Here is a 115,343-nt window from a genome sequence, read left to right on the forward strand (position 1 = left end):
TTTTGCCCAAAAATAGCTCAAAACCTCTGCCTAGCATTTATGAGTATTTGTACTCATCGCAAAAGTGACACGCTCCCAAGCAGCTTTGATGGGATAATTTTTCTATTTGTTTGAATAAAGAGCGATATTCTTCGGATTCTGGTTTATATTTTCCTGCCAATTCTCCCCTACAGAAAAGGTTGTGAACGTCATCTAAGACGATTAAACAGCGATGGTTTTGTAAATACTTAATCAGCGGTAAGCGTTTTTGGTTTGTTGGGGATGAATCTTCTTTTTCGGAATGGCAAAAAAGCTGTATTAGGTTAGATTTAAATTTTTCTAGGGTGGGGAATTCGTCTAGTGTGTACCAAACTGCGTACTCAAACTCGTCTTTAATTTGTTGTACGAGTTGTACTGCTAGGGATGTTTTGCCGATACCGCTGATGCCGGTGAGGGTGATGAGGCGACAGCGTTGTTGTAGAATCCAGGTGGTGAGGGTTTGGAGTTCGGGAGTGCGATCGAAGAGATCGCCTAATTCTGGCATCTCGCTTAAATCTTGATGCGATGTTTCTTGATTTGATGGGTGTGAGTTTGGTATGCTTGGTGGGTGTCTGGATTCTCCACAGGCGTTAAAGATACCAATCCCTACAACGTCTTTTGCAAAATTCGAGACATTTGAAACTTGCCACCTCTCCATTGCCGATCGAAAATTTGTTTTATTAACATCTTCTCCCAACTCTTCTGAAAGTATTTGCCATAATTCCGATCCGATTTCCCTGATGCGACTTTCAGAACAGTCAAAATCTTTCGCTATTTCTTTGTATTTCTCGCGTTGTATAGTTCCCCGCAGTACCGCTGCTTGTAAATCGTCAAGGTGCTGACCTGTTTTCTCGAAAACTATGCGATCGGCGACATTTAACATTTCTTTAAGATTCATCTGGCAGGGAGATGCGAGAGTTTTGTGTATTGTAGCTCACAACTGCCAACATTTTCGTACATTTTCGTACATTTTATTACCTTTTTGTACAAAATTAGATTAAACAGAGTGAAATTGGCGACAAAGTGGCGACAAAATAGAACATTTTTTTGGTAGACAAACGTTGAACATATAAAACAGAATAGAATAAGTATTTAAGAATAAATTCCTGCGTATTCTGTAAATAACGGATGGTTAGACATCAAAGTTTATAAGGTATCCAGGGTTGTCACAACAAGTATATGGAGGTAAGTGTCATGGAAATTGTGCAATTAGTATTCTACTTCGTTCTGGGTCTTCTCGCTCTCGCGGTTGGTATTTATTTCATTTTTTCTCCGTTTGCTTTGATTATTGGGTTATTTAACCCCCGTATAGTTCTTGACGATAAGAAACCGCAAACTCGAATGAGAGTTTTAAAACGTTATGGCGTTACCAGCGTTATTATTTTTGGGATTGGTTTGGGTACATTATCTTCTGCTGCCGCTGAAGATAGCGCCTATAGGACAGACTATTCCGTCTCTTCTACAACATCCAGCTATGCACCCAAAATTCAAGAAACTATCCTAGCTTCGACACCTGTTGAAACAGAAACTTGGATTAATGTGAGAGGTAATCGGGCGGTTCAAGTAGATAGTATTGAAACAATAGATCGCATTGCTCCTAATAATAGTTTTTTCAAGCCAGTAGAAGCACAAGGCGGTCAACTTGTTATGGTTGAGCTAAAAATTAAAAACACAGGACAAGAATCTGGTAGTATGGCATGGTCTAATTACCAGTTGATTGATAGCCTGGGGCGGAAATATGACGAGATTAAGGACTTCTCAGAAACCTTAACTATTAAGGAATGGCTTAAGGGAAATGGCAGAGAAGAGTCTAGTAATCAGTTATTTCCAGGACAAATTATCGAGGCTGTTAAAATATTTCGCGTCGCCAGTGATGCTGCGGATTTTAAATTAACAGTTAATGGTAAGCAGATCGCCATTAACTAGCTTGCTTTTTTCGTAGCCCAAATGCTAATTGGACTCAGCCAAAGTTCAGTATTAGGATCGGCGATCGCGGTTTGAAGTTGAAGCGATAGGCGTTGATCGCCGAGTAAATACCAAAGCCAAATGTGGGTATCGAGTAAAAGTTTCATTCCAAAACTTCGCACAGTTAGGCGACAGGAGCAATTAAATCTCCTAATATTTCACCGCTTCCTTTCATTGTGCCAAACACGGGGCGTGGGGTTTGGGTAGTGGCAGGATAGATAATCACTAATGGTTTCCCTTCATGGATGATGGTGAGGGGGGTTTTGGTACGTTCGACCTCTATAAATAGAGTCTGGAGGCTTTGGGGTAATTCAGTCGTGGTAATTTGTGCCATTTGTTCACCTTTCACAATCTTATTCTATTACTATGATAAGGCGAGGATTAGACGGAAAGCGATGCTTGAGTGAAAAAAGAGCGATCGCCCCTCACACCAAATACCAAACACTGCGATGATTGTACAGAGTGCGATCGCACATAATCATCATCCCTAATTTGCGATCGACCTCCGGCATCAATTCTCAACAAAGCATCCGGCTGAAATTCGTTATCTGCGTCCAAGCGCACAGTAGCATGGTCGCCCAATTCCACCCCAGCCAACGTAGAATTTGATTGTGTGGTTCGCCGTGACTTCTGAATCTTACCGATGATGCCACAGAAAATATTTTTTCACTCTATTGAGTTAGCGATAAAAATTCAAGCAAACATAGCATCGCGGGGGCGAGTTTGACCGCACTAAACTAGCTCCTTCAAATTCTAACAAATCCGCCCCTTAAACCTTCTGCTTCTTCCTTCGCGTCCTTCGCGTCTTCGCGGTTCATTTCTAACGCAAATACTCAATCCAAGCCGGCAAAACCTCCGGCGAACCGTACCACTTCCCCGGAGAACGAGGCGAATGCCAAACCCCCTCCAACACCAGATTTTCGGCCCCATCCAAAACAGCAGCTTCCACCGGCGTAATTCCATCTCCCCAAGTTTCGCCCTTCCCCACAGTCAATTCGTAACTTTTATAAGCCAGCCAAGTCCCAAAACCGCGCTTGCCAAAAACAGCCTTCCCAGCAGCGCACACGTAGCGCACCTGCGGGTGAAAAGCCCCCGGATAGTGAATTTTGACAAAATCTAGATTTTTGCGCGTCCAGCGCTCTTGAGAGACGTGCGGCGTGCCTAAAGTGATTAAAGTATTCACATAAGGGTGAGCTTCCCACAAACCCGCATCCTCAAGCACGTCGCCGTGAATCGTGTAAGGCTTTTCGCCCAAATAGATGCGAGAAATCCAGCCGCCGGCGGAATGACCGACGAGATTGATCTGGGGAACCCCGTATTGCTGTAACATTTGTTTGACCGTGCGATCGAGCTGTCGCAAAATTGGCACCATCGACCGCCCACCAAAAGTCGGCAACCAATCTCCCTTGCCCAGAGGCACTGTTACTGTTGGAAAACCTCGATCGACCAAAGACTTTTCTAATTCGCGATAGTCGGAAGCAGCAGCAAAATATCCTGGTAAAATCACGGTTGGTAATGGCATTGTCAATTTTAGATTTTAGATTGTAGATTTTAGATTTTGCGGCCGGAGTGCTACGATCTGTTTTTCAAGTTCAAAGACACTTGCCGAAGCATCCTTTGGATTGCTAACATCTGCCGCTCCTTTAACCTTTTGCTTAGGGAATATCTACTTCTATGGCTCGCGAGCCGATTCAAACATGGTATTTTACCCTAGTTGTCGTTCACTTAGAAGACCGTTTTCTACTGGTACAAGAGCGCAAGTACGAGCAGCAGTGGTATCTCCCAGCAGGGCGAGTGGAAAAAGGGGAGACTTTGCTCGAAGCTGCTATGCGTAATACCTTTGAGGAAGCGGGCATTTCCATCATCGTTGAGGGAATTCTCCGGGTAGAGCACACAGTGATGCCTAGGGGCAATGTGCGCCTCCGAGTCATTTTTGTGGCTCGTCCACAAGATAAGACGCCGCCCAAGAGTAAGCCGGATGAGCATACTTTGTGCGCGGGCTGGTATTCTCTCAAGGAATTAGACCAGTTGTCGTTGCGGGGAGAGGAAGTTCGAGAAATGTTTCAATATATGGCAAGCGGCGCTCCAATTTATCCCATCGACTTGCTCACCATCGAGGGAGCTCCTTTTAAAAATTACCGCTATCGCTGGTGAATCCATCGATTTTGGATTTTGGATTTTGGATTGAGTAATTACTTCCACGGATGAATCCGGTTGTGTAACCGAATTGGAAACAGGGGTCGATCCGTTCGCTCGATCGTGTTTAATGAATTAGTGGCGCTCCAGATCCCGAAAAAAGACGGTATAGCAGCGGCGCAGTCTGTTTTCTCCATCGCCCCAGTCCGGCCCGTCTGACGCCCCGCTCACCATTCTCAACAATATCTGAGAAACCGCGTATAGGATTCGGCCAAAGGCAGTAGGCAAGAAAAACAATGGTTTCAGCAATTAACAACGTCCTCACCCTATTGGCGGTTGCTATAACAGCGTTGAACCAGCCCAAAAACCCGGTTTCTCGGCTTGAGTGCTGGATGTGAGGGTCGCGAAATCTTAATAAAAGTCGATCGGGCAATTTCGATACCGACCGTGCTAAAATTATACCTTTGAATTCCCAACCTCTCCTCATTAAAACGAATTCACACTCAATCACAACCACAACAATATAAATTACCAATCCCCCAATCTAAAATCTAACCATCCCCCAATCCCCCAATCTAAAATCTAAAATCTAACCATCTCCTAATCCCCCAATCTAAAATCTAAAATCTAAAATCTAAAATTTAAATGACTGACTCTTCCTCCCTAGCCAACACCCTCTCCGAACCGCTGCGCCAGCCTTTTTGGTGGGCAGCCCTAGCTTCTGTCAGCCTGCACGGAGTCCTCGGAGTAAGCGCCCCGACGCTCTCAAACATATTTTATGGTGGAAATTCCTCAAAAAATATCCCCGGTTCTGTCGGCTTAGTAGAACTAACTCCTGCAGAAGCCGGCCGCCTGCCACAAACCATACCACCGAAACCGTCAAATACGCGATTTACGCCATTTTCGATCGCACCAGTTCCTCTTCGACCAGGGCCAAAGTTAGCTCCGCCCTTGCCCCCCCCACCTGATACCATCAACTTGCCCGCCATGCCGCCGGGAATGCCCCCTCCTGGATTCTTTTCCCCTCTGCCTCCTTCCCCTCTCCCGCCATTCACGGCCCCAATAGCCCCGCCACCTCCCAAGACTCAATCCCCAACAGTCAGAGCCCCCTCCCAGCCAATACCTACTTTCGTCCCACCCGTACCTCCCAGCGGTTTCCTTTTCCCACCCTTACCTGGTAATTTTGATCGCAATATCCCGCCACCACCATCGCTGCCAGAAGCGCCCCCGCTTCCAGGCGGCGGCTCGGAAGACGAAGCAGAGGCGCTCAAAAGGATTATAGCCAGTAGAGGCGGACTCCCACTATTTCCAGACGGAGCTCCAGTCTTTACCCCGGAATTCCCAATTGGCAGGAATGTCGGACCCGATGGAGTACCAAAATTGACTCAAAAAGATCCCAATAAAAGGAATCTCATCGCAGAAACTCCCGAAGAAAGAATCAGGAGGCAACAATTTGAAGAAGGACAGCGACAGCTAGGACAGCCCGGACAACCCGGTTCAAACTCATCCACCGACACAGCGGCACAGCAAACTGCGTTTGTAACTAACTATCGTGCTTTGTTTGACAGATTCCAAAAGGCTTATCCTGACTTGGAAATGACGGGATCGACTCCTGTGAATGTCCCTTATCCCGTAACAGCTTGCTCGCAAAAACTCCAAGGAACTGCTGTTTTTGGAGCAGTTGTCAGCCCTCAAGGCTTGCTCAAGGCCGAGCCACAGCCGATCGTCCCCACGGGTTACGGTATTCTCGATAATGCGGCTAAAATTGCGATTATTAGCCCTTCTCTAACATTTGAAGCAGCCACCACGCACAAGCTTTACCAACTGGCTGTCGAGTTTAAGTACGACGAAAAAGTTTGCAGTGGCATTCCTGTCACCCCAACCAGGCCCAACCCACCAGGTCAGCAGCAGCCAGCGCCCGCCCCCACAGCGCCCAGCAGACCAACAGGCCAGCCGCCCTCCCCAGCGCCTACAGAAGTGAAACCGCAGTTTGAGAAGCCGCCGGCCCCTTCAAACAAACCGCAGCCAGGGGATCAACCGTCGCCGCCCGCACCCAAGCCTGCGGCTCAACCTTCGCCCTCGCCTGAACCGAAGCCAGCCGCGGAACAGTCGCCTTCTCCTCAACCGCAGCCCGCCGAAGAGTCCCCGCAGCCGGAAGCAGCGCCATCTCCTGCCGCCGAAGAGTCTCCGCAGCCGGAAGCAGCGCCATCTCCTGCCGCCGAAGAGTCCCCGCAGCCCGAAGCTGCACCATCTCCGGCCCCGGAAGTGTCGCCATCTCCTGCAGCCGAAGTGTCGCCATCTCCTGCAGCCGAAGTGTCGCCGTCACCATCCCCGGAAGTGTCGCCGTCACCCTCGCCGGAAGCTGCGCCATCTCCTGCGGCTACCGAAAATTAATTGGGCGTCGGTAATTGGTAATCCGGTATGGGAATAGGTAATATCCAATCTGCTTGCTTCACTATTGTGAGTTAGTAGTTAGTAGGGTGCGTTAGCTTGAATATTTGTTGCTTTTCAAACTAATCTGTACTTGCTGACTTACCCTACTTTCTCCACTAAGAATGAAGTAGTTTTTTGTCCGGCAGAGCAAGCTTTGGATGATTGAATTTTTGAGTAAAAAGCTAATTACATATTCCCCTTAACCTCTCAATTGTATTGAACTTTATACATTTGAAATAAGTCGCCGCTTTGCTTTTTTACTACCTTAGCGCCCGCAGCTTTAATCATTTTTTCCCAATCTTCTATTGTCTCTAAAAATACTTCGCCGGCTCTATAAGTTTCCAAAATTGCCCAATCTTCTGCTAAAGGAGCATCAGGGCTGAGGACATCAAAAACAAAATGACCGCCCGGTTTGAGTACCCGCTTTACTTCTCCCATGACAATACTCCAATAGTCTATGGGATAGTAACAGCTAAAGCCTGTAGCGAGGCATAAATCGAACTGAGCCTCCTCGTAATTTAACTGGTGAGCGGGGGCCCATTCTACGCCTTTGAACAGCTTAGAATTGAGCTGAGGGCCGCGAGCGTTTAAGGCGTCTCGCGCTGCGCTGCTGATTTCTTGACCGTAAAAATAGGCTTCCCAATCCCGCCAAGGGTAGATCAGAAAGCTGACTCCGCAGCCTATGTCTAAACAGCGCTGATTTTTTTGAGGTTTGGCAATTTTCCAGAAGGGAGAAACTGTTTTTGCTTGGAGAGTTCCTGCAACTGATTCCAGGAAAATTGGCATTGCTTCGACTTCTTCGGGTAAGGCGAAAGCTTCTCCTCGGTATTCGCGATCGAACCGGGCAGCAACCTGCGATAGTAAAACTTGCCAGCTATCTGATTTGCCTTTGGCAAACCAAGTTTGCTCCTGGCCCGCGACTGGGCGTTCGGACTTTTTAGACATTCTTGAATTACCTTTTAGAAGCTTTGAGAGCTTTTGTAAAGTTTTGGCGGTAAGGCTTATTAAAAATTAACGCGGGCCAGAGCAGGGAGAGCTTCAGGCGATTTGCAAAACTTCGATCGAAGTTAGTGCGATCGAAACCATTCCAAAATTTCCAAATACCGCCACCGTAAGCGATCAGCAATGCCAAGCTAATTAACGTACTCATTTAAAAAACCCCTAAGCAATGGATAGGATTTTGGGTCAGCTAGTCAAAGCGCTACCCTTAATCTATCATTTATCAGACGCCAAGGCGCAGCGATAGCTGTAGTAATTCCACCTTCAGAAAGAGACTGCAAAATCCCCGCTGGCCACAAACTTAAAAATAACACCCCCGAAATAGCTTTCACCGAGCAAGCAAGAAGGGACTTCTGCCAAAAGTCGAGGATTCTGAGGACTTATACCATTTTAGATGGAAGAATTAAAGAATTGGTAATGACTGATGAGAGAAGGGTTCCGAGCACGGGCCTATAGTTGCATTCTGTTTTTTAACTGGTATTGTAAAACTTTATTGACTTTATGGCCATTAATAGCCATTTCTAGTATAGCATAGTCAAAATGACGGTACAACAATGCAGCTAGTTGAAAAGCACATTATCGATCGAACCCACTGGCTATACAAGCAGCTAGATAATTTGTGCTTTCTCTCGAAGAATCTTTTCAACTACGCTAACTACCTAATCAGACAAAAATTTATCATCTCAGGAGAATACCTCGACTATTACAAAATACAGAAACTATGTCAGGGAACGACTGACTATCTAGCATTACCAGCCAAAGTATCTCAGCAAGTATTATTGAGATTAAATGAAAGCTGGCAATCATTTTTTGAAGCTACCAAGGAATATGCCATCCATCCAGAGAAATTCAAAGCCCGACCAAAAATACCCAAGTACAAACACAAAACATTAGGCAGAAATGTCCTGACTTACACCGCTCAATCCATCAGTAAAGAATGGCTCAAGAAAGGAATCATCAATCTCTCGAAAACCCAGATATTTCTGACTACTAAAGTTAGGGTCGTAAATCAAGTCAGAATCGTCCCAAAAACTTACCATTACTCGATGGAGGTAGTTTATGAACCCAAGGATGTAAGTCAATCATCATCAGGTAGAGAAGGGATAGCAGGAATTGATATGGGGCTCAATAATTTAGCGACAATTACATCCAATCAAAAAGGGTGGGTTCCGCTGATAATAAATGGCAAACCCCTCAAATCAATCAATGCTTACTATCACAAAAATAAGACAGTGTTTCAGTCATACTTGAAGGGGGAAAGAAAGACATCAATCAAAATTGAACAATTAACTCACAAGCGGAATGTAAAAGTAGATAATTACCTGCATAATGCAAGTCGATTCATCATCAATCATCTGGTAGCTAACCGAATCGGGACACTGGTGATTGGTAAAAACGATAACTGGAAACAGGGAATAAATCTCGGCAAGCGGAATAATCAGAACTTCGTAGCCATACCTCATGCAAGGTTTATTGAAATGCTAACTTATAAAGCGCAGTTAACAGGAATCGTTGTGAAGGTTATTGAAGAAAGTTACACTTCAAAGTGTTCTTTTTTAGATAATGAACCTTGTGTCAAGCATTCGGAGTATAAAGGTAAACGCATTAAGCGAGGGTTGTTTCGTGCTGGTGACGGCAGACTGATTAATGCGGATGTCAATGGCAGCGCTAACATTGTCAAAAAAGCATTTCCCAACGCTTTTGCCGAGGGAATACAGGGCGTGGTAGTACGTCCGGTGAGGGTCACACCTTACAAAATGGTTGTCCGAGGCAAGTGTAATATTTGCCTATAAAACCTGTAACTATTACCCAACATCCCCTACAAATCCGAGCTCGACCGGGGGATTGGTGCGATGCCGCAAGTTCTAATTCGGTTGAAATCGGTTGCTGTTGGGGGACGGCCAAGCCCAACGGGATTTCACAGACGTGTCACTACTCGAAGATAATTAACTAAGAACTGATAGCTCGCGGCCGACGAATTACAGCAGGCAAACTTTTTCTAGCGGACAATAGCGGTAGAGAGCTTTTTAAGCAAGGAGGATTTTATGCGTGCAGTGCTGATGGCTGGGGGATCGGGAACTAGGCTCAGACCCCTGACGTGCGATTTGCCCAAACCGATGGTGCCGATTCTCAATCGCCCGATCGCAGAACACATTATTAATTTGCTAAAAAGGCATCAGATTACGGAAATTATTGCGACGCTGCACTACCTTCCCGATGTCATGCGTGAATATTTTACTGACGGGGCAGAGTTTGGCGTTCAAATGACTTACGCTGTGGAGGAAGACCAACCGCTGGGTACGGCTGGTTGCGTCAAAAATATTGCTGAACTGCTCGATCGCACTTTTCTGGTCATCAGCGGCGACAGCATCACAGACTTCGACTTAACCGCAGCGATCAAATTTCACCGTAGCCAGCAATCCAAAGCCACGTTAATTTTAACTCGCGTTCCCAACCCGATGGAATTCGGGGTCGTGATTACCGAGGAAAATTACCGCATCAGTCGCTTTCTGGAAAAGCCTTCTAGCAGCGAAATTTTCTCCGATACTATCAATACCGGCATTTATATTTTAGAACCCGAAGTCTTGGATTACTTGCCGGTAAATCAGGAGTGCGACTTCTCGAAAGACTTGTTTCCCCTGCTACTGGAAAAAAACGAGCCGATGTACGGCTACATCGCCGAGGGTTACTGGTGCGATGTCGGCCAGCTAGATGTTTACCGGGAATCTCAGTACGACGCGCTGCGGGGAAAGGTCAAACTGGATTTGAGCTACTACAACGAAGTTCGATCGGGAGTTTGGGTAGGTCAGAATACTTTTATTGACGATAGCGCGATCATCGAAGTACCGGCCATGATCGGCAACAATTGCCGAATTGGAGCCCGAGTTAAACTCGATGCCGGTACAGTGCTCGGAGATAACGTGACTGTCGGGGCGGACGCTAATCTCAAACGTCCCATCGTCTGGAACGGAGCAATTATCGGTGAAGACGCTCATCTTAGGGCCTGCGTGATTTGCCGGAGCACCCGCGTAGACAGGCGCGCTCACGTCCTCGAAGGTGCTGTCGTCGGTTCAATGTCCATCGTGGGAGAAGAAGCACAAGTGGGGCCAAGCGTGCGTGTCTGGCCGAGCAAAAATATTGAATCCGGCGCTCTGTTAAATCAAAATTTAATTTGGGGAGAACAAGCTAAGCGGAATTTGTTCGGTCAGCGTGGCGTTCAAGGACTGGCAAATGTGGATGTTACCCCGGAATTTGCAGTGAAATTGGGTGCGGCTTATGGCTCGACTTTGAAACCGGGGACTGCGGTATCGGTTTCTCGTGACCAGCGCAGCATTTCGCGGATGGTTTCGAGGTCTTTGATTGCGGGTTTGATGTCGGTGGGAATTAATGTGGTCAATTTGGAATCGACGGCAATTCCGATCGCGCGCACGGTTTCGTCTACGCTGTCGATTGCTGGCGGCATTCACGTTCGCATTTCGCCCGATCGCTCCGACCACATTTTAATTGAATTCTTCGATATCAAAGGCATCAATATTACTAAAGGAGCTGAGAAAAAAATCGAGGGGGCTTATTTTAAGGAAGATTTGCGGCGAGCTCTAATTCCCGAAATTGGAGAGATGACGTACTTTAACCAAGCTCTCGATGTTTACAACCGCATTTTTGAGCGGCAGATGAATGTTGAGGCGATACGCTACAGCAATTCTAAGGTGGTAATCGATTACGTTTACGCGGTTTCTGGAGCAATTTTGCCCCAAATGCTCGCCAAGTTCGGCTGCGATGCGGTTGTTCTCAATGCCAGTCTCAAGCAGACTTCTCTAAGCAACGGAGAACGGGAATATTTGCTCGACCAACTCGGCCGGGTGGTGAAAGCACTCAGCGCTAATTTTGGAGTGCAGGTATCGGCTAACGGCGAACAGCTCATTTTGGTAGATGAGTCTGGCATAGCAATTCGCGGGGAAATGCTGACGGCGTTGATGGTAAATTTAATGCTGACTTCTCATCCCAAAGGTACAGTAGTAGTGCCGGTTCATGCGTCGTCTGCGGTGGAGGCGATCGCCCGACGCTATCAAAGCAAGGTAATCCGCACGAAGGCGAACCCAACTGCTTTGATGGAAGCCGCTAACAGGAACCCGAATGTGGTTTTGGGCGGCAGCGGCCTTATGGGTTTTATTTTCCCGCAATTGCATCCCGGATTTGACGGGATGTTCTGCATTGCTAAAGTGATAGAAATGATGACGATTCAGGAGCGATCGCTCGGACAGATCAAGGCGGAACTTCCCCGCATCACCCACCGCAGTTACAGCGTCCGCTGTCCTTGGACTATCAAGGGTTCGCTGATGCGACATTTAGTAGAAACTCATTCGCCCGATCGTTTAGAATTATTAGATGGAGTGAAGATTTTTAACTACAGCGACGACAATTGGGTATTAGTTTTACCCGATGCAAGTGAACCGACGGTTCATATCTTCGCCAACAGTGAGGATCGAGATTGGGTATCTGAAACGTTGAAGGAGTACCGCGCCCTCGTTCACGATTTTGTCAGTCAAGCCGAGGCGGCAGTTCTCCAAGATAAATTTGGTAACGTGTAATCCGTAATCGGGCATTGGGCATTGGGCATTGGCAATGGGGAATTGGTAATGCGAAAGTAAAAAAATAAAATGCGTTATTTTAAGTTTTACCTTTTTACTTGAAAGTTCATGCCCAATTCCCAATCCCGAAGTCCCTGCGCGGGCCAATTCCCAATTCCCGATGCCCAATTCCCGATGCCCAATTCCCAATTCCCAATTCCCAATTCCCAATTACGCATAGATAACAGATGAATAGCTGCATTTTGATGGCGGAAATAATTCAACAACCGCAACTACGTTATACTCCTGACAATCAACTTCAAATCGCTGAGATGCTGGTGCAGTTTCCTGGCCCAAAACCTGAAGATCCGCCCGAACATTTGAAAGTGATAGGATGGGGAAATTTTGCTCAAGAAATTCACGAGAAATATCACGAGGGCGATCGCGTGATTATTGAGGGGCGGCTGAGCATGAATACGATCGAAAGAGATGGTATTAAAGAAAAGCGCGCTGAACTGACAGCTCAAAGGATTTACAGTGTCGGGGCTGATGCCATGAGTTCGGCTCCTGCTGCTAGAACCGCCCCGGAACCGGCTCAAATTCGCGACACCGCCCCGGCTAATGTGCCGAGCAATGTAGTACCTTTAGGCTCGCGGAACCGCAGTTCTAACAGCGCTCCAAGCGGCCCTAATCGCACGTCTAGTTCGGATTGGAACTCGCATCAGTCTTCAAATTCTGAGTCCGATCGCCAGTCGGGTTCGTCTAACGAACCGGAAAATCCCGATTACGATCCGATTCCATTTTAAAAATTAGGGTGCATCACTTTACAACTGGACTGTTCGATTGAAAGTGACGCACCTTAATTTAAGGGCGATTCCCTACGGGATAGCTTCGCACGCGCGTACTTCAGGAAAAAAAGGGCGATCCTCTTCGAGGGCTGCGCTAACGAATTTGGCCCAACTACGAGCTAAATTGCAAATTTTACAGCTCGATCGTCACAATTTTTTTCTTGCTTTTTTCGTCGCGCAGCACGACTGTATTGTAGGGTGATGTATCCGTTCCCAGTGGAATTGGCAGCTTAAAGCTGCTGCTATTATGCTTAAGTTCGCCTAAATCAATGCTTTTCGTTATATTGCCATCTGTTGCCAGATAAGCGGTAAGTTCGCCTTTATAATCTTCAATCAAAAAGTCTCTGAAGAAAACGACTTCCCCACCCTCGGTATCATCGATAGCAAGGATGACCGTACCGCTAAACGTTGCGCCTTTTTGTTCTTCATCAACCGTCGCCATTTTAATTTCCGAGGGGTCTTGACCGGACATATCTGGCATAAATTTTTTCTCCTGAGTAAAGCGCAATAATTAACAAGAAGCTTACCTGACGCTAGGGGCGATCGCAAAACTCTTAGGACGTATTTCTGCATCGGTCTTGCTTCTCTCTAAGGTTAGAGAAGCAGGCGATGCAGAATTATACCACCAATCCTGTCAATTCTTGAGTCAGTAAGTACAGACGGTTAAAATGCTCTCTATAATACCCAAGTCTCGCAAACACCGCCGCGTTAATTCGATTCGATATTTAGCATCCTTACTGTTGAGTTTTTAAGTGATTGGGTGGAGAATTAAGCCTGATGTTTTTGGTAATTTAAGAGCGATCGCACTGCGATTATTAGCAGTAAGGTTGACAGCGACGCACCCTACACCTTTGATCGCACAATTTCCACTGCAAAAACGCGAGCAAACTCAGCGACAAGGATCGATCGCACTTGATCGACCTCAATTCCGGGGATAAACTGCTCTAAACTTCCAACAGGTCGATCGGGAATCCCGCAAGGTACAATTTGCCCAAAACCGGCGAGATCCGGACAAACATTTAAAGCAAAACCGTGCATCGTAATCCAGCGGCTGACTTTAATGCCGATCGCACCTACCTTGCACCCATCCACCCAAACCCCAGTCATACCGGGAACCCGCAAACCCTTCAACCCCAAAACTTCCAGCACCCCCAGCAGCACTTCCTCCAACTGCCGCAAATACCAGTGCAAATCTTGTTGGTGACGGCGCAAGTTTAAAATCGGATAGCCCACCAATTGGCCCGGACAGTGGTAAGTCACCTCGCCGCCCCGCTCAACTCGGTGCAGTTCCGGGCCAGTTTGGCTTGGGTCAAATTTCAGAAATTCCAACTTTGCTCCCATTCCCAAAGTGTAAACCGGCGGATGTTCCAGCAAAATCAGGACATCTGGCAAATCTGGCTTGTCGCGGCGTTCTTGCACGAGTTTTTGCTGAATTTCCCAAGCTTGGGAGTAGGGCACAAGTCCCCAATCGAGGAGCAAGCAAGGTTGTGCATTTAGTGGTTGATGGATTATTAGAGGAGAAACCATGCAAAAAATCAATAGTATTTTTACGGAATATTGGCCCAGCTTAAATCAAGAATTGTCAACATATAATAAAAGATTTGGAAGATAAGTGTTTTCCAGAATACATAGTGCTACTGTATAAAATATACCCAAGTTACAGAAGGGAGGGAGCTCTATGAAGCTTGTTATCCAGGGTAAAAATATAGAAATCACCGATGCGATTCGCGAGTACGTCAATCAAAAGGTTGAAAAGGCAGTTAGCCATTTTCAAACTTTGACGACAGAAGTGGACATACATCTATCGGTGGCTCGTAACCCCAGGATCAATCCTAAGCAGACTGCTGAGGTGACAATTTATGCTAACGGCAGCGTGATTCGGGCTGAGGAAAGCACGGAAAGCCTGTATGCAAGCATAGATTTGGTTGCCGACAAGATAGCTCGTCAACTGCGGAAATTTAAGGAAAAACGTCACGACAACAAAATCCAGAGTAGTGCCAAAACGGTTACGGTAGTTGAGGAACATCCTGTAGTAGCGGATCTGATTGGCGATCGAACTCCCGAACTTCCTGCTGAGGTGGTACGGACTAAGTATTTTGCTATGCCTCCAATGACTGTGCAACAAGCTTTGGAACAATTGCAGATTATCGATCACGATTTCTATATGTTCCGTAATGCGGAAACAGACGAAATTAACGTACTCTACGAACGCAAGACTCACGGTGGCTATGGAGTTATCCAACCCCGCCACAGCAACGGTAACGGTAATAGCAAAAATGGCAAAACTGCCGAAAGCGCTACATCTGAAAAATCGAGCGTTGCGAAAAGCTAGATAATTGCTGAGTGCTAATTGTTAATGGCTGCAAGCCGTTAGCAAAAAAGGACTAAAGTCCTTACTACGAACCACGAGTTTTTAGTAAGGACTTTAGTCCTTTCTTGGTTTGGATTTTTAGGGAGCATCTCAGTTTGGCAAAAAGCATTTTTTTATTATAGTGCGAGCGTCCTCCCTCGCACTGTAAATGCAAAACTGAGATGCTCCCAACTAATTGAATGGAAACTGCACAACCATGAGCCATGCCCACTACCACCTGAGCTGCCTTGTCCCCACTCGCTGGGAAAACTAATTGAATGGAAACATCAACCATAAAACGAAGGAAACTATCATGCCTCTTAATACCTCTCGTTCCGCTTTTCCTCCTCGCAATCAAGCAGTGGCTCCTAAGAAGGCCACTTCTGGCTGTATTAAAGTCAAGCTACTTCAACGTGCCAAGATTGGTGAAAACGGAGAAGTGGACCCACGGCAACGTACACAAGGACGCAATGGCTATCCTGCTACACAACGCCAAGCAGTCTTAATGAACCTAGTAGGCGTTGAGGTCAATGGGGTAATGTATCCTGACCCCAATGGTAAAGCATCCTTGCCTCCACTGAACTCACAAGATTTCAAGGAACTGATGGCTACACCATGCGGTCTGTACGTTGAGTCGTTGTTCGGTGCTGATATCAAACGTCTGCGTGCAGATATGGTTGCAGGTCTACAGCTCCCTATTACAATAGCGGACTTCGACAAAGCTGTAGCTGCCAATCGCCTCAGCACTGCTCTAGCTACAGCTAAGCCCATACTGTCCCAACTGGGATATATCACTATCCAGCAATGGACTATCGGTGATATTCTGTGGGGCTCCAAGTCTATGAGCATCAGCTTCTTAAGCGAAGCTGAAGGCGATGCTTTCGTAGCCGGGTTCAGGGCTCTACGGGTAGCTGTCGGGTTTGAGAGTGTGGCACTAGAAGCACACATCTCTCCAAAGATGTCTGTCAACGACTTGACGGTAAACGGCATACTAACTCCCAGCTACCGACCTGAAGAAGTCTACTTCAACTGGGTAGCTGTAGAAGGAGCAATGGGCCGCCAGGTCTACACCCTAGACCCTGCCAAAGCTATCAGTGGTGCTAACTACGTCCTGAATACTACCTCTGCAGCCAATGCACAAGACCTAGCCCGTCGCTCGGCATCTGCCGTCCCCACTCGCAGGGGAAACTACTTGAATGGAAACGATGAATTGTAACGAGCTAAAAATAAACGGATTCGATCTCTCCCCACTCGCTGGGGAAACTAATTGAATGGAAACAAATCGCGAATTAACTTGCTGTAATGCGACAATTTTTCTCCCTACTCGCTGGGAAAACTAATTGAATGCAAACCTAAAAAAGCAGCCCAGGTTTACATCTTGACTGCTTTCACTTTTCCCATTCAGCAGAAAACTACACTCCTGGACGCATTCATATCAAAGAAACCGGGTTTTTTACCTAATATGTGGGTGACAACGAATGATTTTCGTAAAAAAACCCGGTTTCTGACTCAATACGGTTCAGTTAAGACCGTCCGGTCAATAAAACGATATGAAAAATAGACTCTGCGATTGCTTCGTTCCTCGCAATGACAATTACTAACTGAACCGTATTGGTTTCTGACTACCCCGCGTCAGTCTCAATAACAAGCAAAAAAAAGCGGGTTCAACCGCCGAATTCGATCGCCATAATTGCCAATCCACCTAACTTTTAATAGCTTCCAAAGTTTTGAGTGCTTCTGCAACGTGTGCTTTGAAGTCTAACATGGAGTCGAAAATATGCTTGACAACGCCTTCTTTGTCAATGACATAAGTTACTCTACCGGGCATAATCCACAGGGTAGCTGGAACTCCGTATAATTGCCGCACTTTATTCCCCGTATCACTCAGCAGTGTAAAAGGTAACTGATATTTGGTGGCGAATTTCTCGTGAGACTGCTGCGAATCATCGCTAATTCCTATGACTTCTGCACCTGCGTCTTTGAAGACTTCGTAGCTATCTCGAAAAGCGCAAGCTTGGGTGGTGCATCCGGGTGTGTCGTCTTTGGGATAAAAGTAGACTATGACATTTTTTTTACCTTTAAAATCTTTGAGGCTGACTGATGTGCCAGTTTGAGATGGTAAGGTAAAATCGGGTGCGGTGTCTCCTACTTTGACTGTCATGTTTTTTTAACTTAGTAGAGCTGTTTGCGTGAAAATTTAACTTTTGTTATTGTACTGTTTTTTGTGACCAATAGTTCGCAGTTGCGATCGCCCGCTTCGGTATCATCCCATTTTTGCTTTCTCGCAATCCTCAAAAAAACCTTTTTTACCAAATCTCGATGCAGCCGACGATTCGCAGTTACGCGGATTAATTGAAGAGGCTTTTTTGAAGCGCCCATCCACAGGGATTAACGAAGATTCTGATTAACAATGGGATGGGCGGCGCTGAAGCGTTACTACTGAGATGCTGCACCATTCTCAATAAGCTTTTTATGAACAGGCAAGATGCCTGTTCCACAAGAAAATTCACTCTTTGTGGAACAGGCATCTTGCCTGTTAAGGGCCTGTTCCACAAGAAAATTCACTCTTTGTGGAACAGGCATCTTGCCTGTTAAGGGCCTGTTCCACAAGAAAATTCACTCTTTGTGGAACAGGCATCTTGCCTGTTCTTGAGAATGGTGCAAAATGTGAGTTACTACAAAGTTAGTTGTTATCGGCCTTTAGTTAAATTTTTTAATTCCCGCCAGATTGGAGGAATTTGACCGGAGTGTGTGCGTGGCTGGGTGAGGATTCCTTGAGTGGGACTGAACAGCAATGATAGCACAAATAATCCCGATGCAACTAAAACTATTGCAGGGCCGGATGGCAAGTTATAGAAGTAGCTGAGATACATTCCGCTAATGCTGGAAATAACTCCGATTATTGCGCCTAAAATCATTACTTGGTGCAGACGAGTGACTAGGAGATAGGCGGTACTTGCGGGTGTAATTAATAGGGACAAGACTAGCACTACGCCAACGGCTTTGAGGCTGGCAACTATTGTCAGGGCGATGAGTACCATCAGTCCGAAGTTGAGCAGGTTTACTGGCAAACCTGTTGCTTGCGCTCCTAATGGATCGAATGTGTAAAATAGCAGTTCTTTGTAAAAGAATACTACAACTAATAAGACTACGGCGACTATGACGGCTGTGTCGATCGCATCTTGGACAGTAACGCCGAGGATGTTGCCGAAAAGAAAGTGGTTGAGGTCGATTTTGTTGTCTTTTTGGACGATCGTAATTAAGGTGATGCCGAGGGCGAAGAATGCGGAAAATACGATGCCCATTGCGGCGTCTTCTTTGATTGTCGATCGAGCTTTGATCCAAGCTATGATTACTGTACTCAAAACTCCGGCAATGAACGCGCCGATAAAGATGTTTGCTCCGAGGATAAATGCGATCGCCAATCCGGGCAAAACCGAGTGGCTGATGGCGTCTCCGAGCAAGGCCAGCCGCTGTACCATTAGGTAGCTGCCAACGATCGCGCAGACGATGCCGACGAGAATGGCAATTATGAGCGATCGCTGCATGAATCCGTACTGCAACGGCTCAATTAAGGTTTGTAGCATAAAATTATAACATCACAGTTAACTAATGACTAACAATCAAAGCAACCGGGTTTAATCGGAGATTTATCGTTGCCAAACCCAATATTATCCAAGAAACTAGGTTCAAAAGCGTAACTCGTAGATTAATTACTGCTAGCTAATTAAGCAGCTTGTCCGGCAAAGAACATTACTTGCCCGCCGTAGGCGCGGTAAAGGTTTTCTTTGGTTAGCACTTCTTGGCGGGAACCAGCGGCAATCAATTCTGTATTGAGCAAAATTAAATCATCAAAATTGGTGATTGATTCGCCTAAGTCGTGGTTGACTACTAAGACAATTTTCCCGGCATTTGCTAGCTCGTGGAAGATGTCAAAAATGATATTTTGAGTTTTTTGGTCAACGCCGACAAACGGCTCATCAAAGCAGAAAATAGCAGCTTCTTGGGCTAAGGCTCTAGCTAGAAATACTCGCTGTTGCTGTCCGCCAGAAAGTTGTCCGATCGGTCTGTCTTTGTAAGCACTCATGCCTACTCTTTCTAAAGCATCGGCAGCGGTGCGGCGGCTAGCTGCCGAGAAGCGGCGAAACCATCCGGCTTTTCTGACTCTTCCCATCATCACGACATCCCAAACGGTGGCGGGATAGTTCCAGTCAATTTGCGATCGCTGGGGCACGTAGGCTACTGTTTCGAGTCGATCGGCGATCGCTTCTTCGCCCCAGGTAACAGTACCGCGAGCTGCCGGAATTAAGCCCAACATTGCTTTGATCAGCGTGCTTTTGCCGGCACCGTTGGGCCCAATAATACCCGTCAGCCTTCCCGGTTTGACGGAAAGATTGATATCTCTGAGTGCTTCTACCGTGCGGTAGTTTACTGCTAAGTGCTTAACAGTGATAATTTCAGTGTCGGTAGCGGCGTCTTTGAGGTGGCAAACCATTTGAGACCAAGGATTCTCGTTGGGGAAGGCGGCGGTATTCATTGCGGTGACTCTATATCCTTTTTATTAAGTTTACTGTAAAAATGAAAAGAATATGAAATCATCGGTAAATAGGAATAATCGGGAACGCACCAGAGGTAGATAATGCGACAGTCCAAGCTGGAAACCGCTCAAACCATAGGTTTTGTGGCGAAAATCTCAAGTAGGTTAAAACTTATATCTTCCACAATTCTCAACAACAGGCAAGATGCCTGTGAAGCGAAAAGTGAGTTTTCTTGTGGGGTGGGCATCCTGCCCGCCGAGACAAGAGTTATTGAGAATGGTGTCAGATGTGAATTAAAACCGACGGCAATTGTGAAGCAACTTTATAAAGGAGAGTTTAGCCGTGAGTGGGGGATTGAAACCGCCAGCCCTGGATGGGACAAGTCCAAGGTATTTTTGATCAGAACTATTGCCTGCGGCATTTTGACTTTGGGTTTATTTAGTTGCGCTCAAACTCAGGGCGATCGCCTCTCTCCAGGGGCAGATGCTAAACCGAAGGTAGTTGCTACCAGCACAATTATTGAGGATTTGACCGATCGAGTAGCGGGAGGCGAAATTCAGCTAACAGGAATTTTGCAGCCGGGAACCGATCCTCACGTTTACGAACCGGTGCCAAAAGATTCTCAAGCTTTAGAAAAAGCTAACTTAATTTTGTATAACGGTTACAATTTGGAACCGGGATTAATTAGAATGATGAATGCCGCCGGAATTAAGGCGCGGAAATTAGCAGTGGGGGAAGTTGTCAAGCCTTTGCTAATGAATAAACAAGGCAATACCGTACCCGATCCGCACGTTTGGGGAAATGTGGAAAATGTAGTTCAAATGGTGGAAGCAATTCGGGATGCGCTAATCCAACTCTCGCCGGAAGATCGGGAGAAGTTTACGCAGAATGCTGTGACACTTACTGAAGAGTTAAAACGTTTGGATAATTGGATCGAACAAGAGATTAAAACTATTCCCGAAAATAATCGCAAATTAGTCACAAGTCACGATGCTTTTCAATATTACAGCCGCGCCTACGGATTGGGAATTGCTGACAGCTTGATCGGGATTAGTACCGAAGAACAGCCGAGCGCTCAAACGGTGCAAAAGTTAGTAGAATCGGTGAAAGCTGCGGGAGTTCCTGCTATTTTTGCGGAGACTACAATTAACCCGCAACTGATTAGAACAGTGGCGGAGGAAGCGGGGGTGCAATTGGCGGCGCAGCCACTTTATTCGGATTCGATTGGGGCGGCCGGAAGCGAGGGCGATTCTTATGTGAAAATGATGTCGGCTAATACTCGCGCCATCGTCGAAGCTTTGGGGGGAAAATACACGCCGTTTGAAGTTAGCAAGTAGCAAGTATAGCCTTTCTCGGTAACATGAGGTACCCGACGTGCATAGGGCATAGGGCATAGGGCATAGGGCATACCTCACCACGCTTGAGAACCGCTATATGGTGCGTCAGAATAGTTTTATTTTCTGTGCGGATAGGGTGACAGCTAACTGATAGCCGTTTCCAACAAGAATGCAACTGTAGGTAATATCTAAACCCCAATAGTCATCATTCATTCCCAATCTAAAATCTAAAATCTAAAATCTAAAATCGTCTGACGCACCTACAAGTTTCAGTTTACCTGCTTCGACAAAATTAAATTGAGCACGTTCAATTCGTTGGAACTTAAAAGATATTTATCTGTAAAAATCTTTTCTCGACTTTGCTCTAAACTGTAGCTTCTAAACACGATAAATGGGAAATCTCGATACTTGTGTCCGATCGGCATTACACTATCTACAGGGTAGATCGATCGCACATAAGCCGACAAAATATCCCGAAACCGCCTATCTTCCGGTTCTTCCAGTTGGCTGTCAGCAAAATACTCCTGCATCTCCTCCCCGCTGACAAAAGCAAACAGCGGTATGGCATAATAGCGATCGAACTGCTGACTCTGCTCTTCAAAATACTGAGTTTTCTCGACTTCGCTGTTGAGAAATTGCAAAAGCTCGATCGCACCTCCTCTAATGGCCGATCGTACATTCTCCGGGGACGAATCGCTATCCCTAATTCGATACATTTTGTCCAGCAACTTCTTCTCTAGACATTCCTTAATTTCTCGATGAAGCCGAATCTGGTACGTTTCTACCAAATTTTGCTTAGCTAGAGGTACGAGCAACAAACTACCGCAAACATGACCGATTTCTAAATTATCATAGCTCAACAAACCATCAAGAGGATTGCACTTTTCCAAAAACTTACGATTAAAATCGTCCCGCATTTCCAGATAAAAATCGCTCTTTTGACGAGAATTATCAGAATTTTTCAAAACATAATCCCCGCGACTCAAAAGCTGTTCCAGGCTCGTATAAACCTCCTTAAACAACATATTGCCTCGCTGGCTCTCGCTCTTTAATGTCTTAATTAGAGAAGCCATCTTGTTACTAAAAGTATCCCCGACTGCGGAAACCGACTTTCCACCAATCGGAATCATCAAAAACTTTTCCCTACCTAAATAACCGTATCCCGAAATTCGCGTCATCACCGCCGTCTTGAGAATTAGCAATAAATTCAACAAACTCAACTTGCTTTCTTGCAGGGAAAGTTCCGCATCATCAGCGTAATAAACTGCGGTATCAGATAGGTAAAAAACCAATTCTTTGTCTTCACCATCAAGGGTTTTACCGTTGTCATATTCTCCGCGTCCCCGATAAATCACCTGTATGACTTCCATCAGATTTTTCTCAATCTGGAAGTGAGCAATATCAACTAAAATATGCTTAGTTTTCGGGAAAGAAAGTCCACGACTTCCCGATGCAGTCATAAAGATTACTTTAGCTGTATTTTTGTATTCCTGTATTTTTTCTTTCTCCTCTTCCGAGATATTCGCGTGAATTTCCAGATAATCGGTAAAAGGCTCAAACTTTTCGCGACTATCTCTAATTTTATTAATTAATTCAGTTAATCTTTGCTTGTTCTGAATGTATACTATAATTTGTTCTACACCTGGGATTGCTAATCGCTGAGTGATATCCTCAATTATTTCCGACTGTACCCGCTTTACTAAATTACTATTCTGTTTTAAAGGCGCATCTTCCTGATACTTAACACTTTCTATAAATACCTTGTAAGTTATTTTTAAACTGCGCGCAGGGTAGGAATTCGCATTAATCACCTTTGCAGCTAGATTGTTAAATTTAAAAGGAATGACTTGTAAAGGTTGAATTTCTTCCGAATCTTTCGCTAACTTTTTAAAATAGATTTTGTCCGGTTCCGGTGACGTGTTATCAAGGTGTTGTTTGATGACATCGCAGTCCACAATCGAAGCATCTGCGACAATAATTTTAGTATTAACACCATGTTCCAGCTTGTGTAACTCATGTTTTTTGACAATCTTAGCAATTCCGGCTAAAAACTCAACGCCACCATCATCTCCCGTAATTTCATCTATCATAATGAAAATATGTTTGATACGGCTAGATATTTCTTGCATTTTTCCAGAAATAACTTTTTTGGCGATTTTATTGTAAGTATCTTGAAAAATTTTATCTAAATGCTCTAGGGTATTTTGTCGGTTTTCTTTCATCTTCACCGATTGAATAGAAACGGTAGCTACGATATTACTAGATACCCGCTCATTTATCAGCGCGTATATACCTTCGCAAATGCTCTTGAGCACTCCATTTCCTTTGGGATTAACGGGTTTAATTACTGTTTCTCCCTTTTTTTCAAGTTCTGATTGATGATATTCCGTCCTCTGAATTCCTGAATCATCCTTGAGGAAGCGAACAGTTTTTTTTGTGAAATCTTCGCGATATTTATTCGATGCGTACTTGACGGTACAGTGTCCTGAATTACTTTTGATGATATCGGCGTTAGTGTTGATACAAAATAATCGATCGTTGCACAGCAAACCAGTATTTTTATCTTTGAATTTTTCGATAATATCCAAGTTTACTTGCTTGCGGGGACTGACGTACAGAAATAAGAAACCGTCGTCGATATGGGTTTTGAGGAAATTGGCGATCGCAGTTGTTTTCCCAATTCCCGGATTCCCCGTCAAAAAGATATAAGTTTCCTCAGACTGAAGCGCTTTCACAATCAATTCAGCGTGAGCATTTCGCAGGTCTAATCCGCGAGAAATTTGCAAGTCATCTGCCAGTTTATCTGATATAATATCTATTGAATTAACAAAATCGTCTATCCGTTCTGTATGACGTACAGGTTCAGTGACATTTTTCCCAATTCCTAACAGAGAATTAACAAACTTTTTGCCTTCTTTAAAACTGCGAGCCGCGTTGAGTTGAATAACACCCAAAACTTCGGTGCGAGCATCGCTAATCTCTTTACCTTTCGCTTCATTCTGGTAAATTTGGGCACAAGTTGCTAACAACTTGATTTTGTCCTGGCGTAAGGAAATAGCGCTAATATTGCGATCGCCATAACCAACCACATTAAACAAAACCTCAGCATCTTGTCCCAGAATACCTGTTTGTTGCAGAAATCCATAGAAGCTGTGAGCGTAGCTACCCGCCTGAATCAGCTTAGCGCTTTCCTTATCCTTATACTTAAAAGCTGTAAAATAGCGTTTTAAATCCTCCGAGAAATCCACACCTAAAGTGCTGGTATCCATCCGCAGATTAGAAAACACACTTTTCGATCGCAAATAGCTAATTTCTCTCATCAAATATTTTCGTATCACCTCTATTTCATTGATATCCTCCGGTTTTGGAGCTAGCGTCGGAGAAAACACAGACAAATCAACGCAGAGAATTCTAAACTCATTTCCATACTGTAACAACATCAGCGTATCAGCCTGCAAAAACTCACCCTTTTTCGAGTAGCGGCGGATGTACGAGTTAATCTCATCATCTGATAAACTAAGTTGGGCAGTTGTCAACTGAGACAATAGCTCTTTAAACGCTTCTTTATCACCCTTGTTATAGGTTCTGATACTGTTAGCATCACTAAAACTGCACTGACAATACACAATTTTCAACCGCTGCAAATTCCAGCCAGTAGAGTTGACGTACTCCCGGAAAAAATTCAACCCACCCAAAAAACCTTTTTGGACAAAGAACAAACTCCATTTTTCAACTATTTCAGCATCTAAACTAGCCAGCAGATTGGCTTCTCTAACGATTTCCGCCGTCATCTTTGGCAATTTTAGCCTCTGCAAATCTAGACGGTAGGAATCACCAAAATTGTGACTTAAATTTTCCCGCTGAATATATGCCAGAATCCCGATATTGAATCCTACTTCAAACAGCCGTCCAAAATCTTCACTTATCATAATTGTGTACTTCCCTTAGTGACATTTAATACTTCTCTTACCTTATTCAAAAATGCCAGGGAGTTAAACTCAGCATTCCCGCGCGGATGACTAAACACAGATAAAGCACCAACGGATTCATCGCCGATAATATGAGCGTAGGGGTCAAGTTTAAAACTCATATCTTTTTTGCGAGCTTCATAGCGGTAAAAGTGAAAAATTGTCAAATAATGTAGCAACGTATCTTTAATTGCACCGTCGTAAATTAACCCTTGGTGAAGGTCTTGATCGTCCAGAATACCGTCGTATATATGCAACAAAGTCGAGTAAGAAATCACACCGTTATAAAAGTTTTTCTCCTCCTTTACCTTAAGTCCGTTAAACAAGTTAAAAAACATTACAGCTTGTTGACTGGTATCTGCAAACAAGCTCGAAAGCTCCATAGCATCCTGAATGTAAAAAGGTTTTCCCTTATCACCTAGGAAACTGCGGACATAGTATTTATCAAAAAACATCGGATAAATTTTGATATCTCGTCGCTCTCCCTTCAAAGTTCGGAGCAATTTTTTTGACATAAAAGACAATTCCTCGTCTTCCTCAGTCTTTGTAATATGCAGCGTACTCATGTAAGGTGCTTGCGAAATATATGCGAAATTCCGATATCCTTGCTGATAAAGCTGACTCATTGCATCTTCAAGGATTAACGGCTCAGAATAAAGGCGACTGACACTGTAATTTTCGGAAAAAGTTTTCAGCACCTGAACTTGAATTGCATCGTCTTCGAGGCGATTAATCCCGATAGCTTCTCCGATTAAACTAGCTGTTCTTTGGAAGCGGTTTTTATTACTTTTTTTCGCATCACTGTCGCGACTGGAAACAACAATGATTGCTAAATTATCCAACTCTGGAGATAACTGCACATTGCTAAATTTAAACTTTTTCGGCAGAATTGAATACATTGAACTCAAACCGTTATGAAGTTTGTAACTATTTGGATCTTCTTTAATACGAAATCCCTGAGAAGTTGATCGTTGTTTTTCACTCAAAATGTGAGATAATGTTTTGGAAAGGTTAGCCATAAATTTTTCTGAGGGCGAAGGGTTTTTGTCGTCACCTTCATGGAGCCTAACCATCGGAATAAATAAGTTTTTTGCAGTATTTTCGAGTAAAACTCTCAGGCAGATATAAGACAGCAGCAACATCGTAAATTTATACACAAAAGCCGCCGCCGGTTGTAAACCTTTATCACCGCTGTCTAGTCGTTTGTCGTCATAAGGAAACAACACTAATTTTGTTGTTAAAAAATGCTGCTTGTATATTTTTCTAGAACGATCGGCTTTAGGTGCTGAAAGCATCGGCAAAATATCGACACCTTTGATATTGTATTCCATGCTGAAATTTTGGCGTTCATCAGTAGGAAAATAGCGGACATCTTCGATAGTAATATTTATCGGTAGCTGACAGATTGCTGTTTCATCAACACTAGGCTGTTCGACGACAATATAATGCAGTGTCTGCTTGTAATTTCGCTCCAGAACTTCATTAAAAAATTTACCATTATTCAAAATATTGTCAATGTCTTCTAACAGACCTCTTTTGAGGTTTACGTGTCGCGTTTCTGTGCGGCTTGGCAAAATTGTCTGGCGTTCGAGAAAGCCTTTCAGCATTCTTTTAAGATGGGTGATTTTGTGCTTGATATTAAACTGATTAAACCCTTTAATAAAGTTGCGAAACAGCTCTTTTTTCGCCTCGTCGTCCGAACCTTGTAGGACTGGTAATACTCTCTGCTCAAATATGGCTATCGGGTGATGATTCAGCTCAGATTCAGGGTTGTAATTTTGTGCGAGTGGGTCGCTCCGAGAAGCAAACACAAAATAGTACAGCAATGCTATTTTTAACACTTTGCGGACGAAGGTTTCGGTATTAGCATCTTCGGTAAGTTCTGCTTTGTGTTCCTCACTATCGGGATTTAGTAGATTCAGATAATATTCAAATGCTTCTTTTCCGCCGCGCGATTGAACTGGGTTGTTAAATTTGATTTTGAGACCAAAGATAAATTTACGTTCGTTCCGATGATTGTCCGTGCTTTCTCCCAAGTAACCTTCTACCAGAGGAATAATTGGCAGCGCATCTAAAAATTCCGATCGCGCAAAAATCTCTCTGTAATTAACTCTAACACCAGCATAATTGGCAGCATACTCGCCATCGGCTTTACTGCTGTCGTTGATGTAATCTTCTATCAATCTGAGACGACGAATCAAATCTTTTAAATAGATGATTCCTACAGTATCTGTGCTGCTAGCGCTGATGTGTTCCAGCAGATACTCCAAATAAGTAATCTTGGCTTCTTTGTTAATTTTTCCTAGGGTTTCTTTGTCTACCAGTCGGATCAATTTATGAAAATCCGAGTATTCATTATTAACCATCTCATCAAGACGATGGTTAAGTTCTTGCCTATCGTCGCTATTCTCGGCATTTTCCCTAATATAGTTTTCTAAACCCTCCTTTAGCTGTTGTTGAAAAATATCGGTATTTCGTACCGCAATAGTCAATTTATGCAGTTTTAAAGTCCCAGGACTTCCAGAGGCTCGGCGTTCCAAAGTTAGCTTTTCTTTTTCTAAAGAAGTGTGGCGAGTACCAAAATCGTATTTGAGACCTAACTTTTTGCCGTCTCCCTGAAAAGAGGATGAATCTAAAGGAGTGATTAAGCTAGCGACAAACTTTTCAATTGAAGTATTTTGTGGGAGCAATTTAGATGCTAAGTGCTGCCGCAAACACTCTTTAATCTGCCTGACTCGATCGCCAAAAATCTCCTCAACTTCTGGCGGAAAATTAACCGTAGCAGCATCTGCTTGACGTTCATAGGAACCCAAGGGTGTCAGCACTTGCATTTTTGCAACATCAGCAGCAATGGCATCAATATCTATGAGCAGACGGCGGCGGTCATCTGATATATTAAACGGATTGTTTCCCTGCAAAACTTCTAAAATCTTGTCCAGCAAATCGCCATAGTCAACTGGAACTAAATCGCTGTCATCCAATCTTAAGATGTTCACCCTTTTAACCCCTTCAAAAAGCTTGAATCCATTCTTTCACGTCGTACTCAGTCCAAACCCCATTTACCCAATAAGGATCGGATTCCACCAATTGTCGCACGGCCGCCTCATCTTCCGCTTCGTAAATTGCAAAAACTTTTGTTAAATCTTTTGTAGGCCCGATCGTACTTAACACGCCCGATTCCTTCTGCTTAGCCAATCCGGCTAAATGAGCGTCTCGAAACGGAGCGCGTTTTTCGAGAACGTCTTCGCAGTAACTTCCCCACATTACATATTTGGTCACGGTTTTGAGCCTTAGATGAATTTGTTTAAAAGTTATTGTACAATAAGAGTAAGAGGATTTGACGAGTTTTTATAGGGTAAAATTGATTAACCGCAGAGGGCGCAGAGGTCGCTGAGGAAGAGAGGGGAAGAAGAGAGAGGTTTGTTAGAGAGAAGGAGGTTACTATGACTTTATTAGACATTCGTCTGCTGACAGTTCATGAATATGACCGGATGACGGAAATTGGTATTTTTGACGAAGATGAACGGGTGGAATTACTAGCAGGACAGATAGTAAAGATGGCAGCAAAGGGAACAGCTCACGGTGCGGCGATTGCGCGCACGAAGATATTATTGGATAACCGTTTAGGAGAACAGATTTTTGTGCGGCTGCAAGACCCGGTTCGGATGAATAATTACTCGCAACCTGAACCGGATATTTCTGTAGTTATACCAGATCCACTTTACTATGAAGACCACCATCCAATTCCTTCAGAAATTTATCTGATTATTGAAGTTGCGGATACTACGCTGAGAACGGATTGCGGGATTAAAGCGAAAATTTATGCTGAGTCGGGAATTACTGATTATTGGGTTTTGGATGTGAATAATCGGCAACTCCACGTTTTTCGAGAACCGAGTCAGGATGGTTATCAAAGTCGGGTGATTCTTGCGGATGGTGATAGTATTTCTCTTTTGCGGTTTCCTGATAGTTCTTTTTTTGTGCGGGAGATGTTGCGGCCGTTAAGTTATTAACTTGTTCAACAAATTTAGGACTCGCTTGGCCACAGAAACCGGGTTTCTCTGTTAATAGTTGGTTGATGGCGGTACATCTTGGAAGAAACCCGGTTTCTTAGTCTTTGCGTGTAAGAAATCGAGAGAGGGCAGGCACTTTTAGCACCGCCCCTACAATTAGCTTCTCAAACTAACGCCGAATTTCTCAACTAAAACATCGCGCACTTTTTGTTGGGCCGGTTCGACATCGGTTTCGCTCAAAGTTCGATCGCCCGCGCGGTAAATTAACCGAAAAGCCAAACTGCGCTGTCCCGCCGGTACGTTGTCGCCCCGATATTCGTCGAACAATTCCACTGAATCCAGCAAACTACCCGCCGCCTTTTTCATCGCACTCTGCATCTCAACAACCGGAACTTCAATCGGTGCGAAAAACGCAATGTCTCTGTCAGAAGCGGGGAAACTCGAATAATTCGCGAATTTGCGAGTTAAGTTGTGCGATCGCCCTAATTCACCCAACAGCACCGCTAAATCTAATTGAAACACGTAAACCTGCTCAGGCAAATCCTTTTCCTGCTGCAATTGCGGGTGCAACTGTCCAAAAACCCCTAAATGTTTCCCGTTTAACGATAACGCAGCCGTGCGGCCAGGATGCAAGCGTGTATTAGAGGAATCGCTTTGATATTCCACCGACAAACCCAACTCTTGAAATGCGCTTTCCAAAATACCTTTTGCCTCAAACCAAGTCAAAGGTCGATCGCGCCCTCCCTGCTGCCATTTCCACACAGTCGGATCGCCGCCAATAATCCCCGCAACTGCATCGGCTTCCTTCTTTGTGGGGAGTAGGGGTTGGGCATCCTGCCCGCCCTCTTCCTTCCAGAAAATGCGGCCGACTTCAAAACCGTTTAGCGCCCCATTTCCCTGTTCCAAATTGTACTGAAAAGCATCAATCAAACCCGACAGCATTTCAGTCCGCAAAGCCGAATACTCCACAAACAGCGGATTCGCCAGCACCACCTGATTGTCTCCCTCAGTTTTCACTAAAGAATAGTGCATCAACTCCGTCAAACCGGCCGCCCGAAAAGCCGATCGCACATTCCGAATTGCCGCGTATTCCGGTGACAGATAACCGGGTTCCGTTTTGCTGGGCAAAGTATCGCAGAAATTGTCATAACCGTGGAGTCTGGCAACTTCTTCAATTAAGTCAATTTCCCTTTCTAAATCGCGGTAACGGTAAGGAGGAACAGTTATCCCAAACACCCGTTCTTTTTCCGTTGGAACAACTTCGCATCCCAAGGCTGTCAGAATATTTTTTACCTCTTCCGGTTCCAGATATTTAGAACCGCCCGTTTGTCCTCTTTTCAACTGCCCCAAAACCAGATTTACTCGGTCTAAACGCAATTCGAGCGATCGCGAAAAACTCAAATCCTCGCCCGAAATCGCCGTTTTCTGCACCGTCGCAGCGCCTCCAGCCAACTCCAAAATTAGGGCAACAGCGCGGTTGCAGGCCGTCGTCAAGGCCGCCTGATTCACCCCCCGTTCGTAGCGGATCGAAGCCTCGCTCCGCAGGCCTTGAGCGCGCGCAGAACGGCGAATCGTTGCCTGGTCAAAAATCGCGGCTTCCAAAACTAAATTTTGCGTTCCTTCGTGAACTTCCGTATCTTCGCCACCCATTACCCCAGCTAAGGCAACGGGTTTGTCGCTAGCCGTAATTAACAGATTTTGAGCTTGCAAATTGCGGTTTTGTCCGTCCAAAGTTTTGAAGGATTCCCCTGATGAAGCAAAGCGGACGCCGATGCTGATATCTTGAGTACCCGTGAAAGATTGTAGGCGATCGCGATCGAAAGCGTGCAGCGGTTGTCCCCATTCCAGCAAAATGTAATTAGTTACGTCAACTACATTATTAATTGGCCGCACTCCCGCCGCCTGCAACCGCTGCTGCAACCAAGCTGGAGAAGCAGCAATTTTCACACCTTCAATTGCCGTGCCGATGTAAATCGGGCATCCTTGCGGTTCGGATATTTCTACTGCCAAACCAGGAGTTTCTTTGCCCTCAATCGCCACACCATTCGCTTCGGGAATTCTCAAACTCGCCCCAGTCAGCGCCGCCACTTCCCGCGCTACACCCACCATGCTCAAAGCGTCAGCCCGGTTGGCCGTTGCTGTCAAGTCTAAAATCACGTCATCTAAACCCAAAAGCGGGCGAATATCGCTGCCCAATTCGGGATTTTCTAACTCAAAAATGTGAATCCCGGCTGACTCTTTAGATAGTCCCAATTCTGCCAGGGAACAAATCATTCCTTCGGAAGGAACGCCCCGCAATTTAGCAGGTTTAATCTTTAAATCAATAGTCGATAAATAAGTGCCGACAACAGCGACAGGCACGTAAATGTCGGCTCTAGCGTTGGGTGCGCCGCAAACAATATTCAAAGCTTCACCAGAGCCGACATCCACTTGACAAACTCTCAATTTGTCTGCATTCGGATGCTGTTCGCAGGCGATGATTTTGCCCAAAATTACACCGCTTGCCCACGGGCGGCGGTCTTCGATATCTTCGACTTCAAACCCGGCCATTGTCAGGGTTTCGGCTAATTCTTCCGGGGATATCGACACATCCACCAATTCCCGCAGCCAGTTTAGAGAAATACGCATAATTTAGTCAGTAGTTAGTTGTCAGCGATCGGTAGTTATTAGTCATTAGTCTGCGCCGGCAGGCTTCGACTGTGCAGTCACAGAATTGATTCGGCAAAGCCTTTACTACCATAACAATTTAAATTTGTCAATAGTTTTGCGGTATACATAAGCAAAAACGAGCGATCGGCCCAAAGGTAGATGTCTACTGGGGGATGAGTAGCATTCTCATTCCGAGAATGAGGTATGCTAGATACATCTAACAAGGCAAAAAGCACTTAAGTTTAGAAAGACTTTACACAAAAAAGCACAACTTTAGCAAGTCTTTAAACTATCTTCAAGGATAATCAACCGAAAAAACTCACTGCAGCGAGATAATCAAAATAGGGAAAAGATATCGGCATAAAAGACTTAGGTGCAATTCCAATTCGCAATCGAAGGCACGGCTTGCCGAAACCTGATAGATTAGTATGTCTACCAGAAGCAGGAACAGGCTATTTGTGCAGTCGAGCGGCGCTGACAAGATCAGAACAACATAGGCAAACTCAATCAATATGAGCTACTGCGTAAATCCGGGCTGTCCCCATCCTCAAAACCCTGCTGACTCTATTCTTCAGTGTCAGACTTGCGGCGCGCGGTTATTGCTGCGCGCTCGCTACCGAGTTATTGAACCGTTAGGACAAGGAGGTTTTGGAGCTACTTTTCTGGCAAAAGACATCTCTTTGCCCGGTCAACCGAGTTGTGTAGTCAAGCAACTGCGACCCAGTAGTTCGTCGCCGCGAGTTTTAGAAATGGCGCGGGAATTATTCAAGCGAGAGGCAAAAACCCTCGGCCAACTGGGCGACCACCCGCAAGTACCGAGGCTGCTAGACTATTTTGAAACCGAACAGCAATTTTACTTAGTTCAAGAGTATGTTAGAGGCTCGACTTTGAAACAAGAAGTCAAGCACTCAGGCCGTTTCAACGAATCTGACGTTAAAAATTTTCTATTAGAAATTCTGCCAGTAGTGCAATATATCCACAGCCAAGGAGTAATTCACCGAGACATCAAACCCGCAAATATTATTCGCCGAGTTCAAGACGGGCACTTAGTTCTGATTGATTTCGGAGCGGTAAAAGACCAAGTTAGCCAAACAATATTATTAGACCCCGCCGACCAAAGCGCCAACACGAAATTTTCAGTCGGCACATTTAGTTTTGCTCCGCCGGAACAAATGGCGCTGCGGCCGATATTTGCCAGCGACATCTACGCGGTGGGGATGACTTGCTTGTACTTGTTGACAGGAAAGTCGCCCAAGGATTTAGATTTTGATGGAGTAACCGGCGAAATTGTTTGGCAGCCCCACGTTCAGGTAAGCGCATATTTTGCGCGGATTCTCGAAAAAATGCTAAAGCCGATGGTTGGCCACCGCTTCCAATCAGCAGCAGATGTCCTCAGAGCTCTCTCTGGCGAATTTGAAGACCCAAGTCTTGTGGATGGCTTGGCAACTCAATTCAACGGCTCTTCTCGTGCTGTTGAAGAACCGACAATATTTAATGACGAGGGTTCTTCGTGGTCACGGCCTGAGAGCAAAATTAATCAAGATTTACGATCGAACCACACCCGCGCTGGTAGAACTTCCTTCAGCCAATCCGGGAACACGGGGATGCAGCCGAGAGTTTCCCGGACTCTGGCTGAGTCCGGCAGAACTTTCGGAACGGTTGGACCTTCTAGCGGTAATTTAGCAGCGTCAAAGCTATCGAAAGTTGCTCCTAAGTGGGACACCAACAGCGTGCGAGCGGCATATTTTAAAGGCAAGCGTGATTTTGCTGACTGCGAACTGTCGGGTTTGCAACTGCAAAAAGCGCAGTTAGCGGGGGGGAATTTTTATCAGGCTAGGTTGGTGAAGGCAAATTTGCAAGCAGCGGATTTGTCGGGGGCGAATTTGGGTCACGCGAGGTTAATTCAGGCGAATTTGCGAGATGCTAATTTGACTGAGGCTTATTGCAGCACTGCCAATTTTGAAGGGGCGGATTTCCGAGGTGCTGACTTGACGGGGGCTTATTTGACTAAGGCAAATTTGCGGGGAGCAAATTTGTGCGGGGCGAATCTTACGAACGCTACAGTTTCTGAGGAACAACTGGCAATGGCCAAGACCAATTGGCTTACTGTTAAGCCGGATGGTAAGCGGAGTTTTGGATTTTAAGAAGTCATGGGGCATGGGGCATGGGGCATGGGGCATGGGGAGTTGTTAGCTGCTACTAATCACCAATCACAACAGTCAACAGTCAACAGTTAACAGTCAACAGTCAACAGTCAACTTCCCACTCCCCCAGTCAGGTGAGTCGTCAGGAGGAAGCTCGATCGCCCCAAAGCCGCCTAAATTAAAAACTAGGAATGGAGGATTCGATCGCACCTAAACATGAAACTGCTCAACCCCCGCACTCGAACGCTTCTGTACACCGGCATCCTGGCGCTGGCCTACTTTGTTACCGGAAAACTCGCAGCGTCGATGCTGGGACTGGTGAAAACCGAACCCTCCCCCGTGTGGCCGCCCGCCGGTATTGCTCTAGCGGCACTGCTACTGCAAGGGCGACGGATGTGGCCGGGAATTGTCCTCGGTTCAGTGCTGTTAAACTCTACCGGCGGTGTACCGTCGGCTGTCATTGCCACATCGGCTTTTAGCGTCACCCTGCAAGCGCTGGCTGGAGAGGCTTTGCTGACTTGGAGCGGATTTTCTACCAAACTCGATCGACTGCGAGATGTTCTGGCTTTGGTAGCGGGCGCTGTCATCGGGTCTACTTTCCTCGGCTCTATCCTCGGCAACTTGGGTACGTGCATTTTTGGTTGGGCTCAGTGGAGCAATTTCCCTCGGAACTGGTGGACTACGTGGCTCGGAGACGGCATGGGAATTTTGATTGTGACGCCAGTGCTGCTGACTTTAAAGCACGCCGTTAATAATTTTAAATCTCCACTAAAAAAACCTATTATTTCATCTTTTATCACATTTTTTAACAGAGAGAATAATCAACTACCAATTACTAATCGCAGCCACACATTTTCTGCAACTGAAAACCGTTATAATCTATTATTTTTAATTATTAATTATTCAGAAATAGCGCTGTGGCTGACTCTCTTGCTGAGCGTGAGCTGGCTGTTTTTTTGCTCAAAAACACAAGCGGCGATCGCTCAGTATCCGCTGGAGTATCTGCCTTTTCCTCTGATAGTTTGGGCTGCCCTGCGGTTTCAATCGGCGGGAGCGATTTTTGCTTATTCGATCGTGTCTTACATCGCGATTTGGGGAGCAGTGCAGGGAGGCGGCCCGTTTTTGGCTAAAAGCGATAATCTCAAACAGGCGGTTTTATTTTTACAAGCTTTTACCGGTACGATCGCCCTTGTGGCTCTGATGTTGGCCGCCGCCGTAGCAGAACGCCAGCAAGCGCTGGTGGAGGTGCGCCGCACGGCCGCCATGCTGCGCGATCGCGAAGCTAGTTTAGCCAACGCTCAGCGCATCGCTCACTTGGGAAATTGGGATTTAAATTGCGCCGCCCTCACAGCAACTGACAACTGCGAAGAATCCGCAGAACATCATATATCCAATATCGAATTGCGGTGGTCAAACGAACTTTACCGCCTCTTGGGTTTTGCTCCTGGAACTGTCAAACCGACACCAGAAGTTTTTTTGCAAGCTGTACATCCAGAAGACCGAGAATTGGTGGCGCGATCGCAGCGCCAAGCTATGTTGCAGCGCCAAGCCTATTGTATTAACTACCGAATTGTGCTGGCAGATGGCTCCGAACGCACTGTCTGCGAACAGTCGGCAATTGAGTCAGGGGCGATCGCCGCCACAGTCCAAGACGTTACCGAACGCCACCGCGCGGAAACCGCTTTGCGGGCGTCCTCCGATCGCGATCGCTTGCTCTCAGAAATCGCCCTGCGAATTCGCCAGTCCCTCGACCTAGAAGAAATTCTCAATACTACTGTTGCGGAAGTCCGGCAATTTTTTAAGGCAGACCGCGCTTTCATTGGTATTGTGGATGCGGGCGGGGTACATCTTCCTAGCCCGGTGTACGCTAAGGTTGTTGCCGAGTCTGTGGGTGCCCAATGCCGTTCTCTTTTGGGGTGGGTACTCGCTGACGAAAATCTACTCGAAAACCAGAAAACTTTTTATGCTAACAACCGCGTCCGATCTATCTCCGATACTGCTAGCATTCAACTCAGCGTTCCAATTGCCCAATTGTACAGCGACTATCAAATTCGCGCGACGTTAAATGTGCCGATCTTCCTAGGGGATGAATTGTTCGGGATCTTGGCCGTCAACCAGTGTTCGGGGCCTCGCCAGTGGCAGGAATTTGAAATTGATTTGTTGGAAAAACTCGCTACCCAAGTGGCGATCGCTCTCCAGCAAGCCCAACTTTTGCAGCAGGTAAAAGCTCTCAATGCCAACTTGGAATCTCAAGTGGAGGAACGCACCCACCAACTACAGCAAAAAATGCACGAGTTGCAAGAAAGCAACCGCCTGAAAGACCTATTTTTGCACGCAGTTTCTCACAATCTCCGCACTCCTGTTATGGGAATGTTAATACTGCTGAAAAACTTGCTCAACAAATCGCCGTCTGACTCTCTACAAGATGTTCCGGTTTCTCGATCGATTTTGCAGCGCATCGTTCAGGCCAGTGAACACCAGTTGACGATGGTTAATTCCCTGCTAGACGCTCACGCTAGCGAGGTCAAAGGTATTGTTATCAATACTTTACCGCTGCATTTGCCGTCTTTAGCTTCAGCCATTATTGCCGATTTAGAACCGATGCTGGCAAAAAATCAAGCAACTTTGACTCAGGATATTCCGGCGGATTTGCCACAAGTCAAAGCCGATCGCCAACACTTGCAGCGGGTGCTAGAAAATCTGTTGACTAATGCTATTAAACATAATCCTCCGGGAGTCAATATAACTTTTAAAGCCGAGGTAATTGCAGTTGAAACAGCGCTAAGTTATGAAGAAAATTCCCAGGCTTTAACATCGCCCAATAATCCGCTTGCCCGCTGTATCGCTAACGGGATATCTGCTGCGGGCGATCGTCCTAGGATGGGCGAGACCACCCAGAAAAATCAGGAAACCCTGGCCAAATTCAACCTCGACGGCAGTTGCAAAATGCCCCGCTATCAGGGTCAAATTGGCAATATCGGCAGCAAATTGCCAGGAGTCACCGTAAAAATGGTTCGCTGTACTGTAACAGATAATGGAGTGGGAATCAGCGCCAAACAGCGGGAATCTCTATTTGAACTTTACGTTCAAGACCCTAATAGCCGACAATTAACAGGGCTGGGTTTGGGCTTGTACCTCTCCAAGCAAATTATCAAAGCTCACGGCGGCGAAATTGGCGTCGAAAGCACTCCCGGCGGTGGTTCGACTTTCTGGTTTTTGTTACCTGCTGTCAAGTCGGACGAACCCTCTTTCTCAATTCTTTAATCTCTAATCTAAAATCCGCGCAACCGCTAAGTTTTTCGACTCACAGTCAACAGTCAACAGTCAACAGTCAACAGTCAACAGTCAACAGTCAACAGTCAACAGTCAACAGTCAACAGTCATTCCGGTGCAACCGGAATTGATATAATCTAAAATCTAAAATGGTATGAACTATTTGGGCAATGCAAAATCAGTTCAGGCATTAACGGTTTACGAGGTGTGGCGCGATCGCTTCCTCCGAGAGCGGCTGCGCCCTGCTGTCGGAATTGCCATCTTTTTTGCCTTCACAATAACGGTCTATTTTCTGGGCGAAAGATTCTTCGCTCGCCAGGAGTTTGAAAGTGTTTATTTGTACACGAGCGCTGCTGTAGAATTGGGTTTGTTGACCTGTTTTGTGTTGCAAAAAACCTCCTTCGGACAGCGCTATCCCGGTTTGCTATTTTTGGGTTTTTCGTGGTCGCTGACGGTAGTTGTACAGGTTGGGCTAGCTGTCGCACAAGCAGGGGAATTACCAATTTTTACCTGGATTTTAGCGTTTCTGATCCAAGCTACGCTGATGCCCGTCCGCTGGCGCCTCCACCTGATTTCTCAACTCGGCGTTTTGTGTTGCCACGTCGGGATAAATTTGGTTTTAAATCTAAGTTTTGCTAAGTATACTCCTTTTAAGTTGACCGGGTTGTACTTATATTTGTTTTGGATTTGTTTGATTTGCGATTTGTCGGTTTATTGGTACGAATGTCTGCAACGGAAAGAGTTTAGTACCAGGCGTGAGTTGGAATCTGCTTACCAGCAGTTGGAAGAGGCGGAGGCGAAGTACCGCAGCATTTTTGAGAATGCGGGCGAGGGGATTTTTCAAAGCACTCCCGATGGCCGTTATATTACTGCAAATCCAGCTTTGGCGCGGATTTACGGCTGCGATTCCCCGGAAGAAGTGACGGCAAAGTTTACTGATATTGAGCGGCAGTTGTACGTCGATCCGGCTCGCAGAAATGAGTTTTTGCGATCGATCGAGGAAAGCGGCACAGTATCGGATTTTGAATCTAAAATTTACCGCTCAGACGGCAGTATTGTCTGGATTTCTGAGAAGGCGCGGGCGGTACGGGATAGCAGCGGCGTCGTGCTTTATTATGAGGGTTTAATTGAGGATATCACGCAGCGCAAACAGGCAGAAGAATCGCTGCGGCTGTTTATCCACGCTCTTTCTCACGACTTGCGAAACCCGGTAGCGGGAATGTTAATGGTGCTGAAAAATTGGCAGACGAAACATGGGGATTCGATCGCAATTCCCCGTTCTATTTTGGAGCGGATGATTCAAGGTAGCGAGCAGCAATTGCGGTTGATAAATTCGCTGTTAGAAGTTCACGCCGGGGAATTGCGTGGTTTGGTTTTGCACTGCGAGCGGGTTGATTTGAGGGCGGTAGTTGAAGCTGCTGCGACAGATTTGGAGCCTTTAATGAATGAGGGTAAAGCTACTTTTAAAAATTTGGTTCCCGATGATTTGCCCGCCGTGAATGCTGACAAGACTCAGTTGTGGCGCGTGTTTTCTAATTTAATTGCTAATGCTTTGAAACACAATCTGCCGGGACTGAATTTAACGGTTTCGGCTCAAGTAATCAAGGCGGGGAAATTAACTATAAATCAAACAACAGCCAAACAAGATCTCGACAAATTACCTAATACCAATCCACAATCCCCCATTACCAATCCCCAATCCCCAATCCCCAATCCCGGAAGTAGGATGATTTACTGTACCGTGGAAGATGACGGGGCGGGAATATTGCCGGAACAGTGCGAACATCTTTTTGACCTTTACGTTAGGGGCGATCGATCTCGACACTCCGTCGGTTTGGGTTTGGGACTATATCTTTGTCGCCAAATTATTGGTGCTCACGGCGGCCAAATAGGGGTAATTAGCACTCCCGGTGCTGGGGCAAGTTTTTGGTTTACTTTGCCGCTGGCTGAGAATTTTAGGTAATTTTTTTGTATTTTAAATTACATTTAATCTAGAAATTGTGCCAGATATTTAGAACGTTATTAATTGCTGAAACCCTTGCGAAATATGCTTCTTCGTTCTGCGGTGGCTATAATTGTGTTGTGCCGTCGCAGGTGCTTTTTGAGTGGTTCAAGTCAAATCTGTCGATCGGACTATTTCGATGGGACTATTGATATTAATTTAAAACCGTGGTATAGTTACCCAAATGTTTTTAAAGGAAAAATAAATTTCCAATCTTCACATTTTCTTTAGAAACATCATTTAATCTAGAAAATCTCTAAAACTAGATAAAAAATATGCAATTTATGTTGGTCGAGCAAAGCTCAGAAAATACAGCTAAAGACGATGCAGCTAAATATAACGAGCGGTCGTTATCCACTTTAATTCGGACGCTCCGTCTTTCCCAAGGTTACTTTTCTTTCGTTTTAGTCAACTGCAACTCGCTGGCTTTGCGGCAGCAAATAGTCGATCGGCTGCAAGTAAATTGTCCCGTGAAACCGCAGCAACTGTTTTTGCCCAAATCGGCGACAACTCTCTACAGGACAATGGCAGCAGAAATAGACGGGGAACAGCCTCCAGCTTTAATGATCCTCGGTTTGGAATCAGTGGAGACGATCGATCGATTGCTCGTTTCTACCAACCTATTATGCAGCGAATTCAGCAAAACATTTTCGTTTCCCCTCGTCTTTTGGGTGACGGATGAGCTCTTGAGAAAAATCATTCGCAACGCCCCGGATTTATACAATCGGATGACGACAATTAGATTCATCAGTCCTTAGTAATCAGCCCATCGATTTTAGATTTTAGATTTTAGATTTTTAACAGTCAACAGTCGATCGATTTTAAATTTTAGATTTTTAACAGTCAACAGTCAACAGTTAACAGTTAACAGTTAACAGTCAACCTTTAACACTCAACAGTCAACCGTCAACTGTTAAATTCCGCTTCCCAAATCAGGACTAATTCTCGCGCCGCCGCAGTTCCCTCAGCAGGAAAACTTGCCAAAAAGTCTTTATCAGCCCCCACGTCGTAAGGCCCTTCCTTAAACTCCAAAATCACAGTATCCTGTGTCAAAGCTACTAACGTGTGAATAGTGCCCTCTGGCAGTTCGACAGCGCGAGTCGGGCCTGCCGCGCTGACTCGCAAGGAGCGCAGGATTTGACCGTTTTCGTTCAAAATAACAATACCGACTTCTCCTTGAATCACCACAAAAAACTCAAAACCGTTAACGGCAGGCGGGCGCAGGTGTTGGTGAGGGCGGACGTAAGTGCCTGGTTGCAGCACGTTGACAAACCGCTGCACTTTTTCTGACAAGTCGTGGAAATTGTAGTTTTGTCGCTGGCGGGGACTGCTGCGGGAGGAAGCGGCAACTTCGTCTAGCAATTCTTGCGTCAGCAATTTGATCGGAGGGGACTGCACAACAGATATCCTGTATTTAAGAGTTTGTGAACAAATGGGCTAGTCTGGGATCATCGTTATCAGCATCTCTTGACACATGGAAATCGCAACTCAGGTGCGTATCACTAAGGCAATGCGTTTGTCAAGTATCTTTAGAAAAAGTATTAGCCCGATCGCCCTTTTGACTATTCTAGTCTGCGCCAGTAGCGTTTCTGCGTCTGAACCGAGGGTGGCACTGTTGGTTCAGCAGCAATTCTCACAGCAGCAACTTAAAGAAGAAATTCGCGATCGAGTTCAAGAAGAAGTTGACATTGCTTTTGGGCGCACGGCGGTACTGCTTAACGGGCTGGTAATAGCCCTAACTTTGTTTCCGACAGCAGCCGGAGTTGGGGTTTGGTTTCTGTTGAGCAAATTGTCGAAGCAGACAACAATTGCTCGCCAAGAAATTGAAAGTCTCCATTACGATACAATCTCTCAATTAAAACTATTAATTTCGGACGCTGAAACTATCTTAGGCGAAATTCAACACCAAAGTCACCCGGCCGATGCAGAAACAGACTTGTTATTTCCCGACGCCCAAATTCAAGAATTTGCTCCGGTTAACTATGGCAATTACCAAAAGTTATTGACGGCCGCCGACTATGCTAAACAGGGAGATGCTTGTTTCTTTGAAAACCGTTATCAAGATGCGATCGCGGCTTACGATCAGGCCCTGAAAATTCAGCCAGATTTAGCCGATACTTGGAATAACCGAGGAGTAGTGCTGACGAGAATGCAGCGGTATCCAGAGGCGATCACCTCTTACGAACAAGCTACTACAATTCGCCCCAATTATCCCGACGCTTGGAACAATCGAGGGGTGGTATTGTTGGAGTTGCAGAAGTACCAGGAGGCGATCGGCTGTTACGAACAAGCAATTCAAGCCAAACCCGATTATGCCGATGCTTGGAACAACCGAGGCGTTGCTTTTTCCAAAATGCAGGAGTACGAACAAGCAGTAATTTCTTACAATCAAGCCCTACAAATCAAAAATGATTATACTGACGCTTGGAACAATCGAGGCGTTGCACTCTCCAAATTGCAAAAATACGAAGCGGCGATCGCTTCCTACGACAATGCTGCTAAAATTCGGCCTGACTTTTACAGAATTTGGTACAACAAAGCCCGATGTTATGCACTACAAGGTAAAATTGAATTAGCAATTGAAAATTTAAAGCGCGCCCTCAATCTCAATCCGAATGTGTGTAAGGAGTTGGCAAAAAGTGAAGCTGATTTAGAAAAAATTCGGGAACACGACGCATTCAAGCAGTTGATAAATTAATCCTTCAGAAATAATCGTCAACTATAGGATAACGAATAGGTCGTAAGATTAAATGAACCGCGAAGACGCTAAGGACGCGAAGGAAGAGAAAGAAGGAATGCAGTTTTTCCTTCGCGCTTTTTGCGTCTTCACGGTTCGTTTTACAAATATTTCTGCAACAACAAGCCCATTTTCTCCTTAGTTGCGGTCGGCACTTGATCCAGCCGAGTCAGAATTGCATATTTCAAAGCTGAATGTGCATCAGATACTGGGGGGTTTTCTGTTAGTCTACGGACTGTTTCTTGAATGACTTTTTGAGCATTCTCTGCATTGCGGTGTAAATTTGCTATTACCATTTCTACTGTTACGCTGTCGTGATCTTCGTGCCAGCAGTCATAATCGGTGACTAATGCTAAAGTTGCGTAGGCAATTTCTGCTTCTCTGGCTAGTTTTGCTTCCGGCAAATTTGTCATGCCGATGACTGTCGCCCCCCAACTGCGGTAAAGGTGGGATTCTGCTTTTGTGGAAAATGCGGGGCCTTCCATGCAGACGTAAGTGCCGCCCCGGTGCAGGGTAACGTCGGTGAGGTTCAAGGATTCGATCGCACTTGCCAATACTTTAGCCAATTCGCCGCAAACCGGATCGCCGAATGTGATGTGAGCAACAATTCCTTCTCCAAAAAAGGTAGAAACTCGATTTTTTGTGCGATCGATAAACTGATCCGGCACTACCATATCTAAAGGTTTCGCCTCTGCTTTCAGGGAACCAACCGCCGACGCTGAGATTAAATACTCAACTCCCAAACTCTTCATTGCATAAATATTTGCTCGGTAAGGCACTTCTGAGGGCAAAAAAGTGTGGTTGCGGCCGTGTCTAGCCAGAAATGCTACCGGCGTACCGTCCAATGTTCCCACAATTGCGGCATCCGATGGCGCTCCAAAAGGTGTATCAATTTTCACCTCTTCAATATCCTTGAGGGCCTCCATTTTATACAAACCGCTGCCGCCGATAATTCCGATTTTTGCTTGTACCATTTTTACCCTCTGGTTGAGTTTTACCACAGTGATTCTATCGGGCCATCGTTAAGTTGACGTAAAGATAATTGAAGATTTGGTGACAACAGTCACCCCACATACACTATTTTGTCACCAAAACTTTGTGATTATAATCACAAAGTAGCTTCACAAAATCTTTAAAAATAAAGGTACACAGTTCTGTTACTTATTTTTAGCGTGTTAAGACCATGACAGTCAGCTCTGCTAACCTCCCCAAAATCTCGATCGAGGCGATCGTCGAGCGCATCTTTGCTTTTCGCCAGATTACCCCCCTTGACAGACGACTGCTGAAGTCAGCAATGCTCGCCCAGAAAGGTCTTAACGAAAAAGACCAGTGTCACATCAACCGAGTGTGCCAGGGCATCCAAAACGGCTTGATTTTAGTTGTAGAATAATTTGGCAGCACTATCTCTTGTTAGCTCAAGAAGCTGTTTTAAAATTTGTGCTTGAGCCTGTATCGGTGGGAACTGAGTTCGGGCGGTGTTTTACTATTTTTCGGCGCGCGAGCCCTCGACATCACAAATAATATTATTTACATCTTAATTATCGATCAAAATTCAATAGCCAAAAGCCTGTATAAGTCATGCCACTATCATCGGGCTGGACTAACAAAAAATGTAATCCTTTACTTAATTGCTTGCGCTGTTGGTAAATTTGGGCCGCGGCTTTCACCTCGCTATCTTCAAAAGTAGCCACAACCCATCTATCTACTAACCCAGCTTCCAATATCAATCCGTCTGGTTCTCCAGCAATATAATTCAAAGCGAAAGGTTTGGCATCCTGAAGCCATCTAGCCAACCGCATAGATTGGCGCCCGCCGTCTATCACAACTCCTGGTACGGGGACTGTTGAAGCCAAGCCCAAATTCAGCGGTAACAGCAATTCTGGCATTTCCAAAATTGGCAGGGGACGCCCTTGAAAAGCATCTTCAATGTCGCCAGCGGGTAGGGAAGCAAAACGCCAGCTATCGCCCCAGAGGTTTTCGGGTAAGGGTACGGGCGGCGGCGAGTCGAGGGCGATCGCACTGTAAGTTTCACCTGTATAATTAGGCATACTCAAATATTCTTTTGCGCGTTGTTGCAGCAGCAATTTCAAAGCCGCAGTGCGCCGAGTCGCTTCTACCTTGACACCCAATACTTGGCCCGCAGCTTCGATTAAGCCCAGAGACTGAGGTCTAAATACTTGAATCAAGTCTGGCAAATTTTGGGTTTGAGCTTGCTGCTGCAACTGCGAAGCTAGCCAATTAGAATTTGCGTCCCCCTGGCGGCAAACAGCGCTAAATTGAAAACTGCCTTCCGAGTCGCAAATTAAGAGTTCCCACAGTGGTTTGCCAGTTTCGTCTTGGAGAGGGCGGCGGTAAAAATCGGCTTGCCAAATACGCATAAATAATTAAAAAATAAAATCTACAACTCGATAATTTTAATATAGCCTGGTGACAATCCGATACAATACCGAACTCGGAAAAACAACTTCGAGCTATATATTCTCAGTTCATAGTTGAGTTGGATTTCAATATAGCAATCCTAAATCATTTGTCAATTTCTTACTCCCTTCCCTTACCAAGGGGAGGGTTGGGGTGGGGTAAAAAATTTACGACTCCTGCAAGGATTGCTATATCTAACACCAGTCAAAAAAACGGCAACTGTAGGCCCGCGATCCAAACCGTGATAGTAATCAGTCATTCCTTAATCAAAATCTAACATCCAAAATCTAAAATCTAAAATACAATAAGGACTCGCTTAGCCATTCCCAAATTTATTTAAGATGGTGAACCAAATACATATCCAACTCGCCTTTATTTTTAGCATAAATTTTTCCTCGGTATTCGCATTCAAAAAAATCTCTAACTAATTCAAAGGTGTCGTGAGAGATATTGATATTTCCAGATACGCCGGAAGATTCCATCCGAGATGCAGTATTAACTGTATCTCCCCAGACATCATAGGAAAACTTTTTATTGCCAATTACTCCAGCAAGTATTGGGCCTGAATGAATGCCAATTCGGATATCCCAATAAGGGATATTTTGTTGAGCTTTCTGTATTTTTCGCAAATCCATGAACTGTCTAATTTCTATGGCAGCAAGTACAGCATCAAAGGCGTGTGTTGGGCGAGGGGTAGGAATTCCCGCCGCGCACATATAGCTGTCGCCAATAGTCTTCAGTTTTTCCATAGAGTATTTATCCATCACGCGATCGAAATAAGAAAAACAATAATCTAGCTCGTCAACCAACTCTCGCGGCGTCATTTTTTCAGATAACTGAGTAAAGTCTTGAAAGTCAGTAAATAAAACCGATACGTTATCATAATACAGTGGTTCCACTTTGCCGTTATTTTTTAGTTCCTCGGCAATTTCAACAGGCAGCACGTTCAACAGTAGCTGATCAGATTTGTGCTTTTCAGCATCGAGTTCGGAATACAGGCTATTTATCTCTTTAAAGCGTTCAGCATTGCGGATGGCTGAAGATAGTTGCAAAGCCAAAAGATAGCCAATTCGTAAATCTTCTTGAGTGTAAGCTCTCGACTTGGTTGTGGCAAAATTAATTGTCCCTAAAACCTTACCTTCGCTTTCCAAAGGAATGATAATTTGCGAAGCGTAGGGGGATAAAATAGCAGTAGCACTCGCTTCTTGAATTAATTGAGGTTGACGTGTGTTGAAGGCCTTGTGAATAGGGCCGCCCTCTGGGAGGGCTGCAATATCTACAGGAATATGCGGGCCAAATAAGGTCATGCAAGCGTTAGTGCTGTGCAGGCAAACGCTAAAGTGTTCAAAGTCGAGTAGCCATTTGGCTTGCTTGCCTAGTACCCGCAAAATCTGGTTGAGATCGAGGGTGCGGTTAATGGCAGTGGCAACTTCGTTGACAGCGGAAATGCGGATGGAAAGCGCTTGAGCTTCTGCTAACAAACGGCGGGCTGTCAACAGAAGTTCTTCTCGATCTTGATCTTCTAGCCGATCGCCCATAATATGGGTATAAAATATAGATTACAAAGCATCTATTTCGAGGGCTATTGCATCAGTATATCGGTTGACAAAGCTAAACAAGTCGGCTGTCGCAATAATCTCAAATATTTCTGAATCATCAAGTCCTAAATCCCGCAGGTTTTGGTAATCAGTTTCTGTCATTTCCAGCGGTTTTGTAGCAGCCAGCAAGCCAAAGGTAATTACGGCTTTATCACGTTTTGGCAAAGGGCAGTTGGCAAAGTCAGAAACTAGGGTTCGCAGTAGTTCTTCGCTCATCCCCAAGGCTGACAATCCGTGCAGGTGAACTTGGAGAGCGTACTCGCTATTATTGGATTGAGAAATAGCGACGCCGACCATTTCTTTAAGCGTGCGGGGTAAGTCTCCTTGCAGGATTGTTCTCCGGAATTTTTTCCAATTTGCTTCTAATATGTCAGGGTTGATTGCCATTGACTTGAATAGGTTGGGGACGATGCCAAACCCCAAGTCTGTCAAGATTTCTTCGTACACTGCTTTGGCTTTAGGATCGGTAAGTTGCTCGTATTCTATAAGTGGAAAGTGTGTCATTGTTGTGTTGAATTTTACGGCTGTTAATTGGGTTTGGAATTTACGTGTTTGTTATGTAATGTCCCTCAAAGGGCGACCTTACGATCTATCTTGGCTTTAGTCGGATTGATGATAAAATGCACCGTTGTCAACAAACCGCGAATCATGAAGATGAGTTAGCAACAAATCTGATTCTTGGGGCTGGATTAAACCTGTAATTATAGCAGTAACAGGAGCCCATAAAATTCTGTTGCGACCGGGTTCTACGGCTAATTTTAGATTTTTCCAATGGTTGTTGTCAAGTGTCGGCAATTCATCGGGCCCGACGGCGTGAAATCTTACTACAACTCTTGAATTAGAGATTGCTGTTCCGTTCGCTAATTTTTAGGCAAAAAACACTCTTCGATCGATCCAGCTCCACAAATGCCCTGAATCTTATATTCCGGCGCACAGGGGAAGAAACAAAACGCTGTGCGATCGAGTTTATTGAATTAATCAGACGTTCGATAGACAACCCATGCCCCAGATAAGCTAGGCTAACGCCTGCGACTGGAGTTATTATAGGTAAACTGTAAACTTCTATCATTGTCGCTGCATTTGCTATGAACCCTGCCCTGACTCAATTTGGCGCTCAGATGTCCCACCTCACGGGAGTTCGGGCAATTATGAAAGATATTATTGAAACACTCAGAGCCGGCAGCGGGCAGGAGTTTATCAATTTGAGCGCCGGAAATCCGGTGATTTTGCCGGAAGTCGAACAGTTGTGGCGCGACTGCACTGCGGAACTTTTGGCCAGCCCAGAATACGGCGAGGTGGTTTGTCGCTACGGTTCCAGTCAAGGTTATCAGCCATTTATCAATGCGGTATTGGCGGATTTTAACCAGCGTTACGGACTGAATTTGACCGATCGCAATATTCTAATTACTCCCGGAAGTCAATCAATTTACTTCTACGCAGCCAATGCTTTCGGCGGCTACACTACCAGCAAACAGCTTAAAAATATTGTTTTACCGCTGAGCCCAGACTACACCGGTTACGGCGGCGTTAGCTTGATTCCCGAAGCGGTAGTCGCCTGCAAACCCACCCTCGATATTGATGCAGCCGCCCACAGGTTCAAATACCGCCCGGATTTCAGCCAATTGTCGATCGACCAAACCACCGGCTGCGTCATTTTTTCCCGTCCCTGCAACCCCACCGGCAACGTTCTCACCGACGACGAAGTTAAGAAAATTGCCGATTTAGCGGCCGCCTTTGACGCGCCGGTGTTCGTAGATTCCGCCTACGGCCCTCCCTTCCCGTCCTTGAATTTTACCGAAATGACGCCGATTTTTGGCGGCAATATCGTGCACTGTATGAGTTTGTCGAAAGCCGGATTACCTGGTGAAAGAATCGGAATTGCGATCGGCGATGAAAAAATCATTCAAATATTAGAATGTTTTCAGACCAATATGTGCATTCATTCGCCGAGATACGGACAGGCGATCGCAACTCGTGCCATTGCTTCCGGCGCTCTTGCCGATATTTCCATCAACGTAATTCGGCCGTACTATCAAAGCAAATTTGCGATCGTAGAAAGCACCCTAGAACAAGCAATGCCGAAGGATTTGCCGTGGTTTTTGCACCGGGGCGAAGGAGCAATTTTCGCATGGTTGTGGCTGAAAGATTTGCCAAAGACTGATTGGGAACTATATCAAGAGTTGAAAAAAGTCGGCGTAATTGTCGTGCCAGGAAGTTCTTTCTTCCCCGGTTTGCGAGAAGATTGGCAGCACAAACATGAGTGTTTACGCATCAGTTTGACGGCAACAAATGATGAGATTGAAACTGCCATGAAACGCTTGGCTCAAATGGTAGAAAAGCTTTATCAGTCAGTTGACAGTTGACAGTTGACTGTTAACATTTCCAATACTTCGGGTACGCGGTTCCTGAGCGACTCGTGCTGAGCGTAGCCGGAGTAAGTCGAAGGGCATTACAAGTGACCAATTACCAATTACCCATGACCGCTGAACATGACTTTTTCCTTGGCAGATCGACTACAATTTAAAAAATAATAATTAGCAGCGCGGTGGGTTATGGCAGTGCAATTACTCAAAAGGTTGTTGACCGTAGAAGAATATCATTTAATGGGCAAAGCTGGTATTCTTTCCGAGGGCGATCGGGTAGAACTGATAGAAGGAGAACTTATCCAAATGGCAGCAATTGGAACTCGTCATGCTTCCTGTGTGAGACGATTCATCGGACTGTTCAGCGAAATTCCCAGTAACCGGGCTTTTCTGGATGTGCAAAACCCCATCCAGTTGAGCGAGCGAACCGAACCTCAACCTGATATAGTATTGCTGCAACCCCGGGCTGATTACTATTCAACAGGACATCCAGTACCGTCAGAAGTTTTGCTGTTGGTAGAAGTATCCGATAGCACGGTTGATTACGATCGAGATGTGAAAGTTCTGATTTACGCTCGATCGCTAATTCAAGAAGTCTGGCTAGTAGATATAGAGGCACAATGTTTAGAAGTTTACCGCCAGCCAACTCCGAATGGTTACAGTTTAATCCACAAATTTTGGCGGGGTCAACAAGTTGCGTCGCTCGCCTTTCCTGATTTGGAAGTGAATATCGATTTCGTACTGGGATAGATTCAGATTATAGGTTATAGAAAACATTCCCAAGTCCCCATTTTTCAATTAAACCACCCGATAAACAAAACTCAGACTTGCCCAAACATTCACATCCAAAGCCCAATCATCCGTCGATATCCCCACTTTCTGCACCCCCGGAATGCTAGCCGCGTGCAAATCTTCGAGCACAGCCCGCGCCACATTTAAAGGATTCAACAACACTCGAATTGGCAGGGCATCCCTCGTTTGCTGGATTTCGGCTTCTATTGCAGCCAGAGTTTGAGCGAAGGGCTTCTCACTAAATATAATTGTAATTTCCGCAAGTCCGATCGGCCCCGATACCGCCCACCCGATCGCCCCAGCCGTCGGCACGGTCACATTCTCCCCAGGAGCGATCGGCCGCGACATCCCCCCCACACCGTCTTTTGCCTCAGCGCCGAGCACTGACAGCCGTCCCGCGCTGCTCGAGTCAAACACCGCAAAGTAAACCGGGCGATCGCTATCGTTATACAATCTGCACTGAATTCGGCTGGCGTTGTTCACACTTAGTATAGAAAGCTGATCAGATTTCTCACTTTCCCCGGTCAGCGGTTCCAGGCGGTAAGATTTTTCGGCCCGCACAGGCTCCCGCTGTGCCACGACCCGCGCTTGCGGTGCGGTAGTTGCCAGAACCGCCCGCACCTTCAGGCGCGAAGACCCCTCATTGGTAGTCAGCCGCAGCAACTTCCCAGCCTGCAGCGCTTTCAACTGCGGAGTCAAGCGCTGCACCGCCACCTTAACTGCTTCTCCCCCGTCGCCCTCAGTATCGGGAATCAGCATTTGAGCCAAAGAAAACAAACCGTAACGGCTTGGATACAAAGCAGGCTCGTGAGCCGAGGAAGTTTCGGCTAAAGTCGTTTCCGGGACTCTGCCGAACCGACAGTCAGCCAATTGCTCGCTGCCTACCGCCGAAACTTGCGGCACAGTCGCAAAGGCGCTGGTAGCGTCCACGCGCTCGATGCGTTCCAAACCTGAGTCCAAAGCTACTGTCAAACCGATGTTTCGCGGCAATACCCGAATTTCTTCCCTCACGAGTTCGCCGACAGTTAATTCGCCGTTTGTTTGAGCAGACCCATCTAAAACTTGGGCTTTAGCAGAGAGTCCCGTGCGTCCCCGCAGCAAAAGCCTCGCGCCCGCTGAGGAATCCACAGCAAACACAGAACCCCCGCAGCACTCCAAAACCCAGGGCGACAACCCCCCCAGCCACAACTGCACAGTTTTGCTGCCGTCTTCCACCGCCGTCACAGCGCCGTCAGATGCAGGGGAATTCAACATTAAATTTGAAAAATTCGCCGCCGGCGCGGTTGTTAAATCGTGATTGAGAATTTGCGGTTGCTGCGATAACCCCGCGATTTGCTCGACATTACCCGCAGCGCGACTGAAACTGACGCTGAAGCTGCTAGCGGGAGTTGCCCACCACAAAGTTTGGGTGAGGGCGTAGGTAAACAAACCTGCGGTAAATCCGCCCCACTCTTGTTCGGCGGCGAGTTGGGAATTCGCGCCTGCGGCAAGTACGGCCGCGGCAGGACGAAGATTTTTGCGGGTTCGGAGGTCTTGGGCAAACGTTAATTCTGCGAGGCCCGGCTCGCCGATGGTGGGGCGGGGGCGGGATCGAATGCGAAAGTTGCCGTTTGTGGGGAAACCCCGATAATGGTAGCTGGTGTCGAGGATGGCGATCGCATTTTCTGTCGCGAGCGATCGCATCAACAGAAACAGCGTTTCCTCTAAAATATCGTTCACCGCCCGGTTGGCTAACAACGGCAAAACATCATCCGCCGGCACCAAACTGTTTTGCATTTTTCCGGGAGACTCGGCCAAACTGACTCGACTACCGCAGCCGCTAAAGTGAAAAACTACCACGTCACCGGGTTTTGCTTGTTCCCTCAAGTGAGTCACAAAAGCCGTCTCGATATTTTCCCTGGTAGCTTGAGCGTCAGTCAAAGTCAAAATGTCCGAGGGCACAAACCCAAACCGATATATCAGCAGTTCCCGCTGCATTTCCACATCCGTGACGCAGCCGTGCAGGGGCGAGTCTGGATATTTGTCAACGCCAACCAACAAAGCCAACTTCCTGGCAGTCGGTTGCGCTAAGGCTTGGAGGTAGCCATCGCCCAACCGCAGCCACAGGGCCTCGCTGATTCCGATGGCTGCCAGCACCCGGCCAGCTTCCTGAAAAAATTCCCGCCGCTTGAGTCCCATTTTTAAATAGCTTTGAATTTTAAGTTTTGAATTTTCAATTAAATTCCCCTCAATAATTTTAGGGAATTTAATTAAGTTGTGAGTGTTTAGTATTAAGATAATTTTTAAGTTTTGAGCTTTAAGTTTTAAGTTTAAACTTGTAAAATTTAAACTCAAAACTCAAAATTCAAAACTCTTCAGAATGTCGCCCCCACCAAAGTTCAAGATTTAAATCTCGTAATTGAAAATATTCATGGCTTTGGCTAATTCTGCGGCGACTTCCGGCCGGGAAAACTGCGGCGGCGGCAATTTTCCGGCGCGCAGCATTTCCCGAACTTTGGTTCCAGACAAATGCACCCGTTGTTCGGGAGTGCTGGGACTTGTTTTAGTTGTAGCCATTTGTTCCGTCAGTGTGCAATAGAAAGCGTGCTCGAATTTCATCGGCACAATTCCCAATTCTCCCGGCTCAAATTCGTCAAAAATATATTGGGCATCGTAAGTGCCGTAATAATCGCCAACTCCAGCGTGATCGCGCCCCACGATAAAGTGAGTGCAGCCGTAGTTTTTGCGGATTAAAGCATGAAAAATTGCTTCTCGCGGCCCGGCGTAGCGCATCGCCGCCGGATTAATTGCCAAAATTACGCGATCTTTTGGATAGTATTTTTCTAGCAGAATTTCGTAGCAGCGCATCCGCACATCAGCCGGGATGTCGTCTTCTTTTGTCGTCCCCACTAGCGGGTGCAGGAACAAGCCGTCTACTGTTTCTAAGGCGCATTTTTGGATGTATTCGTGGGCCCGGTGGATGGGGTTTCGGGTTTGGAAACCGACTATGGTTTTCCATCCTTTTTCTGTGAACAGCGTTCTCGATTTCGCCGGGTCAATTTGGTATTGGGGGAAACGGGGATCTGGTTCGCGTTCCAGCAGCCAAATGTCGCCTGCGAGGTTAACGGGCCCGGATTTGTCTACTACCTGGACACCCGGATGTTTGAGATCGTCGGTGCGGTAGACGTTGACGGCTTCTTCTTCTTTACTGTAGTGATATTTTTCTGCAAGTTCCAAGAGCCCGACAAATTCGCCCGCCGGCGAGTCGAGGCGCACTAAAGTTCCTGCTTTCAGGGGGGCGGCGACTTCTTCTGTTACCGAGAGGGTGATGGGAACCGACCAAGGAAGACCGTTGGAGAGGCGCATTTGTTTAACGACCGATCGATAATCAGCTTCGTTCATGAACCCTTTGAGGGGACTCAGGGCGCCGATGGCGATCATTTGCAGGTCGGAGATCGATCGATCCGAAAGCTGGACTCGCGGCAAGACTTCTGCTTTGTCGAAAAATTCTTGTCTTTGGTCTAGTGTGGCAATGCGGTTGACCAGGATGCCGCCGTGAGGGGCAATGCGGTCTGAATGCTGGCTCATGTCGATTTGAAGTTGTGGGTTTTAGCTGCCAGAGTACATAGTACCAAGTGCGGGCTGTAAATCTACATTTTTTAATTGTTCTGGACTGATGGAGAATGCTGCTTTGGGGGCGCTGTAATTCTTGAACTGTCAACTGGCGTACTCAAAACTCTCAACTTTCGCGTCAAGTCTGCACTTGAAATTCTTCGGGATCTATTCCCCAATTTACCCAGCTAATCGCTTCTTTAGCCGATTGCACTTTTGGGGGCACTCGTAAAGCATGAAGGTGTCCCGTACTCGGACAAGTCATCTTTAACAAATAAATTGGCTCTATGTCAATATTATTCTCAATTTTCAACAAAGTATATTCTTGCCAAGTATCCAATTCAGTTGCTTGCAATTCTTGACAAATTCTCGGATAGCCGATCGCCTGAATCAAAACTCGGCGCACTTCAGCATTCTGTTCTGTTAATAGCCATGAAGCTTGCCAAGACTGCGGCAGAACTTGACCGATTATTTCCGGCAGTCGCACGCCGCGATAAGAGTATACACTGAACTTGTCAGCAAATTCAACCGCTGCTTGACATTCTGCGTGGAGCAAATATTCGCTATCAAAATGAAGTTGGATCGGGCGATCGCACACAAAGCACATTTTCTCAAACGGGTAAATCCAGCCGCAGTTTTCCACTAAAGATTTAAAGGCTGAGTATAAAGGGCGATCGTACTCCAAATTTAACACGCCAATACAAAAATCCACCCAACTTCCGTGACAGGCTGAGAGTTCGGAAACTATGCTGTTATTATGATAAGCCTGATCGATCAGGAATCTCTGAAATCTCCCGCCCAACTTCCTTGCTAATTTGATGTAAACTTCGTCTTTAACATGAAGGTGGAGTTGATTCATCAGTTGAGCATACAGCGGATTATACAGTTGGCTGTAAATCTTATTTTCTAATTCCCTGCCGAGTTGACTTCTTAATATATCGTACAATTCATTATGAATTTTGTTTCTGATTTCGCTGGCCATTCCCAGACCAGAATCGCGTATCCTTAGCGGTTCAATTGCTTGCAAAGCTATGTAAGGGCTGTCACAGAAAATAATTTCCGGTTCAGGACAGCCGATGATGTTGTAGGCGGTGTTGATTGCCGCTGTCGCTTGCGGGCGATCGAGCGGTTTTATCGAAAGTCCAGTTTGTCGCCACTGCTCGCGATAAATCGGAATTAGCGCTGTTTGTTCTGGAGTCATTGCGATTATTGGTACAGCTATATTATTCTATTTTTGGGCTAAACTTGTCGCTATCGCCTCTGGTAAAAAAATATCATTAATTTGATAATAACAACGGAATTTTCCCTACCAACCTATTTTATTAGACTCGCAAAATTATTGGTATAAATTAACGATTGTTTGCAAAACGCCTAAAATCATAGGAACATTATCGAGACAATAAACATCAACATCAATAATTAAATTATTTTCTTCTAATTTAAGAAACCGCCAGACAACGCCAGTAGTTACGCAGCCATATACTGCAGGTATGGAATTGTGTTCGCGTTCGTTAAATAGCTGAGCAGCTACCATTTGTGCTGCACACTGTGGCAGACAAGATTCTATTTCTCCGACTTTCGTTTCTCTCAATGCAAAAACCGGAACTTTAATTTCAAAATCAAACGGCACGGAAGACAATAGAAAGTCGCATTCCCCATTCAATCCCAGCTCAGCATCTACATCAAATGACCAACCCGAAAAAAGAGAAAATTGTCTGTTGTTCCTTTCTCTAAATTCTAACAGAATAGGAGAAATAATCCGTTCCGAACGTTCTTTTGCAGTTGTAACAGCAGTGTTAGAACTAATTTCCATTGCTCTCCAAAGCCATTCGGAGGGTTCTACAGGAACAACCTTGGCACTCAAAATAGGACTGAGTGATAGCTCCAATCCAAATCGCTCTTCTAATTGTTGGAAAGTAAAGGATTTGTAAGACATATTTCTCTAATCAGTCGGTGAAAATAAAGATTACTTCGAGAGAGAAAGCGAGTTGAGAAATGCTAAACTCGCTTGTAGAGCAACTCTTGCAGGATTTTGTCAACCTCTCTTTTCTTCCTCCCTCTCTATTCCCTCGGACTTCGGCATCGATCCGTTAGTTAAATCCGTTAAATCCCTTAAACCCGTCGAGCGAATCCGTTGCCGAACTTCCCTCTAAACATTTAACCACTCAAGGAGTACCCTGGGCGCCGGCAACAAAATCATTAACAAAAGCCCGATCGCCATTAACCCCAAAAAATCCCGCCGATTATCCAATTCACTGACATCATTCAACGCCGGTTCGTCGTTTAGTGGCGTGAAAAACAAAATAATTGCCCACAGCAGTAAACCCTGTTCCAAAAAAGAAAGCAGCAGCATACAAAGTCTAGCAACTTGCCCGATCGCCATACTCGCTCGTTGGCCGAACATCGCGTGTACAATGTGCCCGCCGTCGAGTTGTCCCACCGGCATCAAATTAAACGCCGTCACGATCAAACCCAAATAACCCGCCACCGCTACCGGATGCAAATTGAGCGCAGTTTCCGCATTGAAAGCACCACCCAAGGTTAACTTGCTCAAGAGAGTGATCAGCAGCGAAAAATTGGGTTTAAAAGACTCAAAATTTAACATTCCCGACTTCTCAGACAGCGGTACAATAGTCGAATGATTCAAACCCCAAATTAATAATGGCACTGTCGCCACTAAACCCGCAAGGGGGCCGGCAATGCTAACATCAAATAAAGCACGGCGGTTGGGAATTGGACTCCGTATTTGAATGAAAGCTCCAAAAGTTCCTAAGAAAAAAGGAATCGGGATAAAATAAGGCAAAGTCGTGCGAATTTTGTAGAATTGGGCAGCTAAATAGTGGCCGGATTCGTGAATGGCTAAAATTGTAATTAGAGCTAGCGAGTAAGCCAAACCCTGCAGCAACATTGATGGGTTGGACTGCAAAGCTTGTTCAGTAACTCCGGCAAGTCGCGTCCCGACAAGCGTAGTCGTAAACACCGTAATCAGCAGCAAAGCTAATGCGAAAAATGGCCGGGTTACAGATTCGGTTTTGACAGGAGTTTCTCCTGATTGGTGGCTGGGATTGGGAACTATAGCAAAAAAAGGTTGACCGCTCAAGCTGTTTTGAAATACTACTAAAAAGCGATCGCCAAAAAGCCTCTCCACATTCTCCCGAATTGCCTGATAAGCCGCCTCCGGGTTTGTCCGCAACTGTCCGCGACAAATTACAGCCTGTGGCCGAAATTCCAAATCTCGCAAAAAGTAAATTGACCAAGGAAAACAATCGCGCAAACTCGCTTCTTCTTCTTGATTGATCGGGCGCACGGGCGGTTTTGGCTTTACAGGTTCAGTCGCAGAGTCTGGTAACTGCTCAACAGTTTCGGCGGTAATTTTCTTGCGCCCCAACTGTACCAAAAACCAATACAAAAAAGGGCAAACCAGAAAAGGTATAATTACCAACTCCGGCGGTACAGTTTTGCTGGTACCGTAAACTAAAATCCAACCACTCCAAATCAGCGCCGGCGCCATCATTACCAGCCACAGCAGCCATACCGGAGTTCGGGTGATGCGGCTGGTGCCGTTCTGCAACAAGAAGTACGATATCAGCCCCAATACGAACAACCATAGTAAAAAGAACATAATATTTATCCCATTCCCTTCTGAAATACTTCCTTGAAACAACAGACTTCAGTCTCCAAACAACCCAGGCCCGTGCTCGACAATATCCTTGCTTTCCCGCCCAACCGGGAAACTCTGGGTGCAACCGCCTATTTCATTGTAGAAAACCAAACTAACATCCTGGTGGATTGTCCCGCTTGGGATGAGATTAACCAAACATTTTTGCGGGAACACGGCGGCGTGCGACTGCTGTTTCTCACCCACCGTGGCGCTATCGCCAAGGCGCGGGAGATTCAGGAAGCCACAGGGTGCGAGATCCTGATTCAAGAGCAGGAAGCTTATTTACTGCCGGGTTTGAAGGTGACGGTTTTTGAGCGAGAATTTGTTGTGAGCGATCGAATCAAAGCATTTTGGACTCCTGGCCATTCTCCTGGTTCCTCTTGCCTTTATCATAGTGGCAGCGGTGGAGTGCTGTTTTCGGGTAGGCACTTGCTCCCCAACCGAGAAGCCGCCCCAGTACCGCTGTTGACGGCAAAAACTTTTCACTGGCCCCGGCAAATTAACAGCGTGAAGTCAATTCTCGATCGATTTTCGCCGGAAACCTTACAGTATATTTGTCCCGGTGCAAATACTGGTTTTTTGCGGGGAAAAGGATCGATCAATCAAGCTTTTGAGAAATTAGCCAATCTGGATTTAGCTGTTTGTTTGCAGTCAAAACCTGAACCCTAAATGTATGCTACAACATCAAAAAATGAGCTGACGCGCTAATTATAGCGGTAAGGTGCGCCCTTACGCACCCTACATTATCCTTCAGTCTCTTAGAGAGGAAGTTCGTTGGTGAAGTAGCGGTTTCAACCGCCAATTCTTAACTTGGAAAAAACTGTGGAAAAAACCGAAAAACAAAAAATGCTCGCCGGTGAATTGTATTTAGCTGCTGATGAGCAATTAATTTTGGATCGCCAGCGAGCCCGCCGCATCGCCAGAACCTACAATTCTACCCGCGAAGACGAACCAGACAAACGGTTAGAAATTCTCGCCGAATGGTTCGGTGCAGTTGGCCCAAAAGTTGAAATCGAGCCACCTTTCTACTGCGACTACGGCAGTAATATTTATGCGGGAAACGGATTATATATGAATTTTGGCTGCGTGATTCTCGACTGCAATCGAGTTAACATTGGCGAGAATTTGCTGTGTGGGCCCAACGTACAAATTTACACCGCTCTTCACCCCACAGACCCGGAATTGAGGCTTTCTGGCCTAGAACTAGCCACTGAAATTAATATTGGCAATAATGTTTGGATTGGTGGCGGCAGTATTATTTGTCCAGGAGTCACTATTGGCGACAATAGCACGATCGGCGCAGGCAGTGTTGTTGTCAAAGATATTCCCGCAAACGTCGTGGCGGCGGGGAATCCTTGCCGAATCATCCGGCATCTACCTTGATGTGGTACGATCGACACACTCGTGCGATCGGCTCCTTGGAGCTTAACTCAACAATTTTAGGTATTAGAACAGCCAGTTTGAGATTTTCCACGTAAAATCCCCGAAAAAAACCGTGCAATAAATCTAAAATCTAAAATCTAAAATCGCTTAATATCAAATCCGTTAGCATCGGAATAGTAAATTCGAGTTCACTGTTGACTGTTCACGGCGTCAACAGTCAACCGTCAACAGTCAACATCATTCCGGTGTAACCGGAAATGATATAATTTCTCGTTCCCGGTTTCCACACTACCAAGCTTTTCTTATGACGACTGCAACAGTTTATCCCAACGCTCCTGATCTCTGCACCGACGACTACATAGCAGTCGGTGTAGCTACCTGCTTCATCAAAGAAGAAGGCGAAGTTTTTGAAGTGCAAGTAATCGAAGCTATTCCCTCAGCAGCTTTAGAAGCAATTCTGAAGGGAATTCCCACATCTTATTTAATGATTTGCGGGACGACTTTGGGAGCAGTGCTCGACGGCGAAACACCCAAAATGTTGCCAGAATTCCCGACATCAGCTCAGTTTAGCGAAGAATTTGGCTTTCGGGCGATCGCCGCTGCCCGCACTTACAAAATCCGCCCCCAAGCTCAACTTCACATTCCCTTGGGAACAGTTCGCAACGACTTTACTTATTCCTTAGAACGCAAAAGGGTGCTCAACTCCGAGCGCGTCATTCGCACTGAAGATAATGTGAAACAGCACGAACACACTCACAAGGTTCTTTAAACAAATCCCGCAACTGGGGCAGTTTAGCAGTGCCTCAGCCAGCGGATGCACCGAAAATAGTTTTGATTGGTGAGATATAAATTAAAGATTTAACAAGTTTTTCCTTCATTAATAATGAACGAAAAACTTTTAATATTTCGTTATTAAGCAATACTGCGGACAGTTTTGGATTACCAACCGTAGAATAAGGGTTTCAATGCGGCGATCGCGTGCTCGAAATACCAACCGAAAATCAATGTTTTCAGACTACTAACTAAAAACAGTCTGGACTATTGATTAAGACACACACCAAAAATCTCAACCTAAAATTTCTACTGCTCACATCACCTAAATAACATAAATTATTAACGACTGTAAACAAAAATTAAGTAGTTGATAACCTTTTTTAAGTTGTCAAAAATGTGGTATGATATTATTCCTGTTTAACAAAGTGATATCCAATCGGGTAGCATCGGAATTAATATTACCCACCGCTAGGACACGGCAGTGCCGTGTTCCTACAATTAATCTGGGTAGGGAAACGGCACTGCCGTGTCCTTTATATCATTCCGGTGGAACCGGAAATGATAGGAGCTGCTCGGGGGGGAAAAATTAAAAAATCCCCGCAATTATTGAATGCTAGTAGTTGAAGACTACTGGCAGGCGGGCAAGTAGATCGTAGGTGAGCTAAGGATTTCAATCTCACAAATTGGTCAAACCATGCGAAGCTTTGCGAGAGTAAAGTGGTGGAAATTAACTCGACTATTGCCAGCGGGATTAAAGGGCGAATACCATCTTGGGTACCAAACTGCGCTCTTAATTTTGGGGGTAACAATTCTGGCAGCTAGCATCACTGGTTGTATCAGCTATCAAAGTGTTCGCCGCTTGATTATCACAAATTTAGAGCGAAATGCTTTGTTAGAAGTTAGGGATCGGGCAAACAAGATCGATCGCTGGCTCGGCACTAGAAAGGCTGAGATCGAAATCCTCGCCCACACTCCTCCGGTTCGTTCGATGAATTGGTCAGTGGCAGAGCCTTATTTAAAATCGGAAGTAAATCGACTGCAAGAATTCCTGCACTTCGCATTAATTGCTCCCGACGGTTCTTATTTCACCACAAAAGTGGGCAGAGCGTTGATTAATGTTAGCGACCGCCAACACTTCAAAAAGGCAATGGCTGGGGAAGTCTATGTTTCAGATCCTACCAGTTCTCGCACGCTCAAAGGACAAAGTATTGTTCCCATTTCAGCTCCGGTGTGGTCAAATTCGGTAAATTCTATTGATAAAACAACCGAAAAGCCGATCGGAGTAATGAACGGCGTCATTAGCATGGATCGAATTGCCGAAGTAGTAGGAAAGCTGGAATATGGGGCAGGAACTTACGCTTTTGTTCTCAATTCTCAAGGAGTGCCGATTGTGCATCCCGACGCTCGATTAATCGGAAATATCGACAAATCGGCTCCCAGTCTTTTAGAGTCCGCAGATACTAATTTGGCAAATGTAGCCCGGGAGATGGTTTATCAAAAAACGGGCATTGTGCTGACTCAAATCAACGACGCCAGAGTTTATGTTGCTTATATTCCTTTAGAACAAGCTGAATGGTCGATCGCCCTCGTAATTCCCCGCGACCATCTCGAAAAAGAACTCCTTCCTTTCAAGATACTAGCAGTAGCCGCCGGCTTACTTGCCGCCGCAGCAATTTTCGCAACAATTGTGGGGCTCAAGCTGTTTGCCATACATTGCATTCGCAGTCGCACAGAAGCCCTTCTCCACCGCTTAACTGGCCGCATTCGCGCTTGCTTGCAGCTCGATCGCATCCTCCAAACTACAGTAGACGAACTCGGTACTTTACTTAAGCTCGATCGAGCAATTTTCGCATGGTACGATCCCCGACAAGATACTTTAGAATTTGGCTGGGAATATTGCCGGGAAGGTTTGCCGACGCGCTTGGGAATCTTTGGTGTTCCAGGAGGGCCTTCTGGAGATTTAGCTGCACGGCTTCACCGCTGCGAAACGATACTGCTACACAAAACGGCCCCTCCTGATGCCACAGCGTCTGAAGAACACGCCCATATCGAACTCACAAATAGTCACTACGCAGCAGTACCCGTACTAACTCAGAATCATCGGCTTGGATATCTGTTCGCCTGTGCAAATCGGCGGTTTGGGACTCCCGACGAGGTGGAAGTTTTGGAAGCAATTGCCGACTCGCTGGCGATCGCAATTTCCCAATCTCAACTTCACGGGCAAATTCAAGAAGAACTCAAACTTTTGGAAGAAGTATTAGCCAAACTCAGAATCACCGAAGAACATTTAGTACAAAGCGAAAAAATGACAATTATCGGTCAACTAACCGCCGAAGTTGCCCAGGAAATTAATAACCCGATTAACTTTGTTTACGGCCGCCTGATTCACGTTAACGATTATATCAAAGATTTACTCAATATAATTCGCCTCTATCGCGAACAATATCCCGAACCTGTGCCGCGAATTGCCAAAGAAATAGAGGCCTGCGACCTAGATTTTATCAGCGAAGAGTTGCCGCAAATTCTCAACCTTTTGAAAATAGGAGCAGATGGCATTCGCCAGATAGTCCTGGCTTTGCGAAAATTTTCACTTCCTGACGAAGCCAACAAAGAACCCGCCAATGTTAATGAGAGCATCGACAATATTTTGCTGTTGCTGGCTCACAGACTGGAGCAAAAAATATTAGTAGTCAAGGAGTACAACAACCTGCCGCCAATTTTGTGTTATCCCGGTCAACTGAGCCAGGTATTCGCGAGTCTCATCATCAATGCTATAGATGCAGTTAAAAGTATTGAAAATTCCGCTCAAATTATTACAATTGAAACCGATATTATCGAGGAATATACAGGCAGATTTATTGTTGTATCCATAGTTCACAATGGCTCAATAATTTCGCAGGAAATTCAACAGAAAATATTTGGTCATTCTTGCCATACTAAATCATTTAAAAATTTTACAGGGTTGGATCTGTCTGTGTGCTATAAAATTATTGTAGAATTGCACGGCGGCAGCCTTACAGTTGAATCTCCAGTGCAATCTCAAATTAAATCTAAAACAGCGGGCGGTGCTGAGTTTAGGGTAAAATTGCCGATCATTTGATATCGCATCTTGCCGCCATGGAAACCCGTCGCAAATATTGCTAGCAAGCTGCACGAAAAGCTTAATTTGGCTTCGTAGTCAAGACTTTAGTTTTCATAAAACGGAAGAAAGAAGTCCTCACTACAAACCTAATAATCATTTGTTAACCCAAGTTGCTATGATAGGATTAGGGAAATAATAAAGGTGCAACCACAGCAAACAACCAGCCTCCCATTACCAAGACTTCCGCAACAATTAATAAAATATTTCTGTTCATTTTCAAATAAAGCATTTTCACATTAAGAGCGATCGACCAAAGAGCGAATTTTCTTCCACCAAGCAGCCGGCGAATCTTCCGGGCGATATGCGGCATCAAACATCGACAAAATTAGCGGCAAACCCCCCACCTTCGCACTCATCAACAAGTGCATTGCCAGACAAAACACCAATACCACCCAACCAGAAGCGTGTAAATAATACCAAACCTGCGTCAATTCCCCAGCCGGCAGCCATTCTTCCTTCACCATACTGCCAGAAGCGATCGCCCAAGTCAGTGCCAGCAACATCAACGTATTCACAATCCGGTGCAAACTGTACCACCAAATCGGTTTTCCCAACTGCGTTAGTCTCCCAAAAGAATCCGGCTGCACCAAGCGTTTTTGACCTGCGTGGAAACTGTACAATGCAAAAGCCGGCATTATTCCTAACAGCAACATCTTGCCAAAAGTGCCGTGAATCCCGATAATATCTGCAATCTGAGGCACGGGGACTTTGCCAAACCGCCCATCGTAGGTGTTGTAAACCAGAAATGCGCTCAAAATTGCTAAAAGGGCGATCGCAGCGTTAACTCCATGCAGTAACCTGAGCAGCAATGGCTGGTACGGTCTAGATTGCGGCATAGTCAATTCTGCTACTTGATAAATAATCTTTTACAGAATACAGCTAAGCGCTGATTTTTTCAACCCTTGCCAATTGTGAAATAAATGTGAGTCAAAAATGAATAGATTATGATAAAAACGCAATTTTATCAAAATTTAGTGTAAACTAAAACAGTCAAAAGTAACACTTTAATTTATAACACCTAACACCTTACAAAAATGGATACAGCCAGTACCATATTACTTTCCTTGGGACTAGCAGCAGATGCTTTTGCGGTTGCTGTTTCTAGCGGTTTAGCTATCAAACACATGAAGGTCAATAAAGCTTTAAAAATTGCCTTATTTTTCGGAGTGTTTCAAGCTTTAATGCCCGTCATAGGATGGTTGATAGGTCTTAGTTTTAGTTTTTTGATAACACCGATCGACCATTGGATAGCTTTTGGGCTGTTGAGTTTCATTGGCGGGAGAATGATTTATGAATCGCTGCAAAGCGAAGAATGCGAGAAAAAGTTCAATCCCTTAGATACGGGGACTTTGATAACGCTGTCGGTGGCGACGAGTATCGATGCCCTCGCAGTTGGCATCGGATTTGCTGTCCTGAAAGATTCTATTGCTCCTGCGGTGACTGCGATCGGATTTATTACTTTCTTTTTAGCCTTTGCAGGCGTGTTTATCGGTCACAAGTGCGGCAACTTGTTTGCAAATAAAATTGAGATATTGGGCGGAGCTATTTTGATTTTTATTGGCAGCAGAATCTTGTTTCTGCATTTGACAGAGGTGCCAGTAGTTATCGGTCATTAGTTATTAGTCAGTAGTCATTAGTCGAACATTGACATCAGAGTCTCTGGTGACTCCAATTCCCAATTCCCAATTCCCAATTCCCAATTCCCAATTCCCAAAAAATGCTATAACAGCAATGTTGCGTTAAAGGATAAAAATTTCGTGCTGAAACTTTACGGCGGAGCCCGCAGCAGGGCCTCAATTGTCAAGTGGTATCTAGAAGAAATAGCGGTTCCTTACGAATTCGTCATGCTGGATATGCAAGCAGGGGCACACTTGCAGCCAGAGTATCTCGAAATTAACCCGATCGGCAAAGTACCGGCAATTGTTGACGGAGATTTTAAACTTTGGGAATCCGGCGCAATTCTGCTGTATTTAGCTCAAAAATATGGTAAGATGCCAGACACTTTGGAGCAGCAAGCTCAAATCGTGCAGTGGGTCACGTTTGCTAACGCCACCCTGGGGCCGGGAATATTTACAGAAGGAACTCGCGATCGCGAAACTCCCCAGTTGTTAAAACCGTTAAATGAAATCTTCGAGAAACAGCCATTTTTAATGGGTGATGAATTCGGCGTCGCCGACGCAGCAGTCGGGTCAATTTTAGCCTACATTCCGATGATGCTAAAACTAGACCTCAGTGCTTATCCGGCTGTTGTAGATTACATCAAGCGGATCTCAGAAAGACCGGCATTCAAAAGTGCGATCGGCGGTAGCTGAAGGCAGAAAGAAGAACGAAACAAAACTTAATACCTAAAAGCAGGGGCAATTTGTGAATTGCCCCTGCTTTTAATGAAATCAAACTTATCTAAATCCGACAGCCGCCTGCCAAACAAAAGCCAGCAGCAAGAAAAATACGGGAATGACCGGCAAAACATTAACCAAAGGCTCAAAAATCGAATAAGCTTCGGGCAGTTTTGCTAAAAGTAATGCAGCTTCCATGAATCAACCTACCTATCCAACAGAATTTTCATAATTGTCGCATATCTTCACCCAAGGCAATCATGATTGATCGACTCTCGGTGCAAGCCAGTAGGCAAACTCTTCAGTAAATCGATCGGCCAAAATCGCCTCCCGCATCCTCCCAGTAAAGCGAATCAACTCCGTCACATTGTGAAGCGCCAGCAAAGTATACCCCAGCACTTCGTTAGCCCGCGCCAAATGAGCCAAATAAGCCCGACTGAATTTTTGGCAGGTATAACAAGGGCAAGACTCATCCAGCGGAGCAAAATCCTCCCGGAACCGAGCATTTTTCAAACTCCAGCGTTCCCCACCCACAAAAGCCGTCCCGTGGCGGGCCAGCCGAGTCGGTATCACGCAGTCAAACATATCTACGCCACTCGCCACCGCCAGCGCCATTTCCCGATAAGTCCCAATCCCCATCAAATAACGCGGTTTATTTGCTGGTAACAGAGGCGCAGTCACCTTCACAATCTCTGCGATCAAATCCCCCGATTCCCCCACACTAACGCCGCCGATGGCGTAGCCTGGTAAATCCAAATCTACCAACTGGTTCGCCGCGCGCGATCGCAAATCGGGGAAAACGCCCCCCTGCACGATCCCGAACAAAGCTTGATCCGGGCGCGAGTGAGCTTGAATGCAGCGTTGCAGCCAGCGGTAAGTGCGATTTGTTGCAGCCTCCACCTCCTCCCGTGTAGCGGGGTAAGGGGGACACTCGTCAAAGGCCATAATCACATCGGCGCCCAACTGATTCTGAATTTCGATCGATCGTTCCGGCGTCAAATTAATCATGCGGCCATCGCGGGGAGAGCGAAAAGTCACCCCATTTTCAGAAATAGTCCGCATTTGGCTCAAGCTAAACACCTGAAAGCCGCCCGAATCCGTCAGCATCGGGCCCGGCCAAGCCATAAATTTGTGCAATCCGCCAGCGCCTGCGACAATCGCTTCCCCCGGCTGCAAGTGCAAGTGATAAGTATTGGCCAAAACCATTTGAGAACCCGCCGCCTCAAGATGTGCAGGTGTCAAAGTTTTGACATTAGCTAGCGTCCCCACTGGCATAAATTTAGGCGTTTCCACCACACCGTGGGGAGTGGCAAAAACCCCTGCACGCGCTTGGGTATGGCTGCAATTAGCCTGACATTTAAAAGAAAATTTCGCCTTGTCCTCAGTCATTAGTCCCCGATGCTCGTTAACCGCTACTCGGCCGTCCGTGTTATTTAATCTATTGTTGATGACATCGCGACAAAAAAAACCATGACCCCGCCCAAAAACGGAGACAAGTTTCCGACAATCGTCGTGGAGGGCAAAAAATTTTAGACCTTAGTTCTAACTCCCAGATTCACGGCGCTGCAAGTAAATCTAAAATCTAAAATCTAAAATCTAAAATCGACTGACTGACGATTAAAACGGGGAATCATCGTCGTCCAATTGTAGATCCCAGTTGCCTGAGAGTACCTGATCGACAACCGCATCCAAAGCCGCAGCATTTAAATTCCGGGCGAATTGCTCTTGCAAAGGATTGGAGAGGGGAATTAACCGCAACTGCCGTCCATCTTGAATTAAGTCAAAATAAGCACCATCGACTGGGGACTGTTTCAGTTCCAGGTAATCAAAACTATACACGTTCAAATAAAGCGCATGGTTGGCAATCAGGGTAGAACGGTGGGGGTTGGCGAAGACTTCGAGTACATAACCTTCGCCTTCGCTATAAATCTGGCCATCTTGTATGTGAAGGTAGCGGACACGTCCTAAATCAAACAGCAATCTTTTGATATCGCGTTTGTTGACGACAATCCCTGTATCGATGATGCAAGGAGCAACTACCCTGTTATTCAATTGATCGTGACTCATGGAGTAAAAGCCTCTGTTGTAGTATTTTCCCGTCTTGAAAATCAGGGAGTTAGCTAGAATTCTTGGGAAGGGAAACGCGGATCTTGAGTTTAGTCATTTTAGATAGGGAGCTTTGGGATCGCTGCCGACAGAGGTTTTCCGGGGAAAAGAGCGGGCGACAGGAGGAATGCTCGATCCAAAAAACTAGGGTGTTACAGTCCAATTCTGGCACACGCTAATCGATTGACAACTGCATACCAGATGAAAAATTTTCTATCTTATGGTGCATGATAAATGGGTTCGCTCTACGATCGACTTTTTCCGGAATCAAGGCGCTGCCATCGCAGCCGCAGTCGCTTTTTATACTTGTTTGCCGGTACCGGTGTCTTGGACTTTAGAGTTTCGGGGCATTGCCCGCTTGGCACCGGCGATCGGGCTTTTGATTGGGGGGATGGTGGGACTGGCGGATGTTGGGTTGCAGTTGTTGGGAATGCCTGCTCTGACTCGATCGGCCTTGGTGGTAGTCTTGGGCATCGCCGTGACTGGCGGGCTGCACCTAGACGGGGCAATGGACGCGGCGGACGGGCTGGCTGTACCCGACCCCGTGCGTCGGCTGGAAGTCATGCGGGACAGCGTTACAGGGGCCTTTGGGGCGATGGCTGCGATCGCGATCGTGCTGCTGAAAACGGCAGCTCTGTCGGACTTGAATAACTATCGCTGGCTAGCTTTGATGGGTGTCGCAGGTTGGGGGAGGTGGGCCCAACTGGTGGCGATCGCCCGCTATCCCTATCTCCGGGCAGAGGGTAAGGGAGCTTTTCACAAAGAATCGATTTATTCTCCTTTTGATTTTATACCGGGAGTGCTGTTGCTGCTGAGTTTGAGCGTGGTGCAAGTTGTCTTGGAGGGCGATCGGTGGCTGTTGGCGGTGGGGATGGCTTTGGGGGGAAGTGCGATCGGAATTTTTGCCGGAGCCTGGTTTAACCACCGTTTGGGCGGCCACACGGGCGATACTTACGGTGCTGTAGTCGAGTGGACGGAGGCTTTATTGCTGTGTCTTTTGGCCGCTTTGGAAGGGTAAGTTATGCCATGTTGCCATTGTTTGAGTGAAAACTCTAGTCCTCAATTTACCAAATAACGACGGTTCTAGCAGGTGGAAATCCGCACTCAATAGCAATGATTGTGATATTATCTGCCTTCAAATGCCACCCTAGATTAGATACAGCAAACCTCAAACTTTACAGAAAGCTATGGGATACTTTATTGCTGCGATCGTCCTCGGAATGTTAATTTGGGCTGGCTTCGAGATTGTCCAAACAATCCGCAATTGGGAAACGAATCCCGAAGAAACTACCAGCAAAATTCAAGCTGAAATGGTCAAAGAAACATATCGCGGTCAATTTGGTGCCGATGCGCTGGAGGGAGGGAGTCAGGCTGTCGGAAACGCACTCCACGCCGGCCACTGCGCCGCCGAAGCTGCGACTGGCGAATCTGCCCCAAGTGCGATCGGTCATGTGGTAGAAGGCTTGTTGCACGTGCTACACCATTAATATCGTGTCTGCTAGCGTAAGTTGTGCAAGTGTTTTTGATGCTGTAGGGGCTGGTTTTACCAATAATCTTTGACGCACACAAACAATCTCATAAACCCGCCCCCCACAACTAATAACCTATATCAACCTTGACTTTTATCGAAGGGAAAAAATGTACATTGACGTTTACCGTTGAGAGAGGGGGCGGGTTTATGGGATTATTAGTTTTTGGCGTAGATGCTTGGTAAAACCCGCCCCTATTATCCCGCAAATTATCAAAAACCAACCAATCAAACCTAATATAACAACACAAAATGAATGGAAAATGCCACTGCTAATTTTCCATTCATTCTCTATTCTTACGCTTTCGGCTCAACCCAAACCGTCATCCCCTCAACCCTCAAACCTTTGCCGCGAGTGCCGCAATATTGACCATTAGCAGTAACAGGAGTATCGCCCACATTCTGGATGTGAGCCGTATAAAATAAGTCGTATTTATCAGCTTGTGGCCCTGTCAGTCGCGCGGCAAATCCCTCAATGCGCTTGGCTTTGCCCCGGAATCCAGCTAACTCCCCTTCCGAGATCCAAGCAGTATCGCCAACTCCTTCAACGTGAGCCATGTACTGCAAATTTAAACCGGCAACGGGAGGCTCTATTTTAATTTGAAATCCTTCCACGCGGCGGCCTTGAGCTTTAGTACCCGCGTATTCTCGATCGCTAAAAGTTCGATCGCCAATTCCTTGAATATGCGCCAACACTTTTAAACCCACAGGTGCCACTGTTTGGGAACTCGTAGACGGCGCGATCCAAACTTTGATGCCCTCTATTCTCAAAGCTTTGCCGCGAGTACCGCAATATTCGCCATTGGAGGACACCTCAGTGTCGCCGATATTCTGAATGTGAGCGGTATAAAATACGTCGTACTTATCAGCTTGCAGCCCGCTCAATCGCACTGCAAATCCTTCAATTCGTTTCGCTTGACCCCGAAAACCTACCAATTCTCCCTGGCTGATCCAAGGAGTATCGCCAACACCTTCGACGTGAGCCATGTACTCGACATTTAAGCCGGGAATTGGCGGATCGATATTAATTTGAAATCCTTCGACGCGCCGCCCTTGAGCTTTAGTACCCGCGTATTCTTGAGCACCGAAAGTTCGATCGCCAATTCCCTGAATGTGGACCAAAACTTTGATTCCCAAACCGCCCTCTACTGCCACCGCTGGTTGAATGTCCCGAGGTGCCCCAAAAACAATGTTCCCGGAACCGGTTGTCTGAAGAGACTTAGGTACTTCCACACTGGGAACAATAATTACCTCGTGCATGGGGACAGAAGGTGCGGGGGATTCCAAAATCTGGATCTGTGGCGCAACTGTAACTTGTTTCGGTGCCACATTTCCTGACGGGATGACAATCACTTCTGGCAAAGGTTCGGCGCTGATTTTTTGTTCTGGCGCTGGTTTAAATGCTGGTTCGACTTTTGCAGGTGCTGCTTTTACCATCTCAGCAATGGTTAATTTGCCTCTGGAAATGGCTACGGCTATTTGTTTGCCAAAAGCGGCGCTGACTGTTTCTTCGAGAATTACCCACTGTTCGTCATCTAATTTGTCTTGCTGTTCCACCAGGGCCAGGACTGCTGAAACTGGGTGTTTGCCGCTGACTAAGGATTCTGCGTCGGAATGCAGTTGAGTTGGGGTTGATTCGGAAATCGCGCGCTGCAGTTCGCGGGCTCTGGCATGAACAGATTGTAAGGGCGCGAAGTCGCTTTGTTCGCGGTGGGCGATCGCCAATACTCGATCGATCACTTTCAATGCTGCATCGCGAATTTCTGCTTTACCTTCAGAAGCTGCGGCAGTCTCGACTAAGTTTTGAATGTCTTTGAGGGAAGCAATTTCCCCCGGTGCGATCGTGGATTTGTTGAGTTCGAGAGCTTGTTTTTGGACTGCAGCAAAGTTGCGGCTGTAGGTGGCTACTTCTTGCAGCAAGCTGTCAGAGGGAGGAAGGCCGGACTCTTGCAGTTGTTTTGCTGCTTGGGATAGGCGATCGGCCAAATTAGCATAAGTTTCCGATAGTCGGGCTATTTGTTGTAGCAAATCTTTATGTGGTGCTTCCATATGTCTTGCCGTAAATATTTAACTTGCTGATTATAGACGTTGAGCGTCTTCTGAAGGTAGAAGGCAGTAGTCATTAGTCATTAGTCTTAGGGAAGAAGAAAAATGATCCTACTCTCCGACTCCCCCACTCGGACACTCTCCGACTCCCCCACCCAGACACCCGGACACTCTCCGATCCCCCATTCTCCGACTCCTCCTCTGGCATCCCCCCCGTGATCGCCGTCACAACCGTGCAAATACTTAGTCACACTCTGCGACTCCGGCTGTCACGAGTGGCCCGTAACAATGTCACACCTATCGAGCAATAGCCGTCACTGCTGATTCTGTGAAAACAGTTGATACTGAGGCTTGAACCAATAAAATCCCGAAGTGTTATGGTACTAATTCGCGACCTCGCCCAGCAAGCTCTGGCTCTAGGCTATCTAACTCTTGAAGCCGAAAATCAACTGCGGCGGATGTTAACTACCACCAAGTATGACTTGGAAGACTTAAATGCTTTTATGGCTTTGCAACTAGCAGCTATGTCCGGAGGAGTGAAACAAGAGTCTCGTGAGCTGAAAAAGTTTGAAATTTTTGGCGAGACGGCTTCCGAAACTTCCTGTTAGTAATTAGTTGGCTTTTGATTAGTTCAAATTTAGTAAGGGACATTTCTACCGTGCAGATTCGTGAAGTTGTAAAACAAGCTATTGCCGCTGGATATCTGAGTTTGGAAGCGGAAAATGAAATGCAGAAGATTTTTTCCTCAGCCAAGTGTGATTTGGAAGATTTGAATGCTTTTATGAGCTTGCAGTTAGCTGCGATGGCGGGTCGCGTGAGGCAAGAGTCTTTGGAATTGATGAAAATGCCAAGTTTTTCGGAGAGAAATTAATTTTTTTATTCAGCCATGTGGGGATATTATAAATATTAACTTTTCTACTTACTAAAAACTGGTAAAAAAATGTTTTGCTGATTTATATGCTAATTAATTTAAAAAATATTGGTATTTTGGTTCAGTGGGTGTTGAGCAAATTAACTAAAATTAAAATAAATATTAAAATGAATATGTAAGTGGATAGTGATGACTCCACTCGTCCAAGGTCAGGCTTGGATGACCCGACCTGTAAAGGCGTAGTTAAAGTGTTTGCTTCGTAAAAAAAGTTGAGCATTATTCTTGAAATGTTATGTATTGTTAATTTTTTATCAAATGGAGAAGATTTATCGATCGCCCCAAGCAGATATTTCAAGCGTTTGAGCCACTTTGTAGGCATTGCATAATTGCGGGGTGATTTTGATTGTTTTTTTGTGGAATTGGCTCTCGTAGCCAGAAGGCGTGTATTTTCACAAGAGGCGGAACACCCCCAAATAATCATCCTCAAATTGTGCAACGCCCATTTTTAACCTTCTTGACAGGTATGGCTGGGATGATGGCAAACAATTTATGATCAATGATTAACTGGACTTGGTATGAAACAGCTAATATTATTTACCCTCCATCGACCGCAATAAAGTTAGTTCGTAGTGAGGAATTTAACCTCATAAAACTCTGTCGTACTGCCGCCGTCTCTACAAACTTTATAACGGTTATAATACCGAATTTTATATAATCCCTGAGACTATTTCCTACGACTCCGACGCTCTAACTCTTTAATAACTCTCAGAACAAACAGCGACATTAAAGCGCCAATTAATGCCAGTTGCCACAACCCGCATCCAGCAGCAGTTCCTAAAGCTGCTGACACCCAAATAGCGGCGGCAGAGGTAAGCCCGTGAACTTCAGGTTTGCCTCTTTCCTGTTGAGATTCCCGCAGGATTTCTCCAGCTCCCAAAAACCCAATCCCGGCAGCAATGCCTTGAATTACGCGCTCTACAGCATCTCGTCCGTTTTCATTTTTACCTATTGCCAGCGGTATTAAAACAAACAGTGCAGAACCCATACTTACTAGCATATGAGTTCTCAATCCCGCTGGTTTGTTTCTGAGTTGGCGCTCCCATCCAATAATTCCGCCAACAAACATGGCTAGGCACAACCTTAACAGTATGCCTAGCCAATTATCGGGAGACCACAAGTTAGCGATCGACAATGTTTTACTGCAAATAATTAATCGGAAGATCCCAATATTAGCGCAGCACGATGTCCGATCGCAATCTCACTGCCAAATCTTGTTCCGGGCGAATCACGATCACGTCAACGCTGCGCCGCCCCAACAATACTCCAGCTAAAGCGCCGATCCCAGCGCCTCCCAATACTTCTTCAGTCGCGATCGCTTTGTCGCCGGTAATGCCTGCTAGTGCTGCTGCTGCTGCTGCACCCAAGGCTGCACCTTGCGCTACTGAACCTGTGCCAGCACCTTTTTGGACTCTTTCGGTTCTGGTAATAATTCCTGAATTTCCGTCAATCCGATAGCGTTGGCGGCGGCTGATAACTAACTCTCTGGCAACAAATTGAGTACCGATTTGATTGCCTCTTCTGACAGGTTGCAGTGCCCCGACTATCTGGCTGCCTCTGGGGATTAATACTCTGCCTTGAGGTGTGCGGATGTCTTGCGCTACTGTTAAAGTTAAAGGTGCAGTTTCTTCGCGGGTGACAACTATTTTGTCTTTTTCATAGCTAACTGGAATTACACTGCCCGAGGGAATTCGGATGCTATCAAATTGGGAAATTCGTTGTTGGGCTTCTGCGGGAGTAGCTACCACCAGCGGCGCGCTGGTTCCCACTGTAATGCCCAGTGCGAGGATTGCTGCTGTTGCTGAACGCCATTTTTGAGAAGTAATCATATAAATTGTCTCCTTGCTTCGGTTTTGGTTTACTTAGGAACGCACTACTGCTAAATTTGTTTCTGGTTTCGCATTCATCTGATGTTTTGATTATGGCAGGCTGGAATTCTAGAAGTTGGGAAGATAAGGTAGATAATCGAAAATTTTAAAATTTGGAAAAATAGATAAAATCGGCAAGAGTGGGAAGATAAGGAGGATAAAGGAGAGATGTCGGTTCATCGTCCCCCTTAGCCTCTAAATTAGTTAAGGTGAAATCCTAGTACGAAGCCTCGGGATACGAGATTAATTGTTGAGAGCGTTTAAGGCTAGCAATCCAGCACCGAAAGCTGGTTCGTATCGGGGCGAAATTACCTTAGCTTTTGGGGCGATCGCACTTATGGCCGCTTCAAACCGACCCCGGCAATTTGCCTCGCCGCCCCACACACCCCCTACGATCACAATTTCAAATTCTTCTGTTTGGTTAAATAGCGCTGAAATGGCTATTTTTGTTGAAAATGTTAATTCTGCCACAGCACTATTGATAATGCCGTCAGCGACGCGATCGCCCTCTGCTGCTGCTCCCTCGACAATCGGCGCTAAGGCTGCAATTTCTTTGACTCCCCAACCGCGCCCGTAAACGACTTCTACCAATTCTTCTAGGTTATTGAGGCCTAAATGCGTTTGAAATTTTTCCGCAAGCACGGTAAAATCTTCGCGTCCGTCATAGAACTTCAAAGCAACTTGCAAACCCTGAAGGGCGATGTTATACCCGCTGCCTTCATCGCCTAAAATATATCCCCAACCGCCGACTCGTTTAGTTTTCCCGTGACGGTTTTGCCCAAAAACAATCGAACCGGTTCCTGAAATAACGGCGATACCCACTGGATGGCCTGTACCGCCAGCAAGTGCGATCGCGCAGTCGCTGCAAATTACTATATTCCTGGGCAAGAACGATCGGGTTACTGGTAAAGTATTCGTCAACTGCAAGTTCTGCACTACAAATTGCACTATTTCAAGATCCTTTGGACGCCCGATGCCTGCTAGTCCCAGGCAAATAGCTTCAATGTTGAGATTGCTATTAGGCTCAATTTTAGCGGACAGAACTGCTCGTTCGATCGCCAATTGGATGGATTGTTTTGCTGTCTCAATTCCCAGGGTTTGATAATTTGACGGCCCAGCTTCACCCCTTCCTAAAACAAGGTGGTTGTCATCCATTAAAAGGCAGATAGTTTTAGTGCCGCCGCCGTCGATGCCAAATACGTAACTCATGAATAATTTAGAGAATAATAGAGCAACCCAGATTAACAGATATATCTCTATTCTACGCTTTGTACAATCCGATTAAATCGAGAGAGCAATGCTAATAATAATTAAACCTAATAATGCTAACCAAACCAGATGGCGCTGACACCAATTTTTGATCGATTGCAGCCCGTCGCCGCTGCTGTAAGGGATGGTCTGTGGCACAAGCGGCTCAGCTTGATTGTGATAAAGCGTGCATTCTTTGGCAAAGGGACGCTGCGGGTAGTTGCAAGTGTCATCTGCGTGATAAATACAGGTAGTGCACAGAAATTCTTCGGGTTTCGATCGATAAAGAGGGATACCCGGATGACCGAAAGCTTTGAGGGGGATTTTGCAGTGTGGACAGGCGAGCGCTTGGGCATCTACAGGTTGGTGACAGCGGGGGCAATCAGGCATAGACAGCAGGGTGATGGGGTAATGTGGTGGGTAGGCTCATTAGCGGGTTTTCCGAACGCAGATTAGCGCGATCGCCTCGCCATCAGGCGGCTGGATGCTCCAAAATAGAAAGGTAGGTGTGCGCTGATGTAACTTTAAGTTTACAGATGGTTTCGCAGCGACAGCAGGCGACCTGAGCCGATCGGGTATGAAAGGGCAAACATTAGGAAAAATCTATGGATAACAATAGCAACTTACTCAAACAACTGGTAATGCTGGGCATTGGTACTACCTCCCTGGTGGCAGAGAAATTGCAGGAAGTCAGCGAGCAATGGGTAAAAGATGGCAAAATCAATTCCGAGCAAGCCAAAACCTTTGTCGATGACATGACGGAGCACCTGAAGTCTGAACAGGGCAATTGGGATACGCAGTTGCAGCGGCAACTACGGAATATGCTGCAAGATATGGGAGTTCCCCGACAGTCGGAAATGGATGAGTTGCGGGGAAGGCTCGATCGTTTGGAACGTCAGATGCGCGATTTAGAAAACCGTAACTGGCGCTGAGTTCGATCCTCTTCGAGAGCTTCGCTAACGCCCGCGAGAAGTTCGCTGCTATCTTGTGATAAGATTGTCACCCGAAGGCAGAAGGCTAAAAAAGGCACTTATGTAGAAGCCATTTATGTAGAATTACAAACATTATGACTTCATACTTTTGCCTTTAAAATTATCTGGTATCTGCCGTTTTTTGGTGGAAAAGTTCAGATAAAATTTGGTAGTTCTTGTTGTACTAGATGTCTTAGATATCTGAGATATCGTGGTTAAAAGTATTAGGAGGATTAATTTTGCGAGGAGTTCTAGTCAGCTTGGGAGTAATGCTGGTTTGCTTTGTGTTTTTGATAGTCGCTCAAATGGGCGGTTCTGGGTCCCAAGCAGTTGCAGCCGAATTGAACAATCTTTTACCAGAGACTGCTATTGAGAAATTGTCAGCGCCGTCTTTGAATGAAAATAACTTGCTAGTAGCTGATGCTACTTTACCGGAGGTACCAGCTACTATCGCTGGCAATAACATGACTGATAATACTGAGAAAACTGTCACCACAGATTCAGGTCTGAAATATGTTGAATTGAAAGAGGGTGATGGGGCGACTCCAAAAACCGGCCAGACGGTTGTGGTGCACTACACTGGAACTTTGGAGGATGGCACGAAGTTTGACAGTTCGCGCGATCGCAATTCTCCTTTTCAGTTCAAAATTGGCGTGGGTCAAGTAATTAAGGGTTGGGATGAAGGCGTCGGTACGATGAAGGTTGGAGACCGCCGCAAGTTGATTATTCCCCCTGATCTCGGTTACGGTGCTCGCGGTGCGGGCGGGGTGATTCCTCCTAATGCTACGCTGATTTTTGATGTGGAATTGTTGAAAATCGCTGGTTAGGTAGCTCAATCTAATTCAACGTAAAACTTTTACGGTGTTTAGAAACCCGGTTTTTTTAAGAAACCGGGTTTTTGTGTATGTTCTGGTTGATTTATGATCGCTTCGGAGATGCCAGATTGCGAAAGCAGGTATATTGGGCGTCAAATAATAGTTTGATGATTCCTGTGGGGCCGTTTCTGTGTTTGGTAATAATTACTTCGGCAATTCCGCGATCGGGCGAATCAGGGTTGTAATATTCATCGCGGTAGAGCATAATTACTAAATCCGCGTCTTGCTCGATCGATCCACTTTCTCTCAAATCAGACATCATCGGCCGCTTGTTTGTCCTCGCTTCCACACCGCGACTCAACTGAGATAAGGCAATAATCGGCACGTTGAGTTCGCGGGCTAAACCTTTAAGACTTCTGGTAATTCGAGATAGTTCTTGCACGCGGTTGTCGCTGCTACCTTCCATTAATTGCAGGTAATCTAGCAAGACTAATCCTAGGGTTCCGCCTTGTTCTGCTTGGAGGCGGCGGACTTTTGATCGTATTTCTGTGACGGTAATATTGGGAGTATCGTCAATAAATAGTGGTAGTTCTGATAAATTGCCAATGGCTGTACTGATTGGTTCCCATTCGTTTTGACTGATTCTACCCGATCGCAATCGGTTACTTTCTATTTTTGCTTCGCTGGACAGAATACGCTGCACTAGCTGTTCTTTCGACATTTCTAAGCTGAAAACGGCAACGGGCAATTTCTGCAGTCCAGCAGCGATGTGGTGGGCGATGTTGGTACAGAAAGCAGTATTGTGAACGCAGATATCGTTAGCCACAAAATTGTGCGTCTCCGGGATAGTTAAGTCGTAGACTTGCTTGTTTCCCATCGGTTCGATAGAAACTATTTCATCCCAGTAAACCTCGCTATCTGCCAGTTGTTTCAGCCACAAATTATCTAAAGCAGTTGCTAAAACTAAGAATCTTTCCCTGGACAGCGCACGTTTACCAACGTGGATATTTGAGTGACCTTTGATACCTGCTCGTTTTGCTAAGGATGCCCAAGATTCGTTGCCTTTTGCTAAGGCTAGGTATTCCCAGGCCTCGACAGGAATTAAATCGCGGTTAGTTTGGTATTCTTTATTTTCTAATGCTTCTTTTACTTTAAATAATGCTACCTCTTTGCCAAAAATACCAATTTCTGATATGAATGTTTTGATGGATTTTGCGTCAGTAATATCGATTTGCCAAGCTGGTCTGCGAGTATTTTTGTATTTAACCGAACGCTTTTTGATGGCTGCAATGATGCCAAATCTCAGCAGTAGATGCTGTACGTGTCTGGCTAGTCCTTCGCTGACAGAACAGTAGCCTAGTTGAGATTGACCGCTGGTAAGTAGGGTTGCCCAGCCGTCTGTTGAAAAGAGGCGGTTTAGAAAAAGGGCAAGTTGCGATCGCTGCAATTTAAAAACTATTTCTGGTACTGTTTTTTGGTGAGCATTTTTGCCCATCAAGCCTAATTCTTCTAACCAATGTCTCAGGGGATTTTTATGACTTGTATTAATAACATCCATTCCCTCATCGGCTAGGTGTTCTGGATCTACTCTTAAAAGTCCACAAAGGCGACTAAATAATTCTTGATTGGGAAATGCCATTCCTTCCACCCAAGACCGGACTAATCGCGGTGGAACTTCCAATTCTAGCGCTAATTTTTTAGAGTCAAAATTTCGTTTTAAAAGGATTATTTCTAAATTATAACCAAAGTTTTTTATACTATCTGTGTAACCTTCTCGATCGCCCATGACATAATATTCTGGTGCGCGTTTCCCTTGCTCGCGGAATCGCAGCTTAAGACCTCCGAAGCTAGTAGCAGCTTCAGCAAAATCTTGTAGTATAGCAGTATTTCCATTTGTGAACTTCGGGGCGCTGCGTGTCAAACACCCATCCCCAATTAGATAAGCCAATAACTTAACTTCACAGGATCGGATGGTTTCTTTACCAAAAACATTCATCCTGCGGGGGACAGCAATTTTATCGCCTGCTTGTATTTGGGCCAACTGCCGCCATCCCTTAATTGTTAAAAATGGGTGTGTAATTGTAGTTTCTATAAAGCGTCCCAGTCTTGTTGTGACCCGAAATACAGGCTTAATTCCATCATCTATAAAAGCTGATGGTCTAGTTAGGTGAAATTGCCAATCTTCTCCTAATGTTAGGAATTCAGCTTGACGTTTTTGATAGATTTCTTCAAGGGTAACAAGGCTTCCATCGCTTTGTAGAATAACGGACTCATCTGTACAGCACTTTCCCATCGCCGGCCTGGCTGCAACGATGATTAAATCCGATCGCTGAAAGCCTCCTGTCATGGCATCTAAGTCATAGAAACCGCAGGGAATACCGGGAAGTGTGAGGCCTTCATTGCGATTTTCTAGGTCTTGAAATGTTTGGTTTAGCGTTTCGCCGATCGACACTAAATCCTGTTGCGGGCGTTCTTGAGTTATGCTGAAAATTTCTTGTTCAGCGCGGTCTAAGACTGTTTCTAGTGGTGTTGCCGTCTCGTAACCTAATTGTACTATGTTGTTGCCAGCTTCGATTAATTTGCGGCGCTGATATTTGTCTTCAACTAAAACTGCATATTGGTCGATGTTGACTGCGGAAACTGTGCGATCGACTAATTGTGCTAATTTAGTTAGTCCTCCTACTTGATCTAACTGGTTGCGGTCTGTTAGCGAAGTTGTTACCGTCATTAAATCGGTAGGTTGACCCTGTAAAAATAGCCCTAATGCCGATCGATAAATGACTTGATGAGCGGTGATGGCAAAAAACTCCGGTCGCAGCAGTTCGGCAATACGGGAAATAGCTTCTGGGTCAATTAAAATCCCGCCCAAAATTGCTTCTTCTGCCTCTATATTTGTCGGCATCAAATCGCTCATTAGTCAATAGTCCTCAGTCATTAGTCATTAGTCATTAGTTATTAGTCATTAGTTTAGGACTTACGCACCAACTATATCTGTAGGCTGCTTATGGGCGCAGCTTATTCCTACCTATAGCGCCTTAAACCATTTTTTGCGTAAATCCTATAGTTATTAGTTGCCAGTGATTAGTCCTCAGTTTTAAATCTGCAAGTTAGCAGTCCTCAGTCCTTAGTTAGCGTTACTCACTTCTTAGTTAGCCGTACTCAGTTCTTAGCTAATGATTAATGACTAATGACTAACAACTAATGACTGATGACTAATGACTAACAACTAATGACTGATGACTGATGACTCTTAATTACATCGGAACAACTTGAATATCAACTTCGGCGGTAACTTCGGCGTGTAGTTTGATTTCAGCTTTGTATGTACCAGTTTGGCGAATTTCGGGCAGAGTGATGCCGCGCCGATCGACTTCTTGACTGGTAGAGTTGAAAATCAGTTCTGCTACTTCTTGGTTGGTAACTGTACCAAAAATCGCGTCTGCTTCGCCAACTTGCTTGGAGATGATGAAAGGCCCAGCCGCTTCGAGGGCGGTTTTGCGGACTTCAGCTTGCTGCTTGAGTTCTAGCTGGCGCAGTCTTTCTTCTTCACGGCGGCGCTCTGCTTGCTTGAGAATGCCCGGAGTGGCTCTAAATCCCATTCCTTGGGGTACTAGGTAGTTGCGGGCGTAGCCTGGGGCTACTTCTACTACGTCGCCAGCTTTGCCGAGTTTGCTGACATCTTTATTTAAAACTAATTGAACGCGCTTAGCCATGATCGTGGGTTGTGGGGTTTTAACTGCAACTTTTTATAATAGCGAAGTTTGAGGGGCGATCGCAAGGAAGAAGGTTGACGGTTGACTACTGACGGTTGACTGTTGACGGTTGACTGTTGACTGTTGACGGGCATAATATCTTTTAACTGGCAAATTCTGTTGGAAATTCGCCAAACGGGGAGGTGCTGCTCTTGAAGCTTACCTACCACAGTGTCGCGATCGATCGTGAGCGATCAATCGCGCTACAGTAGCAACTAACTGGGTCGGATTGATCGGCTTGGCTAAGTGTTTGTCAAATCCGGCTTCCAAAACTTGGCGCTCGTTCGCTTCTCCAGCATAGGCCGTTAATGCGATCGCCAACAACTGCCGATACTCAGGCGCAAGCTGAGTGCGGATGCGATTTATCAACATATATCCGTCCATCTGCGGCATTCCGATGTCGCTGACGAGCAAATCCGGTGCAGTTTGTTCGATCGACTCTAGCGCCTCAGCAGCAGATGACAGGGAAATCACCTCTGCACCCGCTTCCTCAAGCACGAAAGCGACAAAATCTCGCGAGTCGAGTTCATCATCTACCACCAAAATTCTCAATCCAGCTAGCGGCCTGGATGAGAGAGCGGGACTAGCAGCTTCATTGACGGCTTCCTCCTCCTGCCTTCTAGAATCATCATTTAATAGCGGTAATCTCACCGTAAACGTCGCTCCTTGACCAACTCCTGCGCTTTCTGCAAACACCGTTCCGCCGTGAAGTTCGATCAGTTGGCGGACGATCGCCAATCCCAATCCCAAGCCGCCAAATTTGCGAGTTGTAGCACCATCTTCTTGTCGGAAATGGTCAAAAACATAAGGCAAGAAATCGGGAAGAATGCCTTTACCCGTGTCCGTGACTTGAATTAGAGCTTGGTGTTCGATTTGCCCTAATCTAACTTCAACTCGACCGCCTTCGGGCGTGAATTTCACCGCATTTGATAACAAATTCCACACAATTTGTTGCAAGCGACTTGTATCGCCTACAACTTGCCCGACATCGGGATTTAAGATTGTTTGGATTTGAATTTTTTTAGCTTCGGCTGCTAATTGTACGGTTTCTACGGCACACGGGATAATGGTTGCCAGATTCACCGGAACCACATTCAATCTGAGTTTTCCTTGCAGAATCCGAGACACGTCAAGCAAGTCTTCGATTAATTGAGATTGCAGTCTGGCGTTGCGCTCGATCGTCTCCAACGCTTTGGCGGTTTTAGCCGCACTCAGCTTGCCGCCGACGAGCAGTTGCGACCAGCCTAAAATCGGATTCAGGGGCGATCGTAACTCATGAGAAAGCACCGCCAGAAACTCGTCTTTAATCCGGTTAGCTCGCTCGGCTTCCGTGCGCGCAGTTTGTTCTAATTGGAGAACCATATCGCGCTCGGTTTCCACTTGTTTGCGCTCTGTAATGTCGATTACAGAGCCGATATAACCCTCAAATTGTCCGCTTTCGCTAAATCTGGGAACAGCCGCATCCATCGCCCAAGAATATCCGCCATCCTTACGCCCGACGCGATATTCCACGCTGTACAGTTCGTGGCGTTCGTTGGCGGTCAAAAAGGCGTTTTTGACCTGTTCTCGGTCTTCTGGATGCAACGCGTTTATCCAACCCAGTCCCAAACCTGTTTCCTCACTTTGACCTGTGAAGTCATACCAGGTTTCGCTCAAGAAAGTGCAATAGCCTGTGGAGTTTGTTACCCAGACCATAAAAGGAGCATTGTTAGCCATATTGCGGAATCGTTCTTCGCTTTCTTGCAGCGCGGCTTCGGCTTGTTTGCGTTCTGTGATATCTCGACAGACAATCACTCCGCCTTTGATTTCGCTGCTAGTATCAACTACCGGATAACCGCTGATACTGATCCAGCGACCTTCGGCATCTTCGCGGCGGACAAATACCTCTACATCATTGACATATTCACCTTTGATTGCTCTGGCTAGAGGTAGTTCATCGTCGGGGAAGAGGGTTTTTTTGTCTGCCAAAAACAGCCCGTAGGTGCTCGACCATTCCTCACAAGATTTTTCATTCGATAGCTGACCGAATATTCCTACGGCGGCTCGGTTAAACAACACAAACTCCCCTTGTTGGTTGGCCAAAATTAAACCATCGCCAATGCTGTCAATGATGACTTGCAGTAACTTAGTTTGTTCTTGCATGGCGACTTCTGCTCGTTTGCGATTTGTGATTTCGCTGGAGATGCCAATCAGGCCGATGACTTCTCCCGCCTGATTGCGGTAGGGAGCTTTCATTACCAGAAATGTCCGAATGCCATCGTGAGATTCTTCGAGGACTTCTGTTTGGCCGGATTCCATAATACGCCGATCATTTTCCGTGACTGTGACTGCAAGTTCTGTTACTGGGTATAAATCCAGATCGCGACCACCAATTACTTCCGAAGCAGATTTGCCCATTATTTCCAGCGTGGCTGGATTGGCATAAATAATCCGTCCTTCTCGATTTTTGACAAAAATTGGCGTGGGTGCTGACTGGTTAATCACGTTCAAAATCGCATTTTTTTGCCGCAGTTCTTCTTCAGTGCGTTTGCGATCGCTAATATCGCTCCAATAAGCCGTAAGTCCTTCGGCCGCTGGATAGGCGCTCACTTCTATATATATCTGGAGCGAGGGTGAGAACTCTTCAAACTTGACAGAAACTTGCTCGTTAACGACTCGATTAAATTCTTGATATACCCTCGAATTGGATTCTTTCTCGGCGGGGAATAGCTCCCAAATTGCTCGACCTAACAACTCGGCTCTTGATCGAGAAAGCAGTTTTTCAGCAGTGGAATTAACGTAGGTATAGCACCATTGTGAATCGATCGCGATAAAGGCATCGGTAATACTTTCTATAATATTGCTGACTTGTTGGTTGGCCGCTTGCAACGCGAGTTCAGCGTTTTTGCGCTCGGTGATGATTTCGCAAAAAATCATGATGCCGCCAATCTCATTGGTGTTGGTTCGCCAAGGGTGAATTTCCCAGCGCACCCAGTCGATTAAGCCATCAGGGCGGGGAAACTGATCTTCTTGGCAGATTTCAACTGCTCCCGCCAGACAGCGCTGGTGGACTGGTCTCCAACGATCGGGCAAATTGGGAAAGATGTCGTAGTGCGATCGGCCCACAATGTTTTGAGTGCCGAGCCCGTAACTTGACAGCCAGCGGTCGCTCACCAGCATATACCGCATCTGGCGGTCAAACATCGCCACCCCTGCAGGCGAATGTTTGACGAACAGCCGCAGTTGCTCTTCCTGTTGCCGCAGCCGATTCTCCGATTGTTTGCGATCGCTGATTTCTTTGAAAAGTAAGGCGACTTTTCGGCTGTGAGGCTCAGGAGTGCGGAACGCCGAAACCTCAAACCAGCGGTTCATGACTTCCGAGCCGTGCTCAAAGCGCAAGGGTTGCCCCGTCAGCGCGACTTTGCAGTAAATCTCAAACCAATAATTTTCGAGTTCAGGAAGCATCTGTCGCGCCGTTTTACCCACAGCTTGTTCGAGTCCGGTTTGTTTCACAAAGGCAGGATTGACTTCCAAAAAGCGGTAATCGATCGGCTTGTCGTTTTCGTCAAACAGCATTTCGATGATGCAAAAGCCTTCGTCTAGGCAATCAAACAAAGTGCGATAGCGTTCCTCAGAGCGGCGCAAAGCAGCAACAGCTTGTTTGCGATCGCTAATATCCATAAAGGCCGCCACACAGCCACGAACTGCGCGTTGTTCGTCAAATAACGGTACCGCATTCACCAACCAATCAAAGGCCACCCCGTCCGATCGCACCATTTGAATTTCCACATCTCGCACTTCGACGCCGGAAGCCACAGCCAGTTGCATGGGCAGTTGTTCTCCGGGAATTTCTAGTCCGTTGCGGAATCGTCTAAACGGAAGGACTGCCGCTTGCTCTCCGGTTCCAGAAACATTGGTATCGGGCGGCACTTTCAACATAGACTGGGCAAACCGGTTAGCCCGAATTACTTGACACTGTGGGTCGTCAGCGATCGTAATACCGACGGGTACAGCATCAAGTATCGATTCCAGTTCATTGACTCGTCGCTCTAGTTCTTGGTTGAGCCGTTGAATTTCTTTTTTGGTAGCTTTGCGATCGGTAATTTCCTGCACCGTCACATTCACGCCCAGCACGCGATCGTCCTCGGCCCTGAGTGGATAGACACTCAACAGCCAATCCTGTTCCAGTCCCGGCTGCGGTGAGTTCGTCCTGCGAAGTTCGAGCTGTTTGAGAGGAACTTTAGTTTCAATAACTTTTCGGTAAAGCGGCTCTAAATCATCTGCCATTTCTGGCAAAATTTCGCGCAATGTTTTGCCGATGTGGGCGGCGGCTGGAACTCCGTTAATTTCTGCTAGCCGATCGTTGATGCGGACAAACCGCAACTCGGTATCGAGGAAGCAAAGTCCGATCGGCGCACTAGCATAAATCGCCTCGATTTCTGCTAGTTGTTGATGTGCCGTTTGCGCTTGTTGAATAAAAACAGCCCGATCCGCCTTCTGCTGAGTCACATCTTGAAAATAAACGGCAAGCCCCGATGGGATCGGATAGGCTCGTACCGCATACCAAGCATTGAGCGGCGGATAAAAAGATTCAAAACTAACTGTAACTTGGAAGGTGGCGGCGTGGCGATATTCCTGCTCAAACAAACTGCCCACAGATTGGGGAAACTCTTCCCAAATGCTGTTGCCAATCAAATCTTTCGAGGCTCGATTCAGCCACCGCGCCGCTTGCGAATTGAGGTAGGTAAATCGCCAGTCTCGATCCAAAGCAAAGAACCCGTCCGAAATACTTTCGAGGGTGTCTGACAGTTGGGGCGCGGGCGCGTTACAGACTGGTTCTGGCTTTTGTTGAGCGATAGGAGTGAAGGTTGTTACTACTGCATAGGGAGTCGATCGATCTCCCTGAAATAAAGGTTGAGAATTGAGCGTCAACCAAATCAATTCTCCCTGTGGCCGATCAAAGCCCATGATGACATTTAAACATGGTTGCCCGGTTTGCAGCGCCACCATCGCCGGATGTGTCTCGCCGGGAAAATCTGAGCCATCTTCACGCAGAGTCTGCCACCGAGTTTTGATTGAAGTGCATAAGAGCATCTGTTCTGCTGTCATCCCCAACAGCTCCTGGGCGTGAGAATTGCACCCCTGAATGCTACCATCTGCCAATTGCAGAACCATCCCTACATCAGTTGGCAAAGGCGCGGCTGGGTAGAACACTTTGTTAGAATCCGTTGAAACAGAGGGGTCGATTTTTGCTTGGGGTTCAGTATTGTAAAACTTCATTGAGTTTATAAGCAATTATAAACAATAATGGTATTATATAGCAAGTCTATTTGAGTCATGAATGTAGAACCACCTGAAATGCTTGTGATCATTGAATCGATTGTTTACAAATCAAATGGTTTTGCTATATTGTTGTGAGTGTTGAATAAGGAATACGCATAGCCCAAAAAACGCAAGTTTCAAATGCAACTAACAGAGAGGCACATCATTAAATCAACGGAACACCGTTTCGCCCAAATAGACGAACTAGCTTTCAAGTCCAAAAACCTCTACAATGCCGCCAATTACGTCATTCGTCAGAGTTTTATTTATGGGTGGGGCTATGTCAATTACAACGAAATGAACCGATTGATGAAGTCTCACGAAGCATATAAGGCTTTGCCTGCTAAAGTAAGTCAGCAAATCTTGATGGTGCTAGACAAGAATTGGAAATCGTTTTTTGAAGCCGTTAAAGCTTACAAAGCTGACTCTTCAAAATTCACGGGTAGCACAAAATTGCCAAAGTACAAAGATAAGACTAAAGGGCGAAATCTTCTCGTCTACACGATTCAAGCAATTAGCAGCAAACAGTTGAAGAAAGGAATCATTAAACTTTCCGGCACTGAACTTTCAATTAAAACCCAAGTCAATCCCAACCAGATTTGTCAAGTTAGACTGGTTCCGAAATGTGATTCCTATGTAATTGAGGTGATTTATGATGCTTGTACTGAGCGTAGTCGAAGTGAACCGGAGTCCACCCTTGGCAATGCCAACTCTGTAGCTAGTATTGATTTGGGACTGGATAATTTAGTGGCGTTAACTTCAAATCAGCCGGGATTTATCCCTTTGTTGATTAACGGGCGACCATTAAAATCGATTAACCAGTTCTATAACAAACGCAAATCCCGATTACAATCCCAGTTAAAAGGGAATCGTCAAACCTCACCCAGGATTCAGCGATTAACTCGCTGTCGCAATCAGAAAGTTGATAATTACTTGCATCATGCTAGTCGTGTGATTGTTGCGATTTTAAATACAAAACAAATTGGGACGCTAGTAATTGGCAAGAATGCACAGTGGAAAACTGAAATTGATCTAGGGAAGCAAACCAACCAAAACTTTGTTAGTATTCCTCACTCTCGATTAATTGAAATGTTGGAGTACAAAGCTCGGTTGGTGGGAATCACAGTAATTGTGCAGGAAGAATCCTACACATCGCGGGCCAACTTCGTGGGTCTAGACCCAATCCCTGTCTACGGGAAAACAGAAAAAGAGCCAATGTTTACTGGTAAGCGTATTAAGCGAGGTTTGTACAAAACATCGACTGGTCAGTTAATTAATTCTGATATCAACGCTTCGTACAACATCCTCAGAAAAGCAATCCCAAATGCCTTCAGCGATGGGATAGGGAGCTGCGTAGTTCAGCCGAGGCGGGTTAATCCGCTCAAAGTAAAAGTGAAGGGGGAGGGACTTGAAGCCTCCCATGCCTATAAATGACTATACTTTTACCAGCTATTGCGTGGGTTTTGCATCGGTTTCTAACAACGCTCATTTTACTTTTTGCAAAGCAAATCGCGATCAATAATAGGGAAATAACCAGAGGAACTTTTGATTTGAGCAGGGTGATACTTCAAACCTAAGATGGATGTCGATCGTTGTGCGGTAATATCAATAGCTAGACAATTTATTTTATCGTAGAGTCCCACGTCTGAACCAGTTGCGGGATTCAGCACAGGCGACGGGGAATTTTCTGGCTGTTTCAAATGCCAGGTTAGTTCCTCTCATTATTTTTCGCGTTGCTACATATTACCAATGGCTGTTGCTCGTTTTCGGGCGCGAACAGATGGCACTTGCACACCGATAAATAAGTAGATGAAGCTTGAAAATACATAACCCCTCTCTCGCAGCGAGTGAAACGAAGCAATCGCTCTTGTTACGCCCGCGTTACATTCTGTTACATTATAAACTTTATTCGCGCCTACCTACTTAGAAACCCCGTTTCTTTGTGTAAATCTAACCGGAAATTTAGGTAATATTTTGTTCGTCTCAATGGTAAATGGGCGATCGCATTTTCCTCAATACAGGGTCGCCTACTTCCTCCAGTCCCAACGTTTGTGCCACGTTTGCCGTTCATCTCACAAACTTAATCCTATGCACATATTCACAGCCGCCGATCGCACCTATATTCTGGGGTTAGCAGCACTCCTGAAGTCTATAGATCTCAATGTTAGCCAATCTGGGGAGGAGCAGGTCAAAATTAGCGTTGTATCTACCAGGATATATTCACCGCAAAAGGAACAGTTACAGAATTGCTGCAAATACCCGATTGAATGGCAAGAATTGCAATCTAATTACAACCAACTTCTTTCGGTATCAGGTTCTAAACTTCCTTACGTTAAATTGGAGCCGCAAAAATATACCAAAGAAACAGAAAGGCTGATTTGGCTCGACAGCGATACGATCGTTCTGGGCAGCTTAAAGCCGCTGTGGAACCTAGATTTTCAAACTCTGCCGATAGCAGCCGCAGCCAACGTCTGGGGAAATCCCAACAATTATCAAGATCGAAACTGTTATTTCAATAGTGGTGTTTTAGTTTACAACATGAAGCTTTGGGAGGAAGAACAACTGTCGGAAAAGTTGCTCCAAAACGCTAGGGCTCACGTTTGGGGCGATCGCGATCAAGGTGCATTAAATTCAGTTTTAGTGGGAAGGTGGAAGCAATTAGAGCAAATATGGAACAACCACAAGACTGATGATATGTCAAGTAAAGTGATGCACTTTATGTCAAGACCGAAACCGTGGGAAAGCTCCGCTCCCAATCAATTATGGCTTGATATGTTGTCTCAGACACCGTTTAAGGACGAACTGGAAAAAATTCCAAATAAGTTTAAGGGGCTGTCGAGCTTTTACGTAAAATACCAAAGACTTGACAGGTGGTTGAGCGAACCGATACTCAAGTTTAAGAGTTACATGAAACAACAAAAACGTTAAGGTCAATCGATTTTAGATTTTAGATTGAAGCTTTGACCCCACGGATGAATCCGGGGGCTTGTATCCTGGATGCTTTTGGTCAAAATTGGTCTTTCATGCCGCGCAATCGAGCGAAGGTTTGCACTGGATCGGAGGTGTTGGCGGCTGATTGGATGCTGGGAAAATCCCAGCGCAAAAATGGGTTTGTGCTTTTTTCGAGGCCGATAGATGATGGTATTGTAGGTTGCGATCGACTGCGCGCTTCCTTGACTTTGGCGAAGCGCTGCTGTAAATCGGGATTGTCACCATCCACACTCAAGGCAAATTGCAGGTTGTTCAGCGTGTATTCGTGGGCGCACCAGACTCTCGTACTATCGGGCAAGTTTCGCAGTTGTCCCAGAGAGGCTAACATTTGGGCGGGAGTGCCTTCTTTCAGCCTGCCACAGCCTCCGGCAAATAAGGTGTCGCCGCAGAACAATTCGCCGATTTCGCTGTTGCTGGGGGGGAAATAGTAGGCAATGTGAGCTTTTGTGTGGCCGGGTAGGAAGAAGACTTCGGCGGTTCTGTTGGCGAAAGAAACTCGATCGCCCGCTTGTAAAAACACTTGCTGTCCGGGAATTCTGCCTCTATCTTCTGCTCCCCCGTAAACTTTTATTTGGGGAAAGCGATCAATCAGTTCCTGATTGCCGCCTATGTGGTCGCTGTGGTGGTGGGTAATGAAAATTGCGGTTAATTCGGCTCCGAGTGCTTGCAGTTGCTCTAATACTGGGTGCGATCGTGCTGGATCGACGACTGCTGCTGTGTGGCGATCGGGGTCGTGCAGCAAGAAAATGTAATTGTCGGACAGTACCGGAAGCCGATAAACCTGCATAGAAAAGTGCCTCTCTCGGAAAAATATTATATAATTAAGTTAATCTGAACGCTATCCGAAGGCTGATTGCAGATTTATTAAGTCTGCATATCTGTCTTGGTAAGTAAAACTCTGATACGTTTCTAATACGTTTCTAATACGTTATTTCTGCTGTTGAGCAAATTGATTTGCGGTCGGGTACGCATCATTTTTGGGTCAAGAACTGCAATCGGCTTTAACTATTTTGGCATAAAAGCGATCGAATAAATGCGAACATCTCACAACAAATCGAACTTAACAATTTCTCAAAAAGTCGATCGGATTGTAGCGTCTGGCAAGATCACTCGCAGGGAACATTTAGTTTTGACTTCGGCTATCCTGTCAGATGATAAAATTTCAGAAGAGGATCGACATCAGATTAATCGAATATTTGATTATATCCTAATTGGTCGCCTCAAGTTTATCGATTGAACACAAAGACTTGCACATTCAGCATCTATCTGGAGTATAAAAAGCGTTTTTTAGGAGTGCGATCGTCCCGTCTGGCACAGCAAAGCCTATATATTTCGCTTTAATTCTCCGGCTCACGCGGAGTGTGAAAGCGTCTGATGTGGAAGTCTCAAATTAACAAGGCTCTTGGCAATCCCAGCTACAAAAACAGGCAGAAGAAAATGAGTGCAGACAAACAAACTATTTTGGTGACGGGCGGAGCTGGATATATTGGCTCTCACGCGGTATTAGCGCTGAAAAACGCCGGTTACGGTGTGGTGATTTTGGATAATTTAGTTTACGGTCACAGAGATTTAGTAGATCAGGCTTTGCAGGTGGAGTTAGTAGTTGGCGATACGAACGATCGCACTCTTCTAGACAACTTGTTTGCTACGCACAAGATTGATGCGGTAATGCACTTTTCGGCTTACGCTTACGTGGGCGAGTCTGTTACCGATCCAGCTAAATATTATCGCAACAATGTCATCGGCACTATTACGCTTTTGGAAGCAATGATCGCTGCTGACGTGAAGAAATTTGTGTTTTCTTCTACTTGCGCGACTTACGGCGTACCGCAGAAAATCCCGCTCACAGAAGACCACCCACAAAACCCGATCAATCCCTACGGTGCTACTAAGTTAATGGTAGAACGGATTTTGTCGGATTTTGACGCTGCGTATGATTTCAAGTCTGTTTGTTTCCGCTATTTTAATGCCGCTGGGGCTGACCCTAACGGGTTGTTAGGAGAGGATCACAATCCAGAAACTCACCTAATCCCGCTGGTGTTGTTCGCTGCTTTGGGGAAACGAGATTCGATAGCGATTTTTGGCACGGATTACGATACTCCTGACGGTACTTGCATCCGGGATTACATTCACGTTAACGATTTGGCATCTGCTCACATTTTGGGATTAGAATATTTGTTAAATGGTGGCAAATCTGATTTCTTTAATTTGGGCAATGGCGGCGGGTTTTCGGTGAAAGAGGTTATAGAAACGGCTCGCCAAGTGACTGGAAAAGAGATTAAGGCTGTTGAGTGCGATCGGCGTCCGGGAGACCCGCCTGCTTTGGTTGGCAGCAGCGAGAAAGTCATCAAAACCTTGGGTTGGTCTCCAGAATATCCCGACATTAAGAACATTATCTCCCATGCTTGGCAGTGGCATCAAAAGCGTCACAGTTAGCATAAACTCAAATAAAACAAGTGCAAAAATTGAGTCGCAAATAATGTCAAACAGTCACAAGGATTTTTGTTTTTGCACATTAGCTTTTCGCAAAAAGTATCGCGAATTAGCCAAACAACTAGCAGCAGACTTAGAAACTCATTCTCTAGGGACGATGCTAGTTGTTTGTACTGACTACCCAAATGACTTTCAGAATTTGACGAATGTTTTCGCCTTTAAAAAAAGTCGCGAAGGTGTAGACTATTGTTATAATGATAAACGATTTGCACTAAAAAAAGCCTTAGAATTATGCCGAGTGACAATCTTTGTGGATGCAGATACAAGAATCATAGGAAAAGTGCCGGAGATAGAATGGATGTCAGGAATTACTTGTAAAGGGTTTATTCCCATTCTAGAACATCCACCAAATCAATCATTGCCGGGGAGAAAAGAGGCAATTCATAAATTAGCAAAAAAGCTAGAACTCCCCTTGAAAAATGTAAGTTTTGTCCAAGAAAATTTGTTCGTAATTGCCAGAGACAATGGAAAAGAAATTCAGTTTATTCAAGAATGGGGAAAGATTGGAAGATTTTTTGAAGTGCAAAAAGTCAAAACAAAAGACGGTAATCCCATTGGGTTAGCAACTGCTAAAGTTGGGTGGAATATTCGTAATGACGGGTGGCAGGAACTAGCTCAAATTATGGATCATTCTTTTGCTCATTGGGACTGGCAAAAAAATCAAGTAAGAACCTTTTGGGATAAAGTTGGGGATAAATTGCAGTTTGAGCATTGGCAATATCTCTATCGGTTATTAAAAACCCAGTTAATTGCCTTATTAAATTTCAATTTTTACTATCGTTAGATGAAAGATATGGATAGAGGATTTATTACTATTTTAACAGGTCTTTACTCTTTCCAAGATTGCGTTCATTTTCTGGCGTCTGTCAGGAAGTTTCACCGCGAACCCATTATTATTTTAATAGATAGAGTACCTCTAATTTTATATCCTTTACTTCAGGTGTTCGGAAATGTCATATTGAAACCTGCACCGTCTCACGAAAATCCTGTTTTAGCGTCGCGGCTAGCTAAGCTGGCTTTGTACGGGGAATCTCTGTTTGAGAAAACTATTTATATGGATTGTGATATTTGTTTGCTGTCGCCAATAGATGAGGTTTTTGATTTTCTTGATGGGGTGGATTTGTTGGTGACGGAAGATGTGCAGCCTGTCATTGCTAAAGCGGCAAATTTATTAAGAGTCAAGCAGGATATTCTGTCAACTTTGCAGTCTGTCGGGTTGCCGCTAAATGAAAATAGCATTCAATACAATGGCGGATTTATCGCTTTTACGAAAAGCAGTAAAACTCAGGAATTGTTTATAAACTTTAAGAAATATTTCGACATGGTAGAGGCACATCAAAATGTGCTACTCTTGAGAGACCAGGGAGCTTTTGCGGCGGCTGTTGAATCGGTGAAACCGAAAATGACAACTTTGTCCCCGGTTTACAACTACTTGGATAAGTGGAAAGATGTTTATACGATCGACAAACCGATTAAAGTAATGCACTGCACTTATCCTTACCGCCCTCAGTACGCCAAGAACGTGACGCGATCGCTCTTTACTAGAATAGTCGATCGCACGGCTAAAATATTTTTACCAAATCAACTTAACAATCCCTGGCGTTTAAAATAATTAAAGTTTGTTGGCAAACTGGAGCAAAAGCAACAAAATTCAGCCCCTAATTAAAAAAAATAGCCTCAACATATCCGAAAATTTACCTAGAAGAATTATTGCTGGCTGGAATAACAGTCTTGGGTTCATTATTGTGTTTTTTTTACCAAAAGACGCGTTGCTGCCCTTTCCCCTGGTTAAAAACCCGGTTGCTTTGGTCGGGAGTGCGTGAGTCCCCATCGCCTTGACAAAAGCTCGGTTAAGCAGGAAAATTAAACAAATGTTTTAAACAAAATACTCAGTGAAAGTTTCATTAGTAGTGAGCGATTTGTCAGGAGGAGGTGCAATTCGTGCTTTTTTATTAGCTCAAGTCTTGATAGAGCTTAAATGTGATGTAGAAGTTGTTGGATTTCAGTTTGGCAAGGAATTGTACGCTACTCCTCCCAGAGACATCCCGGTATGTGCAATACCGGGTAACAATTATCCGGGGTTTTTGATGGATGCTCAAAAACTTTGGAAAAAAATAGATGGGGATATTATTTATGCAGTCAAACCTAAACCTACAAGCTTTGGGCTATCACTGCTAAAAAAACTGGCGACTCGCCACTCTATAATTTTAGATATAGACGACTGGGAGCTGAGCTGGTGTGGCGGAGATGAATGGAAATACCGTCCATCTTTCAAACAACTTTATCGAGATATTTTTAAACACAACGGTCTATTGAGAGAACCAGATAATCCGCTCTATCTCAAGTGGATGGAAAGTGTCATTCACCGTGCTGATGCAATCACCATTGATACTGAGTTTTTAAAACAGCGTTTTGGCGGTGTATATTTGCCTAATGGTAAGGATACTGCAATGTTCGACCCTGCTAAATACAATCCTGAATTGAGCAGACAGCGTTACGGCTTGTCCGGGTATAGAGTTCTGATGTTTCCGGGGGCACCGCGACCTCATAAAGGTGTTGAGGATGTTTTGATGGCCCTCGAACAGTTAAATGAGCCCGATTTAAAATTAGCGATCGTCGGCGGGAGTCCTTATGATGATTATGATGATAAACTTGTGAAACAATGGGGGCGTTGGATTATTAAACTGCCAAGGTTTCCAGTGGAGAAGATGCCGTCCGTTGTAGCGGCGGCTCATGTTGTCGTTGTTCCTCAGCGAGAAACTCTCACAGCCGTGGCTCAGTTTCCGCTCAAGCTGACAGATGGCATGGCAATGGCTAAGCCTGTTTTGTCTACGCGAGTGGGGGATATTCCAGCAATTTTAGAAGGAACGGGTTATTTAGTCGATCCGAGTTCTCCCGCTCAAATTTCACAAAAAATTCAATGGATATTTCAAAATTTGACAGCGGCTAATTTACAAGGAATGAAAGCTCGGGAAAGATGTGTGAAAAAATATAGTATTCAAGCAATGAAACCGATCCTTTCAGATATAATCGCAGGTATGTAAATGTTATTTTAAAACAACTCACGGGAGGAAGAAAAGCTGGCTGTTATTAAAGAATATTTTGAGATGCCGTACTGTTTAGCTGGGAATGCTTCATGTCTGCCAATAAGCTACTCCTAAAATTTGCCAGACGATATCCCGGCAGGATTTTCTTAACTGTGATGCTGGGTTTTTCTGGCGCTTTATTCAACGGTATCAGCACTACTCTGATTGTACCAGTGCTTTTAAGTTTTTTAGAGGAAGCGATCGAGCTGCGTGGTGCTCCACCTCTAATTAAAACTTTGATGTATCCCTTTGAGGGAATGCCCGGAAATCAGCGTTTAATGTTGATGACCGGGGCGGTTGTGCTGGCAATTTTTTTTAAAAATGTTGCGAGTTATATCAATACTTTAGTAGCTACTTCTCTGACGCGATCTCTGACTTTTGATTTGCGAGAAGCAGGTTTGCGGTTGTTGTTAGAAGTAGATTTAGATTTTTACTCTAAAACTAAAGTCGGGGATTTAATTAATAGATTGGGCGGAGAGATTGGTCGGACTGCTAGTGCAGTTGGTACGGCCATCGGAATGTTTACTACCTCAATCACAGTTTTGGTGTTTGTGGGCCTGCTACTATCGATCTCGTGGAAACTGACGGTGACAGCTACAGTTTTGCTGGCGTTAGTGGCTTGGACAAATCAATATATTATTAACCGTTCCAAGCATTTTGGCCACCTGCTTTCTGAAATGTCGAAAGATTATTCGGTTAGGGTGCTGGAAACCATTACCGGGATTCGGCTGGTCAAGTCAACGGGGAACGAGGAAAGGGAGTATCAGCGGATCAAGCATTTAATTCAAAGGCGAGAACAAGCCGATTTTCAGGCTCAGGTAAATTATGCGGCGATCGCCCCAATTAACGAAGTTGTTAATTTGATAGTTATAATTTTGATTGTATTTATAGGTCGCACAATATTTGCGAATGAGATAGAGTCTATTGCTACAATTTTATTAACCTATTTATTGGTACTGTTTCGATTAATCCCTTTAATTTCTCAGTTGAATAGCGGGCGCAGTCAATTTGCTAATACGTCGGCTAGTGTAGAGGTGGTTAATGATTTTTTGAGCTGCGAGGACAAGCCATTTATGCTGAACGGTTCTGTGCCTTACACTAATTTGCGATCGGGAATTCATTTTAATAAAATATCTTTTAGTTATCCTAACCACAAAAATTTAGTTTTGCAAGGAATTGATTTATTTCTACCTCACGGCACTACTTTGGCTTTGGTAGGAACTTCGGGTTCTGGTAAGTCAACTTTGGCAGATTTACTGCCGAGATTTTACGATCCTACAGAAGGTCATATCTCGATCGATGGCAGGGATTTGCGGGAATTTGACCTGAAAAGTCTCAGACAAGCGATGGGTATTGTTAGCCAAGATACGTTTTTGTTTAATGCTTCAGTGCGTGAAAATATTGCTTATGCTAGACCCGAAGCGACTGATGAAGAAATTGTGGAAGCGGCGAAGGGAGCGAATGCTTACGAGTTTATCCAACTATTGCCGGAGGGGTTGGATACTCAAATTGGCGATCGGGGCGTGATCTTATCGGGAGGGCAGCGTCAGAGAATTTCAATTGCTAGAGCCCTGCTGCAAAACCCGGAAATCTTAATTTTAGATGAGGCAACGAGTTCGCTGGATACGGTTTCGGAAAGGTACGTGCAAGCGGCGATCGAGAAATTGAGCTACGATCGCACAACCTTAGTCATCGCCCACCGCCTCTCCACAGTCCAAAAAGCCCACAAAATCGCCGTGATCGATCGCGGACAAGTAGTAGAAATTGGTTCCCACGAAGAATTGCTAGCAAAAGGAGGTTACTACACTCGCTTGTATTCAGTGCAATTTGCTGAAGAAACCGCTCGCGATGAAGCTCTAATTAGAGGTTCTTACGAAATTCGCACTCGCCTGACTCCCATGATAGCTTACCTCAAAATGCTAGTAGATGAAATGGTAGACTCTCCCGAAGAAAGAGACGAGTTAATCAGAGAATCATTTCACTCTGCTGCTAATATTTTCACGACTTTAGAATTTATAGAAAACACTATTAAGCGTCAGGCTGTTAAAAAGTAGGCAGTTGGCAGTTGGCAGTTGGCAGTTGGCAGTAGTCATTAGTCATTAGTCAACAGTCAACAGTCAACAGTCAACAGTCAACAATTACTAATTACTAACTACCAATTACCATGTCCAAATATTATGTATTTTTTACCAGAAATATCTTGCCGCAACCCAATGTAGCGAGCTTAGTTCAAGTTGCACACTCTGCCAATGCCGCAGCAAACCTCGGTTATCCAGCAGTTTTGGTATACCTCCGCAAAGGCTGGAGTGCTTTGAATCCGGTTGATTTGCTTTTTCCTTTTCAACCCAGGAAACCCGATGACAAACTTGCCAAAATTTACAATATTCAAGATAAATTAAAAGTAGCAGATTTACCGATGCCGTGGCCGATCGACCTTTTGGACAGCAAGTGGACGAGTTCTAGTACAATAGTATCAAAATACTACTTACCAATTCACCTGCTTAAATCCACTAAAATTGTCCATACCCGCGACTGGAACTTTGTCAAAGCTGCAGTTAAAAACGGAATTCCCGCTATCTACGAACAGCACCACCATGAAAACAAGCAATTTGAATCAGAAATTGTCCGCAATCCTCTGTTTCAAATTGCTGTAACTGTTGCCGATACTGTCCGAGACAGCATGATTAAGAAAGGGCTGCCGCCAGAAAAAGTAATTACGCTGCACAACGGTTTTAACCATTTGTTTCTCGCGAGACAAACAGAAGCTGCCCAGAATTGGCGACAGCAATTATTAGAAGATGACAGACAGCATTTAGCGGTTTATGCAGGCGGACTTTACCCGTTTAAAGGTGTTGATATGTTGGTGGATGTGGCTAAGGAATTGCCGCAGGTTCAATTTGCGATCGCGGGCGGTGATTCATCCCAAGTAACGGCCTACCAGCAGTTAGCCAAATCCAAGCAAGTTAACAACATTAAATTTCTCGGCTACCTCCCTCAAAATCAACTTGCTAGCTTGCTGCAAGCAGCCGATGTTTTGACTCACCCCCACTGTTTGACAGAGGCGGCGACATTCACATCTCCTTTAAAATTATTTGATTACATGGCATCGGGAACTCCGATTGTAGCGACAGAGATTGCATCTTTAATGGAATTTAAAGCGGGAAATATAGCAGCAACTTGGTGCGAACCGGATAACCCGCACCAGTTTGCACAAAGCATTCGAGATTGTTTAACCAAATATCCGAGGAAAAGCGAAGGTTATGCAGAAACATTGAATTTTGTCAAGCAGTTTTCGTGGGAAAATAGGATAGAGAAAATTTTGAGTTATGTGGATGACAAAGTGCGATCGCAAATCATTCATTAATCCTCCTCCGATAATTGTAAAATCCGTAGGGGCGGGTTTTACCAACAATCATCGCCTAAAATTAATAATCTCATAAACCCGCCCCGCCCACACGCAAAAACCAGATTTATTATTAGATATGAACCCAAAAATTATCGGCACAATCACCACCTATCCAGGCATGAACCAAAGCGACTGGCTGTGGCAACAAACCCCCCAAAACTTCGGCAAATGGGGCAACATTCAAATGCTCGCCAACCACCCAGAACCAGACTTTTTACTCATGTATCAATTCGACTTTCCCCGATCGCCCAAAAAGCAGTCATGGCTCGACAAAATCCGCCGTCCAAGCCCTCAAAACCCAGAAAATGACATTCGAGACAAATTGCGCGGTGTCCCCAAGGAACGCATAATTTACCTGATCCGCGAGCCACCATTACCAGAAGTTATTGAAATTACGAAAGCTAACTACGAACAAGCCAAACTTTATTGCGGTTACGTTTCCGGACCCGACGATTTCGCACCAAAGCCGGATTATATGCCCGCGATTTGGTATCACTCTAACTCGTTTCGAGAACTCGATGAAATGCCTGCGCCGCCGAAAACTAAATCCTGTTCTTGGATTACTTCAGGTGTTAGCCGCACCGCCAATCACCGCCACAGATTAGACTTTATCAAATTGCTGCGATCGCAAGAATTGGATTTTGACCTTTACGGGCGAAACTTGCCAACTTGGGCGCGCGGGAACGGCACTGTAAACAATAAATGGCACGCCGTGGCACCATACTATTACAACTTAGCTATAGAAAATTATGCCGAAAACGATTGGTATGTCAGCGAGAAGCTTTGGGATGCTTTGTTAGCTTGGTGTTTGCCAATTTATTACGGCGGTTCGGCGGCGGATAAGTTGTTGCCGGCGGGGAGTTTTCTGAGGCTGCCGAGTTTGGATGAGAAAGGAGTAGAATTTATTAAAGAGGTTGTGGCTAATGCGGATTATTGGCATGAAGCCAGGGATAAAATTGCCGAAGCCAGACAAATCATTCTCCACGAATTGAACTTGCTCAATTGGCTGTCTAACTTTGTATCTTAGGAAATAGCGCGATGACAGAAAACCCAAATCAACCCAGAGAATACGATGCCGTCAAGGGCGGTGAATCTCAAGTGCCATTCGCTGCGGCTGTTTTAGGCGGGATTCCCGGCGTTAAGAGTCGTTTGGCTTCACCGATTGTTGAGGTAAAAATTGCTGCACTGTCTGAAGCAATAAGATATGGAGATGTTGGTTTAGATTTAATCGTTGGAGCACTGCAAGATGAATCGTGGCAGGTGAAGTTGGCAGTCTTTTTGGTGCTGAAGGATAGAGATGAACCAAATATAAAAAAGCAGTTACAAAAATATTTTCCTACTTTTGACTTTGATGCGATCACAGTAAATGCTAAAGGAAAAAAAAACAGTCGCTACCGTTATTATGCTCACTTCTTCGCCGAAGACTTAGGGAATCCAGTTGTGCTGGAAATGGTTTATATTCCCGGAGGCACATTTATGATGGGTTCGCCTAAAAGTGAAGAAGGACGATATGATTACGAAAATCCGCAGCATCTAGTCACGGTACCGGCTTTTTTTGCAGGCAAATACCCCATCACCCAAGCACAGTGGGAAGCAGTAATGGGAAACAACCCATCTGGTTTCAAAGGTGAAAAACGTTGTGTAGAAAATGTATCGTGGGATGATGCCGTCGAATTCTGTGCCAAAGTCTCGCAAAAAAACGGGAAAAAATATCGCCTCCTGAGTGAAGCAGAATGGGAATACGCCTGTCGTGCGAAAACCACAACCGAATTTCATTTTGGAGAAAACATTACCCCGGATTTAGTAAATTATCACGGATATTACCCCTACGCAAACGCTCCCAAAGGACTTTCCCGCAAAGAAACAACCAATGTCGGGAGATTTCCCCCCAATGCCTTTGGACTGTACGATATGCACGGCAATGTTTGGGAATGGTGCAGCGATAGATGGCACGAAAACTATAACGGCGCACCAACTGACGGAAGTTGCTGGGAAACGGGCACATCTGAATACCGTATGCTGCGTGGCGGTTCCTGGGACAACTATGCGGTCAATTGTCGCAGTGCCGATCGTAACTGGCTTTCGGCGGGCGGTCGCCGCAGGAAGATCGGTTTTCGCGTAGCTGTGGATTTGGCCTAGTCTCCGGTTTTCGGGTCTCTGCTTTAATCACCCGGGCTCGCCCTCCTCTACCATTTTACTAAATGATTCGGCGGTGGAAACCGCAACTACATAAACCAAGTCCGCCTTCGCGAGACTATATATATGAATGGAATTTGCACGCTAGCCAACGATACAGTTTACGACCAACTAATTGCCTTGCTCAACAGTATTGAAGTTATCTTAGGCTCAAATACTCCTGTCTGTATTTATCCTTTCGACGACCAGATACAGCAAATCAAAGCTGAAATTGTCAACCGTCCCAACGTCTTTATTTATGAAGATAGCGCCTCAATTCAGCGATGGGACAAATTCATGCAAGCAGCGGCACCAGAGCGTTTGAACCGCAAAAAATTTCGGCTTTACGGCGCACATCGGCGCTTTTGCGCTTTCGACGGCCCGTTTGACAAGTTTATCTACATGGATGCGGATACTTTGGTGATGAATTGCCTTGATGCTGTTTTTCAGAAGTTAGAGGGATCGGATTTTGTGGTTTATGATTTTCAATTTCGCGATCCAACTAAAGTATACAATATTCAGTCACCAAAACTCCTCGAAGTTTTTGAGCAGAATCGGATAGACTCGGAAATATTTTGTTCTGGATTTTACGCCAGCAAGCAAGGATTGTTTGAGCAAGATACTAGGGAATGGCTGTTAGCTCAACTGCAATCGGGGGAGGCGGAAATTCTCTATGAAGGTGCGGGAGAACAGCCGTTGCTCAATTATATGGTGATGAAAACGGGGATGAATAGCTATAATTTTGCTTATAGCCTCCCGGATGGCGAAAAAACTGGGTGTAGCGTTACTTCTAAACATTTTGAAGAGCACGATCGCATTTTGTACGACAAGGGAAACCGACTTACTTACATTCATTATATTGGTGTGCCGCCGGATTTAATTCGGAGAGTTTGTGCGGGCGAAAATATTGAGTTTCCCTATCGCGATTTGTTCCTGCATTACCGCTATCTCCGCGAACCGTCCAAGCGTCCGATTTTTGCCCAAGCCCCAAAGTCTTATACTGAGGTTTCTGCGCCGAATTTGTTAAAAAGGGTATTGAGAAGGTTGAGGATAAATGTATGAATCGCGGTATTTATATTGTTGCCAATGATAAGGTGATGGAAAGTGCGATCGCCCTTTTAAACAGCATACGTCTGTACAATTGTCAAGTACCTATTTTTCTGATTCCCTTCGACGACAATTATCAGCAAGTCGCAGCCGCACTCAGCAGTCTCCACGGGGTGCGATTGTTCCCAAATCTGGAGTTTGTGGAACAGTTTACCAGAGAAATTGGCCAAACGTTCGATCGCAACTTTTTAGCCCTCCCCAACAAAATGCGAAAACTCGCCGCCTGGTTTGGCCCCCTGGACGAATTTCTGTACATCGATACCGATATCATCGTCTTTGAAGACATCGCAGACAACTTAAACAAACTATCAGAAGTAGACTTTTTTTGCTGCGACTACCACCACCTCAGCGAAAAACTGCGAAATGTATTTTCACCCGCTGTAAAAGAACAGAATATCTTTACAGATTCACAGCTTCAAGATGTATTCAACAGCGGTTTTTGGGCTTCCAGAAAAGGAACTATTACAGAATCACAAATGTATGAAATTTTGCGAGAATGTTCGCAGCATCAAGAATATTTTGACTTTACTCAAAATGTCACAGACCAACCTATACTAAATTATATCATTCTTAAACTAATTCCCAAGCGCTGCAATCTTGTTAAATATTCAGCAACAGAACCTGGAAGCTGGGCGGGTTCCAAGCATTTTCAAGAAATAGATTATGTTCTTTATGACAAAGGCAAAAGGTTAAAATATCTTCACTGGGCTGGGATAAAAATTAAAATAGGTAGTCCTTATTGGAAACTTTGGAAACATTATCGTTATCTCAATGAAGAAGATAAAAAATTAAATTTAGTGCAAAAAATATTTCGATATTGGCATGGATAAATAATATTGTTTGTAGTCACACGGCGATTGAAATCTCTAGCAACGCAAGCACATAAACAAAGTTCACGCGGAGTAATAAATTACCTGGTTTCAAGACCGAGTTTAGTAACGAGTAGAATTCTTCAATCTAAAATCTAAAATCTAAAATCCGATGACTGATGGCATTTATATTCTAGCAAACGATGTTGTTTTTGACCACTTAGTCGCTTTATTGAACAGTCTTGAAGTCAACGGGGCAAAAAATATTCCTGTTTGCATCATTCCCTACGATGATAACTTGAAAAAAGTGCGAGTAGAAATTGCAACTCGCCATAATGTAACCCTGTTTGAAAATACCGATTCCATCCATTTCTGGGAAGACTTTGCAACTAAAGTTTGGACATCTCATCGCAAAGCTCAAAAAGTTTGGCCAACTAAAGGTTGGCGGCAAGTTCACTGTTTGGGAATGCACCGAAAATTTTGCTGCTTTGACGGCCCTTTTGACAAATTTGTCTATTTTGACAGCGACACTCTGTTAATGGGTTCTCTAGATTACATCTATCAAAAACTGGATGAATTTGATTGGGTAGCCAACGATTTTCAATACAAATCAGACCTTAATCATGTATTTGATTTATCCTCTGGGAAACTGCCAAAAGTTTTTAACATTAACCAACTGCAATCACATATTTTTTGTGCGGGTTGGTTTGCTGCAAAAAAAGGTATTTTAAATCGAAATAACTCAAGCCAGCTTTTAGATAAGTTGACTTCGGGAGAAGCAGAAATTTTGTCTTTGCGGGGAACAGACCAACCTTTATTTAACTATTTAGTCGCCCGTAGCGGCATCTCTTTTTATAACTTTGCTTATTATCAACCTGCACAGGTAACGGGCAATCATTGGTCTTCTCAATTTGATGTGATAGATTATGTTCTATACGACAAAGGGCGACGGTTGACTTACTTGCACTACATGAGCATTTCTGCTGCAAAGTTTACTCGATTGTGTGCAGGCGAAGATGTTGAGATTCCCTACCGAGACGTATTTCTGCACTATCGCTATTTGAATTCGCCGCAAACACAGCCAAAACTCGTGCTTCCAAATTTGTTGGTTCGCTTGCAGAGAAATCTCCAAAGTTGGGTAATTCAAAAAGTTAACAATGTTCAATTTAAGTTGCGGAATTTCTGGGATAGATAGGATTTAACTGTACAAAGACTGAATCCACTCCCATTCGCGCCTTAAACCTTCTTCTAAAGCAACCTGCGGCTGATAACCTAAGATTTTCTGGGCTTTAGACACATCCGCGCTAGTGTGCCGCGCATCTCCCCTCGCAGCTTCGGTAAAATCTATCCGAATAGGTCGATCGACAATTCTCTCTATTGTCTCAATAACTTCTTTTAAAACTACCCGACTTCCCCCACCAATATTAAAAACTTCCCCCGCAGCTTCTGGAACCTCAGCCGCCGCTAAATTCGCAGCAACGCAATCGCTGATAAACGTAAAATCCCGCGTTTGCAATCCGTCGCCGAAAATTGAAATCGCCTCGTCAAACAAAATCGACTTAAAAAACTTGTGAAAAGCCATATCGGGGCGCTGTCTCGGCCCGTAAACCGTAAAATAGCGCAGGGAAGTAGTCGGAACGCCAAAATTTTTGTAATAAAGCCCGCACAAACGTTCACCTGCTAATTTCGTAATTCCGTAGGGAGAAACCGGCTGCGGACAAGCATTTTCATTCGTGGGAAAAGATTCAGCATTGCCGTAAATTGAAGAAGAAGAAGCATAGACAAACTTTTGCAATTTAGGCGCATCTTTGGCAGCTTCTAACAATACTTGAGTGCTGTTAATATTGCGTTCGGTATAGCTGCGAAAACCGTCGCCCCAGCTAGCACGAACTCCTGCTTGCGCCGCCTGATGAAATATTACCTTAGCATCAGATAAAAGACCTCGCCAATTTAGAGACAAAATATCGCCTTCCACCAATTCAAAACCCGGATACTTTTCAAGTCGTGCAATATTCTTGCGCTTGAGGCCCGGATCGTAATAATCGTTAAACTCATCAACACCGATCACCGTCTCCCCTCGATTTAAAAGAGTTTCTACTAAGTTAGAGCCAATAAATCCCGCCGCACCCGTAACAATTAAAATACTCATTCGATTTTAGATTTTAGATTTTAGATTTAAAACTTTTTACACAAGTTATTTCCTAAGTTGTCATCATCTTTTTTCTCTTCCTCTGCGTTCTCTGCGTTCTCTGCGGTTCAAAAAGCATCAAATAGGATAATCTTAGAGAACTATCAACCCCTTTGCTTTTCACAACAAAAGAGGTTGATAGTTAACTTTCATTGTTCAAAAGAATCTAAATCCAGCGCTTGGGAACCTCCGCGTTCTAACTCAATCAAAAGCTTACCTAGCTGAGTCCAAACTAGCCAACTCGTGAGTACCGTCAGCGGCAAAGCTAGGGCATAAGAAAGTAGTTTGGGGAAGCCAAAAATCTCCATCCCAGAAGCTAAAAATACGCAAATACCGCCAGCCATTCCCAGAAAAGGTATGACTAATTGCAGCCTTGGCAGGTTAGCCAAAGTGCGAGTAGAACGATTTTTAGACCACTGTTGTACGGATTGTTTGAGAGTTGCTTCAAATGCTACGCCGGAAGCCATACCTGCTAGTAATCCGGCCGACATTAAAAAATAGGGAGGTTCTGGAAAATAATACACGAATAATTCCTTAATTGGGGGAAGGGGGAATGGGGAATTGGGCATGGGGCATGGGGCATTGGGCATTGGGCATTGGGTATGGGGAATTAGTTATTAGAACCAACAACTAACAACCAACAAATAACCAATGACTAATGACTAATGACCAATGACTAATGACTAAAATCGAGTTAGCGCGGCTGCTCCTGCTGTGGAAAAGTCCGTCAAAGCGCCTAGAGCAACGTTGAACAGGCGACCGGGCTGCAAATCTTCCTTGACTAAGTTCCACAGGCTGCGAACTTCTTCGGTGTGGATTCGATCGTCCTCAATCAAAGCTAACATTAGCTGGCGTCTCAAAAACGACCCTTCCTCTGACAGCAAAAATTGCAAGCCTAGTTGGGCTGTGGGGAGCAAGTCGAAACTGCGATCCGATCGGGCGATCGCGATCATGTCCTCTAACCTGTTCCACTGGAATTTGCCATCTTTGAATAATACCTCAATCAGACGCCGCCGCAGTGCCGGAGATTCTCCGTTCAACAAACGCCGCGCTACATAAGGATACGCCACCTCGACTATCTTGAAATTCGGATTCAGGGTCAGGGCCAAACCTTCTTCTGTCACCAGAGAGCGAATAATTAAGGCAAATTTCGCCGGCACCCGGAAAGGATAATCGTACATCAACTCCGAAAACTGGTCTGTAATCGTCTTGAAGTTAAAATCTGACACCTTTTCGCCGACGATATCACCCAGTACAGATTCCAGCGCCGGGACGATCGGCATAATATCTGTATCTGGTGTCAAAAAGCCAAGTTTGACAAAATCCTTGGCTAATTGTAAGTAATCTTTGTTGATCAAATGAACGACAGAATCAACCAAAGTTTCTTTAGTTGTTTCTTCCATCTGATCCATCATCCCAAAATCAATGTAAGCCATGCGGCCGTCCGCTAAGGCAAACAGATTTCCCGGATGAGGGTCAGCGTGAAAAAATCCGTGTTCCAGCAACTGCCGCAAACCGCTGCGGACTCCGACTTCAATTAAACTATCGGTATCCAAACCTGCGGCTTTAACACTTGCCATATCTGTCAGCTTGATGCCGTCAATCCATTCGAGAGTCAGAACGCAGTTTGAAGTATAGCGCCAGTAAATGCTCGGAACTTTTACTGTCGGGTCGTCGGCAAAATTTGTAGCAAATTTCTCGGCGTTCCGGCCTTCATTGATATAATCAATTTCCTCGAACAATTTGATACCAAATTCATCGACGATCAAACAGAGGTCGTGACCGAGATTCAGCGGCAACAAGGGGCCCAACCATCCAGCCGCCCAGCGCATTAAATAAAGATCCAGGCTCAAAACTGGCAGCAAATTCGGTCGCTGAACCTTGACTGCTACTGCTTCCCCGGTGAGGAGGCGAGCTCGGTAGACTTGACCAAGACTTGCCGCGGCGACAGGTTCGGGGGAGATTTCGCTGTAGGTTTCGCTAATTTTGCGATCGAGTTGCGCTTCAATAATCTCGAAAGCGCGCACGGAGTCAAACGGCGGCAATTGATCCTGAAGTTTGATCAATTCTTCGAGAAAGTCTTTGCGGATCAAATCCGGTCTGGTAGAAAGTGCTTGGCCGACTTTAATGAAAGTGGGACCCAAGCGAGTGAGTATTTGTCGCAGGTGGGTGGCTCGTTCCGGCTGGTGTGCTGCGACTTCGTGCTGCCAACTGTCCCACAGCATCCCCAGCACAAAGCCCGCAAAAGACCAAATAACGGTAATTGCGCGCCAAATTGCTTTCCAAGGACGTTTGCGGTAATACTGAGCGATCGCTTGTGGATCGTAGCGTCTAGCCTGAGTGAATTGATACTGAGGCACTCGTTTATTTTCCTCTTATCTTCTGAAAATTACAGGTTAAATTGAGAATTGGGCATTGGGCATCGGGCATCGGGCATCGGGCATCGGGCATCGGGCATCGGGCATGGAAGTCGAAAGTTCAAATATTATTTATTCTTTCTTCTTCGTTCTTCCTTCTTCGTTCTTCCCTCTTCCCTCTTCCTTCTTCATCATTGACCGATCGCACTGCAAGGTTTAGGCGAGCGGAAAATGCACCCGTTCGAGGCGGATTGCTAGCCTAAATTTGTTTCTTTTCATTAAATATAGTACATAAAAGTACAAGTGATCAGTCAAAATACTTAACAGCTCTCCCTGACCAAGCCCAAAAACGGATACCGTGCCACGTACTTAAGTCGTGGAAAGATAAAAATTTTAGACCCTAGTTCAAGCACCCAGATTTATCTGTGGGGTAAATCTAAAATCTAAAATCTAAAATCTAAAATCGACTGACCGCTGCACATTCTCACACCACTGCAACCCTGCAATTCTTTTCTCCTCCTGCATTTCCCTCGCTGATGCCATCGCGCCAAAGCTACCGGATGCGATCGGCCTTTGCCAAGCAATCTTTCAGACCATAAATCGTCCGCTCTTGTTGATCCCTCGACAGTTCCGGGAACATCGGCAAAGACAAGACTTGGTGGCAAACTTGCTCAGCCTTTGGCAATTGACCTGCTTGATAGGCCAAAGATTTGTAAACAGGTTGCAGGTGCAAAGGTAACGGATAGTAAACCATCGAACCGATGCCAGCTTCCTGCAACTGAGCCCGCATCCAATCTCGAAAATCGCCAGAGGGATTTTGCGCGTCTTCTGGACTTGTTAGCCGGATCGTGTATTGATTCCAAACTCCTTTTGCCAAGGGCAATTCTTTGGGCACGGCAACTCCGGGCACGCGGGAGAGAAATTCGCTGTAAAGTGTGGCGATGGAACGTCGCTGGGCGTTCCAACTGTCGAGATATCGCAATTTAATGCTGAGAATCACCGCTTGCAGGGCATCTAAACGGCTGTTGTATCCGATTTCTTCGTAGAAATACCTAGAAGACTGCCCGTGTTCTTTGAGCATTCGCATTTCTGCTGCGAGGGCTGGATCGTTTGTCGTCACGGCGCCACCGTCACCGCAAGCGCCTAAGTTTTTGGTCGGATAAAAACTGAAGCAGCCGACATGGCCGATGCTGCCGACTTTTTGAGACTGCCACTGGGCCCCGACAGACTGGGCGCAATCTTCAATTACGGCTAAATTGTGCCGAGTCGCAATTTCCATCAACCGAGTCATGTCTACCGGTTGGCCGAAGATGTGGACGGGCATAATTGCCTTGGTTTTGTCGGTAATTGCCGCTTCGAGGAGTTCGACATCCAGATTAAAAGTCTCGCTGTCAATATCGACAAATACTGGAGTCGCACCGACGGCGCTAATTACCTCAGCGGAAGCAAAAAAGGTAAAAGGAGTGGTAATCACTTCATCGCCAGGGCCAATTTTGAGAGCTCGCAAAGCCAAAATCAGGGCATCGGTGCCGGAGTTGCAGCCAACGCACTCGGAAACGCCGATGTAGTCGGCGAACTCTCGTTCAAAACTCTTTACGGCTGGGCCGCCTACGTAGCCGCCAGAGGCAAGCACTTTTTGCACCGCAGCGGTTATCTCGTCGCCAATCTGCGCGTATTGGCGGGTTAAGTCGAGGGGGGGAACATTATTCACTCTTCACACCATAAATTTCAAGCATTATCAAAGCAAATTCTTGCAGCAAAACTGTTTTCCAGAAACCTTTATTCAAATATCTTATATTTGGACAGGCAAACAATCACATTATCGAAAGGGTGGGCCGGTGTTAATTGAGCTAGATTTTACAGATTTGGGTTGGGCTTTGGGGATGGTGGCGATCGCGATCGGGCTTTCGGCGTGGCAGGGATTGGGGTTGGAGGGGGCGATCGCGATCGCGGCGGGGCGCACCCTGATCCAGCTAATCTTAGTCGGGTACGTGCTCGCAGTCATCTTTGACCCGGAGGGGAAAAATCCTTGGCTGGTTTTAGCAGTTTTAGCAATCATGCTGACAACAGCTAGCATGGTGGCCAGCAACCGCATCAGCAAAAAAATCAAGAACTTACTGCCCTTAGTTTGGGGTTCAATTTTTATCAGTACGGCCTTGACTCTCGCCTATACAAACTTGCTAATTTTGCAACCTGACCCTTGGTACGAACCGCAATACCTGATTCCTTTAGCGGGTATGATTTTGGGCAATGCCATGAACTCCGGGGCGATCGCGGGCGAAAGACTTGTGAGTACAGTTAATAGCAGCCACTTAGAAATAGAAACCCATTTAAGTTTAGGTTCGACGCCGCAGCAAGCAGTAAAACAGTACCGCAAAGACGCGATTAAAGCTGGATTAATCCCGCTCTTAAATACAATGACGGTGGTAGGAATAGTAACTTTACCAGGAATGATGACAGGTCAAATGCTGAGCGGTGTCAGTCCTCTCGATGCAGCATCTTACCAGATTTTGATTATGTTTGTGTTAGCGCTGGCAACTGTAATCGCAACTCTGCTGTTGACAGAGGGATTGTCCCGAAAGTTTTTTAATCAAGATGCACAATTGATAAAATGGTAATTGGGAATTGGGCATTGGGCATTGGGAATTGGGCATTGGGCATTGGGAATTGGGCATGGGGCATTGGGCAGGGAATTGGTAATATAATATAGGTAGGAACTTGCATTTAGCCTTATTTTCTTGAACAGGCAAGATGCCTGTTCCACAAAGAGTGAGTTATCTTGTGGGGTGGGCTTCTAGCCCGCCCCTGTCATCACTAAGGAGAATAGCCATGATTCAAATAGCAACTAAACCGCTAACTTTTGAAGAATTTGCGGAATGGAAGCCCGAAAATGCACGTTATGAACTGCACAATGGAGAGATTGTTGAAATGTCACAGCCATTAGGAGACCATGAAGAAGTTATCGGTTTTTTAGCCTCCGAGTTAACTGCTGAGTTTAGAAAGGTAAAACTTCCGTACTTCATCCCCAAACAAGCATTAGTTAAGCCACTGGAAAACGAATCAGCTTATTCGCCCGATATTCCGATATTAAATCGCCCCAACTTAGCGTCAGAACCTATGTGGAAAAAATTCTCAACCGTGACTCAAGGCGCATCAATTCCGCTGGTTATTGAAGTAGTTAGTACGAATTGGCAAGATGACTACATCAAGAAAGTAGGCGAATACGAACTAATCGGGATTCCTGAATATTGGATTGTGGATTATCTTGGTTTGGGCGGCCGCAGGTTTATTGGCAATCCCAAGCAACCAACGATATCGGTTTATCAGTTGGTTGATGGTGAGTATGAAGTTAGTCTATTTCGGGGAGATGAGACAATAGAGTCGCCCACTTTTCCTGAGTTGAATTTGACGGCTAAACAAGTTTTTCAAGCTGGATTGACCGCAGGTGAAATTGCTGGCGATGCGTGAGTGTAAATATGCCGATCGTTATGACAGATTTTTTGCCCTCACGCACCCTATAACTACAACTACTTCGGTTCGTGACTCCCAATCCGCTTGCCTTCGCCATCGTACACCTGCATCGGGATTTTGGCGTTTTCGGCGATCGCCTCCAAAGCTTTTTGCAATGTTTGAACGTGGTTTTCTACAGCTTGGCGAGACTTCACAGCATTGTTGTTGTTTGCTTGGATGAAAGTTTGTTGCAATTTCTGCACGTAACCTGGAGTCATCTGCACCGCAATCAAATCTTTGCTAACAGTATAGTCGCAAATCTTGGGGTTGCCTTTACAAGTTCTATCTAAATCGGTGCGGGCTTTTTGCAGGTTCCTTTCTTCCTGCAACCTTACTTCTGCTTGCTGCAATGAAGTTTTGTAGGAAGCGATCAGGGGTTGGGCTTTCTGAGAATAGGCAGTTGCCGCCGGCACTTGCTCGGCGTAACTCAAAGCTCTTCGCCAGGATTCTGATGCTTTAAACCAGGCGTTTTTGCCCTCAAAAATTTGAGCTTCTGCTGCTAAAGTCACAGCTTGAGTATACGCATTTTCCGAAATTCCTTCGACATTTTTGCGCTCGCGAGCTTGTGAAAGTTTGGTTTCGTATTTGGGAACTAACAGTTTAGCTTGTTGGTAAGATGTCGTGCCCGTGGGAATTTCTGATAGGATGTCGAGGGATTCTTCCCAACCTGATTGCACTTGATCCCAAGTCTCGGCTGTCTGAGCTACGGCTTCGCGAGCTTCTGCTATTTGGGCTATACTTTTGGCATCGAGCAGCGTTTTTTCGGCTTTTTTCTCTGTGCTTAATTGCCGATTTCCAGTTGCTAAATTCTTCCCGTATTCCTGCTTTTTTTTCTGAGCAAACTCATAAACTGGACTGTCTGTGGGGATTTCTCCGAGTTCGGCGATCGCACTTTGCCACAGAGCTTGTGCTTCCTGCCCGTTCTCGGCAGAATAAGGCGGATTTTGGGTTTTCTGAGCTGCTGACTGTGCGAGGCGCGCTCCATCGATCGCAGAGTTTAAATTCTGATTTTGCGAACGGTAGCTTTCCAGAGCGCTTTGAGCTTCACCGCGATGAATTGACCAGGAGGGAATCGGTTCCAAAAGGGCGATCGCCTGTTTTAACTGTCGCTGCGCTTCTTGGGGGCTGTTGGCAACTTTTGACGTTTTCAGCGTCTTCGTCGAATTCTCGCTCAACTGTTTGGCCTTAGCTAAAGCACTACATTCTCCGATGACGCAGGGGCGGCTCAGCATATAATAACCGCCTGCCAAAACTAGCGCGGCGACACTGATGATTCCTGCTGCAGCCAGCATCGCAAACGGTGAACGCTTGGGTTTTTGGGCAACTGTTACCGCTTCCATATCCAGCGGATTGAAGGGATTGTCTCCAATATCTGCCGGGATTGCAGCTACCCTAAAGGCGATCGGATCGGAATTGCTGGAACTCTCAGAAAAATTGGGAAAATATTCTTCATCCCACGCATCTTTCTCATCCGTTTCTAACGGTATCTCCTCCTCAACATCCGCCGTCTGGGCTACATTTTCTGTTAAGACTATCCCGGTTTCTTCGGCGGGAATATTCTCGGTTTTTTTGAACAACTGCACTGTTTTTGGTTTTGACAAAACAGGGTTGTGCATGGTAAAAGAATGGAAAGCATAAGGCTGTTTTTGCCCGGTAATTTTTAGGCAAAGTCCAATCTGTTGAATAGATTCTGGTTCTATTTCGAGAATTGCTGCTTCTAGCACCGCAAAAGTCGGTTTGGCTTTGAGAACTAAACTGCGCGGGTGTTCTCCCACAACCGTTAAAGATTCATCTCGAAAATCGCAACTAATATAAAGCGGTAATTTTTTAAATCCGGCTGCTTGCAAGTGCTGCTGCAACTTTACTTCGAGAATTTGTGCGTTGCTTTGTCGCGTTGCTACTGTCATATTTTCTCCTCTGTCTAATCTCACCACTTTCGATTTTAGATTTTGAATTTTAGATTTTAGATTGCAGAATTGTCGGGATTTTTGATTAGTTTGAACTTTGGCACCGATTCATTCCAAATCTTAACTCTTAAAATTCAAGTTGCAACAAAATCTTAACTCTCAAATCTCAGCTTGCAAAGCCTGTCCATAACTTTCGCTGTAATAAACTTGATTAACGTCAAAACGCCCGCCATATTGTTTGAAAGGTGCTGCTGCATAACCAAGTGGCAGCAAACAGCAAACATCTACTTCTTCGGGAATTTGAAAGGCTTCTTTCACCTTAGCGCTGACAAAACCTTCCATCGGACAACTGTCTACCCCAAAACTTTTAGCTGCAATCATTAAGTGGGCTACTGCGAGCATTGTATGTCTGTTTGTCCAAGCTTCTAGGGAGTCGAAGCAGGGACGGTTCTCGAACAATTGCGGGATTGCTTGTCGCATATAACCGGCTAAATTGTCATTCATTGCGCCTGTGGTTTTGCCCAATTCGATGACTGCTTCGGTGTTTTCTGGCCTGCCGGCGCGCCGATCGCCACAACAGATTAATACTACTGGGGCTTCTACCACTTGGCGCTGATCAAAGGCGCAAGCTTTTAATTTTTCTTTGCTGGCTGGGTCTTGAAGTACGATAAACCGCCAAGGCTGCAAGTTGTAACCAGAGGGCGATCGCACTCCCAATCGCAAAATCTCTGCCAAGATTGCTGGGGGAATCGGATCGGGTTGGAAACTGCGCGCGGCCCGCCGGCTTTCGATCGCGGTTTTAACATTAATTGAAGGTTGGATTTCAATTGTCATGGATAATTGGTAATTGGTAATTGGTAATTGGTAATCGGTAGTTGGGAATTGGGTATCCGGTATCGGGTACTGGAAGTTGAAAGTTACAAGTTCAGTCCTGGACGAATAACCTAATTATTTAGGGTGCGCCGTGGGCAGCTTACGCCCATTAGGAATTGGGAATTATACCAGTTCCCAAAAGGATGCAACTCTAAAGAATATCCCAACCATTATGCAGTCATTCCCCATTTTTTAATCGAAAATCGAAAATCGAAAATCGAAAATGGTATCATCCCAAGCCCAACTCGCGCTTGAGCAAATTAATCGACTTAGAGCCGATGTAATTTTCGGAGCATATCAGTTGCGGGGGACGAATAATATCTTCTCTAGCCGCATTGATGGCAGCTTTTACTGTAGCAAAACTCGGTTGGTCGCAAAAAATTGTTCTGGCCGATCGCACGATCGAGTTAATCTTGTACTCGTCTGACACCAAGGCCGTCATCACCAGCAAATCCTCTCCCCGGATGCTGTGGATGATGACTTCGGTCGATCGTAGCATTCCCGGACTCAGGCTAACAAGCCCTAAATAACTGTCTTTCGGCAAACCCCCGACTAGCTGGATTTCCTGGCTGTAGTCGTAGATGTCTACGGGAATAACTCGCACCGAACGCGGTGCCGAAATCGATTCTGCTTCTCCGATAAAATATCGACTCGTGATCACAGTTCCCGAAGAGATTTGATCCAAAAAAGTACCTAGCTGTTCCATCGGCACTAACTGTATAGGAATGCGGAGAGCTTGTTCGAGTTCTTTCGCCATCAGTTCACCCACGCCGATGTCTTCTGTGGGGGCTGTGACGACCACTCTGGCGCTGCACCTGAGCCGCCAGTCAATTTCGGTCAAAAATAATTCCCTCGCTTGGTTGAGCGTACAGCCCTGTTCCAGCAGTTGATCGATACTTCCTTGCACTATTTTGTTGGCAAGGGGATATTCTTCGAGGATCGGAGATTTGAGTTTGTTGCCTACAACTTCGTTGCCTTGGGCGCGGACGTAAATGCCCGATCCTGCTTGGGCTTCTACGAGTCCGGTATTTTCGAGCTGGCGGTATACTTTGCTGATGGTGTTGCGGTGCAAACCCGTCTGCATGGCTAGCTGTCTGGTGCTGGGCAAGCGGTGTCCGGGCGGAAATTGTCGCGAGGCGATCGCAAACCTGATTTGATTGAATAGTTGGGTGGATGCTGGAATATCGCTATCGGTTTGAATATGAAATTGAACCATTATTAAAGGCTCCGACGACTTCAACTTAGTATTTTTATAACGTCGAGTACCGCGCCTAGGATTGCTCCGATATCTCTGTCTATAGCATAATCTTATTTGGTTGATCTGCAGCAGCCGTTCTGCCACAGGACGAGCGCCCCAAAGAGGCGATTAATCGCAGCCTGCAGAGTTTGCCTCAACAATCAGGTACTTTCAACTCTTAGCTTTATTTACTCTGCAATTTTGAGATCGCTTACTGTTTTTCTCCCCGTCAGTAAATAAGTTTGCATTAGCCCTTTACCTTTAATCTCGATCTCGCCACGATCTTCAAATTCATATTTATCCTGCAGCAGCTCATAAGTATAGTGGCTGACTTGAATGCGACCTGTTATGCCGTGAGATTCCATTCGGCTGGCTGTATTCACCGCATTTCCCCACAAATCGTAAATAAATTTTTTAGTGCCGATTACCCCTGCTACCACCGGCCCGCTATTAATCCCGATGCGGAGCTCAAATTTTGCGTCTAGCTTCACATTTAATTTCTCAATTGCTACTAGCATATCCAGCGCCATTTCGGCGATCGCCTCTGCGTGGTCTGGACGTTCAATGGGGATACCGGCTGCTACCATGTAAGCATCCCCGATCGTCTTGATTTTTTCTAAGCCGTGCTTCTCACTCAGTTGGTCAAAAGCTGAGAAAATTTCATTCAGCAAGTACACTAATTTAGTTGCGGACATGGTGGTAGAAATTTGGGTAAAATGCACCAAGTCAGCAAAAAGAATTGTTGCTTTTTCAAACTTGTCTGCAATCACTCCCGGTTTGTACTTCAACCTGTCGGCGATCGGTTCGGGCAAAATATTTAGCAGTAAACGTTCAGTTTTTTTCTGTTCTTTCCTTAGTGCAGATTCCATCTGCCTGCGTTTAGTTATATCATGAAAAAACACAGAAATGCCGTCGTGAGAAGGAAAAACCCTGACTTCCAACCACACTTTTAAGGGAGAATAATATTTTTCAAAAGCCACTCCAATTTGTTTGGCTACAGCTTCATGATACTCTTTATAAAAATCAGAATTCACGAATTCAGGAAACTCTTCCCAAAAATTTTTACCATAAAGTTCTTCCTGCGAGCGCTTCAAAAATTGCGATGCTTTGTAATTGATGTAAGTAAATCGCCACTGAGTGTCGAAAGCAAAAAAAGCATCGCTCATTCCTTCTAAAAAATTGACAATTTGCTCGTCGGTAGAACGCAGTTTTTCTTCTACTTGTTGGTGCCTGATCTGTGCGCGCTTTAATTTAGTCAGATTTATTCGCAACTCCATGTGGTTGATAATTTGCCGTCCTAAAGTCCGCAGCGCTTCTAGCTGTTGTGGGGTGAGATTACGAGGGATTGTATCTATCGCGCACAAAGTGCCGATGGGATAACCGTCAGGAGTTACTAGCGGGGCTCCAGCATAAAACCGAATATTTGGATCGGAAGTTACTAGCGGATTGGCGGCAAAGCGATCGTCATCTAGAGCATTGGGTACAACTAGCAATTGGTTGGGATTTAAAATAGCGTGGGCGCAAAAAGCTGACTCTCTCGGAGTTTCTGGCGCTTCCAGACCGACTTTTGATTTAAACCACTGTCGGTTAGAATCTATTAAGCTTACTAAAGCAATCGGAGTGCCACAAATATAAGATGCTAAAGCTGTTAGGTCATCAAAAACTGCTTCGGCTTCTGTGTCGAGAATGTTGTAGTTGTGAAGTGCTTCTAGCCTCTCTTCTTCGTTGCTGGGCAAAGGTGCAGCTTGCATCGGCGGCGGCGAGGATACAGGTTTGCGAACAATGCGTGGACGTGGAAGTATCAGTGCTACGAATTTTCTGACTTGCGAGAACAGTTTTTTAACTACTATCGAAAGATTTCTTGGCCAACCTTTATTCATCTTTATCTTTTTTCACACCTGATAAAACTGCGTATGTGCGATCGAACTCGGCTCAACTTACGTATTTACCGCAACTAACTCCTCAATCTCCGAAGCTTCTGTGGGCAATTTCCCTGTCAATACTTCTCTACCCTCATCAATGACAAGTATATCATCTTCTATGCGTATCCCCCGCACATCGGCAAATTTTTCCAACTCCTCCCACTTAACAAAATCTTCATATTTGGCGCGGTTTTCTGGGTCATTTAAGATGGCCGGCACTTGATAAAATCCCGGTTCGATCGATACCAGCATTCCCGGACGCAAAACTCGATTCAGCCGCAAAAACCCCAACCCAAACCGACTGCTTCTCGTTCTTCCTTCTTCATAGCCAGCCAAATCTCCTAAATCTTCCATATCGTGAACATCCAAACCGATTAAATGTCCGATTCCGTGCACAAAAAACAGCGCGTGAGCATCCATGTCTACCAAATCTTCAACATGACCCCGCAAAATACCTAAATCAACTAATCCTTCCGCCATAATCCGAGCCGCTAATAGATGAATATCTTGATATTCCACCCCCGGACTAATTTTATCAATACAAGCATCGTGTGCTGCCAAAACTACATCATAAATCGCTCTTTGAGTCGCTGAAAACTTTCCAGAAACCGGCCAAGTGCGAGTCACATCAGCCGCCCATCCCGTTGATGTTTCCGCACCGACATCTGCTAACAACAAATCTC

General features: G+C 45.5%; 93 protein-coding genes and 1 pseudogene (1 of these 94 running past the window's edge). 45 read left to right on the forward strand and 49 right to left on the reverse strand.

Annotation, left to right across the window (positions count from 1 at the left end; translation table 11 throughout):
• Positions 1-79: 79 nt before the first annotated feature.
• Positions 80-916, reverse strand: a pseudogene (locus QUB44_RS04795) (NB-ARC domain-containing protein); the annotation flags it as partial.
• Positions 917-1,212: 296 nt separating this feature from the next.
• On the opposite strand from QUB44_RS04795, the gene QUB44_RS04800 reads away from it, so the two are divergent.
• Positions 1,213-1,944 (forward strand): hypothetical protein, encoded by a 732-nt coding sequence (locus tag QUB44_RS04800; RefSeq protein ID WP_333363819.1) that lies wholly within the window; start codon positions 1,213-1,215, stop codon positions 1,942-1,944.
• On the opposite strand, the gene QUB44_RS04805 is transcribed toward QUB44_RS04800, so the two are convergent.
• From QUB44_RS04805 to QUB44_RS04820, 4 genes are all read right to left on the reverse strand, one after another.
• Positions 1,941-2,090: a hypothetical protein gene (locus tag QUB44_RS04805; protein ID WP_333363822.1), complete on the reverse strand. Its 150-nt coding sequence runs from the start codon at positions 2,088-2,090 to the stop codon at positions 1,941-1,943. The genes QUB44_RS04800 and QUB44_RS04805 overlap by 4 nt on opposite strands.
• 17 nt (positions 2,091-2,107) lie before the next feature.
• Positions 2,108-2,317: a type II toxin-antitoxin system Phd/YefM family antitoxin gene (locus QUB44_RS04810; RefSeq protein WP_333363825.1), complete on the reverse strand. Its 210-nt coding sequence runs from the start codon at positions 2,315-2,317 to the stop codon at positions 2,108-2,110.
• Between the two features lie 47 nt (positions 2,318-2,364).
• Positions 2,365-2,580, reverse strand: coding sequence for a hypothetical protein (locus QUB44_RS04815; RefSeq protein WP_333363827.1), 216 nt, complete (start codon positions 2,578-2,580; stop codon positions 2,365-2,367).
• Between the two features lie 223 nt (positions 2,581-2,803).
• Positions 2,804-3,505 (reverse strand): alpha/beta fold hydrolase, encoded by a 702-nt coding sequence (locus QUB44_RS04820; protein ID WP_333203674.1) that lies wholly within the window; start codon positions 3,503-3,505, stop codon positions 2,804-2,806.
• A gap of 152 nt (positions 3,506-3,657) precedes the next feature.
• Between QUB44_RS04820 and QUB44_RS04825 the strand changes: the two genes are divergently transcribed.
• Together QUB44_RS04825 and QUB44_RS04830 are read left to right on the forward strand one after the other, a co-directional pair.
• Positions 3,658-4,137 carry an NUDIX domain-containing protein gene (locus tag QUB44_RS04825; protein ID WP_333053933.1) on the forward strand — a complete coding sequence of 160 codons (480 nt, stop codon included), beginning with the start codon at positions 3,658-3,660 and terminating at the stop codon, positions 4,135-4,137.
• A gap of 627 nt (positions 4,138-4,764) precedes the next feature.
• A complete protein-coding gene (locus tag QUB44_RS04830; protein ID WP_333363830.1) occupies positions 4,765-6,513 on the forward strand; it encodes a hypothetical protein in 1,749 nt (582 codons plus the stop codon).
• A gap of 246 nt (positions 6,514-6,759) precedes the next feature.
• Here QUB44_RS04830 and QUB44_RS04835 read toward each other — a convergent pair whose 3' ends face one another.
• A complete protein-coding gene (locus QUB44_RS04835; protein WP_333162374.1) occupies positions 6,760-7,497 on the reverse strand; it encodes a methyltransferase domain-containing protein in 738 nt (245 codons plus the stop codon).
• Between the two features lie 7 nt (positions 7,498-7,504).
• Complete coding sequence (locus QUB44_RS04840) at positions 7,505-7,702, reverse strand: hypothetical protein (RefSeq protein ID WP_333030091.1); 198 nt, start codon at positions 7,700-7,702, stop codon at positions 7,505-7,507.
• Positions 7,703-8,105: 403 nt separating this feature from the next.
• Here QUB44_RS04840 and QUB44_RS04845 point away from each other — a divergent pair, with 403 nt between their 5' ends.
• Both QUB44_RS04845 and QUB44_RS04850 read left to right on the forward strand, forming a co-directional pair.
• On the forward strand, positions 8,106-9,344 hold the full coding sequence (locus QUB44_RS04845; protein WP_333363833.1) for a transposase: 1,239 nt from the start codon (positions 8,106-8,108) through the stop codon (positions 9,342-9,344).
• Positions 9,345-9,596: 252 nt separating this feature from the next.
• Positions 9,597-12,140, forward strand: coding sequence for a mannose-1-phosphate guanyltransferase (locus tag QUB44_RS04850; RefSeq protein WP_333363836.1), 2,544 nt, complete (start codon positions 9,597-9,599; stop codon positions 12,138-12,140).
• Between the two features lie 86 nt (positions 12,141-12,226).
• On the opposite strand, the gene QUB44_RS04855 is transcribed toward QUB44_RS04850, so the two are convergent.
• Positions 12,227-12,358 carry a hypothetical protein gene (locus QUB44_RS04855; protein ID WP_333162380.1) on the reverse strand — a complete coding sequence of 44 codons (132 nt, stop codon included), beginning with the start codon at positions 12,356-12,358 and terminating at the stop codon, positions 12,227-12,229.
• 9 nt (positions 12,359-12,367) lie between these two features.
• Here QUB44_RS04855 and QUB44_RS04860 point away from each other — a divergent pair, with 9 nt between their 5' ends.
• Entirely contained in the window at positions 12,368-12,925 is a 558-nt protein-coding gene (locus QUB44_RS04860) for a single-stranded DNA-binding protein (protein WP_333152004.1), read from the forward strand.
• A 175-nt stretch (positions 12,926-13,100) separates the two neighbouring features.
• On the opposite strand, the gene QUB44_RS04865 is transcribed toward QUB44_RS04860, so the two are convergent.
• Both QUB44_RS04865 and lipB read right to left on the reverse strand, forming a co-directional pair.
• The gene (locus tag QUB44_RS04865) at positions 13,101-13,448 is read right to left on the reverse strand and encodes a hypothetical protein (RefSeq protein ID WP_333363839.1); all 348 of its coding nucleotides are present in this window, start codon (positions 13,446-13,448) and stop codon (positions 13,101-13,103) included.
• Positions 13,449-13,810: 362 nt separating this feature from the next.
• Entirely contained in the window at positions 13,811-14,494 is a 684-nt protein-coding gene (gene lipB, locus QUB44_RS04870) for a lipoyl(octanoyl) transferase LipB (RefSeq protein ID WP_333363841.1), read from the reverse strand.
• A gap of 151 nt (positions 14,495-14,645) precedes the next feature.
• Between lipB and hpf the strand changes: the two genes are divergently transcribed.
• Entirely contained in the window at positions 14,646-15,299 is a 654-nt protein-coding gene (gene hpf / locus QUB44_RS04875) for a ribosome hibernation-promoting factor, HPF/YfiA family (RefSeq protein ID WP_333162386.1), read from the forward strand.
• A 622-nt stretch (positions 15,300-15,921) separates the two neighbouring features.
• The gene (locus QUB44_RS04880) at positions 15,922-16,533 is read left to right on the forward strand and encodes a hypothetical protein (protein ID WP_333363844.1); all 612 of its coding nucleotides are present in this window, start codon (positions 15,922-15,924) and stop codon (positions 16,531-16,533) included.
• Positions 16,534-17,019: 486 nt separating this feature from the next.
• Here the strand turns inward: QUB44_RS04880 and QUB44_RS04885 are convergent, their stop codons facing one another.
• The 3 genes from QUB44_RS04885 to QUB44_RS04895 all read right to left on the reverse strand — a co-directional run bounded on the left by QUB44_RS04885 (position 17,020) and on the right by QUB44_RS04895 (position 19,854).
• On the reverse strand, positions 17,020-17,478 hold the full coding sequence (locus QUB44_RS04885; protein WP_333363846.1) for a peroxiredoxin: 459 nt from the start codon (positions 17,476-17,478) through the stop codon (positions 17,020-17,022).
• Positions 17,479-18,007: 529 nt separating this feature from the next.
• The gene (locus QUB44_RS04890; RefSeq protein ID WP_333363849.1) at positions 18,008-18,904 is read right to left on the reverse strand and encodes a metal ABC transporter permease; all 897 of its coding nucleotides are present in this window, start codon (positions 18,902-18,904) and stop codon (positions 18,008-18,010) included.
• A 140-nt stretch (positions 18,905-19,044) separates the two neighbouring features.
• Positions 19,045-19,854: a metal ABC transporter ATP-binding protein gene (locus QUB44_RS04895; protein WP_445299868.1), complete on the reverse strand. Its 810-nt coding sequence runs from the start codon at positions 19,852-19,854 to the stop codon at positions 19,045-19,047.
• 102 nt (positions 19,855-19,956) lie between these two features.
• Between QUB44_RS04895 and QUB44_RS04900 the strand changes: the two genes are divergently transcribed.
• Positions 19,957-21,192 (forward strand): metal ABC transporter substrate-binding protein, encoded by a 1,236-nt coding sequence (locus QUB44_RS04900; protein WP_445299869.1) that lies wholly within the window; start codon positions 19,957-19,959, stop codon positions 21,190-21,192.
• Between the two features lie 269 nt (positions 21,193-21,461).
• On the opposite strand, the gene QUB44_RS04905 is transcribed toward QUB44_RS04900, so the two are convergent.
• From QUB44_RS04905 to QUB44_RS04915, 3 genes are read right to left on the reverse strand one after another with little or no spacing between them, the layout of a single operon-like run.
• The gene (locus QUB44_RS04905; RefSeq protein ID WP_333363852.1) at positions 21,462-25,121 is read right to left on the reverse strand and encodes a helicase-related protein; all 3,660 of its coding nucleotides are present in this window, start codon (positions 25,119-25,121) and stop codon (positions 21,462-21,464) included.
• Positions 25,118-28,156, reverse strand: coding sequence for a hypothetical protein (locus QUB44_RS04910; protein ID WP_333363855.1), 3,039 nt, complete (start codon positions 28,154-28,156; stop codon positions 25,118-25,120). The genes QUB44_RS04905 and QUB44_RS04910 overlap by 4 nt, the downstream gene beginning before the upstream one ends.
• A 13-nt stretch (positions 28,157-28,169) precedes the next feature.
• Positions 28,170-28,439 carry a YciI family protein gene (locus QUB44_RS04915; RefSeq protein ID WP_333053901.1) on the reverse strand — a complete coding sequence of 90 codons (270 nt, stop codon included), beginning with the start codon at positions 28,437-28,439 and terminating at the stop codon, positions 28,170-28,172.
• Between the two features lie 164 nt (positions 28,440-28,603).
• Here QUB44_RS04915 and QUB44_RS04920 point away from each other — a divergent pair, with 164 nt between their 5' ends.
• The gene (locus tag QUB44_RS04920) at positions 28,604-29,173 is read left to right on the forward strand and encodes a Uma2 family endonuclease (protein WP_333053900.1); all 570 of its coding nucleotides are present in this window, start codon (positions 28,604-28,606) and stop codon (positions 29,171-29,173) included.
• Between the two features lie 156 nt (positions 29,174-29,329).
• On the opposite strand, the gene pheT is transcribed toward QUB44_RS04920, so the two are convergent.
• Positions 29,330-31,801: a phenylalanine--tRNA ligase subunit beta gene (gene pheT, locus QUB44_RS04925; protein ID WP_333363858.1), complete on the reverse strand. Its 2,472-nt coding sequence runs from the start codon at positions 31,799-31,801 to the stop codon at positions 29,330-29,332.
• Positions 31,802-32,334: 533 nt separating this feature from the next.
• Between pheT and QUB44_RS04930 the strand changes: the two genes are divergently transcribed.
• The 4 genes from QUB44_RS04930 to QUB44_RS04945 all read left to right on the forward strand — a co-directional run bounded on the left by QUB44_RS04930 (position 32,335) and on the right by QUB44_RS04945 (position 39,999).
• Entirely contained in the window at positions 32,335-33,966 is a 1,632-nt protein-coding gene (locus tag QUB44_RS04930) for a serine/threonine-protein kinase (protein WP_333363861.1), read from the forward strand.
• 216 nt (positions 33,967-34,182) lie between these two features.
• Positions 34,183-37,230: an MASE1 domain-containing protein gene (locus QUB44_RS04935; protein WP_333363864.1), complete on the forward strand. Its 3,048-nt coding sequence runs from the start codon at positions 34,183-34,185 to the stop codon at positions 37,228-37,230.
• Between the two features lie 163 nt (positions 37,231-37,393).
• A complete protein-coding gene (locus tag QUB44_RS04940) occupies positions 37,394-39,202 on the forward strand; it encodes a PAS domain-containing sensor histidine kinase (RefSeq protein ID WP_333363867.1) in 1,809 nt (602 codons plus the stop codon).
• A 314-nt stretch (positions 39,203-39,516) separates the two neighbouring features.
• Entirely contained in the window at positions 39,517-39,999 is a 483-nt protein-coding gene (locus tag QUB44_RS04945; RefSeq protein ID WP_333363870.1) for a hypothetical protein, read from the forward strand.
• 148 nt (positions 40,000-40,147) lie between these two features.
• Here the strand turns inward: QUB44_RS04945 and QUB44_RS04950 are convergent, their stop codons facing one another.
• On the reverse strand, positions 40,148-40,639 hold the full coding sequence (locus QUB44_RS04950) for a WbuC family cupin fold metalloprotein (RefSeq protein WP_333363873.1): 492 nt from the start codon (positions 40,637-40,639) through the stop codon (positions 40,148-40,150).
• 76 nt (positions 40,640-40,715) lie between these two features.
• Here QUB44_RS04950 and QUB44_RS04955 point away from each other — a divergent pair, with 76 nt between their 5' ends.
• Positions 40,716-41,939: a tetratricopeptide repeat protein gene (locus QUB44_RS04955; RefSeq protein ID WP_333363876.1), complete on the forward strand. Its 1,224-nt coding sequence runs from the start codon at positions 40,716-40,718 to the stop codon at positions 41,937-41,939.
• A gap of 140 nt (positions 41,940-42,079) precedes the next feature.
• Here QUB44_RS04955 and QUB44_RS04960 read toward each other — a convergent pair whose 3' ends face one another.
• On the reverse strand, positions 42,080-42,952 hold the full coding sequence (locus QUB44_RS04960) for an S-methyl-5'-thioadenosine phosphorylase (RefSeq protein ID WP_333363879.1): 873 nt from the start codon (positions 42,950-42,952) through the stop codon (positions 42,080-42,082).
• Positions 42,953-43,161: 209 nt separating this feature from the next.
• On the opposite strand from QUB44_RS04960, the gene QUB44_RS04965 reads away from it, so the two are divergent.
• A complete protein-coding gene (locus QUB44_RS04965) occupies positions 43,162-43,368 on the forward strand; it encodes a hypothetical protein (protein WP_015177188.1) in 207 nt (68 codons plus the stop codon).
• 148 nt (positions 43,369-43,516) lie between these two features.
• On the opposite strand, the gene QUB44_RS04970 is transcribed toward QUB44_RS04965, so the two are convergent.
• The 3 genes from QUB44_RS04970 to QUB44_RS04980 form a co-directional block, all read right to left on the reverse strand.
• Entirely contained in the window at positions 43,517-44,356 is an 840-nt protein-coding gene (locus tag QUB44_RS04970) for a Tab2/Atab2 family RNA-binding protein (protein ID WP_333363882.1), read from the reverse strand.
• Positions 44,357-44,728: 372 nt separating this feature from the next.
• The gene (locus QUB44_RS04975; protein ID WP_333363884.1) at positions 44,729-45,934 is read right to left on the reverse strand and encodes an adenylate/guanylate cyclase domain-containing protein; all 1,206 of its coding nucleotides are present in this window, start codon (positions 45,932-45,934) and stop codon (positions 44,729-44,731) included.
• A gap of 21 nt (positions 45,935-45,955) precedes the next feature.
• Positions 45,956-46,498, reverse strand: coding sequence for a peroxidase-related enzyme (locus tag QUB44_RS04980; RefSeq protein WP_333363887.1), 543 nt, complete (start codon positions 46,496-46,498; stop codon positions 45,956-45,958).
• Between the two features lie 581 nt (positions 46,499-47,079).
• Between QUB44_RS04980 and QUB44_RS04985 the strand changes: the two genes are divergently transcribed.
• On the forward strand, positions 47,080-48,357 hold the full coding sequence (locus QUB44_RS04985; RefSeq protein ID WP_333363890.1) for a valine--pyruvate transaminase: 1,278 nt from the start codon (positions 47,080-47,082) through the stop codon (positions 48,355-48,357).
• Positions 48,358-48,546: 189 nt separating this feature from the next.
• On the forward strand, positions 48,547-49,107 hold the full coding sequence (locus tag QUB44_RS04990) for a Uma2 family endonuclease (RefSeq protein ID WP_333363893.1): 561 nt from the start codon (positions 48,547-48,549) through the stop codon (positions 49,105-49,107).
• A 48-nt stretch (positions 49,108-49,155) separates the two neighbouring features.
• Here QUB44_RS04990 and QUB44_RS04995 read toward each other — a convergent pair whose 3' ends face one another.
• The 5 genes from QUB44_RS04995 to QUB44_RS05015 form a co-directional block, all read right to left on the reverse strand.
• Positions 49,156-51,327 carry a caspase family protein gene (locus QUB44_RS04995; RefSeq protein WP_333363896.1) on the reverse strand — a complete coding sequence of 724 codons (2,172 nt, stop codon included), beginning with the start codon at positions 51,325-51,327 and terminating at the stop codon, positions 49,156-49,158.
• 207 nt (positions 51,328-51,534) lie between these two features.
• Positions 51,535-52,716 carry a sulfate adenylyltransferase gene (gene sat / locus QUB44_RS05000; protein ID WP_333162430.1) on the reverse strand — a complete coding sequence of 394 codons (1,182 nt, stop codon included), beginning with the start codon at positions 52,714-52,716 and terminating at the stop codon, positions 51,535-51,537.
• A 163-nt stretch (positions 52,717-52,879) separates the two neighbouring features.
• Complete coding sequence (locus QUB44_RS05005) at positions 52,880-53,941, reverse strand: DUF6745 domain-containing protein (RefSeq protein WP_333162432.1); 1,062 nt, start codon at positions 53,939-53,941, stop codon at positions 52,880-52,882.
• Positions 53,942-54,076: 135 nt separating this feature from the next.
• Entirely contained in the window at positions 54,077-54,676 is a 600-nt protein-coding gene (locus tag QUB44_RS05010) for a hypothetical protein (protein ID WP_333363899.1), read from the reverse strand.
• Positions 54,677-54,889: 213 nt separating this feature from the next.
• Positions 54,890-56,362, reverse strand: a complete 1,473-nt coding sequence (locus tag QUB44_RS05015) for a site-2 protease family protein (RefSeq protein WP_333363904.1) — start codon at positions 56,360-56,362, stop codon at positions 54,890-54,892.
• Between the two features lie 33 nt (positions 56,363-56,395).
• Here QUB44_RS05015 and QUB44_RS05020 point away from each other — a divergent pair, with 33 nt between their 5' ends.
• The 4 genes from QUB44_RS05020 (at position 56,396) to QUB44_RS05035 (ending at position 61,658) form a co-directional block, all read left to right on the forward strand.
• Positions 56,396-57,070 carry an MBL fold metallo-hydrolase gene (locus QUB44_RS05020; RefSeq protein WP_333363907.1) on the forward strand — a complete coding sequence of 225 codons (675 nt, stop codon included), beginning with the start codon at positions 56,396-56,398 and terminating at the stop codon, positions 57,068-57,070.
• Positions 57,071-57,223: 153 nt separating this feature from the next.
• Entirely contained in the window at positions 57,224-57,784 is a 561-nt protein-coding gene (locus QUB44_RS05025) for a sugar O-acetyltransferase (protein ID WP_333162440.1), read from the forward strand.
• A gap of 304 nt (positions 57,785-58,088) precedes the next feature.
• Positions 58,089-58,553: a hypothetical protein gene (locus QUB44_RS05030; RefSeq protein ID WP_333036242.1), complete on the forward strand. Its 465-nt coding sequence runs from the start codon at positions 58,089-58,091 to the stop codon at positions 58,551-58,553.
• Positions 58,554-59,354: 801 nt separating this feature from the next.
• On the forward strand, positions 59,355-61,658 hold the full coding sequence (locus tag QUB44_RS05035) for a cache domain-containing protein (protein WP_333363909.1): 2,304 nt from the start codon (positions 59,355-59,357) through the stop codon (positions 61,656-61,658).
• Positions 61,659-61,936: 278 nt separating this feature from the next.
• Here the strand turns inward: QUB44_RS05035 and QUB44_RS05040 are convergent, their stop codons facing one another.
• Entirely contained in the window at positions 61,937-62,536 is a 600-nt protein-coding gene (locus tag QUB44_RS05040) for a cytochrome b/b6 domain-containing protein (protein WP_333363912.1), read from the reverse strand.
• A 198-nt stretch (positions 62,537-62,734) separates the two neighbouring features.
• Here QUB44_RS05040 and QUB44_RS05045 point away from each other — a divergent pair, with 198 nt between their 5' ends.
• Complete coding sequence (locus tag QUB44_RS05045; RefSeq protein WP_333162448.1) at positions 62,735-63,316, forward strand: manganese efflux pump MntP family protein; 582 nt, start codon at positions 62,735-62,737, stop codon at positions 63,314-63,316.
• 141 nt (positions 63,317-63,457) lie between these two features.
• Positions 63,458-64,012, forward strand: a complete 555-nt coding sequence (locus QUB44_RS05050) for a glutathione S-transferase family protein (protein ID WP_333363915.1) — start codon at positions 63,458-63,460, stop codon at positions 64,010-64,012.
• Between the two features lie 84 nt (positions 64,013-64,096).
• Here the strand turns inward: QUB44_RS05050 and QUB44_RS05055 are convergent, their stop codons facing one another.
• The 3 genes from QUB44_RS05055 to QUB44_RS05065 form a co-directional block, all read right to left on the reverse strand.
• Positions 64,097-64,234, reverse strand: coding sequence for a photosystem II reaction center protein K (locus QUB44_RS05055; protein ID WP_006634808.1), 138 nt, complete (start codon positions 64,232-64,234; stop codon positions 64,097-64,099).
• A 60-nt stretch (positions 64,235-64,294) separates the two neighbouring features.
• Entirely contained in the window at positions 64,295-65,425 is a 1,131-nt protein-coding gene (tgt, locus tag QUB44_RS05060) for a tRNA guanosine(34) transglycosylase Tgt (RefSeq protein ID WP_333363918.1), read from the reverse strand.
• 228 nt (positions 65,426-65,653) lie between these two features.
• Positions 65,654-66,103: a hypothetical protein gene (locus tag QUB44_RS05065; RefSeq protein ID WP_333363921.1), complete on the reverse strand. Its 450-nt coding sequence runs from the start codon at positions 66,101-66,103 to the stop codon at positions 65,654-65,656.
• A gap of 259 nt (positions 66,104-66,362) precedes the next feature.
• Between QUB44_RS05065 and cobS the strand changes: the two genes are divergently transcribed.
• Both cobS and QUB44_RS05075 read left to right on the forward strand, forming a co-directional pair.
• Positions 66,363-67,160 (forward strand): adenosylcobinamide-GDP ribazoletransferase, encoded by a 798-nt coding sequence (gene cobS, locus QUB44_RS05070; protein WP_242722367.1) that lies wholly within the window; start codon positions 66,363-66,365, stop codon positions 67,158-67,160.
• Between the two features lie 169 nt (positions 67,161-67,329).
• Positions 67,330-67,629 carry a hypothetical protein gene (locus tag QUB44_RS05075; RefSeq protein WP_333363924.1) on the forward strand — a complete coding sequence of 100 codons (300 nt, stop codon included), beginning with the start codon at positions 67,330-67,332 and terminating at the stop codon, positions 67,627-67,629.
• Between the two features lie 338 nt (positions 67,630-67,967).
• On the opposite strand, the gene QUB44_RS05080 is transcribed toward QUB44_RS05075, so the two are convergent.
• Complete coding sequence (locus QUB44_RS05080; protein WP_333363927.1) at positions 67,968-69,719, reverse strand: hypothetical protein; 1,752 nt, start codon at positions 69,717-69,719, stop codon at positions 67,968-67,970.
• A 374-nt stretch (positions 69,720-70,093) separates the two neighbouring features.
• On the opposite strand from QUB44_RS05080, the gene QUB44_RS05085 reads away from it, so the two are divergent.
• Together QUB44_RS05085 and QUB44_RS05090 are read left to right on the forward strand one after the other, a co-directional pair.
• A complete protein-coding gene (locus tag QUB44_RS05085) occupies positions 70,094-70,324 on the forward strand; it encodes a hypothetical protein (protein WP_333064039.1) in 231 nt (76 codons plus the stop codon).
• A gap of 50 nt (positions 70,325-70,374) precedes the next feature.
• Positions 70,375-70,587 carry a hypothetical protein gene (locus QUB44_RS05090; RefSeq protein WP_333363930.1) on the forward strand — a complete coding sequence of 71 codons (213 nt, stop codon included), beginning with the start codon at positions 70,375-70,377 and terminating at the stop codon, positions 70,585-70,587.
• A 724-nt stretch (positions 70,588-71,311) separates the two neighbouring features.
• On the opposite strand, the gene QUB44_RS05095 is transcribed toward QUB44_RS05090, so the two are convergent.
• The 4 genes from QUB44_RS05095 to QUB44_RS05110 form a co-directional block, all read right to left on the reverse strand.
• Positions 71,312-71,779, reverse strand: a complete 468-nt coding sequence (locus QUB44_RS05095; RefSeq protein ID WP_333363933.1) for an MgtC/SapB family protein — start codon at positions 71,777-71,779, stop codon at positions 71,312-71,314.
• A gap of 37 nt (positions 71,780-71,816) precedes the next feature.
• The gene (locus QUB44_RS05100) at positions 71,817-72,473 is read right to left on the reverse strand and encodes a hypothetical protein (protein ID WP_333363937.1); all 657 of its coding nucleotides are present in this window, start codon (positions 72,471-72,473) and stop codon (positions 71,817-71,819) included.
• 282 nt (positions 72,474-72,755) lie between these two features.
• Positions 72,756-73,721: a BadF/BadG/BcrA/BcrD ATPase family protein gene (locus QUB44_RS05105; RefSeq protein WP_333363940.1), complete on the reverse strand. Its 966-nt coding sequence runs from the start codon at positions 73,719-73,721 to the stop codon at positions 72,756-72,758.
• 72 nt (positions 73,722-73,793) lie between these two features.
• Complete coding sequence (locus tag QUB44_RS05110) at positions 73,794-74,150, reverse strand: zinc ribbon domain-containing protein (RefSeq protein ID WP_333240054.1); 357 nt, start codon at positions 74,148-74,150, stop codon at positions 73,794-73,796.
• A gap of 215 nt (positions 74,151-74,365) precedes the next feature.
• On the opposite strand from QUB44_RS05110, the gene QUB44_RS05115 reads away from it, so the two are divergent.
• Both QUB44_RS05115 and QUB44_RS05120 read left to right on the forward strand, forming a co-directional pair.
• Positions 74,366-74,692 carry a phasin family protein gene (locus QUB44_RS05115; RefSeq protein WP_333036214.1) on the forward strand — a complete coding sequence of 109 codons (327 nt, stop codon included), beginning with the start codon at positions 74,366-74,368 and terminating at the stop codon, positions 74,690-74,692.
• A gap of 278 nt (positions 74,693-74,970) precedes the next feature.
• Positions 74,971-75,558 (forward strand): FKBP-type peptidyl-prolyl cis-trans isomerase, encoded by a 588-nt coding sequence (locus QUB44_RS05120; RefSeq protein WP_333363943.1) that lies wholly within the window; start codon positions 74,971-74,973, stop codon positions 75,556-75,558.
• 91 nt (positions 75,559-75,649) lie between these two features.
• Here QUB44_RS05120 and dnaB read toward each other — a convergent pair whose 3' ends face one another.
• The 3 genes from dnaB to QUB44_RS05135 all read right to left on the reverse strand — a co-directional run bounded on the left by dnaB (position 75,650) and on the right by QUB44_RS05135 (position 84,557).
• Complete coding sequence (gene dnaB / locus QUB44_RS05125) at positions 75,650-78,460, reverse strand: replicative DNA helicase (protein WP_333363947.1); 2,811 nt, start codon at positions 78,458-78,460, stop codon at positions 75,650-75,652.
• Positions 78,461-78,800: 340 nt separating this feature from the next.
• Positions 78,801-79,259, reverse strand: coding sequence for a 50S ribosomal protein L9 (gene rplI, locus QUB44_RS05130; RefSeq protein WP_333148837.1), 459 nt, complete (start codon positions 79,257-79,259; stop codon positions 78,801-78,803).
• Positions 79,260-79,457: 198 nt separating this feature from the next.
• A complete protein-coding gene (locus tag QUB44_RS05135; protein WP_333363950.1) occupies positions 79,458-84,557 on the reverse strand; it encodes a PAS domain-containing protein in 5,100 nt (1,699 codons plus the stop codon).
• Positions 84,558-84,740: 183 nt separating this feature from the next.
• Here QUB44_RS05135 and QUB44_RS05140 point away from each other — a divergent pair, with 183 nt between their 5' ends.
• Positions 84,741-86,033, forward strand: coding sequence for a transposase (locus QUB44_RS05140; RefSeq protein ID WP_333363952.1), 1,293 nt, complete (start codon positions 84,741-84,743; stop codon positions 86,031-86,033).
• A 654-nt stretch (positions 86,034-86,687) separates the two neighbouring features.
• Complete coding sequence (locus tag QUB44_RS05145; RefSeq protein WP_333363956.1) at positions 86,688-87,527, forward strand: glycosyltransferase; 840 nt, start codon at positions 86,688-86,690, stop codon at positions 87,525-87,527.
• Between the two features lie 79 nt (positions 87,528-87,606).
• Here the strand turns inward: QUB44_RS05145 and gloB are convergent, their stop codons facing one another.
• Positions 87,607-88,377, reverse strand: a complete 771-nt coding sequence (gene gloB, locus QUB44_RS05150) for a hydroxyacylglutathione hydrolase (protein WP_333363958.1) — start codon at positions 88,375-88,377, stop codon at positions 87,607-87,609.
• 650 nt (positions 88,378-89,027) lie between these two features.
• Here gloB and galE point away from each other — a divergent pair.
• From galE to QUB44_RS05205, 11 genes are all read left to right on the forward strand, one after another.
• Entirely contained in the window at positions 89,028-90,026 is a 999-nt protein-coding gene (galE, locus tag QUB44_RS05155; protein ID WP_333363961.1) for a UDP-glucose 4-epimerase GalE, read from the forward strand.
• Positions 90,027-90,222: 196 nt separating this feature from the next.
• On the forward strand, positions 90,223-90,867 hold the full coding sequence (locus QUB44_RS05160; RefSeq protein ID WP_333363964.1) for a hypothetical protein: 645 nt from the start codon (positions 90,223-90,225) through the stop codon (positions 90,865-90,867).
• 9 nt (positions 90,868-90,876) lie between these two features.
• Positions 90,877-91,695: a hypothetical protein gene (locus tag QUB44_RS05165; RefSeq protein ID WP_333363967.1), complete on the forward strand. Its 819-nt coding sequence runs from the start codon at positions 90,877-90,879 to the stop codon at positions 91,693-91,695.
• A 280-nt stretch (positions 91,696-91,975) separates the two neighbouring features.
• Positions 91,976-93,127 carry a glycosyltransferase family 4 protein gene (locus QUB44_RS05170; RefSeq protein WP_333363970.1) on the forward strand — a complete coding sequence of 384 codons (1,152 nt, stop codon included), beginning with the start codon at positions 91,976-91,978 and terminating at the stop codon, positions 93,125-93,127.
• Positions 93,128-93,219: 92 nt separating this feature from the next.
• On the forward strand, positions 93,220-95,223 hold the full coding sequence (locus tag QUB44_RS05175; RefSeq protein ID WP_333363973.1) for an ABC transporter ATP-binding protein: 2,004 nt from the start codon (positions 93,220-93,222) through the stop codon (positions 95,221-95,223).
• A gap of 110 nt (positions 95,224-95,333) precedes the next feature.
• Positions 95,334-96,533 (forward strand): glycosyltransferase family 4 protein, encoded by a 1,200-nt coding sequence (locus tag QUB44_RS05180; RefSeq protein ID WP_333363976.1) that lies wholly within the window; start codon positions 95,334-95,336, stop codon positions 96,531-96,533.
• Between the two features lie 118 nt (positions 96,534-96,651).
• Complete coding sequence (locus QUB44_RS05185; protein WP_333363979.1) at positions 96,652-97,602, forward strand: glycosyltransferase family 10 domain-containing protein; 951 nt, start codon at positions 96,652-96,654, stop codon at positions 97,600-97,602.
• 11 nt (positions 97,603-97,613) lie between these two features.
• On the forward strand, positions 97,614-98,714 hold the full coding sequence (locus QUB44_RS05190; RefSeq protein ID WP_333363982.1) for a formylglycine-generating enzyme family protein: 1,101 nt from the start codon (positions 97,614-97,616) through the stop codon (positions 98,712-98,714).
• 123 nt (positions 98,715-98,837) lie between these two features.
• Positions 98,838-99,812 (forward strand): Npun_R2821/Npun_R2822 family protein, encoded by a 975-nt coding sequence (locus QUB44_RS05195; protein ID WP_333363985.1) that lies wholly within the window; start codon positions 98,838-98,840, stop codon positions 99,810-99,812.
• The gene (locus QUB44_RS05200) at positions 99,809-100,687 is read left to right on the forward strand and encodes an Npun_R2821/Npun_R2822 family protein (protein WP_333363988.1); all 879 of its coding nucleotides are present in this window, start codon (positions 99,809-99,811) and stop codon (positions 100,685-100,687) included. The genes QUB44_RS05195 and QUB44_RS05200 overlap by 4 nt, the downstream gene beginning before the upstream one ends.
• 151 nt (positions 100,688-100,838) lie before the next feature.
• On the forward strand, positions 100,839-101,861 hold the full coding sequence (locus QUB44_RS05205) for an Npun_R2821/Npun_R2822 family protein (RefSeq protein WP_333363991.1): 1,023 nt from the start codon (positions 100,839-100,841) through the stop codon (positions 101,859-101,861).
• A gap of 3 nt (positions 101,862-101,864) precedes the next feature.
• Here QUB44_RS05205 and QUB44_RS05210 read toward each other — a convergent pair whose 3' ends face one another.
• From QUB44_RS05210 to QUB44_RS05225, 4 genes are all read right to left on the reverse strand, one after another.
• The gene (locus QUB44_RS05210; RefSeq protein ID WP_333363993.1) at positions 101,865-102,815 is read right to left on the reverse strand and encodes an NAD-dependent epimerase/dehydratase family protein; all 951 of its coding nucleotides are present in this window, start codon (positions 102,813-102,815) and stop codon (positions 101,865-101,867) included.
• 188 nt (positions 102,816-103,003) lie between these two features.
• A complete protein-coding gene (locus tag QUB44_RS05215) occupies positions 103,004-103,378 on the reverse strand; it encodes a hypothetical protein (RefSeq protein ID WP_333363996.1) in 375 nt (124 codons plus the stop codon).
• A 159-nt stretch (positions 103,379-103,537) separates the two neighbouring features.
• Entirely contained in the window at positions 103,538-105,214 is a 1,677-nt protein-coding gene (locus tag QUB44_RS05220; protein WP_333363999.1) for an AarF/ABC1/UbiB kinase family protein, read from the reverse strand.
• A 550-nt stretch (positions 105,215-105,764) separates the two neighbouring features.
• A complete protein-coding gene (locus QUB44_RS05225; RefSeq protein ID WP_333364002.1) occupies positions 105,765-106,922 on the reverse strand; it encodes a DegT/DnrJ/EryC1/StrS family aminotransferase in 1,158 nt (385 codons plus the stop codon).
• Positions 106,923-107,049: 127 nt separating this feature from the next.
• Between QUB44_RS05225 and QUB44_RS05230 the strand changes: the two genes are divergently transcribed.
• Positions 107,050-107,829 (forward strand): ABC transporter permease, encoded by a 780-nt coding sequence (locus QUB44_RS05230; protein ID WP_333364005.1) that lies wholly within the window; start codon positions 107,050-107,052, stop codon positions 107,827-107,829.
• Between the two features lie 211 nt (positions 107,830-108,040).
• Positions 108,041-108,679, forward strand: coding sequence for a Uma2 family endonuclease (locus QUB44_RS05235; RefSeq protein WP_333364008.1), 639 nt, complete (start codon positions 108,041-108,043; stop codon positions 108,677-108,679).
• Between the two features lie 59 nt (positions 108,680-108,738).
• Here QUB44_RS05235 and QUB44_RS05240 read toward each other — a convergent pair whose 3' ends face one another.
• From QUB44_RS05240 to QUB44_RS05260, 5 genes are all read right to left on the reverse strand, one after another.
• Positions 108,739-110,628 carry a hypothetical protein gene (locus QUB44_RS05240; protein ID WP_333364011.1) on the reverse strand — a complete coding sequence of 630 codons (1,890 nt, stop codon included), beginning with the start codon at positions 110,626-110,628 and terminating at the stop codon, positions 108,739-108,741.
• 159 nt (positions 110,629-110,787) lie between these two features.
• The gene (locus tag QUB44_RS05245; RefSeq protein WP_333364014.1) at positions 110,788-111,462 is read right to left on the reverse strand and encodes a nitroreductase family protein; all 675 of its coding nucleotides are present in this window, start codon (positions 111,460-111,462) and stop codon (positions 110,788-110,790) included.
• Positions 111,463-111,730: 268 nt separating this feature from the next.
• Positions 111,731-112,717, reverse strand: coding sequence for a GntR family transcriptional regulator (locus QUB44_RS05250; protein WP_333053807.1), 987 nt, complete (start codon positions 112,715-112,717; stop codon positions 111,731-111,733).
• 209 nt (positions 112,718-112,926) lie between these two features.
• Positions 112,927-114,489 carry an adenylate/guanylate cyclase domain-containing protein gene (locus QUB44_RS05255; RefSeq protein WP_445299870.1) on the reverse strand — a complete coding sequence of 521 codons (1,563 nt, stop codon included), beginning with the start codon at positions 114,487-114,489 and terminating at the stop codon, positions 112,927-112,929.
• Positions 114,490-114,675: 186 nt separating this feature from the next.
• Positions 114,676-115,343: the end of an aminopeptidase P family protein gene (locus tag QUB44_RS05260; protein ID WP_333364020.1), read on the reverse strand. 742 nt of this gene lie beyond the right edge of the window; only the last 668 of its 1,410 coding nucleotides appear in the window; the start codon falls outside the window, past its right edge; it ends in the stop codon at positions 114,676-114,678.

It is taken from the genome of Microcoleus sp. AT3-D2, from assembly GCF_036705715.1.
In the GTDB taxonomy this organism is placed as follows: domain Bacteria; phylum Cyanobacteriota; class Cyanobacteriia; order Cyanobacteriales; family Microcoleaceae; genus Microcoleus.

What these genes read in the sequence shown, in the direction of transcription:
- QUB44_RS04980 (WP_333363887.1), bottom strand. Translation starts at nt 46,498, where the DNA reads ATGACACACTTTCCACTTATAGAATACGAGCAACTTACCGATCCTAAA.
- QUB44_RS05195 (WP_333363985.1), top strand. Translation starts at nt 98,838, where the DNA reads ATGAATGGAATTTGCACGCTAGCCAACGATACAGTTTACGACCAACTA.
- QUB44_RS04845 (WP_333363833.1), top strand. Translation starts at nt 8,106, where the DNA reads ATGCAGCTAGTTGAAAAGCACATTATCGATCGAACCCACTGGCTATAC.
- QUB44_RS05250 (WP_333053807.1), bottom strand. Translation starts at nt 112,717, where the DNA reads ATGGTTCAATTTCATATTCAAACCGATAGCGATATTCCAGCATCCACC.
- QUB44_RS05145 (WP_333363956.1), top strand. Translation starts at nt 86,688, where the DNA reads ATGCACATATTCACAGCCGCCGATCGCACCTATATTCTGGGGTTAGCA.
- QUB44_RS05165 (WP_333363967.1), top strand. Translation starts at nt 90,877, where the DNA reads ATGGATAGAGGATTTATTACTATTTTAACAGGTCTTTACTCTTTCCAA.
- QUB44_RS04840 (WP_333030091.1), bottom strand. Translation starts at nt 7,702, where the DNA reads ATGAGTACGTTAATTAGCTTGGCATTGCTGATCGCTTACGGTGGCGGT.
- QUB44_RS04900 (WP_445299869.1), top strand. Translation starts at nt 19,957, where the DNA reads ATGCGACAGTCCAAGCTGGAAACCGCTCAAACCATAGGTTTTGTGGCG.
- QUB44_RS04885 (WP_333363846.1), bottom strand. Translation starts at nt 17,478, where the DNA reads ATGACAGTCAAAGTAGGAGACACCGCACCCGATTTTACCTTACCATCT.
- QUB44_RS04830 (WP_333363830.1), top strand. Translation starts at nt 4,765, where the DNA reads ATGACTGACTCTTCCTCCCTAGCCAACACCCTCTCCGAACCGCTGCGC.
- QUB44_RS05135 (WP_333363950.1), bottom strand. Translation starts at nt 84,557, where the DNA reads ATGAAGTTTTACAATACTGAACCCCAAGCAAAAATCGACCCCTCTGTT.
- QUB44_RS04800 (WP_333363819.1), top strand. Translation starts at nt 1,213, where the DNA reads ATGGAAATTGTGCAATTAGTATTCTACTTCGTTCTGGGTCTTCTCGCT.
- QUB44_RS05180 (WP_333363976.1), top strand. Translation starts at nt 95,334, where the DNA reads ATGTCCAAATATTATGTATTTTTTACCAGAAATATCTTGCCGCAACCC.
- QUB44_RS04955 (WP_333363876.1), top strand. Translation starts at nt 40,716, where the DNA reads ATGGAAATCGCAACTCAGGTGCGTATCACTAAGGCAATGCGTTTGTCA.
- QUB44_RS05045 (WP_333162448.1), top strand. Translation starts at nt 62,735, where the DNA reads ATGGATACAGCCAGTACCATATTACTTTCCTTGGGACTAGCAGCAGAT.
- QUB44_RS04805 (WP_333363822.1), bottom strand. Translation starts at nt 2,090, where the DNA reads ATGAAACTTTTACTCGATACCCACATTTGGCTTTGGTATTTACTCGGC.
- QUB44_RS04930 (WP_333363861.1), top strand. Translation starts at nt 32,335, where the DNA reads ATGAGCTACTGCGTAAATCCGGGCTGTCCCCATCCTCAAAACCCTGCT.
- QUB44_RS05085 (WP_333064039.1), top strand. Translation starts at nt 70,094, where the DNA reads ATGGTACTAATTCGCGACCTCGCCCAGCAAGCTCTGGCTCTAGGCTAT.
- QUB44_RS05205 (WP_333363991.1), top strand. Translation starts at nt 100,839, where the DNA reads ATGACTGATGGCATTTATATTCTAGCAAACGATGTTGTTTTTGACCAC.
- galE (WP_333363961.1), top strand. Translation starts at nt 89,028, where the DNA reads ATGAGTGCAGACAAACAAACTATTTTGGTGACGGGCGGAGCTGGATAT.
- tgt (WP_333363918.1), bottom strand. Translation starts at nt 65,425, where the DNA reads ATGACTGAGGACAAGGCGAAATTTTCTTTTAAATGTCAGGCTAATTGC.
- QUB44_RS05100 (WP_333363937.1), bottom strand. Translation starts at nt 72,473, where the DNA reads ATGATTACTTCTCAAAAATGGCGTTCAGCAACAGCAGCAATCCTCGCA.
- QUB44_RS05140 (WP_333363952.1), top strand. Translation starts at nt 84,741, where the DNA reads ATGCAACTAACAGAGAGGCACATCATTAAATCAACGGAACACCGTTTC.
- pheT (WP_333363858.1), bottom strand. Translation starts at nt 31,801, where the DNA reads ATGCGTATTTCTCTAAACTGGCTGCGGGAATTGGTGGATGTGTCGATA.
- QUB44_RS04920 (WP_333053900.1), top strand. Translation starts at nt 28,604, where the DNA reads ATGACTTTATTAGACATTCGTCTGCTGACAGTTCATGAATATGACCGG.
- lipB (WP_333363841.1), bottom strand. Translation starts at nt 14,494, where the DNA reads ATGGTTTCTCCTCTAATAATCCATCAACCACTAAATGCACAACCTTGC.
- QUB44_RS05005 (WP_333162432.1), bottom strand. Translation starts at nt 53,941, where the DNA reads ATGACTCCAGAACAAACAGCGCTAATTCCGATTTATCGCGAGCAGTGG.
- QUB44_RS05105 (WP_333363940.1), bottom strand. Translation starts at nt 73,721, where the DNA reads ATGAGTTACGTATTTGGCATCGACGGCGGCGGCACTAAAACTATCTGC.
- QUB44_RS05015 (WP_333363904.1), bottom strand. Translation starts at nt 56,362, where the DNA reads ATGTTCTTTTTACTATGGTTGTTCGTATTGGGGCTGATATCGTACTTC.
- dnaB (WP_333363947.1), bottom strand. Translation starts at nt 78,460, where the DNA reads ATGAGCGATTTGATGCCGACAAATATAGAGGCAGAAGAAGCAATTTTG.
- QUB44_RS04990 (WP_333363893.1), top strand. Translation starts at nt 48,547, where the DNA reads ATGGCAGTGCAATTACTCAAAAGGTTGTTGACCGTAGAAGAATATCAT.
- QUB44_RS05075 (WP_333363924.1), top strand. Translation starts at nt 67,330, where the DNA reads ATGGGATACTTTATTGCTGCGATCGTCCTCGGAATGTTAATTTGGGCT.
- QUB44_RS04975 (WP_333363884.1), bottom strand. Translation starts at nt 45,934, where the DNA reads ATGGGCGATCGGCTAGAAGATCAAGATCGAGAAGAACTTCTGTTGACA.
- QUB44_RS04940 (WP_333363867.1), top strand. Translation starts at nt 37,394, where the DNA reads ATGAACTATTTGGGCAATGCAAAATCAGTTCAGGCATTAACGGTTTAC.
- QUB44_RS04810 (WP_333363825.1), bottom strand. Translation starts at nt 2,317, where the DNA reads ATGGCACAAATTACCACGACTGAATTACCCCAAAGCCTCCAGACTCTA.
- QUB44_RS04850 (WP_333363836.1), top strand. Translation starts at nt 9,597, where the DNA reads ATGCGTGCAGTGCTGATGGCTGGGGGATCGGGAACTAGGCTCAGACCC.
- QUB44_RS04895 (WP_445299868.1), bottom strand. Translation starts at nt 19,854, where the DNA reads ATGAATACCGCCGCCTTCCCCAACGAGAATCCTTGGTCTCAAATGGTT.
- QUB44_RS05235 (WP_333364008.1), top strand. Translation starts at nt 108,041, where the DNA reads ATGATTCAAATAGCAACTAAACCGCTAACTTTTGAAGAATTTGCGGAA.
- QUB44_RS05190 (WP_333363982.1), top strand. Translation starts at nt 97,614, where the DNA reads ATGACAGAAAACCCAAATCAACCCAGAGAATACGATGCCGTCAAGGGC.
- QUB44_RS05200 (WP_333363988.1), top strand. Translation starts at nt 99,809, where the DNA reads ATGAATCGCGGTATTTATATTGTTGCCAATGATAAGGTGATGGAAAGT.
- gloB (WP_333363958.1), bottom strand. Translation starts at nt 88,377, where the DNA reads ATGCAGGTTTATCGGCTTCCGGTACTGTCCGACAATTACATTTTCTTG.
- QUB44_RS05065 (WP_333363921.1), bottom strand. Translation starts at nt 66,103, where the DNA reads ATGAGTCACGATCAATTGAATAACAGGGTAGTTGCTCCTTGCATCATC.
- QUB44_RS04945 (WP_333363870.1), top strand. Translation starts at nt 39,517, where the DNA reads ATGCAATTTATGTTGGTCGAGCAAAGCTCAGAAAATACAGCTAAAGAC.
- QUB44_RS04860 (WP_333152004.1), top strand. Translation starts at nt 12,368, where the DNA reads ATGAATAGCTGCATTTTGATGGCGGAAATAATTCAACAACCGCAACTA.
- QUB44_RS04835 (WP_333162374.1), bottom strand. Translation starts at nt 7,497, where the DNA reads ATGTCTAAAAAGTCCGAACGCCCAGTCGCGGGCCAGGAGCAAACTTGG.
- QUB44_RS05210 (WP_333363993.1), bottom strand. Translation starts at nt 102,815, where the DNA reads ATGAGTATTTTAATTGTTACGGGTGCGGCGGGATTTATTGGCTCTAAC.
- QUB44_RS05040 (WP_333363912.1), bottom strand. Translation starts at nt 62,536, where the DNA reads ATGCCGCAATCTAGACCGTACCAGCCATTGCTGCTCAGGTTACTGCAT.
- QUB44_RS05080 (WP_333363927.1), bottom strand. Translation starts at nt 69,719, where the DNA reads ATGGAAGCACCACATAAAGATTTGCTACAACAAATAGCCCGACTATCG.
- QUB44_RS04820 (WP_333203674.1), bottom strand. Translation starts at nt 3,505, where the DNA reads ATGCCATTACCAACCGTGATTTTACCAGGATATTTTGCTGCTGCTTCC.
- QUB44_RS04865 (WP_333363839.1), bottom strand. Translation starts at nt 13,448, where the DNA reads ATGCCAGATATGTCCGGTCAAGACCCCTCGGAAATTAAAATGGCGACG.
- QUB44_RS04890 (WP_333363849.1), bottom strand. Translation starts at nt 18,904, where the DNA reads ATGCTACAAACCTTAATTGAGCCGTTGCAGTACGGATTCATGCAGCGA.
- QUB44_RS05240 (WP_333364011.1), bottom strand. Translation starts at nt 110,628, where the DNA reads ATGACAGTAGCAACGCGACAAAGCAACGCACAAATTCTCGAAGTAAAG.
- QUB44_RS04880 (WP_333363844.1), top strand. Translation starts at nt 15,922, where the DNA reads ATGGCTACACCATGCGGTCTGTACGTTGAGTCGTTGTTCGGTGCTGAT.
- cobS (WP_242722367.1), top strand. Translation starts at nt 66,363, where the DNA reads ATGGTGCATGATAAATGGGTTCGCTCTACGATCGACTTTTTCCGGAAT.
- sat (WP_333162430.1), bottom strand. Translation starts at nt 52,716, where the DNA reads ATGAGCCAGCATTCAGACCGCATTGCCCCTCACGGCGGCATCCTGGTC.
- QUB44_RS05245 (WP_333364014.1), bottom strand. Translation starts at nt 111,462, where the DNA reads ATGACAATTGAAATCCAACCTTCAATTAATGTTAAAACCGCGATCGAA.
- QUB44_RS05185 (WP_333363979.1), top strand. Translation starts at nt 96,652, where the DNA reads ATGAACCCAAAAATTATCGGCACAATCACCACCTATCCAGGCATGAAC.
- QUB44_RS05255 (WP_445299870.1), bottom strand. Translation starts at nt 114,489, where the DNA reads ATGCAAGCTGCACCTTTGCCCAGCAACGAAGAAGAGAGGCTAGAAGCA.
- QUB44_RS04855 (WP_333162380.1), bottom strand. Translation starts at nt 12,358, where the DNA reads ATGCGTAATTGGGAATTGGGAATTGGGAATTGGGAATTGGGCATCGGG.
- QUB44_RS04960 (WP_333363879.1), bottom strand. Translation starts at nt 42,952, where the DNA reads ATGGTACAAGCAAAAATCGGAATTATCGGCGGCAGCGGTTTGTATAAA.
- hpf (WP_333162386.1), top strand. Translation starts at nt 14,646, where the DNA reads ATGAAGCTTGTTATCCAGGGTAAAAATATAGAAATCACCGATGCGATT.
- QUB44_RS04995 (WP_333363896.1), bottom strand. Translation starts at nt 51,327, where the DNA reads ATGGGACTCAAGCGGCGGGAATTTTTTCAGGAAGCTGGCCGGGTGCTG.
- QUB44_RS04905 (WP_333363852.1), bottom strand. Translation starts at nt 25,121, where the DNA reads ATGATAAGTGAAGATTTTGGACGGCTGTTTGAAGTAGGATTCAATATC.
- QUB44_RS05115 (WP_333036214.1), top strand. Translation starts at nt 74,366, where the DNA reads ATGGATAACAATAGCAACTTACTCAAACAACTGGTAATGCTGGGCATT.
- QUB44_RS05010 (WP_333363899.1), bottom strand. Translation starts at nt 54,676, where the DNA reads ATGTCTTACAAATCCTTTACTTTCCAACAATTAGAAGAGCGATTTGGA.
- QUB44_RS05055 (WP_006634808.1), bottom strand. Translation starts at nt 64,234, where the DNA reads ATGGAAGCTGCATTACTTTTAGCAAAACTGCCCGAAGCTTATTCGATT.
- QUB44_RS04965 (WP_015177188.1), top strand. Translation starts at nt 43,162, where the DNA reads ATGACAGTCAGCTCTGCTAACCTCCCCAAAATCTCGATCGAGGCGATC.
- QUB44_RS05030 (WP_333036242.1), top strand. Translation starts at nt 58,089, where the DNA reads ATGACGACTGCAACAGTTTATCCCAACGCTCCTGATCTCTGCACCGAC.
- rplI (WP_333148837.1), bottom strand. Translation starts at nt 79,259, where the DNA reads ATGGCTAAGCGCGTTCAATTAGTTTTAAATAAAGATGTCAGCAAACTC.
- QUB44_RS04935 (WP_333363864.1), top strand. Translation starts at nt 34,183, where the DNA reads ATGAAACTGCTCAACCCCCGCACTCGAACGCTTCTGTACACCGGCATC.
- QUB44_RS04985 (WP_333363890.1), top strand. Translation starts at nt 47,080, where the DNA reads ATGAACCCTGCCCTGACTCAATTTGGCGCTCAGATGTCCCACCTCACG.
- QUB44_RS04970 (WP_333363882.1), bottom strand. Translation starts at nt 44,356, where the DNA reads ATGCGTATTTGGCAAGCCGATTTTTACCGCCGCCCTCTCCAAGACGAA.
- QUB44_RS04825 (WP_333053933.1), top strand. Translation starts at nt 3,658, where the DNA reads ATGGCTCGCGAGCCGATTCAAACATGGTATTTTACCCTAGTTGTCGTT.
- QUB44_RS05175 (WP_333363973.1), top strand. Translation starts at nt 93,220, where the DNA reads ATGTCTGCCAATAAGCTACTCCTAAAATTTGCCAGACGATATCCCGGC.
- QUB44_RS05110 (WP_333240054.1), bottom strand. Translation starts at nt 74,150, where the DNA reads ATGCCTGATTGCCCCCGCTGTCACCAACCTGTAGATGCCCAAGCGCTC.